Source organism: Mesorhizobium sp. M1409, assembly GCF_040317535.1.
Taxonomy (GTDB): domain Bacteria; phylum Pseudomonadota; class Alphaproteobacteria; order Rhizobiales; family Rhizobiaceae; genus Mesorhizobium.
In genome coordinates, this window is the sequence record NZ_JAMYKV010000015.1 from 1 (window position 1) to 114881 (window position 114881).

105 protein-coding genes, 2 tRNA genes and 3 pseudogenes (1 of these 110 running past the window's edge) are annotated in these 114881 nt (G+C 61.3%); 50 read left to right on the forward strand and 60 right to left on the reverse strand.

What is annotated here, in order from left to right; all coding sequences use genetic code 11:
• Window positions 1–225 precede the first annotated feature (225 nt).
• From NKG99_RS14300 to NKG99_RS14315, 4 genes are all read right to left on the reverse strand, one after another.
• Window positions 226–1416, reverse strand: a complete 1191-nt coding sequence (locus NKG99_RS14300) for a glycosyltransferase family 2 protein (protein ID WP_352868571.1) — start codon at window positions 1414–1416, stop codon at window positions 226–228.
• 71 nt (window positions 1417–1487) lie between these two features.
• Complete coding sequence (locus NKG99_RS14305) at window positions 1488–2111, reverse strand: class I SAM-dependent methyltransferase (RefSeq protein ID WP_352868573.1); 624 nt, start codon at window positions 2109–2111, stop codon at window positions 1488–1490.
• 6 nt (window positions 2112–2117) lie between these two features.
• On the reverse strand, window positions 2118–2504 hold the full coding sequence (locus NKG99_RS14310) for a GtrA family protein (protein WP_352868576.1): 387 nt from the start codon (window positions 2502–2504) through the stop codon (window positions 2118–2120).
• On the reverse strand, window positions 2501–4162 hold the full coding sequence (locus tag NKG99_RS14315) for a hypothetical protein (protein WP_352868578.1): 1662 nt from the start codon (window positions 4160–4162) through the stop codon (window positions 2501–2503). The genes NKG99_RS14310 and NKG99_RS14315 overlap by 4 nt, the downstream gene beginning before the upstream one ends.
• 572 nt (window positions 4163–4734) lie before the next feature.
• Between NKG99_RS14315 and NKG99_RS14320 the strand changes: the two genes are divergently transcribed.
• The 3 genes from NKG99_RS14320 (at window position 4735) to NKG99_RS14330 (ending at window position 7908) form a co-directional block, all read left to right on the forward strand.
• Window positions 4735–5877, forward strand: a complete 1143-nt coding sequence (locus NKG99_RS14320; RefSeq protein WP_352868581.1) for an acyltransferase family protein — start codon at window positions 4735–4737, stop codon at window positions 5875–5877.
• A 181-nt stretch (window positions 5878–6058) separates the two neighbouring features.
• A complete protein-coding gene (locus NKG99_RS14325) occupies window positions 6059–6916 on the forward strand; it encodes a class I SAM-dependent methyltransferase (protein WP_352868584.1) in 858 nt (285 codons plus the stop codon).
• Window positions 6917–6963: 47 nt separating this feature from the next.
• On the forward strand, window positions 6964–7908 hold the full coding sequence (locus tag NKG99_RS14330) for a hypothetical protein (protein WP_352868587.1): 945 nt from the start codon (window positions 6964–6966) through the stop codon (window positions 7906–7908).
• Window positions 7909–7960: 52 nt separating this feature from the next.
• On the opposite strand, the gene NKG99_RS14335 is transcribed toward NKG99_RS14330, so the two are convergent.
• The 6 genes from NKG99_RS14335 to rfbA are packed head-to-tail and all read right to left on the reverse strand — an operon-like array spanning window position 7961 to window position 16904.
• A complete protein-coding gene (locus tag NKG99_RS14335) occupies window positions 7961–8944 on the reverse strand; it encodes an NAD-dependent epimerase/dehydratase family protein (protein WP_352868590.1) in 984 nt (327 codons plus the stop codon).
• Window positions 8941–13467 carry a glycoside hydrolase family 99-like domain-containing protein gene (locus tag NKG99_RS14340; protein WP_352868592.1) on the reverse strand — a complete coding sequence of 1509 codons (4527 nt, stop codon included), beginning with the start codon at window positions 13465–13467 and terminating at the stop codon, window positions 8941–8943. The genes NKG99_RS14335 and NKG99_RS14340 overlap by 4 nt, the downstream gene beginning before the upstream one ends.
• Window positions 13464–14372, reverse strand: coding sequence for a dTDP-4-dehydrorhamnose reductase (rfbD, locus tag NKG99_RS14345; RefSeq protein WP_352868595.1), 909 nt, complete (start codon window positions 14370–14372; stop codon window positions 13464–13466). The genes NKG99_RS14340 and rfbD overlap by 4 nt, the downstream gene beginning before the upstream one ends.
• On the reverse strand, window positions 14369–15439 hold the full coding sequence (rfbB, locus tag NKG99_RS14350) for a dTDP-glucose 4,6-dehydratase (protein ID WP_352868597.1): 1071 nt from the start codon (window positions 15437–15439) through the stop codon (window positions 14369–14371). Before rfbB ends, rfbD begins: the two co-directional genes overlap by 4 nt.
• A 28-nt stretch (window positions 15440–15467) precedes the next feature.
• Window positions 15468–16022: a dTDP-4-dehydrorhamnose 3,5-epimerase gene (gene rfbC, locus NKG99_RS14355; protein WP_352868599.1), complete on the reverse strand. Its 555-nt coding sequence runs from the start codon at window positions 16020–16022 to the stop codon at window positions 15468–15470.
• Complete coding sequence (gene rfbA, locus NKG99_RS14360) at window positions 16023–16904, reverse strand: glucose-1-phosphate thymidylyltransferase RfbA (RefSeq protein ID WP_352868601.1); 882 nt, start codon at window positions 16902–16904, stop codon at window positions 16023–16025. It abuts the gene before it with no gap.
• Between the two features lie 493 nt (window positions 16905–17397).
• Here rfbA and NKG99_RS14365 point away from each other — a divergent pair, with 493 nt between their 5' ends.
• The 4 genes from NKG99_RS14365 to NKG99_RS14380 all read left to right on the forward strand — a co-directional run bounded on the left by NKG99_RS14365 (window position 17398) and on the right by NKG99_RS14380 (window position 19009).
• Entirely contained in the window at window positions 17398–17703 is a 306-nt protein-coding gene (locus tag NKG99_RS14365; protein WP_352868603.1) for a hypothetical protein, read from the forward strand.
• A gap of 44 nt (window positions 17704–17747) precedes the next feature.
• Complete coding sequence (locus NKG99_RS14370; protein WP_352868605.1) at window positions 17748–18008, forward strand: hypothetical protein; 261 nt, start codon at window positions 17748–17750, stop codon at window positions 18006–18008.
• Between the two features lie 529 nt (window positions 18009–18537).
• Window positions 18538–18810 carry a hypothetical protein gene (locus NKG99_RS14375; protein WP_352868608.1) on the forward strand — a complete coding sequence of 91 codons (273 nt, stop codon included), beginning with the start codon at window positions 18538–18540 and terminating at the stop codon, window positions 18808–18810.
• Window positions 18803–19009, forward strand: coding sequence for a hypothetical protein (locus tag NKG99_RS14380; protein ID WP_352868610.1), 207 nt, complete (start codon window positions 18803–18805; stop codon window positions 19007–19009). The genes NKG99_RS14375 and NKG99_RS14380 overlap by 8 nt, the downstream gene beginning before the upstream one ends.
• A gap of 266 nt (window positions 19010–19275) precedes the next feature.
• Here NKG99_RS14380 and NKG99_RS14385 read toward each other — a convergent pair whose 3' ends face one another.
• On the reverse strand, window positions 19276–19836 hold the full coding sequence (locus NKG99_RS14385; protein WP_352868612.1) for a hypothetical protein: 561 nt from the start codon (window positions 19834–19836) through the stop codon (window positions 19276–19278).
• 312 nt (window positions 19837–20148) lie between these two features.
• On the opposite strand from NKG99_RS14385, the gene NKG99_RS14390 reads away from it, so the two are divergent.
• The 4 genes from NKG99_RS14390 (at window position 20149) to NKG99_RS14405 (ending at window position 22275) form a co-directional block, all read left to right on the forward strand.
• A complete protein-coding gene (locus NKG99_RS14390) occupies window positions 20149–20325 on the forward strand; it encodes a hypothetical protein (protein ID WP_352868615.1) in 177 nt (58 codons plus the stop codon).
• Window positions 20322–20858, forward strand: coding sequence for a hypothetical protein (locus tag NKG99_RS14395; protein ID WP_352868617.1), 537 nt, complete (start codon window positions 20322–20324; stop codon window positions 20856–20858). The genes NKG99_RS14390 and NKG99_RS14395 overlap by 4 nt, the downstream gene beginning before the upstream one ends.
• 77 nt (window positions 20859–20935) lie before the next feature.
• Complete coding sequence (locus NKG99_RS14400; protein WP_352868619.1) at window positions 20936–21496, forward strand: hypothetical protein; 561 nt, start codon at window positions 20936–20938, stop codon at window positions 21494–21496.
• Window positions 21497–21507: 11 nt separating this feature from the next.
• Window positions 21508–22275, forward strand: coding sequence for a hypothetical protein (locus NKG99_RS14405; RefSeq protein ID WP_352868621.1), 768 nt, complete (start codon window positions 21508–21510; stop codon window positions 22273–22275).
• Between the two features lie 355 nt (window positions 22276–22630).
• On the opposite strand, the gene NKG99_RS14410 is transcribed toward NKG99_RS14405, so the two are convergent.
• Window positions 22631–23074: a hypothetical protein gene (locus NKG99_RS14410; RefSeq protein WP_352868624.1), complete on the reverse strand. Its 444-nt coding sequence runs from the start codon at window positions 23072–23074 to the stop codon at window positions 22631–22633.
• A gap of 735 nt (window positions 23075–23809) precedes the next feature.
• On the opposite strand from NKG99_RS14410, the gene NKG99_RS14415 reads away from it, so the two are divergent.
• The 4 genes from NKG99_RS14415 (at window position 23810) to NKG99_RS14430 (ending at window position 27313) form a co-directional block, all read left to right on the forward strand.
• Window positions 23810–25669 carry a DNA cytosine methyltransferase gene (locus NKG99_RS14415; RefSeq protein WP_352868627.1) on the forward strand — a complete coding sequence of 620 codons (1860 nt, stop codon included), beginning with the start codon at window positions 23810–23812 and terminating at the stop codon, window positions 25667–25669.
• An 826-nt stretch (window positions 25670–26495) separates the two neighbouring features.
• Window positions 26496–26660, forward strand: coding sequence for a hypothetical protein (locus tag NKG99_RS14420; protein ID WP_352868628.1), 165 nt, complete (start codon window positions 26496–26498; stop codon window positions 26658–26660).
• Between the two features lie 23 nt (window positions 26661–26683).
• Entirely contained in the window at window positions 26684–26965 is a 282-nt protein-coding gene (locus tag NKG99_RS14425) for an XRE family transcriptional regulator (RefSeq protein WP_352868629.1), read from the forward strand.
• 114 nt (window positions 26966–27079) lie between these two features.
• Complete coding sequence (locus tag NKG99_RS14430; RefSeq protein WP_352868631.1) at window positions 27080–27313, forward strand: hypothetical protein; 234 nt, start codon at window positions 27080–27082, stop codon at window positions 27311–27313.
• Between the two features lie 72 nt (window positions 27314–27385).
• On the opposite strand, the gene NKG99_RS14435 is transcribed toward NKG99_RS14430, so the two are convergent.
• The 10 genes from NKG99_RS14435 to NKG99_RS14480 form a co-directional block, all read right to left on the reverse strand.
• Complete coding sequence (locus NKG99_RS14435) at window positions 27386–27826, reverse strand: PcfJ domain-containing protein (RefSeq protein ID WP_352868857.1); 441 nt, start codon at window positions 27824–27826, stop codon at window positions 27386–27388.
• Window positions 27827–28124: 298 nt separating this feature from the next.
• Window positions 28125–28253, reverse strand: a complete 129-nt coding sequence (locus tag NKG99_RS14440) for a hypothetical protein (RefSeq protein ID WP_352868633.1) — start codon at window positions 28251–28253, stop codon at window positions 28125–28127.
• Window positions 28254–28343: 90 nt separating this feature from the next.
• Window positions 28344–28697, reverse strand: coding sequence for a hypothetical protein (locus NKG99_RS14445; RefSeq protein ID WP_352868636.1), 354 nt, complete (start codon window positions 28695–28697; stop codon window positions 28344–28346).
• A 21-nt stretch (window positions 28698–28718) separates the two neighbouring features.
• Window positions 28719–28958, reverse strand: coding sequence for a hypothetical protein (locus NKG99_RS14450; protein ID WP_352868638.1), 240 nt, complete (start codon window positions 28956–28958; stop codon window positions 28719–28721).
• Entirely contained in the window at window positions 28955–29782 is an 828-nt protein-coding gene (locus tag NKG99_RS14455) for a hypothetical protein (protein WP_352868641.1), read from the reverse strand. The genes NKG99_RS14450 and NKG99_RS14455 overlap by 4 nt, the downstream gene beginning before the upstream one ends.
• A gap of 346 nt (window positions 29783–30128) precedes the next feature.
• Complete coding sequence (locus tag NKG99_RS14460; RefSeq protein WP_352868643.1) at window positions 30129–30449, reverse strand: hypothetical protein; 321 nt, start codon at window positions 30447–30449, stop codon at window positions 30129–30131.
• Window positions 30450–31281: 832 nt separating this feature from the next.
• Window positions 31282–31446, reverse strand: a complete 165-nt coding sequence (locus tag NKG99_RS14465; RefSeq protein ID WP_352868646.1) for a hypothetical protein — start codon at window positions 31444–31446, stop codon at window positions 31282–31284.
• Between the two features lie 54 nt (window positions 31447–31500).
• On the reverse strand, window positions 31501–31734 hold the full coding sequence (locus NKG99_RS14470; protein WP_352868649.1) for a hypothetical protein: 234 nt from the start codon (window positions 31732–31734) through the stop codon (window positions 31501–31503).
• Window positions 31731–31970 (reverse strand): helix-turn-helix domain-containing protein, encoded by a 240-nt coding sequence (locus tag NKG99_RS14475; RefSeq protein ID WP_352868652.1) that lies wholly within the window; start codon window positions 31968–31970, stop codon window positions 31731–31733. The genes NKG99_RS14470 and NKG99_RS14475 overlap by 4 nt, the downstream gene beginning before the upstream one ends.
• A complete protein-coding gene (locus tag NKG99_RS14480) occupies window positions 31970–32308 on the reverse strand; it encodes an SANTA domain-containing protein (protein ID WP_352868655.1) in 339 nt (112 codons plus the stop codon). The genes NKG99_RS14475 and NKG99_RS14480 overlap by 1 nt, the downstream gene beginning before the upstream one ends.
• Window positions 32309–32562: 254 nt before the next feature.
• On the opposite strand from NKG99_RS14480, the gene NKG99_RS14485 reads away from it, so the two are divergent.
• Both NKG99_RS14485 and NKG99_RS14490 read left to right on the forward strand, forming a co-directional pair.
• Window positions 32563–32739 (forward strand): hypothetical protein, encoded by a 177-nt coding sequence (locus NKG99_RS14485; RefSeq protein WP_352868658.1) that lies wholly within the window; start codon window positions 32563–32565, stop codon window positions 32737–32739.
• Entirely contained in the window at window positions 32736–33125 is a 390-nt protein-coding gene (locus tag NKG99_RS14490; protein WP_352868660.1) for a hypothetical protein, read from the forward strand. Before NKG99_RS14485 ends, NKG99_RS14490 begins: the two co-directional genes overlap by 4 nt.
• Window positions 33126–33186: 61 nt before the next feature.
• Here NKG99_RS14490 and NKG99_RS14495 read toward each other — a convergent pair whose 3' ends face one another.
• Window positions 33187–33777 (reverse strand): hypothetical protein, encoded by a 591-nt coding sequence (locus NKG99_RS14495; RefSeq protein ID WP_352868662.1) that lies wholly within the window; start codon window positions 33775–33777, stop codon window positions 33187–33189.
• A 1601-nt stretch (window positions 33778–35378) separates the two neighbouring features.
• On the opposite strand from NKG99_RS14495, the gene NKG99_RS14500 reads away from it, so the two are divergent.
• The 8 genes from NKG99_RS14500 (at window position 35379) to NKG99_RS14535 (ending at window position 40956) form a co-directional block, all read left to right on the forward strand.
• Window positions 35379–37184 carry a hypothetical protein gene (locus tag NKG99_RS14500; protein WP_352868664.1) on the forward strand — a complete coding sequence of 602 codons (1806 nt, stop codon included), beginning with the start codon at window positions 35379–35381 and terminating at the stop codon, window positions 37182–37184.
• A 187-nt stretch (window positions 37185–37371) separates the two neighbouring features.
• Window positions 37372–38016, forward strand: a complete 645-nt coding sequence (locus NKG99_RS14505; RefSeq protein ID WP_352868667.1) for a metallophosphoesterase family protein — start codon at window positions 37372–37374, stop codon at window positions 38014–38016.
• Entirely contained in the window at window positions 38013–38777 is a 765-nt protein-coding gene (locus tag NKG99_RS14510; protein ID WP_352868669.1) for a metallophosphoesterase, read from the forward strand. The genes NKG99_RS14505 and NKG99_RS14510 overlap by 4 nt, the downstream gene beginning before the upstream one ends.
• Before the next feature lie 2 nt (window positions 38778–38779).
• On the forward strand, window positions 38780–39211 hold the full coding sequence (locus tag NKG99_RS14515; protein ID WP_352868672.1) for a hypothetical protein: 432 nt from the start codon (window positions 38780–38782) through the stop codon (window positions 39209–39211).
• Window positions 39208–39504, forward strand: a complete 297-nt coding sequence (locus NKG99_RS14520) for a hypothetical protein (RefSeq protein ID WP_352868675.1) — start codon at window positions 39208–39210, stop codon at window positions 39502–39504. The genes NKG99_RS14515 and NKG99_RS14520 overlap by 4 nt, the downstream gene beginning before the upstream one ends.
• Entirely contained in the window at window positions 39501–39878 is a 378-nt protein-coding gene (locus tag NKG99_RS14525; protein ID WP_352868678.1) for a hypothetical protein, read from the forward strand. The genes NKG99_RS14520 and NKG99_RS14525 overlap by 4 nt, the downstream gene beginning before the upstream one ends.
• A 259-nt stretch (window positions 39879–40137) precedes the next feature.
• A tRNA-Arg gene (locus NKG99_RS14530) sits at window positions 40138–40210 on the forward strand.
• A 425-nt stretch (window positions 40211–40635) separates the two neighbouring features.
• A complete protein-coding gene (locus NKG99_RS14535) occupies window positions 40636–40956 on the forward strand; it encodes a hypothetical protein (RefSeq protein WP_352868859.1) in 321 nt (106 codons plus the stop codon).
• Window positions 40957–40970: 14 nt separating this feature from the next.
• Here NKG99_RS14535 and NKG99_RS14540 read toward each other — a convergent pair whose 3' ends face one another.
• The 3 genes from NKG99_RS14540 to NKG99_RS14550 are packed head-to-tail and all read right to left on the reverse strand — an operon-like array spanning window position 40971 to window position 42593.
• Entirely contained in the window at window positions 40971–41996 is a 1026-nt protein-coding gene (locus tag NKG99_RS14540) for an NAD-dependent epimerase (protein WP_352868680.1), read from the reverse strand.
• On the reverse strand, window positions 41996–42346 hold the full coding sequence (locus tag NKG99_RS14545; protein WP_352868683.1) for a UDP binding domain-containing protein: 351 nt from the start codon (window positions 42344–42346) through the stop codon (window positions 41996–41998). Before NKG99_RS14545 ends, NKG99_RS14540 begins: the two co-directional genes overlap by 1 nt.
• On the reverse strand, window positions 42234–42593 hold the full coding sequence (locus NKG99_RS14550; RefSeq protein WP_352868861.1) for a hypothetical protein: 360 nt from the start codon (window positions 42591–42593) through the stop codon (window positions 42234–42236). The genes NKG99_RS14545 and NKG99_RS14550 overlap by 113 nt, the downstream gene beginning before the upstream one ends.
• Here NKG99_RS14550 and NKG99_RS14555 point away from each other — a divergent pair.
• A complete protein-coding gene (locus NKG99_RS14555) occupies window positions 42517–42726 on the forward strand; it encodes a hypothetical protein (RefSeq protein WP_352868870.1) in 210 nt (69 codons plus the stop codon). The two genes, NKG99_RS14550 and NKG99_RS14555, sit on opposite strands and share 77 nt — an antisense overlap.
• A 92-nt stretch (window positions 42727–42818) precedes the next feature.
• Here NKG99_RS14555 and NKG99_RS14560 read toward each other — a convergent pair whose 3' ends face one another.
• Window positions 42819–43409: a biotin transporter BioY gene (locus tag NKG99_RS14560; protein ID WP_352868685.1), complete on the reverse strand. Its 591-nt coding sequence runs from the start codon at window positions 43407–43409 to the stop codon at window positions 42819–42821.
• A gap of 124 nt (window positions 43410–43533) precedes the next feature.
• Here NKG99_RS14560 and NKG99_RS14565 point away from each other — a divergent pair, with 124 nt between their 5' ends.
• A complete protein-coding gene (locus tag NKG99_RS14565; RefSeq protein WP_352868688.1) occupies window positions 43534–44442 on the forward strand; it encodes an MBL fold metallo-hydrolase in 909 nt (302 codons plus the stop codon).
• A gap of 20 nt (window positions 44443–44462) precedes the next feature.
• On the opposite strand, the gene NKG99_RS14570 is transcribed toward NKG99_RS14565, so the two are convergent.
• The 5 genes from NKG99_RS14570 to NKG99_RS14590 are packed head-to-tail and all read right to left on the reverse strand — an operon-like array spanning window position 44463 to window position 49216.
• The gene (locus tag NKG99_RS14570; RefSeq protein ID WP_352868691.1) at window positions 44463–45401 is read right to left on the reverse strand and encodes a phosphorylase family protein; all 939 of its coding nucleotides are present in this window, start codon (window positions 45399–45401) and stop codon (window positions 44463–44465) included.
• Complete coding sequence (locus tag NKG99_RS14575; protein WP_352868693.1) at window positions 45398–46189, reverse strand: ABC transporter permease; 792 nt, start codon at window positions 46187–46189, stop codon at window positions 45398–45400. Before NKG99_RS14575 ends, NKG99_RS14570 begins: the two co-directional genes overlap by 4 nt.
• Complete coding sequence (locus NKG99_RS14580) at window positions 46182–47069, reverse strand: ABC transporter permease (protein WP_352868696.1); 888 nt, start codon at window positions 47067–47069, stop codon at window positions 46182–46184. The genes NKG99_RS14575 and NKG99_RS14580 overlap by 8 nt, the downstream gene beginning before the upstream one ends.
• Complete coding sequence (locus NKG99_RS14585; protein ID WP_352868864.1) at window positions 47066–48103, reverse strand: ABC transporter ATP-binding protein; 1038 nt, start codon at window positions 48101–48103, stop codon at window positions 47066–47068. Before NKG99_RS14585 ends, NKG99_RS14580 begins: the two co-directional genes overlap by 4 nt.
• A gap of 27 nt (window positions 48104–48130) precedes the next feature.
• A complete protein-coding gene (locus NKG99_RS14590) occupies window positions 48131–49216 on the reverse strand; it encodes an ABC transporter substrate-binding protein (protein WP_352868699.1) in 1086 nt (361 codons plus the stop codon).
• A 146-nt stretch (window positions 49217–49362) separates the two neighbouring features.
• Here NKG99_RS14590 and NKG99_RS14595 point away from each other — a divergent pair, with 146 nt between their 5' ends.
• A complete protein-coding gene (locus NKG99_RS14595; protein ID WP_352868702.1) occupies window positions 49363–50361 on the forward strand; it encodes a LacI family DNA-binding transcriptional regulator in 999 nt (332 codons plus the stop codon).
• A 64-nt stretch (window positions 50362–50425) separates the two neighbouring features.
• Here NKG99_RS14595 and NKG99_RS14600 read toward each other — a convergent pair whose 3' ends face one another.
• Window positions 50426–51211 carry a DUF1499 domain-containing protein gene (locus NKG99_RS14600; RefSeq protein WP_352868705.1) on the reverse strand — a complete coding sequence of 262 codons (786 nt, stop codon included), beginning with the start codon at window positions 51209–51211 and terminating at the stop codon, window positions 50426–50428.
• 80 nt (window positions 51212–51291) lie between these two features.
• Window positions 51292–52920: a fatty-acid--CoA ligase gene (locus NKG99_RS14605; RefSeq protein WP_352868708.1), complete on the reverse strand. Its 1629-nt coding sequence runs from the start codon at window positions 52918–52920 to the stop codon at window positions 51292–51294.
• Window positions 52921–53102: 182 nt separating this feature from the next.
• Between NKG99_RS14605 and NKG99_RS14610 the strand changes: the two genes are divergently transcribed.
• A complete protein-coding gene (locus tag NKG99_RS14610; protein WP_352868711.1) occupies window positions 53103–53459 on the forward strand; it encodes a hypothetical protein in 357 nt (118 codons plus the stop codon).
• A gap of 145 nt (window positions 53460–53604) precedes the next feature.
• The gene (locus NKG99_RS14615; protein ID WP_352868714.1) at window positions 53605–53994 is read left to right on the forward strand and encodes a DUF427 domain-containing protein; all 390 of its coding nucleotides are present in this window, start codon (window positions 53605–53607) and stop codon (window positions 53992–53994) included.
• Window positions 53995–54068: 74 nt separating this feature from the next.
• Here the strand turns inward: NKG99_RS14615 and NKG99_RS14620 are convergent, their stop codons facing one another.
• From NKG99_RS14620 to ppdK, 3 genes are all read right to left on the reverse strand, one after another.
• Entirely contained in the window at window positions 54069–54815 is a 747-nt protein-coding gene (locus tag NKG99_RS14620) for a polysaccharide deacetylase family protein (protein ID WP_352868717.1), read from the reverse strand.
• A gap of 163 nt (window positions 54816–54978) precedes the next feature.
• Window positions 54979–56157 carry a glycosyltransferase family 9 protein gene (locus tag NKG99_RS14625; protein WP_352868720.1) on the reverse strand — a complete coding sequence of 393 codons (1179 nt, stop codon included), beginning with the start codon at window positions 56155–56157 and terminating at the stop codon, window positions 54979–54981.
• Between the two features lie 144 nt (window positions 56158–56301).
• Window positions 56302–58986, reverse strand: coding sequence for a pyruvate, phosphate dikinase (ppdK, locus tag NKG99_RS14630; protein WP_352868723.1), 2685 nt, complete (start codon window positions 58984–58986; stop codon window positions 56302–56304).
• A gap of 224 nt (window positions 58987–59210) precedes the next feature.
• Between ppdK and NKG99_RS14635 the strand changes: the two genes are divergently transcribed.
• Entirely contained in the window at window positions 59211–59555 is a 345-nt protein-coding gene (locus NKG99_RS14635; protein WP_352868725.1) for a VOC family protein, read from the forward strand.
• Between the two features lie 129 nt (window positions 59556–59684).
• Window positions 59685–59759, forward strand: a tRNA-Gln gene (locus NKG99_RS14640).
• A gap of 134 nt (window positions 59760–59893) precedes the next feature.
• On the opposite strand, the pseudogene NKG99_RS14645 reads toward NKG99_RS14640, so the two are convergent.
• Both NKG99_RS14645 and NKG99_RS14650 read right to left on the reverse strand, forming a co-directional pair.
• Window positions 59894–60192, reverse strand: a pseudogene (locus NKG99_RS14645) (glutathione S-transferase family protein); the annotation flags it as partial.
• A gap of 48 nt (window positions 60193–60240) precedes the next feature.
• Window positions 60241–60999: an SDR family NAD(P)-dependent oxidoreductase gene (locus tag NKG99_RS14650; protein WP_352868727.1), complete on the reverse strand. Its 759-nt coding sequence runs from the start codon at window positions 60997–60999 to the stop codon at window positions 60241–60243.
• Window positions 61000–61167: 168 nt separating this feature from the next.
• Between NKG99_RS14650 and NKG99_RS14655 the strand changes: the two genes are divergently transcribed.
• Window positions 61168–62067, forward strand: coding sequence for an AraC family transcriptional regulator (locus NKG99_RS14655; protein WP_352868730.1), 900 nt, complete (start codon window positions 61168–61170; stop codon window positions 62065–62067).
• 8 nt (window positions 62068–62075) lie between these two features.
• Here the strand turns inward: NKG99_RS14655 and NKG99_RS14660 are convergent.
• The 3 genes and pseudogenes from NKG99_RS14660 to NKG99_RS14670 all read right to left on the reverse strand — a co-directional run bounded on the left by NKG99_RS14660 (window position 62076) and on the right by NKG99_RS14670 (window position 67002).
• Window positions 62076–62689, reverse strand: a pseudogene (locus tag NKG99_RS14660) (TetR/AcrR family transcriptional regulator).
• Window positions 62690–62824: 135 nt separating this feature from the next.
• Window positions 62825–65935: an efflux RND transporter permease subunit gene (locus NKG99_RS14665; protein ID WP_352868733.1), complete on the reverse strand. Its 3111-nt coding sequence runs from the start codon at window positions 65933–65935 to the stop codon at window positions 62825–62827.
• Window positions 65936–65937: 2 nt separating this feature from the next.
• Window positions 65938–67002 (reverse strand): efflux RND transporter periplasmic adaptor subunit, encoded by a 1065-nt coding sequence (locus tag NKG99_RS14670; protein WP_502913083.1) that lies wholly within the window; start codon window positions 67000–67002, stop codon window positions 65938–65940.
• A 129-nt stretch (window positions 67003–67131) separates the two neighbouring features.
• Between NKG99_RS14670 and NKG99_RS14675 the strand changes: the two genes are divergently transcribed.
• The 9 genes and pseudogenes from NKG99_RS14675 to NKG99_RS14715 all read left to right on the forward strand — a co-directional run.
• The gene (locus NKG99_RS14675; RefSeq protein ID WP_352868866.1) at window positions 67132–67710 is read left to right on the forward strand and encodes a TetR/AcrR family transcriptional regulator; all 579 of its coding nucleotides are present in this window, start codon (window positions 67132–67134) and stop codon (window positions 67708–67710) included.
• Between the two features lie 46 nt (window positions 67711–67756).
• Window positions 67757–69025 (forward strand): beta-ketoacyl-ACP synthase II, encoded by a 1269-nt coding sequence (gene fabF, locus NKG99_RS14680; protein WP_352868739.1) that lies wholly within the window; start codon window positions 67757–67759, stop codon window positions 69023–69025.
• Window positions 69026–69203: 178 nt separating this feature from the next.
• A complete protein-coding gene (ftsZ, locus tag NKG99_RS14685; RefSeq protein WP_352868742.1) occupies window positions 69204–70196 on the forward strand; it encodes a cell division protein FtsZ in 993 nt (330 codons plus the stop codon).
• 118 nt (window positions 70197–70314) lie between these two features.
• Window positions 70315–71172: an alpha/beta fold hydrolase gene (locus tag NKG99_RS14690; protein WP_352868745.1), complete on the forward strand. Its 858-nt coding sequence runs from the start codon at window positions 70315–70317 to the stop codon at window positions 71170–71172.
• 155 nt (window positions 71173–71327) lie between these two features.
• The gene (locus NKG99_RS14695) at window positions 71328–71897 is read left to right on the forward strand and encodes a TetR/AcrR family transcriptional regulator (RefSeq protein WP_352868748.1); all 570 of its coding nucleotides are present in this window, start codon (window positions 71328–71330) and stop codon (window positions 71895–71897) included.
• Window positions 71898–71946: 49 nt separating this feature from the next.
• Window positions 71947–72921 (forward strand): oxidoreductase, encoded by a 975-nt coding sequence (locus NKG99_RS14700; RefSeq protein WP_352868751.1) that lies wholly within the window; start codon window positions 71947–71949, stop codon window positions 72919–72921.
• A gap of 57 nt (window positions 72922–72978) precedes the next feature.
• The gene (locus NKG99_RS14705) at window positions 72979–73329 is read left to right on the forward strand and encodes an MbcA/ParS/Xre antitoxin family protein (protein ID WP_352868753.1); all 351 of its coding nucleotides are present in this window, start codon (window positions 72979–72981) and stop codon (window positions 73327–73329) included.
• An 8-nt stretch (window positions 73330–73337) separates the two neighbouring features.
• A complete protein-coding gene (locus tag NKG99_RS14710) occupies window positions 73338–73835 on the forward strand; it encodes an RES family NAD+ phosphorylase (protein ID WP_352868755.1) in 498 nt (165 codons plus the stop codon).
• A pseudogene (locus tag NKG99_RS14715) lies at window positions 73836–74010 on the forward strand (integrase); the annotation flags it as partial. It abuts the gene before it with no gap.
• Between the two features lie 124 nt (window positions 74011–74134).
• Here the strand turns inward: NKG99_RS14715 and NKG99_RS14720 are convergent.
• From NKG99_RS14720 to NKG99_RS14730, 3 genes are read right to left on the reverse strand one after another with little or no spacing between them, the layout of a single operon-like run.
• A complete protein-coding gene (locus NKG99_RS14720) occupies window positions 74135–75352 on the reverse strand; it encodes an efflux RND transporter periplasmic adaptor subunit (RefSeq protein WP_352868757.1) in 1218 nt (405 codons plus the stop codon).
• A gap of 3 nt (window positions 75353–75355) precedes the next feature.
• Complete coding sequence (locus NKG99_RS14725; RefSeq protein ID WP_352868760.1) at window positions 75356–77719, reverse strand: ABC transporter permease; 2364 nt, start codon at window positions 77717–77719, stop codon at window positions 75356–75358.
• A 5-nt stretch (window positions 77720–77724) separates the two neighbouring features.
• Window positions 77725–78432: an ABC transporter ATP-binding protein gene (locus NKG99_RS14730; protein WP_352868763.1), complete on the reverse strand. Its 708-nt coding sequence runs from the start codon at window positions 78430–78432 to the stop codon at window positions 77725–77727.
• 309 nt (window positions 78433–78741) lie between these two features.
• Between NKG99_RS14730 and NKG99_RS14735 the strand changes: the two genes are divergently transcribed.
• From NKG99_RS14735 to NKG99_RS14750, 4 genes are all read left to right on the forward strand, one after another.
• Window positions 78742–79380 carry a CBS domain-containing protein gene (locus tag NKG99_RS14735; protein WP_352868765.1) on the forward strand — a complete coding sequence of 213 codons (639 nt, stop codon included), beginning with the start codon at window positions 78742–78744 and terminating at the stop codon, window positions 79378–79380.
• A gap of 26 nt (window positions 79381–79406) precedes the next feature.
• Window positions 79407–80768, forward strand: coding sequence for a glucoamylase family protein (locus tag NKG99_RS14740; RefSeq protein ID WP_352868767.1), 1362 nt, complete (start codon window positions 79407–79409; stop codon window positions 80766–80768).
• A 352-nt stretch (window positions 80769–81120) separates the two neighbouring features.
• On the forward strand, window positions 81121–81699 hold the full coding sequence (locus NKG99_RS14745; protein WP_352868769.1) for a hypothetical protein: 579 nt from the start codon (window positions 81121–81123) through the stop codon (window positions 81697–81699).
• A gap of 2 nt (window positions 81700–81701) precedes the next feature.
• Window positions 81702–82049 carry a hypothetical protein gene (locus NKG99_RS14750; RefSeq protein WP_352868772.1) on the forward strand — a complete coding sequence of 116 codons (348 nt, stop codon included), beginning with the start codon at window positions 81702–81704 and terminating at the stop codon, window positions 82047–82049.
• A 137-nt stretch (window positions 82050–82186) separates the two neighbouring features.
• Here the strand turns inward: NKG99_RS14750 and NKG99_RS14755 are convergent, their stop codons facing one another.
• The 10 genes from NKG99_RS14755 to NKG99_RS14800 form a co-directional block, all read right to left on the reverse strand.
• On the reverse strand, window positions 82187–82633 hold the full coding sequence (locus NKG99_RS14755) for a pyridoxamine 5'-phosphate oxidase family protein (protein ID WP_352868774.1): 447 nt from the start codon (window positions 82631–82633) through the stop codon (window positions 82187–82189).
• A 63-nt stretch (window positions 82634–82696) separates the two neighbouring features.
• A complete protein-coding gene (locus tag NKG99_RS14760) occupies window positions 82697–83974 on the reverse strand; it encodes an MFS transporter (protein WP_352868777.1) in 1278 nt (425 codons plus the stop codon).
• Window positions 83971–86388 (reverse strand): heavy metal translocating P-type ATPase, encoded by a 2418-nt coding sequence (locus NKG99_RS14765; protein ID WP_352868779.1) that lies wholly within the window; start codon window positions 86386–86388, stop codon window positions 83971–83973. Before NKG99_RS14765 ends, NKG99_RS14760 begins: the two co-directional genes overlap by 4 nt.
• Before the next feature lie 49 nt (window positions 86389–86437).
• Window positions 86438–87865 carry a multicopper oxidase family protein gene (locus tag NKG99_RS14770; protein ID WP_352868781.1) on the reverse strand — a complete coding sequence of 476 codons (1428 nt, stop codon included), beginning with the start codon at window positions 87863–87865 and terminating at the stop codon, window positions 86438–86440.
• A 91-nt stretch (window positions 87866–87956) separates the two neighbouring features.
• Window positions 87957–88625, reverse strand: coding sequence for a methyltransferase family protein (locus NKG99_RS14775; protein WP_352868784.1), 669 nt, complete (start codon window positions 88623–88625; stop codon window positions 87957–87959).
• Between the two features lie 2 nt (window positions 88626–88627).
• Window positions 88628–88933, reverse strand: a complete 306-nt coding sequence (locus tag NKG99_RS14780) for a DUF2933 domain-containing protein (protein ID WP_502913082.1) — start codon at window positions 88931–88933, stop codon at window positions 88628–88630.
• Complete coding sequence (locus tag NKG99_RS14785) at window positions 88930–89394, reverse strand: hypothetical protein (RefSeq protein ID WP_352868787.1); 465 nt, start codon at window positions 89392–89394, stop codon at window positions 88930–88932. Before NKG99_RS14785 ends, NKG99_RS14780 begins: the two co-directional genes overlap by 4 nt.
• Before the next feature lie 19 nt (window positions 89395–89413).
• A complete protein-coding gene (locus tag NKG99_RS14790; RefSeq protein ID WP_352868790.1) occupies window positions 89414–89692 on the reverse strand; it encodes a DUF5676 family membrane protein in 279 nt (92 codons plus the stop codon).
• Between the two features lie 12 nt (window positions 89693–89704).
• Window positions 89705–90307 (reverse strand): CopM family metallochaperone, encoded by a 603-nt coding sequence (gene copM, locus NKG99_RS14795; RefSeq protein WP_352868793.1) that lies wholly within the window; start codon window positions 90305–90307, stop codon window positions 89705–89707.
• Window positions 90308–90470: 163 nt separating this feature from the next.
• Complete coding sequence (locus NKG99_RS14800; protein WP_352868795.1) at window positions 90471–90848, reverse strand: hypothetical protein; 378 nt, start codon at window positions 90846–90848, stop codon at window positions 90471–90473.
• 465 nt (window positions 90849–91313) lie between these two features.
• Here NKG99_RS14800 and NKG99_RS14805 point away from each other — a divergent pair, with 465 nt between their 5' ends.
• From NKG99_RS14805 to NKG99_RS14815, 3 genes are all read left to right on the forward strand, one after another.
• The gene (locus NKG99_RS14805; RefSeq protein WP_352868797.1) at window positions 91314–93737 is read left to right on the forward strand and encodes a phosphoketolase family protein; all 2424 of its coding nucleotides are present in this window, start codon (window positions 91314–91316) and stop codon (window positions 93735–93737) included.
• Between the two features lie 51 nt (window positions 93738–93788).
• Complete coding sequence (locus tag NKG99_RS14810; protein WP_352868799.1) at window positions 93789–95003, forward strand: acetate/propionate family kinase; 1215 nt, start codon at window positions 93789–93791, stop codon at window positions 95001–95003.
• Window positions 95004–95244: 241 nt separating this feature from the next.
• Window positions 95245–96294, forward strand: a complete 1050-nt coding sequence (locus NKG99_RS14815) for a TerC family protein (protein WP_352868801.1) — start codon at window positions 95245–95247, stop codon at window positions 96292–96294.
• A gap of 88 nt (window positions 96295–96382) precedes the next feature.
• On the opposite strand, the gene NKG99_RS14820 is transcribed toward NKG99_RS14815, so the two are convergent.
• The 4 genes from NKG99_RS14820 to NKG99_RS14835 all read right to left on the reverse strand — a co-directional run bounded on the left by NKG99_RS14820 (window position 96383) and on the right by NKG99_RS14835 (window position 109851).
• The gene (locus NKG99_RS14820; RefSeq protein WP_352868803.1) at window positions 96383–96934 is read right to left on the reverse strand and encodes a L,D-transpeptidase; all 552 of its coding nucleotides are present in this window, start codon (window positions 96932–96934) and stop codon (window positions 96383–96385) included.
• An 89-nt stretch (window positions 96935–97023) separates the two neighbouring features.
• Window positions 97024–97683 (reverse strand): invasion associated locus B family protein, encoded by a 660-nt coding sequence (locus tag NKG99_RS14825; protein WP_352868805.1) that lies wholly within the window; start codon window positions 97681–97683, stop codon window positions 97024–97026.
• Window positions 97684–97862: 179 nt separating this feature from the next.
• Window positions 97863–98399, reverse strand: a complete 537-nt coding sequence (locus tag NKG99_RS14830) for an invasion associated locus B family protein (protein ID WP_352868809.1) — start codon at window positions 98397–98399, stop codon at window positions 97863–97865.
• Between the two features lie 76 nt (window positions 98400–98475).
• Window positions 98476–109851, reverse strand: a complete 11376-nt coding sequence (locus tag NKG99_RS14835) for an autotransporter-associated beta strand repeat-containing protein (protein ID WP_502913694.1) — start codon at window positions 109849–109851, stop codon at window positions 98476–98478.
• A 981-nt stretch (window positions 109852–110832) separates the two neighbouring features.
• Here NKG99_RS14835 and NKG99_RS14840 point away from each other — a divergent pair.
• Window positions 110833–112923 (forward strand): O-antigen ligase family protein, encoded by a 2091-nt coding sequence (locus tag NKG99_RS14840; protein WP_352868815.1) that lies wholly within the window; start codon window positions 110833–110835, stop codon window positions 112921–112923.
• Between the two features lie 30 nt (window positions 112924–112953).
• Here the strand turns inward: NKG99_RS14840 and smc are convergent, their stop codons facing one another.
• Window positions 112954–114881, reverse strand: partial view of a chromosome segregation protein SMC gene (smc, locus tag NKG99_RS14845; protein ID WP_352868818.1) — the 3' portion only. Its footprint extends 1531 nt past the window's final position; 1928 of the gene's 3459 nt are visible here — the last part of the coding sequence; its start codon lies beyond the right edge, outside the window; the stop codon is at window positions 112954–112956.

Consider the following 114881-nt stretch of genomic DNA (forward strand, 5'->3'; position numbering starts at 1 on the left):
GCTCATGCTGTGCTGCTAACTACGCTCGTAAGGACGACCTTAAGAGCGCAGCCTCGCTACCATGCCATGCTCCCGCAAGGCGGCCCTCGCCGGAGGCGTACACTACGCCGACGCACCGACCAGGACAAGATTGGCCTGAACAAATCTTAGCCCCGTTTGCTGCAGAATCGAGCATCCATCGATCCTACAGGCGACACTGTATTGGCTATTCGGCTTGGGCAAAAGTCACGCCTCGATATCGATAAGTGCCCAGAGAAAGGCGGTAAAGGCGAACTGCAGACCAAGGGCGACGAGCGTGCATGACACCGTCAACATGCGCACCATGCTGTTGTAGGTAAGCGGGCCGAAATTGGCGGCCGCCCAGGTCCAGACTGCATAACCCAGACCGACGGAGCCGATGAGGATCAGCACTCCCGAGAACAACAGCATTCTCTCGAGCGACACCGCCGCTTTGATTCGAGCCACACGTGGGTTCACCGGCAGGAATCCGCGCTCCATCGCAAAAGATCGGGCGATCAATCCGAAGGACATGCACGAAGACCCGACCAGCATCGCCATGCAACCCACGATCAGACTGTGCGTGTCGATCGTAACGTTCGGAAGGATATGCACCGGGCCTTGCACAAGAATCCCCGCCAAGAGAGATCCGAACGCAAGGATGGCTGCGCCGGGGTAGATGAAAAGCCATTTGGGACTGTTCAGCAACAAGTAGCGCAGGTGACGCCAGCCGTCCCGCCATGTGCGCAAATGAGGCGGCCTAGACCGCCCGTCTGGAGAAAGTGTCGTCGGAACCTCCGTCACCCGTAGTCGCCTCAAGGAGGCGCGGACGATCATTTCACTGGCGAACTCCATGCCAGTCGCCTTCAGCCCGAGCTCTTGTATCGCGGTCCGACGGAAGCCGCGCAGGCCACAGTGGAAGTCACGGATACCAGAGGAGAAGAACAGCCGTCCCAGGAACGAGAGAACTGGATTTCCAAGGTAGCGGTGAAGAAAGGGCATGGCGCCGGGTTCGATGCCGCCCAGGAATCTGTTGCCCATGACAAGATCATAGCCCGCACGCAACTCGGCGACGAACAGGTCAAGCCGACTGAAGTCGTAGCTATCGTCGGAGTCACCCACGATTACAAAATCGCCAAGGGCATTGTTGATCCCGTGCAGAATCGCAGCGCCATACCCACGGGTCGGGACGTGAACCACTCGTGCTCCGTGCGACTCGGCGATCTGGATTGAGCCATCCGTGCTGCCGTTGTCAGCGATAAGGACTTCACCGACAATGGAGGCGCGATCGAGGAATTGCCTGGCCTTGTCGATGCAGATCGCGAGGGTCTCGGCCTCATTCAGGCATGGCATTAGGATCGTGAGTTCGATTCCGTTTTGCGACCCTGAATGGGAAAGGTTCGAAAGATGTTCTTTCATTCTCAAGCCTTACGAATTGTGGAAAATCCAGCCCGACGAGATGCAGATCTGATCGCGTTCGGGACGGCGACCTATGACCGGGTCGGTCGCTTTGCGACAGTTGCAACAAAGTGCAACCCACGGTCAAACAGATATGTGAACGGGGGTGGATATATACCGAGGCTTCTATTCGCTTTGACGGTCACTAGCCCCAAATTCCTGAAGGTGAGGCCCCAATCACCTGATGACAGATAATTATATGGCAGGCGCACATCGTGGCCGCGGTTTCCTACCCAGTCCATGAAGCGCAAGGTCTGGTTAGCCAAAAACCCGTCGCGCAAGTGGTCTTTGATCACTACACCTCGCCTTGCTACTCGTGCACATTCAGCGATTACGATCGAAGGATCGTCGGTATGATGAAGCACATCGACGATTGTAACCCAGTCAACTGAATTGTCCGGAAAGGGTATTGAAACGCCATCATAGATCGTCGCGGGGATGGCTACTGACGGTCGCAAGAACACGTCGATACCCTTGATTTGGACAGTGGGTTTGATCTCCATGATGGACTTTGCAAGCGTTCCATCACCACAGCCAACGTCCAGCACCGACCCCGCTTCCAAATGACTGGCGATGTGTCTGGCAAGCACTCTAATTCGTCTGCCGAAGACTGCCTTGGAGTGGACTGAGTTGAGGACTTCCTTGGCGACGGTCATACGATCTCACGATTTTGTGGGGAAAGCCCATCGGGCCAGAAGAATGTAGTTGGTAGCTGCGACCAAGCCCGTGACAATCATGAACAAGACGGCCGGCGGGACGTTCCCTGAAACGACAGCAGGTATGGCCGTTGCGAGTGCGAGACCCACAAACTGAATGGCCAGATATTTGGGCAGCGACGACGAATGGTCGGACTTCGACCTGAACGTCAGGTTGCGTTGACCCAGATAGGCAAAGGGTATGCATGCTCCATATACCAAAGGGCTTACGATCCAAGGGCGGTATCCCAGATGCACCAGGGCCGTACTGACAACAATATATCCAAGCGCTGAGCCCAGGCCAATGGCCCCAAACGCGCATAGGCGTCGTATCAGATCAGGTGCAGAGGTCATCGAGTTGGAGCGCTCTCGATTGCAGAGGGAAATGACATCGGCCTTTTGTTGAGGATTATAACCATCACTTGCACGAGGCTCAACACGGTAGCTGCGGAGACAAGAAGGCTCGTAAGACCGAATCGGGGGTAATAAATTGCTGGAAACGACGAAATGTCGATAAGTATCAGTATCACGCTGCGGGCAAAAATCCCCAAGATCAATGAAACAACAATGTAATTTACAGGATCGTGGAATCTTCGCTTGCCAATAATGAAGCTAGCGACGAACGCTACGCCGGCCACAGGTATGGCAAACTTCATCACATAAGCAGATGCGTAAATAATCTTTTTCCACAGACTATAGATGAGTATTCGCGTGGCGGACAAATGTATAGATCCATCCGGCGCTACCAACGGCGGGTCATTTAGTATCGACAAAGCCATAGCGTCATCGGAATGAGCCACACTTGGAGGGGGTTCAATCGCAAATGGCGCGGCATAGTCGATTATGCCTATGGTTCTGCTGACCCGATCCGGAACCAGTTCCCACTGCTCGCGGGTAATATGCGGGATTAAAGGTAATGAGTACGATGCACAGGCCAACTTGGCATTGCTGCATCCCGCTGAAACCTCGCGAGCTACGCTGTCGTAAAATTGGGCCGCAGTAACGGGCGATCGGTGATATCCGGCCCTGGCGGCGGCGTCGCGGAAGGCCCACATAAACCATCCACCAGCTATGTCCCCACATGTTGTCGGGAGCAGGTTACAGGTTGCGGCATTTGGTGGGCTCTCAAGATAGTTCCTTAAGCTCGCAAAGCTGGGACTAACTGCATATATCTGGGAGCGCGCTTCCTTTGGGACAGGCACATAAGCTCTGTTGTATGGTGCGCCGACGCGCTGCAATTGCCGCATGGCACTCTGAAAATCAGAGCTAGTCATCTCCAAGATTGTGGTCGACCCATACTTCGCGAGATTGATCGACGCGATGACGCCCGTACAGACTGCGGTCGACAACAGGATCACGGCAACATTTGCTGATGCTGGCCCCAGAATTTTTCGCCAACTAGGAGCGTTTGAGCGAATTGCCGGAGATACGGCAATCAGCAGCAAAGTGGGCACAATCCAAATTGCCTCCTCCCGCGTAATCCAAAATAGGAATAGAAGGCCACCGGCTACAAACGCTGTTCTTTTATTAAACGTAGAGCGATTGCATATAAATATGTTTATCCACAGCGATATCAATATAAGAGTTATCGACGAGTAGAAAAGCTCACGTGTTACACGGTCCTTATACAAATACATGCTTGGGCATGTCAGCATTGTGACTAGCGTAAAATAATAGACCCATCGCCGACTGTCGAAGATCGCGGACACGACGCGGGAGAAGAGTAGGCAGGCGAAGCCGTATAGTGCGACCTCAGTGATATTAATTGGGAATCCGGTGATGTTGTTTAAGGCAAGGAATATTGGGTATCCAGGTCCCTTGACGAGGGTCAGCTGATCATACGGTCCAAGCCAAGCACCTTGCGCAATGTTTTTGGCAAGCCTGATGAAAAGGCCGTCGTCATAGCCCTGATACATCAGAAGGGTGACAGGCATAGCGCCTGCCATAATCACGTATCCTGCGACGATAGCTAGCGTACCGATCGTATCTAAGCGACTGCGAAGCTCTGCCAATTCCTCACCCTACCGAACACCCTGAGGCCGTTCGCTCCTTGCTTTGTTAAGCGCTCGAAGTCAATACGATCTGAATTGAAGAGATTTTTTGGCGCAGTCATTTGCCAACTGAAACTCGGTGTTCCTGCAGCTGAAGATGCGTGACGGGTGGTATCATGGGCATGGGAACGCCCGGATTTCCGGATTTCCCGAATTGATATCAGACATATCTAAAAACTTCTAAGTATTCCATAATACATATACGTTCTACTGTGAAATTTCCGCACTTGGATATAGCAAATCCGGGACGCCACCGCGTGGCCTTATTCTTTCTAAGAAAAAGTACAAGAAAAAACAAGCTAAGGCGTGTCGCTCGCGCATCATCGCTCTAAAAATGTTCTGGGTAGCGACCCGCCACATCTGGCATATCCCGGTAAGTCGCGCTTGAGACGCCGTCTTAGAGCTCTCGGACGACGAGTGGCAAGAGTGGCTGTCAATGGTAAATTCCTATGGCTAGGAATAGGCTTTGATCGTTCCGGTTGCAGATTCTGGCTCTCGCAGCTAGAAGCGACCCGCGAGCGATCGGAGATCGAATGAACGTCGAGGTACTTAGAGGGCAGGCTGCAGAGACGGCTCGGGCGCGAATCGACTTGCCGGGGCTTTTGGCGATGCGTTGCTATGCCGCGCTGGCGATCATGCTTTTCCACCTGATTGCGCTGCCAAAGCTGCAGACACCGACCTATCTGTCTTTTATCCCAACGCATTTCGGTTTCGGGGTGCCGCTATTCTACATCGTCAGTGCGTTCGGTTTGTTCGTTGGCTACGCCGGCCGGATTGGATCGCGATCCGAATTGCGCGAATTCTATCTCAGGCGCTTTTTTCGTATCGCACCGCTGTTTTATTTCATGATAGTTTTTTTCTATTTCCTTTTCCTGATGCTTGGGGGAAGCCCGTTCCCGTTGTCCCAAGTTATCAGTTCGGTGCTGTTCGTCTTCAATTTCATTCCACAGCATGTCAGCGGCATCGTTATGGCCTCATGGTCGATCGGCGTCGAAATGGCGTTCTATGCCATCCTGCCGCTGCTGGTTTTCGCCATCACCGGGCTTGCACGATCACTGGTGCTTTTTGCCATTACAGTTTTTTTGGCGGCAAACTGGGCTTTGGCATTCCAGGCAACGGAAGGGGCATTGGCGCTCTTCGGACAACTCTCTCTGATGGCCCACCTTTGCTACTTCGCCGCAGGGATAGCGGGCTATTTTGTATGGCTGCGGCTTTGTCGCACGTCGCCTAAGATCGGCCGAATAATCTTCGCCGCCAGCTTTGTGACGATCATTAGCCTGATCTGTTTTGCGAACCAGATCGCAATATTCCTCGGGACAATCCTTGGGCCAAGCGGCAGTTCCGGCGTCAAAGCCGTCTGGGCAGTGACGTTGGCGGGCGCGGTCGTGGGAGTTTCCCTGTATCCGCAAAAGTGGTTCGTGAACCCGGTCGCGAAGCTGCTCGGTAACGCCAGTTTCAGTGTCTACCTCTGGCATCCGATCGTCATCGTCATGCTGGATCGCTTGGGTCTGTACCGTGCAATCTACGCATCTTTCGGTGGCGCATCCCTGCCGTTCCTTGCCTCAGTGATAGCGACCCTTGCGGTGTTGATACCATTATCGTTATTGAGCTATCGGTATATCGAGCGGCCCGGCATGGCATTGGGGACTCGCTTCAGCCGTCCCCGGTCAGCTTAATGGACCCTTTCTTTTCAAGTACTGCCGGAAATCGGCGACGGAACAGTGCCCGTGCTTTTGACGTCCCGTCTGGCTAGTATTTGTGGGGATTCTTTTGACTGTAGATTGGTTGACCATCATCCGGCGGACGTTACGCGGTCACGCAACCTCAAATACCGCCAGAAAGAGCAAGAATATTCACATGTTTTCCTTAGCCATCCCACACCTGAAAGCTGCGGAACGTTCGGTTGCTGACGGAGGCACCGTTGAAGAGGCTCTCGTTTTCCTACGCCGAATGAGCCTGGACGACTTCGGCCTCTTTATGATTTCCTTGCCGAACAAGGACTATCCCAGCTTGTCACGTCTTCTGCCTGCGATGGCGAGCGACGAAGTCCAGAAGACCTGGACTGGGTCATCCGGTCTCGATCTGTACCGGCAAACCGCGTCGTTTGCCCGCCAACTTGAAAACAATTACACCCGACATACGAAAAAGACGCTGGCGGGCTCTGATATCCTCGACTTTGGGTGCGGCTACGGGCGCATCTTGCGCATGATGTACTACTACAGCGATCCATCCAGGATATGGGGAGTCGACGCTTGGGACAAATCTCTCAATCTGTGTCGAGAGGCAAGATTGCCTGGTAAGTTTGCATTATCGGAGCGGATGCCTTCTGATCTACCAGTCGATGATCAAAAATTCGATTTGATCTTTGCCTTCTCGGTCTTCACACATCTTGCGCCGTCAACCGCGAAAGCCTGCCTCGCGGCAGTTCGTAAACACGTCAAGCCTGGCGGGCTGTTCGTGGCCACCATTCGGCCTATCGAATTTTGGCCGTTCATCGATGGGATGCGAAAGACTTCCATCGCCCCACAAATGCAGTCGAACCACCGCCTCAACGGATTTGCCTATCTTCCTCATAATGGCGTCGAAGGTGAAACATATGGCGACATCTCGTGCGAGATAGACTTTTTGGGTGGAGACGGTTGGAAAATCGTAGGACATGATCGATCGATACTCGACCCGTTCCAAGTGTCGGTGCTGATGCAGCCGGATTTTTAGTCGATGGTGGGGGTTGCCGCGATGACGGAATCGCGGTTTACCAAGCCATGCGGGTCATTCTCCATATCGGCGTCCACAAGACGGGGACGAGTGCGTTGCAGTCGTTTCTGCACCAGAACGCCGCACTGCTCTCAGAACGCGGCGTCTTTTACAAACCGACCAGCACCGACTGGCCGAACCACAATCCGTTGGCAGCAGCGTTCCTGCCCGATTCAGAGGACTACGGTCCCGACCGACTGGCGAAAACGCTGGAAGAGGCAGGAGAACGGACGCTACTGATAAGCTCGGAAATGCTGTGTGACCACAACATCGATCTTGATCTGTTTCTGTCGTTGCTCGAGGGCCACGACGTTCGCACAATTGCCTATATCCGCCATCCCAGTGATATCATCATTTCGGCCTTTAACGAGGTGGTCAGACACTACGACAGGCACTGGACGCGGCCCTTAAATGAAAGGCCGTTCGCCTACGACCCATCTCAGATCGACATCCTCCGGCGCTGGCTGAAAGCACCCAATCTCACGCTGGCCCCGTACGATCGCGCCCAGTGGGTAGGCGGTTCAATCTTTTCCGATTTTCTGGCCATGATCGGCGTCGCAGGCGACGGCTTCGACTACAGCCAGACTGATGGCAATGAATCACTGCCATACTCGTTGGTCGAAGCGCTCCGGCTTGTGAACACCGCCAATCCTTCCGCTGATCAACACCGCGCCCTCGTCGAAACTCTGCGGACAATCAAAAGCGAGCCGGGAGAATATCCCCTGACGCCAAAGAACGTCGCGATCTGTATTGAACAGATGCGCCGAACATTGCCCTACTATCGCCCGCATTTTCGCCCCGGGTTCCAAGAGGCATTCCTTCTTGAGCCCCGACCTGCGCGTGGCGCGCCATACGGCAGAGGCGCAAAGATTCGTGCCAAGTTCGCAAGAGCGGTCAGATCTCTTGCGCAGCGGGCTGCCCGAGTGTTCCAGCGCTCGGCTGATGTCCAGTAAGGCAGCTTCTTTGGATCTTCCGGCCGACATAGGAAGCCCACGTCATTGAAATTTAGGCCAGCCTTTGCCCGCTGTCGCGAACTCGCTCCGCTTGACTGTGGCTCTGTCGCCAGCGGTATGTGAGAGCGACACCTTCATCAAGCGTATGAACCGGGCGCCAACCGAGTTCACGTTCGATCTTGCTGACGTCGAGAACGTTTCGTCGGACATCTACGCCGCGTGCCGGAGCGTAGACAAGCTCCGCCGGAACCCGAAGAACGGCGGATATTTTCGTGGCCAACTCGATCACACTTGTGCCTACGCCGGAACCGACATTGTAGATTTCGCCAGCTCTTCCGCCTAGGCCCAGCAATATCAGCGCCTCCGTGACGTCGTCGATATAAACATAGTCGCGGACATTCTCGCCGTCACCCCATATGGTCACGGGCGCTCCATCGGCAATCCTGTCGAATAGAGCTGCAATCAACCCTTGCCCCTTCGCCGCCGACTGGTACGGACCAAAGGGATTCGAAATCCGGGCTACCACACTGTCGACGCCATGCAGGGTTCGATAGAGACTGTAGTATCGTTCGATTGCGAGCTTGACCGTGCCGTAGGATGATATCGGGACGTTCGGGTGTTCCTCGGATATTTGCAACGCGTCGGTCTGACCGTAGACCGTGCCGCCCGACGAAGAAAAAACCCATCGGCAATCAGCGTTCTTGGTCGCCTCCAGCAATCCGACAGTACCAATCAGATTGGCCTCGATCTCGGCTACTGCGCTGTCGGTTGCCGCCGTGGGCCGCGCGGAACTGGCCAAGTGGAAGACCATGGAGCCCTCCATTGCTGCGAGGAGTTGGCGTGGGGGAGTGGCTAAATTACCAAGAATAACGCTGCTCCCAGCGGGCCAGTGCTCGGACGCATGGCGGGCAAAGCAAACAAGCTCAATGCCTCGCTCTGCTATGGCGCGCGCCAGATTGACCCCGATAAAACCGGAGGCTCCAAGGATTACCGCCTTCCTGCCCTCATTAGCGCTCCGCGGGCGCTCCTGCGTCATGCCGCGTCCGAACCTTTGATACCGAGATGGGTGCGAACGTGCTTTAACCAGGCATCAGCCTTGCGGCGCGTTTCAGCGGAGACCGACACAAGTGAGCGTGCAACCTCCTGCGCTCGCCGAACCTCGGCGAGATGTGCCTCTGCCATTCCGGACTGTGTCACGCTCTGCGCGTGACGTCTGTGCCAGTTGAGCCGCTTCGGGCTGAACCGCACCTTTCCCTGCAGCAATACTCTGAGATAGAGGAGCCAATCTCCTGCTATGCGATAGCTGAACAACTCATCGCCGATCTCGGAGATCGCCTTGCTGATCGCAGCGCGACGGAAGACAACGGCACTGACGTTCGGTATCGTGTTCTTGATGCTCATCGCCTCGCCGATCTCGGTCTGGCCATCCTTGGTATAATCGGACAACCAATCATCGGAGATGTCACGGGTATAGTCGATATAGTCGTCCGCCAGCACATGGCCTTTGCCGTCCATTTGCCGAGATTGGCTATACGCCAGCACAAGGGACGGATCAGCGAAGGAGGATACAAGCTCTTCGAGAAAGGCGGGTTCGGCGAAATCATCTGCTTCCGCAATCCAGACCAGATCGCCACGGCAACGGGCGACGCCCTTCGCCCACTGACGAAAGACCGATCCCGAGTTCTGGCTGTTGATGGACAGTTCCGTGTCCAACTCGCTATGCTCGGCGCGGAAAGTGTTGATCGTTTCGACGCTTCGATCCGTCGAGGCGTCGTCCAGCACGATAAGTTCATAGACCGGATAACTTTGGCCCGCGATACTCCTTAATCGCTGCAGCAGGTGGTCCGCGTAATTGTAATTCGGAACGATTACAGACACGCGTTGGAGGCCTGTTGCGTAATGTAGAAGATCCATCAGATATTGCCGCATTGATCCGACAGCAGAGAAGCTCTTTTGGCGAGGGCCATCCAAAATTTCTCTTACCTGAACGGCAAAATCTTCAACGTCGAGCTTCTTCGCGAGCCTTCCTCCATTATCAAGGACGAAATCGGCCGCGCCGGTTGCTTCCTGAAAGGCCACGACCGGAACACCGACCTCCGCGGACTCTAGAACGACATTCGGAAACGGATCCTCGCGCGACGTCAATGCATAGACAGACGCCCCGGCATAATATGCCATCGGGTCTTGGACAAACCCGACGAACTTGACGCTATCCGTCAAATTCTTCTGCGTGAGAAGCGCTGCAATCGTCTCCTGCATCCCCTGATCGAAATGACCAATCCAGATGAACGCTGTGCCGGGATGCGAACTGAGAACTTTTTCTGCCACGTCGATGAAAAGGTCCGGCCCCTTTCGGTGATCCACAAAGGCTACGGCAAGAACATAGCGGGTGTCGGGCGCAAAACCATGCTGATCACAGACAAGACGACGTGCTTCCTCGGGTTGGCCTTTGAACGGGTTTTTCCGCACGAGGCCCTGAGGACGAATCAATGCTTGCCTGAGCGGTTCGCCGAGGAAGTTCTCAAACCCAGATTGAACGATTGGCGCCGCGAAAACGATTTTGTCGGAGTGTTCGGCGATGGCGGCGGCGTGTCTCTTCAGACCATAGGCCTCCAAAACCCCCGGCAGTTCGTGAACCAGCGAGACCGCACGGAAGCCAGCTTCCTTCAGGATGGGAACAATCGGGCCAGATACCGTGGTATTTACGATAGCGACCTGAGCACCGGCGTTGCGTATCGCCTCCACCTTTCGGCGCACCGATTCCATCGACTCGCTGTCGAGAGCTACGCGATGCAGCGACGCAACTTCGCCAAAGCGTGACAACATGGGCCCATCGCCAAGGACGATCATGTCTACATCGTACTGCAGTTCCCCAAATTCGCGAGCCATCGCGAGGGCCAGCCATTGTGCCCCATGCGGATGGGCGTCGTGGGAAACGATTACTATCCGGGGTTTGGATTTCCTGTTAGCCGCCTCCAAAGCGTCGCGGGTCGCTTGCAGGTAGGCGTGGCCGTTTGCACTATCGGGCTCCAGATGGGCGCCTTCCGCCCACTCGTTCCAAGCATTGACGAAAACCAGCCGCTCGGATGGCTCCTCGACATGGACCCGCGTGTCTTCGATGGCATTATCCAGCCACCTGCGGTAGAGCGCAGGGGTATTGTTGATAAACACAGTGCCGCCGCGCTTGCGGCGTGCCGTATTGTCCCAGCCCGGGCAAACCGAACGGAAGAGCTTGTATTTGCGGGGCGGGTAGTTCTCGCTGCGTTGCGGCAAAGCCGACCAGTCATAGACAGTCGTGGCGAAATCCTCATCCAGCGGCGTCACTGTATGCGTGACATTTGGCGGGGCGGAATTGTTTGGCGGAAATTCCACAGCGGCATCGAACCCGTAGCGGTTGGGGGGCACAGATTCGAAGGACTGGGTGTAAGCCAGGAAAATCTCGCCAATGCCGTTCTCCCGGCACCATGTCCGCCAGCGCCGCGCTGTCTCGGCCGCCGCCGGCAGTAGACTTGGGCGATAGACGAGCAGCAGCGGCTTGCCATCGACGCGGATGTAGCGAGGGTCGCGAAGATAAGGCGCGACCTCGGCGATAAAGGCGAGATCGTCCTGGGGGGAGTGGTCCTGGGCGATGAGTATCTCGTGGTCCATCCCGTCCCAGCGGCGCGACCAGTTCTCGTTGGCCCAGCAGAGGCACAACGGCATGTCGAGGCTCTTGTCCTCAAGCCAGTTTTCGAGTGGCTTTTCCAAGAGCCGCTTGCCGCCGAACCAATAAAAATAGAAGCAGAAGCCTTCCACGCCATAGAGCCTTGCCAGTTCGGCCTGGCGGTGCAGGACGGCGGCATCGCGCAAGTCATAGTAGCCAAGCGCATCCGGCATATGCGGCTGGTGGTGGCCGACAAATTGCGGCTTAGCGGGCCTGACATTGGTCCATTCGGTGAAGCCCTGCCCCCACCATTCATCGTTTTCGGGGATCGTGTGGAATTGCGGCAGGTAGAACGCGATGATGCGCACTGGCTTTTGGAGCAGCGGCAGCGCCTCGAGAAGCGGCACATAGACGGGTTCGGGGGCAAAGATCGGGCCAGAGCTGACCAGCGCCCCGTGCAACGCCATCCCGTTGTCGCCTCCGGGCGCGTCGGGCGCCTCCATGTTTCTCCAGGCGCGGTAGGCATTCGTAACGCCAAACAGCGAAGGGAACGTCGAAAACACCGCTCTCTTCATCTTCCGCTTGACGTCGATAGGCAGCGGCAGATTGTGCCAGCAGGTGTAGGCGCCGCGAGCCACCAAGCGGCGAGCCATCATGGGTGTATGGCCGATCGCGCGGACGCGGTTCCCAATCCCGCGCAAAGGCTTGGTCAGTCGCCAGGACGTGCTGGCATAGACGGCATCGAGAACACCATGCAACCGGGTTTCCTCAGAGCGCGCATTGTCGCGATCTCCAAGCAGCGTGCTCGTCGCCACGTGTGCAACGGACAGTTTTTCTTGCAAGAGTTCGATCTCTTCGTCTCTCGCGATGACCTGTGCCGTTGTCCTTGCGATCTCGTCTTTGTAGGTCCGGATCTGCTCGCGCATTTCGACGATCTCACCGGAAAAAGCCTCGATACGTGCTTCCTGGCGCACCACCAACGTCCGGTTGGTTTCAATTTCCTCTTCCATGGTCCTCGACGTCAACGACCATGGATTTCCAGTTTGATCAGTCGCGTCGCTCTCCGTGCCGTCGAGAGGAACCACGCTCCCGTCGGCGAGCGCAGCCCGGCCCTGCACGCTGCGCGCGCCCAGGAGATTTTCCGGAATCGGCCGCTTCGTTACAACGCAAAGCGAGTTCAAGAACTCGACGGAATGAACCGACGCGAGAGAAGCTTCATCGAATGCGGCTTGGTGCCTGTCCGCGAAAGTGGCCAGGGCATCGACCCGACGACGATCCAGTCCCCAATGCTCATGGTTAACCACATCAAGCAGGCGCTTGAAGAACGATATCGAGGAAAGAGGATCATAGAGACCGCCCTCGAATTCCTGCCAGTAACTGCAATGCAGATCTTCGGCTATGTACATCCCCCCTTCAGAAAGATGGGGGAAATATCGCGCGAACGAGCAGATTATATCCGATGACAAATGCGATCCGTCATCAATTATAATATCATATTTTTCCGACCTCGCAACGATATCGCGCTCTACTTCATGGGTATTGGCGTTACCTACCGAGATTTCAATCTTCTTGTCATCGAAAACCAGGTTGCAGCAGGCCAGATTGATGTCGCAGCCAACAATAATTTCCGCGTTCGGAAAATATTTTTGCCATATCTCCAGGGAGCCGCCGTTCTGAACGCCAATTTCCAGAATCCGAACCGGCTTGTTTCGATACTCTGAAAAAATATAGTCATATGTGCTGAGATAGATTGACCATTTATCCGACACTTTGCCACGATGCGCGTTGTACAGGTCACGAAGTGAACCGTCGTGTTTTCCAGGCCGCCCGACTTTCGCCTTGGCGCGCGCCTTCGGCGCCACTTCGCCAGCGGGTATCCCATCGCGCAGGTTTTTGGGTGACGGATGCTTGCTCATGCGGTTAATGCCTGTTTCGTCCCACCGATGAGAAGCCGATGCACCACCATCTCCGTCGATTGCCGCCAGTCCGGCGCGTGCCAGCCGAAGACGGCCGCGAATTTCGCGCTCGACAGCCGCGAATTGGCGGGGCGCTGTGCTTTGGTCGGATAGTCCCTCGTGGCAATGTCCCGTACCCGCGCCCAAGGACCACCAGACACGCGGCTTGTGTCCAGGATATGGCGGGCAAAGCCGCTCCAGTTGGCCTCGCCGGTTCCGGCCAGATGATAAATGCCGAACGCCCCGAAGCTCTTGTTGCCATGCAGCTGTGCTGCCGCATGCAGGATTGCGTCGGCGATATCAAGTGCGCTGGTGGGATTTCCCCACTGATCGGCCACCACGGCGATCTCGTCGCGGTCGGCGGCAAGTCGCAGCATGGTCTTGACGAAATTCCCGCCGAACGGACTGTAGACCCATGCCGTGCGCAGGATCAGATGATGCGGATTGGCTAATGCCACCGCCTGCTCGCCGGCAAGCTTGGAGGCGCCATAGACGCTGGCTGGCGCGGTCGCGTCAGTCTCGACATAGGCACTGTCCTTCGAACCGTCGAAGACATAGTCGGTCGAAAGATGGATGACGGGAACGCCCAGCCGCCTTGCCGCTTCCGCCACCTTGCCGGCGCCGACGGCGTTCACCGCGAATGCCAGATCGGGCTCATCCTCGGCCTGACCCACCGCCGTGTAGGCGGCGGCCGACACGACGATGTCGGGCTTCGCGGCCGCGATGGCTTCGATCACCATGTCGGGTCTTGCCAAATCGAGTTCCGGCCGGCCAATGGCGATGACCTCCACGCCGGCGCGCCCCTGGCCGGCCTCCAGAAGGCTTGCCGCGACCTGGCCCTCGCGTCCGGTGACAACGAGCCTCACGCTACCCCCTCGCGGGCCTCACCCAACCGTTCACCGGCGTAGCGTTGTTCGCGGATCGGCCCCCACCACCATTTGTTGTCGAGAAACCAATCCACGGTTCTCGCCAGGCCGCTGTCGAAATCCTCCTTCGGCGTCCAGCCCAGGTCCCGGCTTATTTTCGAAGCGTCGATGGCATAGCGGCGGTCATGGCCGGGACGGTCGGTGACGAAGGAGATCAGGTCGCGATAGCTCTTGCCACCGGCCCGGGGACGCCTGACGTCGAGCAAATCGCAGATCGTCTCGACGACGCCCAGATTGGTCCGCTCGGAATTGCCGCCGACATTATAGCTCTCGCCCGGCTGCCCTTTCGTGGCGACAAGTTCCAGAGCCCGCGCGTGATCCTCGACGAACAGCCAGTCGCGCACATTGGCGCCGGCGCCATAGACCGGTAGCGGCTTTTCATCGAGCGCATTGAGGATGACCAGCGGGATCAGCTTTTCGGGAAAATGATAGGGTCCATAATTGTTCGAGCAGTTGGAAAGCACGACCGGCAGGCCATAGGTTTCGTGCCACGCCCGCACCAGATGGTCCGAGGCCGCCTTCGAGGCGGAATAGGGCGAGGACGGCGCGTAGGGCGTTTCCTCTACGAACATGCCGCCATCGAAAGGAAGATCGCCGAAAACCTCGTCGGTCGAGACATGATGGAAGCGGAAGCGGCTCTTCCTGTCCTCGGACAGGCCACGCCAGTATTCCAGCGCCGAATTGAGGATCTTGTAGGTGCCGACGATGTTGGTCTCGATAAACGTACCTGGCCCATCGATCGAGCGGTCGACATGGCTCTCGGCGGCGAGGTTCATGACGATGTCGATATCGCCCTGACGGAGGATGTCGAGCACCGCCTTGTCGTCACAGATATCAGCATGCGCAAAGCGGTAATTGTGTGCGTTCTCGATCGGCCGCAGCGAGGCCAGGTTTCCCGCATAGGTAAGCTTATCGAGATTGGTCACGCGATAGGACGGGTTGGCGCACAGATGCCGGCACACCGCCGAGCCGATGAAGCCAGCACCGCCCGTCACCAGAAAATTCATGCCGCTGTCCTCATCCTTTGGCAATCCATCAGGCAAACACGTCGGCGGCGGCCAATAGCGGCGCCTTCAGGTCCTTGTCCGAAAGCTGGAACCCACCGGTCAATGACGGCCATTCGATGCCGATGGCGGGATCGTCGAAACGGATCGACCGGTCATGCGCCTGCGAATAAGTATCGGTGACCTTATACAGGACCTCGGTGTCGGGCACGAGCGTCACGAAGCCGTGCGCAAAGCCTTTCGGCACCAGAATCTGGTTGCCCTTTTCGGCCGACACTTCGAGAGCGACCCATTTCCCAAAGGTCTTCGAGCCGCGACGAATGTCGACCGCGACGTCGAGAATGCTGCCCCGGATGACGCGCAGCAGCTTGTCCTGCGCCCGCGGCGCGAGCTGGTAGTGAAGCCCGCGCAGGACACCCGCGGCCGCGGAATAGGAATGATTGTCCTGCACGAAAGCCAAGTCTATGCCGGCCTGCGCAAAGCGCTCGGCATTGTAGGTTTCGACGAAAAAACCGCGCGCGTCGCCATGCCGCTTCGGCACGATTTCCAGCACGCCATCGATGCCAAGGGACCTGACTTCCAGCATCTAGCCCTCCGACAGGTCCACGACACGCCGGCGCAGATAGGCGGCATATTCGTTCTTGCCCAGGCGGTCGGCACGACGCAGAACCTGGTCCGCCGTCAGCCAACCCTGTTCAAGGGCGATCTCTTCCGGACAGGCGACCTTGATGCCCTGGCGATGCTCGATGGTGCGCACGAATGAGGAGGCTTCATGCAGGCTGTCATGCGTGCCGGTGTCGAGCCAGGCGTAGCCGCGCCCCAGCCGGTGCACATGCAACTGGCCGCGCTCGAGATAGACGTTGTTGACCGCCGTGATCTCGAGTTCGCCACGCGCCGAGGGCCGGATCGAGGGGGCGATGTCGACGACGTCATTGTCGTAGAAATAGAGACCGGTGACTGCCCAGTTGGATTTCGGGTTCCGCGGCTTTTCTTCGATCGTCAGCGCCGTCCCGGTGGCCTTGTCGAAGGATACGACACCATAACGCTGGGGATCCTCGACATGATAGGCGAACACCGAAGCGCCCTTTTCGCGCGAGGCCGCGTCGCGGCAAAGCTGCGACAGCCCATCGCCAAAATAGATGTTGTCGCCGAGGATCATCGAGACGCTGTCCTTTCCGATGAAATCCCGGCCGATGATGAAGGCTTCCGCAAGACCGTTGGGTTGCGGTTGCTCGGCATAGGACAGACCGAGCCCGAACTCCGATCCATCGCCAAGCAGATCGCGAAAGACCGGCAGGTCACGCGGTGTTGAAATGATCAGAATCTCGCGGATACCCGCGAGCATCAAAACGCTCAGCGGGTAATAGATCATCGGCTTGTCGTATATCGGCAGAATCTGCTTAGAGATCGCTAATGTTAGCGGATAGAGACGCGTTCCACTGCCTCCAGCAAGGATAATTCCTTTCAAGAAGCTCTCCTTGACATGCCAAAGCCCCCCGGCCCTGCCGCCCGTGCTTAGGTTCCAAGCAATGGCTTGTCAATCTCGCCGCTCGACAAACCACTGGACCACGTCCGGCACCGATGCCGCGGCCAATTCCCGGCGAACCCACTGCTGTCATCTTGCCAAAGCCGACGGCCTGACGGGAACAAGCAGTTTGTCATGCTGGGCCTCGGGCGACTCGCCTCTTGGGCTCAATCGCACAGCAAAGCCCTTCTTTCCTGTCGGGTAAGATGCCGCGGAAATCATGAACGCAGGATTCACCCTGACTCCAAGTTTTCTGTCAGCGGATCTGGACCTTGGCCGTAGCCGGATGCTATCGGGCGGTTGATGTTCGCGGGGCGACAAGCTCCGGCAGCGCGACAGCAAGGGATCACATTCCCACCCTCCACATCTTCCAGGCCACCAACCGCAGCGGTTCCGATCGTGGGGCCGCGCGGCCCCGAATCATGGAGCGTCTGCAATGTTTACCCCTGTCCTCGTCCCCCACGTCAACTTCCTTCCCCTCCTCATCGGCAGGACGCGCAGAAGCCCCGACGGCCTCAGGTCGCACGTGTTCCGCATCGGTGATGCATTCGCAGCACGACACGGCATCAAGCGGATTCTTATCCTTGGCACCAAGGACGACAGTGTTGCGCTAGGCGTGATCCGCGGCGATGCTGCCGAGCTCAGCTTCACCTGGTCCGAGGACCCGGAGCTTCGCCGCGCGGCTACGGCGCAGCCCGGTCTCGCCGTGCTGCGCATGCTCGAGTGCGGAGGTATGGCATGAGGGCCGCTTAAGAGGAGCACGTCATCATCCGCCCGTCCGACGCGATGTCGCTGCGTCTCGGCATCGAGCCTTGGGTCACGGTGACAATGGTCGACTTCGATCCCACCGGCGAGGGCTACGCCGGGCAGATCACGGTGTCCTGGGATTGGTCGACATCGACCAAGCGCCGAGGTCTCTACGGCGCCTCCTCGACGCTGTTCTGCACCCGTGAGACCTGGCCGAACCGGAAAGCGCGAGTACTCAACGACCTCGACGGTTTCGTGACCGAGACTGTCGAGGCTTCCCGCGCCCGCAACGGCGCATGACCGTGAAAGGGGCCGCCTCGGCAGTGGCCCCTTTCTTTTGGGCGTAGCCCCGAACGCACCCGCCCGGCCGCCGATCCTTCTTCAACGAAGAAGGCCGCCATGTTCACCCCTATGCTTGGTACCTGCTGCTCACCATCTGCTCGGCCGACCCCGCCATCGGCTGCGACCATCAGGTCATTGGCCGGTTCATGGCGCGTGACCTGGGTGCATGTCATTCCAGAAGGCACTCCAGAACTAGAGGCTCTGTTGTAAAGGCACTATCGAGACTTTCTTTTGATCGCCGGAAACCTCATGCAGCCTCCCCCACGAGATCCCGTCGACGTCACCTTCTCGACAATCCCGCGCATCTGCATGTCGTGCAAGGAATCGGATCTCTGGTACAGGATTAGATCCCTGCCAGGGATGCCAGCAGAAATCTGCCCGGAGGCGTCGACGCCGTGCCTTTCGGCGGCTACATGTCGGCCCAAGGAGAAGTCACATGTCACATCAGCAACACCGCAGCGTCCCGTGTCCGGCTACAGGCGCGGCGATGCAGTTCGCCGCCCTCGCCACAGTCGGGGCAAGCGTCATCGCCAATGCGCACGCGGCCGGCCTCGGCGCAATGAAGGACGCACGGGAGCGCCGGGCCAACGGCCTTTGGCACGCCCGCCTCATCAACGCCCAGAGGTCCTCGTGGGAAGCCCTCGCCGTCGCCCGGTCCGCAGTATATCGCGTTCAAGAACTGGAAGCCGAAGTCGCCAAGCTCCGCCGCTCGGTCGCCAGCCGCGACGCGCTGATCCGGAGCATGTCGGCGAATGGATGACGACCTGCACCACAGATTCAAAGACCTCTTACAGGAAACGCCCGCAGCCGAGGACGCGCTTCGGGCGTACCGGAACAAGCAGGCCATGACCGTGGTCGAAAAGCGGCTGCGCAGGAAGAACGCGCAGGTCCTCGACGAGGCCTACGCCTGGTGGATGGAACGCCGCCACCAAGAGAAGCCACCACACGGTAAGGACTGACCTCCCCGTTCACGCATAAACCGCACTCTCCGATTCGTTCCTTGCGAGCCCGCAGGCGCGGGGCGCGGCTGGTCCGACTTCAGCATGGAAAACACCCGCGTCAAGGGTTTGTTCGACATCGCAGCCCGCGTCCGCGCCGGCCGCTTCGACGGCGACGGGGTTGCCCGGGCACTGGACGGAAAGGATCCGAGATCGAGTCCTGCCCGCATGCCTGTCTTGCGTATGCCGAACGGCACGAGATCACATGGCAGTCCTGGCTGCGGAAATCAGGTGTCAAGGACTCCCGCAGCCTTGCCGATGTCGTCGAGGAAATCAGGCTGCCCGTCGAGGCCGCATGCCGTAAGGCGCTTCGCCTGCGGGAACGAGACCAGGCTCCGGGTCGTCCAGCTGATCACGGACGGCACCCACCGCTTGACCGAAGGCACGCCGACCAGCCCGGTTCTTTGACCGAGAGCCCACTGTCCGCAGAGTTCCGGCCCGGCGTTTGCGAGGCGGGCAAGCTGGTCGGGTGCCAACGTCAGCAGCGCGACCGAGACATGCTCCGGGATCGAGGCGACGTCGAACGCATCCCTGTCTGCGAGGTCGCCGGCCGCGTAGCCGTGGACATGGCCGCCAAGCGACCTGACGGCGATCACGGATTCGGGAGCCGGAGCGTCGAGCTGTTCGCGCAGTTCGGCAGCTTGGCTGTCGACTTCATCAGCGAAGTCATCGGTCGCCGGAGGCAGCGGCGTGCCTTGCTGGCCCGTGAGCCAGCGCAGGAAGTCGCCCGGGACCGCAAGGATTCCGCCGATGATTTGCCGTATGGCCCTGAGGATTACTTTAAGCATTCGCCCCTCCCGTGTTCATCATGGGCGAAAAATATTTTGTTTACATGCAACAGACAAATTCCTTGTCGAAAGCAGGCACGTCAACAGGCCATGGCAATTGTTGACAATAAAAAGATGCTCAATGGGGATTGAAATACTATCGGTCTCGACCAATCCTTTTATAGAGCCGGCGGGGAACGCTGGTGGAAAAGGGGCACGATGACGAACTTTGCGAAGATCCCGGCGGAAGCCGAACTGGCTAAGGACGCAGCCGACAAGGCATGGCGGGACATAGCATTCAAGGCGAAGAATCTCGCCGACCAGATCCGCTGAATGAAGAACACCGGAGGCCCGACCGCAGGAAACATGGAAACTCTCTACCACTTCCTCGACCACTACGAGGCAGCACAGAGAGAGTCCGATGCGAAGCGGGCCGCAAGCCTGGAGGCTTCCGACAAATGGATCGCCGAGGCCGAAGCTGCCGTCGCGCAAGTCGGGAGGAAGGCGTGAGCGATTCTTGGGACGAAGTGATCCTCTTCGACGAAGAAAACATAGGCGGGACGGCCGATGCCTTTTTTACCTACTACTTCGTCAACGACGTCGACGACATTGGCTCGATGCGCGCGCCGATCTGTCCTTATGACGAAGACGATCTCGATGAGGCGATCGACCACGCGGACAACCTCGGCGGATTCGTGACGGGTTTCGAGGGCCAGGTCGTCTACGTGTCGCCGAAGGTTGACCTCTTTGACGTCTTGCATGCGCGGCGCGGACGGAACGGAGCCGCCGCGGACCAGATCATCGAATGGATCAAGGAGAATGACGGCTGCGATGCACGCTCAACCACGCTCCATCAGTACTGGGAGGGCGCATATGGCTATCAGGTCGCCTATTTCAAGCTACCTCTCAACGTTGAACTGCGTACCCGCGATTGGCGTAGCGCGCCGGACGCTCAGCCGGAGCGGCGTCAGGCGCTCGTCCGCAAGGCCGTTTCAATCCGCCTGGCGCAACTGACGAACACTGACGGATGGGTGGCGGCTTAGTGGAGACGATCAGGAATGTTGAGCTTGGAGCCGACCCTTGGAACTCTGCGACAAGTCCCAAGGTATTGTTTTGGAAGATGGCGGCGGATTACCGAAACCATCGAGCAGCAGTCCTGAAGGCCGGCGCCCGCAAAAGCCCTCCCCTCCCACTTGCGCTGCTTACCGCCGCACGGCGAGGCGGATTCCGGATCAGCCAGATCGCGCTTGCAACCGGTCTGTCCGAATCGACGGTTTCCGCCGCGTTTTCCCGCAATCGCCTTGTGGCGGAGAGGAAGGGCGATCGGCCCCGTACTAATACGGCACCTGCAGCAGGACTGCCGATTTTGTTGAAAGCGCTGCCACTTGAGACTCTGACCAAAAGGCGGCCACAGTTGCTGAAATCGGTTTCGGCTGTTGAGCGCGCGCGGCTCAAGGCCGAATTTCGCGACCTCTCTGACCGGCTGCGCGCCTGTGGGCTTGCGGCCAAGGATATCGCCGCGCTTAGCGGTCGCGCACTTCAGTCTGTACATCAGTGGCGAGTGAACGGACTAGCTTACCCGGCGCCTTCTCAGGACATCATCGACGACCTGAGGCGGGCGGCCGCCAGGTACGAGGCCATGATTGGCCGCGCGACAACCATCCTTGAGACATTTGCATAGGAGTCGACGACATGGCTGGCAGACTTGATCTTTCAAAACTTCGGGACACCGGCACTCTGGAGTGGGATCCTACAATCGAGTGGGACTATCGGAAAGAGGAGCTTCTATTGGCGGAAGCGATGGGAGGTCCGCTCCAGATCGCGGTGGACAACTGGAACAGAAGATTTGGCGAGTGCATTCCCCCGACAGGTGCGGAAGAATGCGATCTTGATAAAAGGATCGAGGACGAGGTCTGGTTGTTACACCATCACGGTTATGGCGCTATGCAGAGTTTGGGTCCTGGCCGCCACCGCAGCGCGTCGGTCTACTGGCACGGCGAACCCCTGCCGGCAGAGTTCTGCTACGAAGTGTACAGCCTCGATGATCTTTGCCATGCCGCCCGGCCTGCCGCTCAATATCATGCAACCGGAGGGCGAGAACCGGGCGAATACGAAAGGGCCCGCGATCACGCTGAAAGCATCGGCGGAGTCGTCTTGCAACGGTGCTTTGTGTGGGTTGAAGACGGGGAGCCGGTCCATTGTATGTACTTTTCCGAGAACATCACTCCAAAGCGCGCGTACGACGCTTTTATGCAAATGTACGACGACGGAACCGTGATCGCTCGCTTCATACCGTTGTTCAAAAGGATGATGAGGCGTGAGCATCGCAATGTCGAAGCAACCGCTGACAGAACGCTTGAACATTACCAGCGTCTCGGCGAAATTTCATTCTATTTGACCGAAGTGCGTGAATGGAAAGCTGCCCGGGACAGCAGGGTCGCGCTAGGTAAGGGTTGGTGAACACGCGATAATGGCCACTTGCTGATTGGCGAGGTGGCTTCCTTCGAAACGCAACTTACTCGTCGACTGCTGGGATACTCATGACTTGCGGTTCGCTCCTTCATCGACGTGCTACCTTGCCACTTTCGTGCGGCTGGCCAATCCTCGAAGGAAGGGGTTGGCCAGAAGCTCGAGGGAACTTCATGCTCAGTTCATTTGCGAGCTGATGGAGGTCCTACGGACGCTCGACATCGAAAGCGAGGCGGCATGACCGCCTCTCCGTGTCGGAGAAACCCGAAGTCTCACCGCTGCGCGGGCATCATGGCGGACGCGATGGCTATCGCCTCGTCGGCAAGGGTCCGCATACACCCGCCGTTCAGCCCCGGCGTGACGTGCGTTCATAGCATGCCTGGTTTAAGACCATTGCTTCGATCTCCGACTCCGTTCCGTGACCGTAGACAGTGTCGCGACCGTCGGCGAAGGCGTACCAGGCATTGCCGCCCGCCGAGTGTTCTGCCGCTTCGGGCTCGTTGGCGCTGATCGCGCTATAGGTGTTCTCGAGACGGTCGGCCATCTCGCTCCGAAGCCGGTCGACATCCTTGCGGAGCGGTCCCGGAACGCCGCGGCCGCCCAGCTCGATGACCCGATAGAGAGCCTCCTCCGTGCACCGCTTGAGCTTCTCCGCAGCCTTTAGACCCGCCTTTGCCGTGGCGAGGTCTGCGCAGTCGATCTCGCCAAGCGCCTGCAGGCGCCGCTTGATCTCGTCCTCTGCAGCTATCTCGAGCAAGATAGCTTTCTTGGCGTCAGTCGTGTTCAACATAACCGTCCCCCTTCTTGGTTTTGATTGCTGCCGTTCCCCGGCCAGGTTTCCCCGTATACGCCCTCAGCAGACACGCCGAGGGCGCTGGCTGAGAAACCGTCAGGCTGCTTCGTCGGGGTCGTCCAGCATGTCGCCGCAGGCCGCCCATTCGATCGCTCTGATCGCGGCGGATGCCGAATTCGCCGCCGCTCAAGCGGCCCCGCAGTGCCGTCCATCGGCGAGCCCGGATTGAACTCGCCGCAGAGCTCTTGACCGTCGTGCGTGAGTTCCCAGGAATACGAATGCTCGCCGAACGACCTGGCGGTTCCCGTCCTCACGTCATTGCCGTTCGAGGAAATCCATTCCATTTCATGGACATGGCGCAATTCCGACGGCGATATCAATTCAGTAACCAGAAGTTGCAACCAGGGCATGCAATCGACGCTTGGCCAGAAACCGACGTATTCTTTTCATCCGAAGTTAGGCTTTGGATGTCGATAGTGCCTCCCATTACAGGAGTAGGAGTTGAAAGTGGAATTTACAAAACCCGGACGCGACGATGCCGAGGCTATTCAGGACGAATATGTCGCGGTCGTATATATCGAGCCTCTTGAACTGGACCCCGAGCCTGACCTGAGCGAGACGTTGCATTCGCTGAAGACCGTAGTGCTCAGGCAGAACCAGCGTATGGCGGAATCCTACTTTCGGATCGCCGCCGAAATCGAGCGGGTACGCGGCCATCTTCCGGCATCCAAGATGAAGACGTTCCTGGTGTCGGAGTGCGGTCTCAACGGCAGCGACATTGGCATGTACCTGCGGCTCACGGAAGCCTTGGGCGAGCATGTGAAGACGATTACGGCCCGCGGGCTGCCACTGACGGTCGCCAAGTCGCTGATTGCCGCGCCTGAGGCTGTCCGCAAGGAAGCCCTCGAACGAATTGAAGCGGGAAGCTTCGTCCATTCAAGCGACGTCTCCTCCATCAAGCGCCGTCAACGGGAAATGGCTGCTGATCCGCAGATGGAACTGGAGCGCCGTCGTCTGAAGGTGCTGCGACAGTCAGCACAGCGCAAGGCGCAGGTCGAACTCGACACGTTTACCACCAGGTTCATCTTCTTCGCCCAGTCTCTTATGGACTTCTTCAACGACGCGCAGGACGATGGTGTCGATCTTACGAAGCTCAAGACACGTCGGACTCGTCTGCAAGAGGAAGTCGGTCGCTGCCTTCGCGAATTCGAGACTGTGTTCGACACGGCCGGACTGCCCGGCGCATGGGAGTACGGTTTCCACGGCAACGATGACCAGCTTGTCCGGCTGGCCCAGGCATATGACGGCCTTCGCAATTTGGCTGATGGCACATTCAAAGCCGTCGACGAGGAGAACGGCAACCCATTCGACAAGGATCATCATCACATCGATCGGGACTTTGTCGAGAATATCATCTGGCTGTTCAGCGACAACGGCATAGCCAAAAGTGACCTCAAGGCGCGCAAGCTTCCGGCCGAGCCGGCTGTGTCGAAGGAAGCCAGCCCGCCATTTCGCCTCACTTCGCTTGAGATCTGTGCCGGCGCTGGCGGACAGGCCCTCGGACTGCATGCGGCCGGATTTGACGCCCTGGCGTTGTACGAGCGCAATCCCGCGGCGGCTGAGACGCTGATGGCGAATTGCTGGTTTGGGCCCGTCCATTGCGCCGATGTCACTCAGGTGGATTTCCGCCACCATCGTGGCAATGTCGATCTTGTGGCAGGCGGAGTGCCTTGCCAGCCGCATTCGAGCATGGGCAAGCGAAAAGGGCGAGAGGACGAGCGCGATCTGTTCATGGAAGCGGTCAGGTTGGTCGATGAAGTCCAGCCGAGAGCCTTCTTCTTCGAGAACGTGAAAGGCTTCGGCTTCCAGGCCAATGCCGATTACCGGGCCGACCTATACAAGAAGTTCGCCGATCTCGGATATCAGAGCCAGATATTCTCGATCAATGGCAGCGACTGTGGTCTCGCGCAGCTGCGTCCGCGTATCGCCTTTGTCGGTTTCCGGGATGTCCCAATCCAACGGTTCCAGATGCCGCCAAAGTTCCCCGAATGGAATCGGACGGTTGGCGAGGTATTGCTCGATCTTGTCTCGGCAAATGGCTGGCCGGAGGCTGAAGAATGGGCAAGGAACTATGCGAACCGTCGCGGGTCGACCATCGTTGGCGGCTCGGAACAATCAGGTCGCCTGGCGTTTTCGTCGAACCTTCGCAAGGAGGACTGGATCGACATGAAGATCAATCCGTTCGAAATCGCCGAAACGGCTCCTGGACCGAACCACAAACTTGACGACCTGTTCTCGCTCACTCTTGAGATGGGGGCGCGGCTGCAAGGTTTCCCTGACGGGTGGCAGTTTGTCGGCGCCGGCGCCGAAGGTTCGGACAAGGACCGGAAGACGAAAACCCGGCAGATCGCGAACGCCCTCCCACCGATCATGGCGCACGCCGTCGGCCTGGCAATCTACACTGCCCTGACCGGTGTCGAGTTCGACTACGCTCAGGCGCTAAGATTGCCCGAGATGCCACCCGAGCGCAGCAGGAAGCGATTGAAGCTCACCGAGTTGCGAAATCTCGAAAACTATCATCGCGGCGTGTAGCAGGAACTCGTCCAAAATCTCCCGGAGTGTCAAGGAGACCTCCGGGAGAATAATTTTGCACGGTGAATGGAACATCAGAGAATGCGCCCATCGCGCTGCGAAGCTCTGCGTGGTTCTTGTGCATGACGGAATGAATTCCTCGCGAAGGGATGGATTGGGAGCTTTGAAGTGACTGTTTCAGTCCCCCTCCCCTGCCGCCACCGTCCCAAAGCGAATAAAGTTTTCCGCGCGTCATGATAGGTCGTAATAAATTACGTTTGACACCTTTTGGTTACATGCCGCCGAGAGGCCTTTGTTGCTTGCATGCCGGATCGGCAGCCTCGATCTCGTAGTGAGCGTATCGAAGTGACGGAGGATGGGCATGCCGAGGCCAGCAGATGCCGCAAACGGCGAACAACAGCGGCGGCAGCGGCGCTATCGCGCTCACCTCCGTGCGACCGGGCAACCGGAGGCATCAACGGTCGATGCCGCAGTCGCCGCGGCAGTTGCCGCGTATGTCGAAAGAGCCGCGCTCGATCCGTCTCTCGATACGATGGCCCTAAAGCGAATCCTGCGAGATGCCGTCGACAGGCTCGCCGATGCCGGCTGTGATCGCAATCAATCACGCCTCAAAGTCATCCGCCGCGCAGGACGCTTCGGTCGTTCGGTCCCGCCAGGTCTCGATGGAGATCCCGGGAAATGACGGCGTTCTCGTCCCAAAGAGCATCCTCTGCTAATCATTGCTCTCCCCGTTACTCCGTCACGTGGAATCGGAATTCCGTCTCCGGCGGTAGTGACAATACTCGCTCGGCTTCATCACCCGCGCCGGCAATACCCGGAAGAAGGCATGCCAAACACGCCCTTTGACTTTGACGCGGACGTTTTTGGAGCGTCGCCGGGACTAACGCGAAACGCGTTCGACGTGATGACGCCGTGGGAATTTGGCGCCAGGATTAACGGCAAGGAAGTCAAAGCCGCTCTCTTTCGCAACGAACGTCAAGGAAATGGATGATGCAATCTGGTGCTGATGGAGGAATGATCGACGCGCCCGGCTGCGGCGACATCTTCGACGATTTCGGTGGGTCCGATCGGGACCGCTCGCGTGCCAAGACCGATTTTGCCGGCAGGATCGTGCTCGCCATGGACACGTGTCGACTGATGGATGAGGAGGTGGCCGCACTGACCGGCCTCGAACGAGATCAGATGCGGTGCATAGTCCGCGGGCGGGTGGTCGACGGCATATCGGTCGAAAGATTGGAGACGGCGCTGGAAGCACTCGAAGTTTGGCAAAGGGCGCGAGCGTTTATTGCAGGATGAAAACCAAGCCTCGGCGCGGACGAACTGGTGAACAAGGGGCGGATTGGCTCCGTTCGGCTTTCACGAGCTTTTCGGGAATTCGCGGGCGGTCTAACGGGGCGCGGAATCTGGAAGATGATCGTCGTCTTCAGGATCGTCGAAAACGAACTGCACGCCGTCGATGGGGCTGGGCGGGATCAGGTTGCAAAGCCGCCCATTTTTTTGGTCTTCGGAGCCTCTTCGATCTTTTCAGCCAAATGCGCCGGGATCGGCCTGGCGATCTCGTCTCCAGACCACGTCAGGATTGATCCTCCGACTTGCATGCTCTCCGGCAGTGCTACGCTGCGTTGCCGCGTGGTTGAGAGGTAGACGTCGCCATCGATCGTCAGCCGCTCAGGTATCTCGGCAATGCCAACCCGATGGTCATGTTGCCCAGCACAGTCAAGCCCGGCGGCAGGTCAACCGACATGCCGTGGGAAATCGACGCATTGAGCTTGTCGAACGTAGCCCCGGCTGGGATCTCATCGATGTCGTGCTCGACTCCGTTGATGTCGACGGCATACGGCCAGAAGGCCTCCCTGCCCCTTCCACCTGGCCGCCTTCGCAAGCCGGCTTCAAGACCGCCATGTGCCTCGCTTCCGGACTGGCGTTGCGCTTGCCTTTGATCTGATCGATCTCTCCGCGGTTGATTTTGACGGTGGCGACGGGGCGCCCCTTTCGGTCCCGCAGGGAATAGATCTCGTGATTGCCGGCCGCGAGTCCTGCGTCGTAGCTTCCGTGGCCCACACAGTGATGCATTCGCCTGGATTCGAGGTCGAGAGCTTCCGGCGTCAGCAGTTTGACGAGCTTGTAGCCGTCCTCATTCATTGTAACCCCCTTCAGTTCCCTGAAGAAGGATCGTCTGCCGTCCGACCTTTTTCAAATCATTCTGTCGGCAAATTTAGTTGACGATGCTTATGCGTAGCTTCGACGCGTTAAAATTGCTTCTCGAAATATTTCAAAGGATCATGCGATCCTTTCGAGCCATCCGCCGCCCCTGGCGAACACGCACTCGGGAGGCGAAACGAGCGAACGGGGCGGTCCTGGCAGTCGGTGCAGTAGCTGTCGGACCTAGCGTGTCTGCCGCATCGTGTCGCGGACATGACCGCCAAGGCCTTAATTTCCCTCTGTCGATGTCGGCTCAATACTCCACCTCGCCGACCCTGAAGTAGCACGATTTTCCCGACTGCCCGTGATCGTGCGCCGTATGCTCCTCCCCCAGCATGCCATTGTGCAGCAGGCAGACGTCGGCATGCGGCCAAGGATTCATTACTGCCGGTGCCGGCACTGGATGCGCAGCCTGCCACGGCGTTTCCGGACGCGGATCGGGAAACCCCGTCATCGGGCCAACGGGGCGGGTTCAGGGCTTTTCGGCTGATACAGCGCAAAACGGATCGACAGAAACGGCCCATTCGTTGCGTCGGCGAGGCACTGGGCTATGCCGACCCACGGAAAACGAAAGCCCCCGATGGCTAGCCGGGGGCTTCAGGACGGACAGGCTGGCGTAGGTCAGGAGGCGGGCTTTTGGTCTGGGATCGTCGAAGGATTCGATGACGAGGTGCATGCACAGCCCGTCGTCGTAAACGACCGAGAGCCGTGTGTTCGGGTCCGCCGAAAGATCCCGCAGGGTTTCCAGGGCATCCGTCGCGTTCGCCGGTCCGAAGCGGCCGAAGGTGACTTTGTTGCCGACATGGTAGTACCAGACTCTTCTCATAGCGATTTCCTTTTTCAGATTTCAGGCTGCCTTGCGGCGCGGTATGACGTCGAACCCGGCCGCCCGGATCCGGTCGATTGCCCGGCCGACCAGCTCGGCTTCCATCGCCGCAAGCAGGTCGGCCGGCGGGATCAGGTCGGGGCGGCTGTCGCTGCCCCAAGCCTTCACGGTGCCGAACGGGCGACGGAGGATGCGGGCGAGCTCGTCGAGGGGAACGCGCAGCTCCCCACGGAGTTCGTGGAAACGGGCCTTGGCGTTCATGCTGCCAGCTCCTCGTCGTCGTCGATCTCGGCGTCGCGGATGAAGGCTGCGCTGAGCCGCGAAAAGTGATCCTGCTCCGCCAATCCGAATTTCCGGCGGGCATCCCGGCCGAGCTGGTCCTCGTCCAGGACGCCGCTATCCTCCAGGGCCCAGAGCCGAGCGAAAGCGCGCATCTGCATGTCGATCTGGGCCCTAGCATATCTGTGCCGCTGCTCCTCGACGTCGACCTGCTCGACGTCGAGGCCGCCGTCAGCGGTTGCGATCAGAACGCCGCCGTCCATGCCGCACACCAGAGCCTGATCCCATTCCGGAGCCCATGCGGGGGTTTTGAAGCCGCTGAATTTTGCGCCAAGCCCGCCATCGATCTCGCCTTCGTCTTCGCCGGCGGAGATGCAGAGTCCGCGGTATGTCTCGACGAGATTCAGAAGGTCGATGCCGCATGCGCCGTCCCATGCCTCAAGCGCTTTCAGAGCGTCGGCGATTTCGACGGTGAATTCTGCTGCCGCGACCTGGCCCGCGAACTCCCGCCGGCCGGCCGTCCCCATTCGCTCTGGACAGATGCCAGCCTGGTCGTAGATGACCTGCGGCTGATCGACCTGGTCGATCAGGTTCCGGACCTGTTTCCAAGCCGCGCGCGGATTGTTTTCACCGCCATCCCAGCGTGCCGGATCGCTGCCCTCGGCGAGTGCTTCGAGACAACCCGCCAGTTCGCCAAGCCTATCGGCCTGCTCGAAGCCGTATCCGGCGTACACGCATGCGCCGCCGTCGAAAACGTAGATCTGGAGTCCGCCAGCGTTGTCCTCTGTGACTAGAAACTTATTCATTTTCGTTCCCCTTCTGCCCGATTCCGGGCTTTGTTGCTGCTGCCGTTCCCCGGCAAGGTTTCCCCGTATATGCGGTCAGCGGGAGCCGGCCACGGTGCCGAACGGCCGCCGCAGGATGCGGGCGAGCTCGTCGAGGGGAAGCCGAAGCTCCCCTCGAAGTTCGTTGAAGCGGGCCTTGGCGTCCATCACCCTGCCTTTCTGATGTCGAGTGCGATCATGATGTCCCCGCGAGCCTGCGCCGACCGCAAGGCCCGATTCCGGGCCTTGTTGATGCTGCCGTTTCCCGGCCGGGTGTCCCCGTATATACCGTCAGGATCGACCCGACGGCATAGGCTGGGACACCGCGTCAGGCTGCTGCGTCGAGGTCGTCGAGGACGTCGCGAGCGACATAGACCCCGAGATCCTCTGCAGCGAGAACGGAAACGCGGGTTGCGTCGTCTGCCGCCCAGTCGATCATCGGGGCCAGATATGCCGCAAAGCGCGTCCCGACTTTCTGCTGCGACCATTTCGCGCCGCCGTGCAGCTGCTCCCATTCGAGAGGTTCGAGCGCGATACCCTCGACGTCGCACTGCGCAGCCTGAAGCGTCTCGGCCACGGCTTCGACACGCCCTGCGTCCAGGTTGATGAGGACAACACCCTCCTGAGTCTGTTCAAGCTCGATGAGCATGCCGAGGCCGCCGCTACTGCGGTGCGGACCTGATCCCCGTCGATGTCGACATTTTCGCTGACGCCGGTCGCATCCCGGAAATTCTCCGCATAAGTCTCGATCGCATAGTCGACGGTCCAGGTTTCATAGGTCTCCGGACCGTTCAGGTCCTCGTTGTCGAGGATGCCGTCGATAACCCATGTGGCCAGCATGTCAGCCTCGTGTTCCTGCGGACGCGCCGACCCCATCAGAGCGTTGATCCTCTCAATGCTGAAACGTGTTTCCATGTCTAAAACTCCCATCTACGCCCCGCAGGGCCGTTCCCCGTGATCCCGGCATCGTTTTCCGCCGCTCACACAAAAAAGGTGTCTGCTATCGGACAGAAACACAATAGGATATTTTGTTGAATGATACCTTTTTGGCCGTTGACACCGCTTGAATTTGTTGACTGGTTACCGGAAACGCGCCGCCTATTACTTACGGTTTACCATGAAATTATTTTGGGGAGGCCCATACCGCCGGACAAGATTCAGGCCCGAGGCGGCGGTATCATGAAGGGGTCGGCAGGGACTGAATCCTTCCCGGCGTCGCCAGGCTGCCGCAGCCGGCCGCATCGCCGGGCAGCTTCCGCCAAGGCCAGAGGCCTCGCCGTCAACAGGATTGGCCGACCCGGGCTCGGCGTCAATCACATAGCCGGCGACGGACTGACGCACAGCAGACAAGATGAAGGACAGTAAGGCGATGGGGCGCAGCGCCACCCACGCGCGCTTCAATTAATAGACATGTGCGCACGGGCGCGGGCGCGCGCAGGCGGGCGAGTGCGGGGGGATCGGGTGCAGATCGGGTGCGAGGCCTATTGGAATTCGATCGGGATGCTGATCAGGACGGTGCTGCCTCGCACTTCGTCGCGTTTCCAGCCTTCGTCGATGACGTAGAGCGGACTCTCGCCGAAAAACGACATCCCCTTGTAGACAGTCACGGCACCCATCTGGGTGTCGATGACGTGGACGACGTCCATGGACCATCCGGGATACTTTGCGACGACGGCAGGGATGACGTCGCCCTGGACCAGCTAGCGGTGTCCATACCTCGGTCCGCTCGCGTCGACGGCATCTAGGATGTCGACCAGCTCCTCAATTCCAAACCTGCCGATCTCGCGCTTCTCGACGAGCGCACGCATGCGTTCGATCTCAGTGCCTGTGACCTCGGCAGCGGCTTCGACGGACAGGTCGCGCTGCCGGATGCTGTCCAGGATCGACAGCGCGAGGGTGGCTTTCATTTCCTTGACCATCATCGGCGACATCATCGTGGCTTCCTCCCCGGCGCCACTTCCAGCGCCTCGACGATCTTGTCCAGCCGCTCCAGCGAGACGCCGTCCACGCCCTCCGGGAAATGATGGACAATCCCGATAAGCGTCGCCACGTCGATGCCAGCAAGTCCCGCAGCCTCGTCGAGGGTCATGCCGCGGTCGAGGATGAGGGCCAAGATGTCGGAGGTGGCATCGGCTTTGACGAGCCGGACGTCGGCGAGGTCGTTGGCCATCAGTGCCAGCTCCCCCGCGGATTCTGCGGCAGCGCGAACGCGAGGTCGCCGATGTCCGCCATCGCGACGTCGCGGACCGTCAGCCCCCAGCGCTGGATGTGTTCATGAATCATTGCCGCCGTGGCATCCGGATCGGTAGGACCGCGCAGCCTGTAAGTGCGGCCGCTTTCCGTTTTGGCGGTCATCGTCAGCTCTTCGAACTCGACCAGCGGCGAGGTGACGCGGCCGCGGCCTGTGGTGGCGTGGACGCCGACGAGGCGGAAGCCGATGCGGTTCTCCTGCATCAGGCCCCAATGGGTCAGGACGACCTCGGGCTCTTCGGTTACGGATTTGACCATGTGCGTTCCCCTAGCTGCCTTTCGGCGTTCCCTCACGGCGCGTCTCGGGCGTACCCAAGTCGGCTGACGGCATGCGTGCCTTTGATTTTCCCCGTTTGAGGGCCACCGCCCCTCGGTGAACGTCCCTGTTCAACGAGGATTGGAGGGCAGCCTGAAAGCGACAAGCGGCCGGCGGGAAATAAAAAACCGCCGCCAGGTGGCAATTGCCGACAGCGTGCGGCAAGGTCCCGAGCGAAACGCATAGAGGGTGGTCAATGGCAATTCTGGATTCTTCGCCGCCAAAGGACAAGGTGCTGATCGGGGCGTTCTTCCAGGTGGGGAGTCGCAAGTACGGCCGAGCGTCGAGGACCGACAAGGAAATGGAGCAGATGGCCGCCGGAGTGGCCTCGGATATCGCCGCCTTGGCTGCGACAGGTACAGCTATGCGATGATCGAATACGGCAAGCTAATCGACCAAGGAGACTGGATAAAAGGGCTTCTGGAGCACTATCCGCTCCACGCCGTCGAACACGAGACCACCCGCAACGATCCTGCTAGGCGCACGGGCGACGGCGATCCAGGCACCAATTTCAGCGCGCTTACGCAAGGGCAGGTCTGGATGTGTTTCTGTTCCGAAGTCCAAAGCGACGTCGCCCGTGGCCGGAGCATGAGGATCATGGCCATGGCCTACTACTTTTTGAGGCAAGTGCTGCAGAAGCACGTCGACCGGATCAGGCTGCAGCGCGCCGTCGACTACAGGGACAAGTTCCTCGCATCGGGCGAAACCGCCGAAGCCGGCCGATGGGAGAAGGTCGTCGCTTCGCTCGGAGCCGCCTGACGAAAAAGCCCCGGGCTTCGAACCCCGGGGCAGTCTGGTTGCTGCGCTTGGAAGGACGGAGCTAGATCATGCCCAGTCGGCGAATCCGCCGATGCAAGGTTCGGTCGAACAAATCGGCCTGGTCCGTGAAACCCGAGATCAGGATCAGCCTTGGCGGCACCTGGCGCCGATACCGCATCGCCATCCGCCAGACGAGCAGCGCCATGCCGGGAGAGCCTACGGCTGCCGACGAAGGCGCGGAGGCAAGCGCATGGCCGAGCGCCACGTCGCTGCGGGCGAAGCCGAGGTTGTTGTCCAGGACCGCATGGTCGGGGTCATAGCCAGCGACGACGCGGATCGCAGCATGGGCTGCTTCGAGCTGGTTGCGGGGCGGCAGGGTCTTCCGGGCTTCGCGGTCGAGATCCCGAAGTCCCATGCCAAAAACGGCCAAGGATGAACGCTCGCAGACGGCCTGGAGGCCGCCGCGCCGGCGGGTGGCCTTCGAATGTTCACGGCGCACGGCTTCCGGTGAGGAATTGAATTCTTCGACGAAAGCGTCCGGGTCGTCCCACACTGAAATTTCCATCGTCCCCCCACATCTACGAGCATCTCGCGTTTCCTGATTCCAGACCATGAAGTAATGGGGGAACACAGGATTCAGGCGCGTATCCAAGCTACGGCCCAGACCCCTCGCCTGGGACCGAATTCGAGAACCGCCCGATCCGCCGGATCAGCTTCTTGCGAGCCTCCTGCCGCGTGTAGCCGGCCGAAACCATCTGCCCGACGGCGTCCGACAGCAAACCCTTAAGGACCCGACATCCATCGTGGGATCCGCCGCTGCCCGGCCTGCGTAGCCTGCTACAGCTGCGGCAACGGCGACGTCGACGGCCGAAGCCTCGGGACGGCCCGCAGCGCGCAGACGGTTACGGTAGCGCCGCATCCGCTCCCGCTGGCCTCCGTTCCCCGGCTGTCCTGTCCTCGGCATGTCCTTCTCCCGTCACTACGAACGCCACTACGAGACACAAACTCGCCTGCGGCCACGCAAGCGACAACTCAGCTCGATTTGGGAAGCTTCGGTTTCAGTCGCCCCGACCTAGCCTTTACTGACACTGTTCCGGGAACTCCGACGCGGCCGGCAAAGACACGGCCAAGCCAGTTTCTGATTTCCTCCGCTCCCGGGCCGTCGGTCGCAAGCAGCATGATTGCCGCGTCGGCAAGCGCAGCACGGACCATCGGGGCAGTCGGCTCCGGCGACCCCCGTTCCTTGGCGTACTGCTGCCGTTTGCGGTGCTTCCGCGCAGCCTCGGCCAGGTAAGCGCGGCGGTCATCAGGAGAGGCCTCCCGTGTCGTGCTGCGGCGAGGCTGTTTCGTGAGAAGTCCGTAATGCTGTCGACGTCCTGCATGTTCGTTCCCCTGTCCATGGACCATGCTGATCGCGACGGCTGTACGACACAACAGTGATTTACGCGTAACCATCAAAACTCGAAAACGCCCGGCAAGGCTTCGCAAGGCAGCCTTGCGGCATGCGTTGACAGAAACCTTGACGCGGAGTCGGTGGATCTCTGGGCGGAGCCTCGAAGCCTACGGCCAGGGTTTCAGGAACACGGACACCGTAGGATTCGAAACCGGACGGCGTTGCAGGACTTGGCACTGCCTGTTTCGCTGGCTCTGCCTAAATCTATCCGAGCGAAGCGACACGGAGTTCTTTCTTTCCTGCCGGAGGCCCATGTTGACGCTTGCCTCGCGGGAGCCGCTGTTTCCACTTGCCGGAGCCTTCGTGCGCCTCCGCAATTCGAATCCTCAATGCCGGACGGCAACACGGATTCTCAATGCCGTACGGCACACCCGAAATCCCCTCAAAAACCGAAGCCCGCTAGGGTAAGATCCTAGTACCCGGTAGGAATCTGTTGACACGGCCAGACCCCATCTCGCCAAAACCCGATTGTTTCAGTGACAAGATGGCATGGGATCGGCCTTTTTCACGTCTCCGGCGAGCCTTGAATCCTCGTCTCAGGGACAGAATGGCAGGCGTTGTCACTGAGACCTGCCGTTTTCGCATCCGGGCCAGAATTCGATCACGGATCGTTTATGTGACAAAATGGCATGCGGACGATTGATTGGCGATTACAGTGACTTGCCGTACCTTAGTGACACAATGGCGGGGCATGTCACTCAAACGTCTTAGTGACAAATCATGCCCTCATGTCACTAAAACATTGACGCCTGCATGTCGGTGCCCAATCCTTGTCACAGGGGCAACGGGGGGAAGGCATCATGGGGCAGATCATCAGGAAGAAGGATCGGGTGCGGGGAAGCGCACGCAAGGGCGTGCGCTCCAAGGGCAACCTCCTCAAGCAGGTGACCTGCGAGAAGGCTAAGCTCACGGAAGCGCCCGCGGAGTACGACGAGCCGCGCGTCATGATCGAGACGATGCGCATTGAGGGAGTGGACCACCTCACGGCGCAGGACACGGCGCTCTACAAGCTGATGCTTGCGAACGCCCGCGACTGCGGCATCGCTCAGGAATGGCACGTCCTCGGCCTCGACAAGATGGCCCGGTTCCTCGACGCAGACACGGACCGCACGGTGCGCCAGTCGCGCATCCGTGAGTCCATCACGAGGCTCGAGCGCACCCGCGTCACCTACGATTTCCGGACCGAGCGGTCCAGGATCGACGGCTCGATGCCGCTGATCCTGGCGCAGCACGAACAGGATCTGCTGACGGGGACGGCGCTCGTGCGCTACTCGATCCCGGCTCCGGTGCGCGCAGCGATCCTCGACGCGGGGGACTACGCGATGCTGTCTCTTAATTCCTTCGCCCGTTTCACAAGCCGATACTCCGGACGGCTCTACCCTCGCTTCGCGTACAAGGCTTCGCGCCCGGACGCGGCTAGCAAGCGCTGGGAGGTTTCGCCGGCCGCGCTGGCCGAGTCCCTGTCATACCCTATGACTGACGGCCATTTCCACTTCGGGTCTTTCATGGCCCGCGCCGTCAAGCCCGCGCTCGCCGACATCGCCCGCGAGGCGGACGACATCGGGTTCAAGGTCATCATGGACGAGCCGATCCTCGGCGAAGGACGCGGCCGCCCCGTCGAGAAGCTGGTGTTCCTCATCTCGCCAACGAAGAGGCGGCAGGCGACAACGCAGGCTGCCAGGCTGACGCCGAGAGAAATGGACGTGATCAGCCGGGGCGACGTCACGCTCGAGCCGCACGAGCTGCCGTCCACGCTGGTCATCGGCCGTGCCGTCACGGCGACGGGGATCGACGCCGTGACCCTGTCGGAAGGCTGGCGTTCCGTCTACGAACGCGCCAAGGTTGATCCGAAGGGCGAGGTCATGCCAGGCGTGGAGGCTTGGGTCCTGATTAGCGTTGTCAAGCGCAGCGGGGTTGGTGCCGGCTTCGCGATGTGGAGCGAGATTGCCGCGGAGCAGGGTCCCGTTCCTAAGCACCGCGTTCCTGCCAAGCCAGCTCCAGCTCCGTCTGCCGCTCCGGCTCCGGATGCCGGAACGGGCATGTCTCGCGGCCTGCTTGAAGCCGTCAGGCAGCGCCCGACTGAGGAAGGGCGTCTTGCCCGGGCCCGGGAGATTGCCGAACACGGGGGCCAGGACATCCTTGACGCGCTGCGCGGCTACTTCCCCGGCGGGCAGTTCAGAGCCTTCTTCGATGACGATCATTTCGCCGTCTACTGCGACCATCAGGTTTCGCCGTGGTCGTCCATCGAGCCGTACATCAAGGGATTCGGGACGCTCGGCGCCGCGCTAAAGGTCTTGAGGAAAGCTCACAGCGAGACGCGGAAGGGCGCGCTTCGGAACTTGGCTTACGCCGCCAAGGAATGGAACTTACCCCAGCTCATGAAGATCGCAGGGGCAATCCTATTTGACGACAAGTCCGGAAAGATTCCCCTCGCCCCACCGGCTCCGAAACGCCTGCGCACGGCACGGGGCTTCACGCCGACACGGCAGGTGACGGAGGCTTCGGCCGAATATGACTTCGCCGATCCAGCCTACGCCGCCAGCGCGACACAGTGGGACGACCGGGCGGAAGTCGACATGAGACCATGCGACGACTGCCCGTTCTGACGGATCCTTGACGCCGAGCACCCGAGCCCGATATCGAACTGACGATCGCAAATCCTTAGATCTTTCCGTCTACGGTCTGCGAAGCAAAAGGAAACGGACATGGATCATCGCTCGATACGAATAGCCCGCTGACCGCCGCGCCCCGGTGGGCGCACGTCATCGCACTGTCGTTTTCGAGGAGTTCCCCATGTCTACCTTCCTGACTGCCGACACCCATTTCGGTCACCCGTCCATCATCCTCAACTGCTCGCGGCCTTACGCTTCCGTTGACGAGATGGATGCCGCGCTCATCGACAGCTGGAACCGCACCGTCCATCCGCGCGACACCGTCTGGCACCTCGGCGACTTCGCCGTCGGGCATGACGAAGCGCGCGTCGCGAAGATTTTCCATGCGCTCAACGGCCAGAAGAAATTGATCCTTGGCAATCATGACGTCGACCGGAATGGCAATGTCCTGAAGTCGCTGTCGAGGCTGCCTTGGGCATCGGTCGCGCACGCTGCGGAAGTCAACCACGATGGCCAGCGGATCGCGCTCTCTCATTACGCGGGCTTCACCTGGAGCGCGGAACACCACGGCGCCTACCAGGCCTACGGCCACAGCCACGGCAAGCTCCTCGGCATGCCGGGATCCGTCGACGTCGGCGTGGATGCGCAGGACTACCGCCCGATCTCGGTCGAGGAGTTCATCCAGGAGGCTGATTACACGATCGAGCATGCGGATCAGCGCATCGAGGACATCTGCCTGCGTCTGATGAACAAGGCCCCACAGTATGCCGCGCGCGACGGGGCGCTGAAATTTCGAGAGCGCCAGACGGGGAGGAGGAAGCCATGAAGCTCTGGGTTCTCTCCGATCTGCACCTCGACTACGAGGACATGCCTCCGATCCCGCCGACGGACGCGGACGTGTGCATCGTCGCGGGCGACGTCACCAACGGCGTCAGCAACGCGTTGCACTGGGCCGAGCGCGAGATCGCCCCGTTCATGCCGACGATCTTCGTCGCCGGGAACCATGAATTTTATCGCTACTCGGTCGTCGAGCAGATCGAGTTCGCACGCCAGGCCCGACTGTCGAATGTCCATTTCCTCGAGAACTCGAGCGTCGTCATCGGCAGCGTGCGGTTCCTCGGGGCGACGCTCTGGACCGATTTCGCGCTCGACAGCCACACCGAACGCGACTTGGCTTGGGCCATGGCGAAAGCGGAGGGGGGCCTCAGTGACTACAGGGCCATTGCCTGGCAGCAGTCTCCGCATGAGGCGTTCACCGCCAGCCGCTCCAAGCAGATGCACGAGGCTTCGGCGGCGTACATCCAACATGAGCTTGCGACTGCGTTTGACGGTCGAACCGTAGTCGTCACCCATCATGCGCCGCACCGGAATTCGGTTCATGAGCGCTATGCAGGCAGCGCCCTCAACGCGGCGTTCGCCAGCGACATGACTGCGCTCATCGAGCAGGGGCGGCCGGAGATTTGGGTGCACGGGCACACACATGACTCGTTCGACTACGAGGTCGGCGGGACGCGGATCGTCTGCAACCCGCGCGGATATGGCGCCGAAAATCCGGCCTTCGACCCGGCGCTGGTAGTGGAGATTTGACGATGTACGAGTGGGACACAGACGATTACCGGGCAGAGCAGCGGCGGCAATACGAAGCGATTATGGCCGAATTCCCTGAATTGGTGAAGAGGGGGTTCTCGTGCCGCGCCGGGTGGTTCCCGATCCTTCGACAGTTCTTCTCCGTCGTCCGGCAGGCGATCCCGCCCGGCCGCGAGGATGCGTTCACGCTGCTGCAAGTCAAGGAAAAATTCGCGGGGTTGCGCATCTATTACGGCCTTGGCGCCGACCTGCCAGATGCGGCCAGGGCTGCCATCGACAGCGCCTACAAGGCCGCGGAGGACAGCGCCGAACGAACCTGTGAGGTATGTGGAAAGCTAGGCGTCCTGCGGGTCCGCGGCGGCTGGTATGCGACTCGATGCGACGACCACGCGGACGATGGAGTTCCTGTGCCGACTCCGGAGGATACACAATGACGGAACTGGACTGCGGACAGCTGCGGCTTCTCGCCGACGAAATTCGCGACCGCTTCGGGCGGGTCGGCTACGAACCGCTTGCGGCGGTCAGTGTGCTCTGGTCGGGATGGGAGTGCGACAGCATCGCGGTCCTCGTCCGGCTGGAGGACGACAGCAGAAAAATCGTATTCGTCGATGGCACCCCCGGTGGTGGACTGACCCCGGAGGCGCTGCTCGAAGAGCGAATCGCGGCCTACGAGACGGCGATCGAGGAGACGCGGGCCTTCCTTCGGAAAGCAAGGGGCGAGGAATGACGACCCGTGCCAAGCGCGCTGCCGATCTGGCTTCGCGGCATCTCCGAAACGCGTACCTGATCAGCCGGGCAATCAGCCTGCATCCGCAGGGCTCCATCGACGCCTACCGATCCGAGATGGCGGTCCGCGCCGCCGTCATGGCCGGGCGGCATTTCGCCGGGATCGCACTGCGGGACGTGACGCAGCCCCTGCCGGATCAGACGCTGGCCGACCTGGCGGAGACGGAGGGGTATGTCGACTGGCTCTTTAGTGCCCCGGACGTCGTCACGCTGTCGCGTACGCTGCGGGCGGCGGAAGCTGCTGACGGCTTGCCGACGCCGTCTGGAATGCCTGCGCGGAGGCGCGCGCCCTGTCGATCGAAACATGACGCTTGACCTGAAGGCCCTACGCTCGACCCCATGGCGCTGGCTCTGCGTCGCCTGCGATGCAGAGGGGCGCGGCCGCCATCCCGAGGTCTGTCCGTGCTGCGGGACGGACGACAGCTGGTATTTGACGGACACCGCGGACACGGACCCAAGGCCGATGCGGGACGTGTTCGACGACTTCATGGAACTGATCCTTGGCCTCCGGAGGCCGCGCCGCCTGCATTAGGTCCGGCTTGTCGCTTTCCGGCCGGCGGCACAAGGTGTCTTTGGGTCTGTAGTATTATCGGCGAAATACAGCGCTTCGGGCGAAATTTGCCGGGTTCAATTCCTGGCCAGACCCACTTTCCTAAATTTCCCAAAGGCTTGCCGCCGCCACGTCAACAATCGTTTTCGTGGCGGTTTTCGTGGCGGTAGTCTATAGCAGATACTTGTAAGCCTTGGTTTATATGGTGGACGATGACGGGCTCGAACCGCCGACATCTTCGGTGCATCGAAAGGCGTCGCCGTTTCGAAAATGACGCCGATCTCTTTTCCGTCGGCATCGAACGCGCTGACATTGTTGGCGAGTGTCTTATATGCGCTCTTGCAAAAGCGATGCCCAATTAAGACCTAGGAAGCCGATGAACTCGCGGCTTGTGGATCGGTGATGCAGGTTTCGCTTACCATGCATGGGGTTCTACATTCGTAAATCGGTTAGCGCGGGGCCATTTCGCTTCAACTTTTCAAAAGGGGGGTTGGCGCCTCGATAGGCGTCAGGGGCTTCCGGCTGGGCACCGGGCCGCGCGGGCACTACGTCCACGCCGGCATTGATGGCGTCTACTACCGAACATCCTTGGGAGGTGGCGCAGGACGGCGCGCCGTGCGCTCGCCTGCGCCGGCGAGAGTCGAAGCACCCATATACCCGAACAAAAAGGGTGGACCCACTTGCGGATGGCATGACGGCAATACCGCGCGAGCGCGCACGGATCGAAATGCCTGCGAGTTCGCCGGATGCCACAAGAGAGCGCCATTCGGCTTTGCTCGGCAAAGGCAGCCGCCTCACTGGTATTGCCTGGAGCACCGGGAGCACGGCGATCGACACCTTTGAAGGATAGGGGTCCGTTATCCCCGTCCAAAATACGCTAGGTACCACTCGACAAACCGCGCGACGCCCTCGGTCACCGTCGTCGTCGGACGGTAGCCTACCGCCTGCTCCAGCGCCGACGTGTCGGCAAAGGTGTCGGGCACGTCGCCGGGCTGCAGCGGCAGAAGTTCGATGATGGCTTTCCTGCCAAGCGCGTTTTCCAGCGCCTCGACATAGGCGGTCAGCTTCACCGGGTTGTTGTTGCCGATGTTGAAGATGCGCCAAGGGGCACTGCTCGTGGCCGGATTCGGACGGCTGGAGTCCCAGGCGGCATTGCCCGTGGCCGGGCTGTCGCTGGCCCGCACGACGCCTTCGGCGATGTCCTCGATATAGGTGAAGTCGCGCGTGTGGTTGCCATTGTTGAACAGCTTGATCGGCTCGCCGGCAAGGATGTTCTTGGTGAACAGGAACAGCGCCATGTCCGGGCGCCCCCAGGGGCCATACACGGTGAAGAAGCGAAGCCCGGTCGTCGGCAGCCCGAACAGATGACTGTAGCTGTGCGCCATCAGCTCGTTGGCACGTTTGGTCGCGGCGTAGAACTGCAGCGGGTGGTCGGCCGGCCGGTGCTCGGAAAACGGCATGTCGGTGTTGGCGCCGTAGACACTCGAGGTGCTGGCATAGGTCAGGTGCGCAACGGCGCTGTTGCGGCAGGCTTCCAGCATGTTGGTGTAGGCGATGATGTTGCTTTCGACATAGGCGTGCGGGTTTTCCAGGCTGTAGCGAACCCCGGCCTGGGCGGCGAGATGGATCACCCGGTCGAATGCGTGGTCGGCAAAGCAGTCGTCAACCACACTTTTGTCGGCGAGATTGCCGCGGATGAAATGATAGCCCGCATTGGTCTTGCGGCTCGCCTCTTCGAGCAGCCCCAGCCTCGCCTCCTTGATCTGCGGATCGTAGTAGCTGTTGACATTGTCGATGCCGACAACCTCATCGCCGCGCTCCAGCAGGCGCTTGGCCACATGATAGCCTACGAAGCCGGCGGCGCCGGTGACCAGAACCTTCATCAGAAACGCCCATCCGTGACATGTCTGCGGAACAGACCCTTGATGTCGTAGATGACGCCCGGGGTCTTGCAAAGCGCCTGCAGGCCATCGACGCCCAGCGCGCGGAACTGCCTGTGACCGACGGCCACGATGACGCCGTCATAGGGCTCGTCGGGAATATCCTTCATGCTCGTTATGCCGAAGGCGCGCGCGCATTCCTGCGCGTCGACCCAGGGATCCCAGATGTCGATGCCGGCATTATACTCCTTCAGCCGGGTGACGATATCGGCGACCTTGGAATTTCTCAGGTCCGGGCAATTTTCTTTGAAAGCCGCGCCCATCACCAGTATCCGGCTGCCGACGACCGGCATTCCCTTTGCGCATCATCAGGCGGGCCGTCTGATCCGCCGCGTGCTGACCCATACCGTCATTGATACGGCGGCCGGCAAGAATCACCTCCGGATGATAGCCGAGTTCCTGGGCCTTGTGGGTAAGATAGTAGGGATCGACCCCAATGCAGTGACCCCCGACAAGACCTGGCGTGAAGCGCAGGAAGTTCCATTTGGTGCCGGCGGCCTCCAGCACCTCGGGGCATCGAACCGGCACGCCCGAGCGCACGGCGCGTCGCGTGTTCAATGACGTGATCGCGCTCGGTCTGTTGGCGTCGGAAACACCCAAAGGCCCGGTGTCGCTACGCTTTCCGGCCGACGCATTGGATGCGCTGTTCCCGAAGCTGTTTCCGGAAACCTAAGTGAGATTACTTGGCGGACAGCAGACCGAAATCCGCCAGTCCAGCCAGGACCTGATTGCTCAAGCCGCTGGCCCCTTCTTCGGGCTCGCGTTTCAGCCGCGCTTCAGCAACGACCACACGGCCGGTACAAGGCTTGCCGCGAGCGCCACCTTGATCAGGTCGCCGACGATAAAGGGCACAACGCCGAACTGCCACGACTTTTCCGGGCCGATCAGCAGCGCCAGCCAGGCGAAGCCCATCGCCATCATGACGATTTCGGCAACCAGCACGGCATTGAAAAGCTTGATCGGATGGCGGTCCCAGCCGCGATCTGCGGCCCAGCCGACAATTGCCGCCATGACCACGAAGCCTGCGAGATAGCCGCCGGTCGAGCCGAGCATGTAGGCAATGCCGAGACCCTTTTCCGGGGTGCTCTGGAAGACGGGGAAGCCCATGGCGCCCTCCGCCATGTAGAGCAGCAGGGTGGCGACGCCGAGACGCATGCCAAAGGCGGCGGCGATGAGCAGCACGGCCAGCGTCTGCATCGAAATGTCGACCGGTCCGAGCATCACCTTGGTCTTGGCCGACAAGGTCAGCAGCAGCGTTCCGGCGATGGCCAGGAAAAACTGCGTTGCCAGCCGCGACGCGCCATTTTGCGGCAGAGCCAGAGAAACAAGCGGACGCATCGTAGTTGCAATTGCCATGGTATTTCCCCAATCCGGTTGCCGCTATCCGATGTTCGCGGCCTCACGTTCTCCTATATTGGCTTGCGTGTTATGCGGCAATCGGTTTTGCCGTTTCCTGAAACAAGGCACCTATGCATCCGCCATGGCACTCAGATTCGACACCGGCTTCGACCCCCATTATGGCCAGGGGATAAGCGTCGCGCCCGACATCCGGCGCATCACGGCCCGCAATCCGAGCCCCTTCACCTTTCACGGCACCAACAGCTACATCGTTGGCCGCGATACGCTGGCGGTTATCGATCCGGGGCCGGATGACGAGGCGCATCTGCAGACCCTGCTTGACGTGATCGCGGGCCGGCCGGTCAGCCATATCTTCGTCAGCCACACCCACCGCGACCACTCCCCGCTGGCCGCCAGGCTGAAAGAGCGCACCGGCGCGCCCGTATTGGCAGAGGGACCGCATCGCCCTGCAAGACCCCTGCATATCGGCGAGACCAATGCGCTAGACGCCAGCGCCGACACGGCTTTCGTCCCCGACATCGCCCTTTCCGACGTTGAGGTGGTCGATGGCGATGGCTGGTCGATCCGGACGGTTCTGACGCCCGGCCACACCGCCAATCACGCGGCATTCGCGCTGGAGGGAACCGGCATCCTGTTTTCCGCCGACCATGTCATGGCCTGGGCAACTTCCATCGTCGCCCCGCCGGATGGGGCGATGGCCGACTATATGGCCTCGCTGGACCGGCTGATCGAACGCGAGGATCGTTTGCTGCTGCCAGGACATGGCGGGCCGGTAACCGCACCGCGCGCTTTCATGCGTGGATTGAAGACACACCGCAGAATGCGCGAGCGCGCCATACTGGAGCGGGTCAGAGCGGGCGACCGGACGATCGTGGACATGGTCAAGGCGATCTATCGCGACACCGACCCGCGGCTGCATGGCGCCGCCGGATTGTCGGTGCTTGCCCATCTCGAGGATCTGGTGGCACGCGATCTGGTCACGACAGACGCCGCACCGGCCATCGACGGCATTTTCGCGCCGGCTGGCTAAAGCCTTCGGCGCCATTCGCTCTAGAATCGGCTGGAGCGCTCTGCTGGCTGAGGCGACTTCAAGCCCTGGCAAGAGCATTCGGGATCAGATGGAAGTCGTGCCGCAGTCTCCAGAGCAACTCGCGAGGCTGTCATAGAGAGCTTCGGCAGCACGTCCTTTTGCAACAATTCCTGGCGGTTGCGGTCCATATAGTCGTTGAAACCCGCGGTCACGAACGCAAAGGGCACGAAACACGCGCCGATCTCGCGCGACAGGGTCGCCTCAGGGGCGATCGAATGGTTGAGCACATCCGCTCCCATGCTTCGATACGCCAAGGCTTCAGCCGGGGTGGTCAGTCGCGGCCCGTAACAATGGGCAGCCACCAACTGCTGTTCGATGCCATGGATACGGCATTCCGCTGGCCAATGACGGCGGGCCGTTTGGACCAGAACCGCCGCGCATCTTGGACATACGATCTGCTTGCCCGAGCAGTCGAAGCTCTGTCGGCCGGGAAGGAGTGAAAACGGCGTCTGCGTCAGTTCGATGATATCGGCGGTCACAACCATGTCGCCGGGTTGGATCGCTTTGTTGACAGCGCCAATGGTCGAGCAGGACAGGACTTGCTTTACACCCGCGGTCATCAATACCCAGAACGCGCGGCGATGGCAGGAATGGTCGATATGGTCGCGCGGATTGCCGTGCGAATACATGCACAACGCACGTTTCGTTTTGCCTTCCGAGGTAATCGAGGCATCGAACTCGAGCAATTTCCAGTGGTCGCTGCGACCGAAAGGCGTTTCAAAACTCATGTCTCGCCGCAAGGTGCGCACGCCATCGACTTCGACATCTTCCGGGAAGGCAAGCCCCCAGTTTGCCGAACCGGTGATAATCGCCAACCCAGCCTGCGGTATGTCCGTTGGATGATCCGCCTGATCGTCGGCTGCGTTATGATTGTCGGGCATGTTTCCGGTCTCGATCATGATTTTTGGCGGAGAGTCACGATCAAGACTGCGACCACGACGATACCGGTCCACACTGTCGAGATCGCCGCGATGGTTGGATCGATCTGATCTCGCAGGGACAGAAACATGAGCTTCGGCAGCGTGCTGTTTTGGCCACTTGCGACGAAGATCGAAATGACAGACTCGTCGAGCGAAGTCAGGAAGGCCATCAATGTGGCCGACAACAGACTGATCTGAAGTTGCGGGACAATTATTCCGCCAATGGCCCTCGCCCAGTTTGCGCCGAGGCTGCGCGCCGCCTGAACCTGGTTCCAGTCAAAGCGGACCAGAGCGGGCAGCAACACAATGCACGCGACCGGGATGGCCAGCACCACATGTCCGACCAGCACGCCGAACAGCGTTCCGACCAGACGTTGCGCCGCCAGCACAAAGAAGAGACCGATCGCGAGCAGGATTCCCGGCACGATGGAGGGGATGAGCAGAATGCCCTGAATGGTAATGGCGGCTTTTCCGCCGAGCCGATTTATCGAAATGCAGGCCAGCAGCCCCAGGGGCACGGCGACCATCGCCGTCAATGTCCCAAGGATCAGGCTCGTCCTGAGCGCGGCCATCCATGTCGCCGAACCGAAGAAAGTCTCGTACCAGCGCAACGAGTATGCGCGCGGTGGGAACTCGAGAAGATTGGACGCCGAAAAGGAGAGCGGGACGACGACGAGCGTCGGCAGCATCAGGAACGCCAATACGAGCGCGCAGAAACTCCACAGAAGGATGCGGGCCAGCCTGTTGTCTGGATAGGCTTCAAGCATGGGCTGTGCCGACTTTGCGTCCAGCAATCAGCCGCCGTGCCGCCAGGAACATCACACCCATCAACGCCATTAAAATGAGGAGGAGAATACCCAAGACGCTCGCCGACCCCCAATCCTGAAAGGTCGACAGCGTGCGCTCGATCCGGATGGAGAGAGGATTTACCTTGCCGCCGCCAAGCACCGCCGGCGTGATGAAGAAACCTATGGTGTAGATGAAGACGATGATCGAACCCGAGAAGATACCGCCGGCCGAAAGAGGCAGAATGACCGTGCGGATCGCTTGCCCGATAGTGGCGCCCATGCTCGCCGACGCGCGAATGAGGTTTGCGTCGATATCGCGCATCGCGGCATAGACGGGCAGGAGAAAGAGCGGCAGCATGTAGTGAACCATGCCGATGAGCGTTCCCGTGAAGTTGTAGGCCAGCGGCAATGGCTCCGCTGCCAGGCCCGAACCTGTCAAAGCCGCGTTGATCAGGCCATCGCGCCGCAAGAGCACGAGCCAGCCATAGGTGCGCACCAGAATAGAGGTCCACAACGGCAGCATGACGAGGGCCATCAGCAAATTGGCCACCCTTGGCCTGGCGCTCGCCAGAGCGAGGGCCAGGGGGATACCGAGAAGAATGCAGATCGCCAGCGTGCCCAGGGACAGCTCGAGGGTTGTGACGAGTGCCGACCATGTCAGCCCGCTCGAAAGCACCTTCTCATAATTGCCAAAAGTGTATTCGCCTCCCGTAGTCAGGAAGGATTGCCGGATGATCCAGACGATGGGCAGTATCGCCGCCAGTCCAACGATGAAAAGCGCGGGCAGTGAAAGCGAGAGGAAGAACCGCCGCTCGCGTCGTGCGTCTGCCACGAGCGCAGGATCCGCGAGGACGGTCACGCTCTCGCTCCCGGTATCGCGTGAGCTTTCGCTGCTGGTGCATATGCGGTCACTCGCTGACCGATGGTAAGCTCGGCGCAGCCACTGGCCAACGCCGCCGGAATGCAAACAAGAATCTCTTGCCCGCCGTCAAGCGCCAGCGTCAAAAGCCAGTTTTCGCCGCGAAACGCCTTAGCGCACAGTGTTCCGTCGAGCGCCACCCCGTCTCGCCCGACGAGCTTCGCATCAAGATGGAAGCTTTCCGCGCGGATCATCAGAGCTTCGCGTGACGCATCGGCGCCGTCTATTCTGCGCACCGAGCCCGGGGCCACAATGTTGGCCTCACCCATGAACTCCGCGACGAAGCGGCTCGATGGACGATCATAAATCTGCTGTGGCGTATCGATCTGCTGGATGCGGCCGGAATTCATAACCGCGACCCGATCTGACATAATCAGTGCTTCGCGCTGGTCATGCGTCACATAGATTGTGGTGATCCCCAGATCATCGTGCAGACGCCGGATCTCGTACTGCATGGTTTCGCGCAGATTCTTGTCGAGCGCCGACAACGGCTCGTCCATCAGCATCACGCGTGGTTCGAAGACGATCGCCCGCGCCAACGCCACCCGCTGGCGCTGGCCGCCGGACAATGCGGCAATATTGCGCTCCGACAGACCTTCCAGCTTCACGCGGGCCAAGGTGTCAAGCGCCCGCTGGCGTGCCTCCGCTTTCGGCGTCTTGCGCAGCGCCAACGGATACTCGACATTTGCCAGAACGTTCATATGGGGAAACAGGGCGTAGTTCTGGAACACGATGCCGATGTCCCGCTTGTTGGGGGCCAGGCGGGTAATGTCCCGATCACCCAACAGGAGTTTACCGGAATCGGGCCGGACAAAACCGGCCAAAGCCATGAGCAGCGTGGTCTTGCCCGACCCCGACGGCCCCAGCAGCGTGAGGAATTCGCCGGCCCGAATGTCGAGCGAGACATCGTCCAGCGCGACGTAAGATCCATAGGTCTTGCGCACGCTGTCGATGGTGATCGGGAGCGACTTCATCATGCGCTCAAGCCCTAGAGCTGAGACTCAGCGGGCCATCATCTCATCAAAGGCTTTTTGCGCAGCCTCGCCATTCTTGACCCACCAGTCCGCACTCGAAAACACCGAAGTGCCAGCATTTTCAGGTGCGGTCGCCAGGGTCTTGAGACGGTCTTCGGGGATAAGGCCACCCTCATAGGCAGCGGGGTTGACCGGGCCATAGGCGATGAAATCGGTCAGCTTCGCCACGCGCGCGGGCTGTGTCATCGCCGCGATGAGCTTCATCGCTGCTTCCTTGTTCGGCGCTCCCTTCGGCACCGCAAGGCAGTCCGTGCCGATGACCGAACCCTTGAACGTGTAGTCGGCCGCGCCGCCATCCGCTTTCACGGTTTGGGCCCGTCCGTTCCAGGTAACGACTAGGTCCGCCTCACCATCTTTCAGCAACTGCGCGGACTGCGCTCCCGAGGTCCACCACACGGCGACATTTGGTTTGATCGCTTCAAGCCGCTTGATGGCGCGTTCTAGCCCCTCCGGCGTGCCGAGCACGGAATAGACGTCTGCCGGCGCCACGCCATCGGAGAGCAGCGCTATCTCGATCGAGTCTTGCGCATTGGCGCGCAGGGCGCGACGGCCAGAAAATTTGGCAACATCCCAGAACTCCGCCCACGTCTTCGGCGGATTCTCGCCATAGGTTTTGGTGTTCCACGACATGACGGTGCCGTAGGAGTCGAACGGATAGCAGTAGTCGGACTTTGCACCATCCGGCACGGACTTGGGATCGATGATCTTGTAGTCAAGCGGCTCCAGAAGCGACTGTGCCGCCGCCTGCGCGCCTTCTGGTGAGCCCAGGTGGATGATGTCCGTCGTCACCGCACCCGCGGTGACCTGCATCTTCAGGGCGGCCAGTCCGTCGCTTTGCGTCTCTTCTCGGACATCATAGCCAAGCTCTTTTGCAGCGGGGGCCCACATGGCCGTTTTCATGGCGTTGCCATAATCGCCACCCGCGGTCGTGATGGTGACTGTTTGCGCGTGGACGGGCAACGCAGCCGAGATTGCGAATGCTGTTAAGGAAATGCGTAACCAGGACATAGATTCTCCTCCCCACTTTTTCCAAATGTCGCTCGAAAGAGCCATTTATTTGTAATCGTAACGTTACGATTTCATCTTAACGCAAATGAGTCAAGCTGCTTTCCCAAGGGAGTTCGGATTGACCGGGATGTCGAATCCGGTAACGCTATGGAGGTCAGCAATCAGCCGGCGCTTTCGAAGTCGGGCGAACAATGGCCAACCTAAAGCAGATCGCAGCGGAACTTTCCCTGTCGGTGACCACGGTGTCCCGCGCTCTGAAGGATGGGCCGGAAGTACAGCCCTCGACCATAGCCCGCGTCAAGGAGGTGGCTAAGCGGGTTGGCTATGTGCCAGATCATCATGGCCGTGCGCTGAAAACCGGTCGGACGCTGACGCTGACGGCAGTGCTCCCGATGGAGACACGAGACCACCTGTCCGATCTGTTGAAGCTTCCCTTGATCGAAGGCATGACGCTGGCTGCCCGGCAAGCCGGTTATAGTCTGTCCATCTATTCCACCACTCCCGACGACGACCCCGTTGAGAGTGTGCAGCGGCAGCTTCAGGCGCGTAGCACAGACGGACTGATCATCACGCGCTTGGTGTCGGCCGATCCGCGCGTCAAGCTGCTGCTGGATCAACGCATGCCATTCGTCGCGTTTGGAAGAACCGACCTGGACATCGCATACCCCTATGTCGATGTCGACAATGAACAGATTGCGTACGAGGCGACCCGACGGCTCATGGATAAGGGCTGTCGACGCATTGCGCTGCAACTTCTCGTTCCGGAAGATCAGGCGAGTGCCATGCGTCTTTCCGGGTATGGAAGGGCAATGGCCGAGGCCGGTATTCCGATCGACCAATCGCTGATCGGTCATGGCATGTTCACGATGGAATCCAGCGCAGGCTGGTTCGATCACCTACTGGCGTCGTCAGATCCGCCGACAGGCTTGGCATGTGCCAACGAACTGGGCCTTCTAGGGGCGTTACATGCCCTTGGCAGAAGAGGTCTCGTGCCGGGGAGCGACGTCCACATAGTCACTCGTGACAGCACGCGGCTGGCACGCTTCCTGCCGGCAAAGATCGGAGTTCATTTCGTGGATATGGCGGCGGTTGGACGCAAACTTATCGAAGTCCTGGAGAGCCGGATCATCAATCCGCTTGGGCCGGTCGCAGCGATCTTGGTGCAGGGCAGATTCGAGCCCGCCGAATAGTCTGCCCACAAGCTGCATTCTGCGGCGATATGCGAATCCGCCTAACTACAACACTTTCTGAACATTACTCGACCGGCGCCGCGCCAACCTGACCGGCGACTTCCTGGTCGAGTTCGGCGAGGAATTCGACGATGCGCGCGGCGTTGTCGCCGAGGTCGAAGCGGCCGTATCGCGAGGCTGACCGCATGTCGACGATGACCGCATCGCCATCGTCCGTCACGCGGATCGCAACGTCGGCCGGAAGACCGATCACGAACCCCTTGGCGACGGCGGTAATGGTGACGTCGTTTTGCCCAGCGAGGTCGGGATAGGGTTCGGACAGATCCCAATCGCGCCGGTCAAGGACGGTTTCGACGGCATTGACGACAGTCTCGAATGGCAGGGCGTAGCTGCGTGCACTGACCAGCGGATAGCTATCGGTCTGCAGCCGCTGTTCGCCAGGCGTCGACTGGGAAAGCACGTTCACGTCCTTCGTCCGGTCGCCCACGTCGAGCGCCGGCGGCTCGTCGAAATCCGTCGAGATGTCCCTGAGCGGCGGGTAGATTGTCGCCCAGTAGGCGGCGACGCCGTAGGGTGCGAGCACCAGCAGCGCCAGCAGGGCGCCGACCGTCAGGTCGCGGCCGCCGCGGTCGCCGAAGTTCCATAGCCGCGAAAAGGCGAATCCGGCAAACAACAGCGCCAGGGCCGCCAGCAGCGCGACAATGCCCAGCACCCACAGGAAGACCGGTGTTTCCACGAGATCGAAGCGATGGCCGACGAAGACCGTCAGCAGCAGCACCAACGAAAAAGCGGCTGTGCGCCGCGACCATCCGGCCGCCTTCGACGTTTGCCGTTCAGGAATGCTAACCATCGTTTTCTGCGCTGCCCCAACCCGAACGGAGACTTAGAACCTTTTCGCGATGGCTTGAAGCCGAAACACGCGACATCCCGTCAATCCGTCGGCAAGCGATAGTCCTTGAACTGCTGGCGCAAGGTGATCTTCTGGATCTTGCCGGTGGCGGTGTGCGGAATTTCGCCGACGAAGGCGACATCGTCCGGCATCCACCATTTGGCCACCTTACCGTCCATGAAGTCGAGAATATCAGCCTTGGTCGGTTCCTTGCCAGGCTTGCGGACAACGACCAGCAACGGTCGCTCGCCCCATTTCGAATGATAAACGCCGATGGCGGCCGCCTCGGCGACATCGGGGTGGCCGACAGCCAGATTCTCGAGGTCGATGGTGGAAATCCATTCGCCGCCGGATTTGATGACGTCCTTGGCGCGATCGGTGATCTGCATATAGCCACCGGCGTCGATATGAGCGACGTCGCCGGTGTCGAACCAGCCGTCCTCGTCGAACTGCTCCGGGCCGGCGCCACCATAATAGGCGCGGGCAACGGCCGGTCCGCGCACTTTCAGGCGGCCAAACGTCTTGCCATCCCAGGGCTGCTCTTTGTTGTCGTCGTCGGTCACCTTCATTTCGACGCCGAAGGGCGGGTAGCCCTGTTTCTGCTGGACATCGAGCCGGGCATCACCCTCAAGACCGGCATAGTCCGGCTTCAAGGTACACAGCGTGCCGAGCGGCGACATTTCGGTCATGCCCCAGGCATGGATCACCTGGACATCGTAGTTCTGCTGGAACTTGGTCATGATCGCGCGCGGGCAGGACGAGCCGCCGATGACGACCTTGTTGAGATAGGGAAGCTTCTTGCCGGTCTCCTCCAGATGCTGCAGCAGCATCATCCAGACGGTCGGCACGGCGGCGCTGAAGGTCACCTTCTCGGTGTCAAGCAATTCGTAGATCGAGGCGCCATCCATCTTGCAGCCAGGCATGACCAGCTTGGCGCCGATCATCGGTCCGCTCTGGCCAAGCCCCCATGCATTGGCGTGGAACATCGGCACGACCGGCAGGATCGTATCGCGCGACGACAGGCCCATGGCGTCGGGCATGGCGGCGATCATGGCGTGCAGCACGTTCGAACGGTGGCTGTAGACGACGCCCTTCGGATCGCCCGTGGTGCCCGACGTGTAGCACATGCCGGCGGCCGTGCCTTCGTCGAAGGTCTTCCAGGCGAAGTCGCCGTCCGCCTCGTCAAGCCAGTCTTCGTAAGCGACCACATTCGGCAGTGTCGTCCGTGGCATATGCGCCTTGTCGGTCAGCACGATCACCTGTTTCAGCGATTTGACGGCGCCGGCGATCTTCTCCAGCAGCGGCAGGAAGGTCAGGTCGACGAAGACAGCCTTGTCCTCGGCATGGTTCATGATCCAGACGATCTGCTCGGGAAACAGCCGCGGATTGAGCGTATGGTAGATGGCGCCGATGCCCATGATGCCGTACCAGGCCTCGATGTGGCGCGCGGTGTTCCAGGCGAGCGTGGCGATGCGGTCGCCCAGGCGATAGCCGTCACGCTCCAGCCGCTGGGCGACTTTCAGGGCGCGACGATGGATGTCGGCGTAGGTGGTGCGCACGATCGGCCCCTCGATCGAGCGCGACACGATCTCGCGCACGCCATGCTGCCGCTCGGCGTTGTCGATGAGCTTGTGGCAAAGCAGCGGCCATTCCTGCATCAATCCCAGCATTCGATCCTCCCTTCACGCTTTTTTGCGTGTGCTTTTCGGGCCATTGTGGAGCGAACCGCCGGATTGTCCAGCCGTCAGCACGGCCTGGCGCTGCATTGGTGGAAAACCGCCACAATCCGGCCATCCTCGGCGTTAAGCTTCGTTAACGGGCAAGGGGCGATTGGCGACTGAAAGAGGTTCGCATGGACGCGCAGCTCGACGACGAAGCCCTTGAGAGTACGCTTGCCGAAAGTCTGACCGATCTGGCGCCGGACACAAAGACTGTTTCCGAAGACGAATTTGTTGAAGTTGTCGGCGGCGCGCTCGAAGCGGTCGGCGGCACGCTGCTGTTCAAGATGTGCGTCCAGAACCACGGCGAAGGCCAACATGTCGCGGCCGCATCCGTCGGCGACGGCGGCAATCGCCAGTTCCTGCTGCTCACACTGCCGACCGGCGGCGGCCCATTGAAGGTCGAAACCGCGTCGAGAAGCAGCAACCCGGTCGCCGGCATCGCTGCTGCCTATGCCGGTCTCATGGACGTGTTCAAGGCCGCTGCCTGACTGCTGCGGCAGGTATTTCAATTTGCTTCGGAGGCACAATCCGTCGGTATCGGCCGGATTGGGCTTGCGTGCTGCATGGCCACCGCCGGCCTTGAACTATGCCCTTGCGCGACACATCTGAAAAATCGACGCAAGGAGACCCCGCATGGACCAGATCACCAACCCCGCCCCCGGTTTTCAACGCAATCCCGACAAGGTCATCACCATCGACCCCTTTGCCGGCACAGTCACCGTGCGCGCCGGAGACGCGGTCATCGCTTCATCCACGAGGGCCAAGGTGCTGAGTGAGCCGCCCTATCCCGCGGTCTTCTACATTCCGTTCGCCGACATCGATTTCGGCAAGCTCGCCGGCACCGAACACTCGACCCATTGCCCCTACAAGGGCGACGCAAGCTATTGGAGCGTGCTGCCTGCCGGCGAAACCGGGCAGAACGCCATGTGGGCCTACGAGCATCCTTTCGACGAAATGGCTGAGATCCGTAACCACGGCGCGTTCTACGCCAGCAAGGTCGCGATCGAAGCCAAACCGGACTGACCGACTGCGACCGCCGCGTGAGGTGCGTTGAGATTCAGGTCAGGCCGGCTTCACCTGAAGATCAAATGCACCGGTCAGTCGGTGGTGCCGTGATCGCCGATTCCATCGGCATCGGCATCGTCGAGCCGCACAAAGGTCAAGCCCTTGGCCTTGAGCGCCAGGAGCCCCTGCACCACGCCTTCGCCGGCGGCGTGGGTCGGCTGGTTGATGTGCGAGATAATCACGTCACCGTCCTTGGCCGCCGCGATGCGCCGCGCGGTTTCCTTGGCGCCAAGCAATGAGCCGCCGTCGCCGTTTATCGAGAAGCCCGCGATCTTGAAGCCAAGCTTGCGGATCATGGCGATTGCCGACGGACTGTATTCGGCGGTTGCGCCCCGAAACCATTTCGGCGCCGGCTCGCCGGTTCCGGCAAGAGCGGTGGCACCCGACTCGACCTCGGCCAGCACCGCGTCCGGGCTGCCGGCGCTGCGGATACCGTAGATTTTCCGTGGCGTGTCGACCGCCGGGATATGATGGCCGCCGTGATTTTCAAGCTCGAACAGGTCGGGATGGGCCCGCATGATCTCGACGGCGGCGGCGTTTCGCTTCAGCCAGATACCGGTCACGAAAATGGTGGCGGGGATCTTGTTGTCCACCAACGCCGAAAGGATCCGGCTGTCGGTCTGCCCGCCGCAGGCATCTAGCGTGAGCGCAACGCGGCCTGCTCCGCTCGCCTCCGGCCTGATGTGCAGCGTGGGCTCGACGAGCGGCGCGGCATGGCCGGCGGATACCATCGCCAACGACATGGCGATCATGCAGAGATTTTTTTGCAGCAGGCGCATCAAACCGAATTCCTGACCGGTCGTTTCAAGCCGGCATCCCAAGACGTGCATGAAGGCGGAAATCGGGATGGTGGATAGCGGAAAAGTGGCTGTCGCGACAATTTGACCGTTCGCGTGGTGAACGGGCCATTCCGCGATAGCGGTTGTCCGCGCGACCATGATGTCAGATGGCGCGCCCCAGCCTCATTTCGGAGCGCGAAAGAAGCTCGCGCACCGCGTCGACCACAGGCTTGACCTCCAGACCCCAGACGCAGCAGGCCTTGCTGGGATCCGGCGCGCGGCAGAGGCCCTTGGCCAGGCAGTTGCAAGGCAACGGCGGCTGGAGCGAAATGCTGGGCACGCCGAGGGGACCCCAGCGCGACGGGCGCGTCAAACCGAACAGCCCGACAACCGGGGTTCCGGTGGCGGCGGCCATGTGCATCGGGCCGCTCTCGTTGCCGAGAAACAGCCGGGCCTGTTTCAGCACCGCCAGCAGACTTTCAAGCGACAGGTCCCCCACGAGATTGACGACCGACGGCGCGGTCCTGGCGACGATACGTTCGGCAATCTCCCGCTCGTCCGGGCCGCCGACCAGGACGACGTCCAGACCGGTTTCGCCCATAATCTCGACGATCGCCGCTGCAAACCGCTCCGGCTGCCAACGTCGCCCCTCGAAGCTTGCACCCGCATGCACGGCGATGAAACCGTTTGGCCGCAGATGGTGCTTATCCAGCAGCGCCAATGCTTTCGCCGTCTCCAATGGCAGCGGCTGAAGGCTCGGAATCACCTTGCGGAGTTCGATTCCGAGCGCTTCGAGCGGCGAGAGATAGCGGTACAGAAAGTGCTGGCCATCAAAGCCGTAGGGCTTGGCAAAGACGTTGGCGGGCTGGCGCTCCAGCATGCGCAAGGGTCTTTCGGAAGGATTGTAGCCGACGCGGGTTCTTGCGTTGACGAGCCCGCTGACAATGCGCGACGTCTTTGAATCGGTCAGGTCGATTGTCAGGTCGACGCGGAAGCGGCGCAACGCGCGGACCATGGCGTAAAGCTCTTTCCCGCGCTCGAGGTTGGTGCCGCGCATGCGGGCGCGCTTAAACGTGACCACCTCGGAAGCGATGCCATGAGCGATCACGAAGCTCTCGAAGCTAGCCTCGCACAGAAATACGAGCCTGGCGCCGGGGAATTCGAGCCGCAAATTTTCCACAAGTACCGAGGCGAGGACGATATCTCCCATGAACTTCGTTTGAATGACCAAAATGGAGCGGAACGGCGCGGGTGAGGTCTGCAACATCGGCTTCCGGGGACAATTGCGGGTATCCGCAAATTGGGCGGGAACGGTGTCGAAATTATGCAATGCCGTCGGCACGTTCGCGTGAATTGGCTTACAAAACGGTAAGCTCGTCCGGGATAGATCTATCCGCGGCCTGACTTGGAGCAGTTCACCGTTTCTCGAAACGGTTGACGCAATTCCCTACGGGAAAGCGCTACGAGCTTTCCCGGGAAAACCGTTTCACACTTTTCCTGGAATTGATCTAGCGACCAGCACCGCTGCCTGCGCGGCCGCCAGCCTTGCGATCGGCACGCGATAGGGCGAGCAGGATACGTAGTCGAGGCCGATCTCTTCGCAAAAGCGGATCGAGGCCGGGTCGCCGCCATGTTCGCCGCAGATGCCAAGCTTGATGTCGGGCCGCGTCGCCCTGCCCTTTTCGGCGGCCATGCGCACCAGTTCGCCGACGCCGTCGATGTCGAGCGAGACGAACGGATCCTGGTCGATTATGCCTTTCTGGCGGTAGGTTTCCAGGAACGAGGCCGCATCGTCGCGCGAAATACCGAATGTCGTCTGGGTCAGGTCGTTGGTGCCGAAGGAGAAGAACTCGGCGGACTGCGCGATGACATGGGCGCGGATCGCCGCACGCGGCAGTTCGATCATGGTGCCGGTGAGATAGTCGATCTTGACACCGGTTTCCTCCATGACGCTCTTGGCGACCGCATCGATGCGCGCCTTGACGTAGTCGAGTTCCTTCACCAGGCCGACCAGCGGCACCATGATCTCGGGGACCACAAGCGCGCCGGCCTTCTTGCCGGCCTCGACGGCCGCCTCGAAAATGGCGCGCGCCTGCATCTCGGCAATTTCGGGATAGGAGACGGCCAAGCGGCAACCGCGATGACCGAGCATCGGGTTGAACTCGTGCAGCGCCTCGGTGCGCTGCCTGAGCTTGTCCGGCGACACCTTCATGGCGGCGGCAACCTCGGCCACCTCTTCCTCGGTCTTCGGCAGGAATTCGTGCAGCGGCGGATCGAGCAGGCGGATCGTCACCGGCAGGCCGGCCATGATCTCGAACAGTTCGAGAAAATCCGAACGCTGCATCGGCAAAAGCTTGTCGAGTGCTGTGCGCCGGTCCTTTTCGGTGTCGGCCAGGATCATCTCGCGCATGGCGACGATGCGGTCGCCATCGAAGAACATGTGCTCGGTGCGGCAAAGGCCGATGCCTTCGGCGCCGAAGGAGCGCGCCATGCGCGCGTCGAGCGGCGTTTCGGCATTGGTGCGCACCTTCATCCGGCGCACCGCGTCCGCCCACTCCATGATGGCGGCGAAATCGCCGGAAAGTTCGGGCTGCAGCATCGGCACGGCGCCCTTCAGCACCTGGCCATTGCCGCCATCGATGGTGACGATATCGCCCTTGCGGAAGGTCGAGCCCATCGCCATCAGCGTGCCTGCCTTGTAGTCGACACGCAGCGAACCGGCGCCCGACACGCAAGGCTTGCCCATGCCGCGCGCCACCACCGCGGCGTGGCTGGTCATGCCGCCGCGCGTGGTCAGGATGCCTTCCGCCGCATGCATGCCGTGGATGTCCTCGGGGCTGGTTTCGATGCGCACCAGGATCGCCTTGCGGCCTTGCGACTTCAACTCCTCGGCGTCGCCCGAGGAAAAGACGATCTCGCCGGTGGCGGCACCGGGCGACGCCGGCAATCCGATGCCGATGACGTCACGCGCGGCCTTGGGATCGATGGTCGGATGCAGCAGCTGGTCGAGCGATGCCGGATCGATGCGGGCGACGGCTTCCTCTTTCGTGATCAGCCTGTCCCGCGCCATCTCGACGGCGATTTTCAGCGCCGCCTTGGCGGTGCGCTTGCCGGACCTTGTCTGCAGCATCCACAATTTGCCGCGCTCGATGGTGAATTCGAGATCCTGCATGTCGCGGTAGTGCTTTTCCAGGCTGTCGGAGATGGTGACGAAGGACTGGAACGCGTCCGGCATCAGCTTCTGCAGCGATGGCTTGTCCGAGCCCGCCGCGATGCGCGCCGCCTCGGTGATGTTCTGCGGCGTACGGATGCCGGCGACGACGTCCTCGCCCTGCGCGTTCACCAGGAACTCGCCATAGAGCATCTTCTCGCCGGTCGACGGGTTGCGGGTGAAGGCGACGCCGGTGGCTGATGTCTCGCCCATATTACCGAACACCATGGCCTGGACATTGACCGCCGTGCCCCAGCTTTCGGGGATGTCGTGCAGGCGCCGGTAGGTGATGGCGCGGTTGTTCATCCAACTCGAGAAGACGGCGCCGATCGCGCCCCACAGCTGCTCATGCGGATCCTGCGGGAACGGCTTGCCGAGCTCTTCCTCGACCTTGGCCTTGTAGAGCGCGATGACGCCTTGCCATTCGAGCGCCGTCAGTTCGGTGTCGAGCTCATGCCCAAGCCCGCCCTTCTGGTCCTCCAGGATTTCCTCGAACACTTCATGGTCGAGGCCCATGACGACGTCGGAATACATCTGGATGAAGCGGCGATAGCTGTCATAGGCAAAGCGCGCATCGCCGGAATCGGCTGCCAGCGCCTCCACCGTCTCGTCGTTCAGCCCGAGATTGAGCACAGTGTCCATCATGCCGGGCATCGACGCGCGGGCGCCGGATCGCACCGAGACCAGCAGCAGTTTCGACGGGTCGCCAAACCGGCGGCCGGTCAGGTGTCCGATGTGATCGAGCGCAACCGCGACATCGGCTTCCAACCCGGCCGGATAGGTGCGGCCATTGGCATAGTAGGCGTTGCAGACCTCCGTGGTGATGGTGAAGCCCGGCGGCACCGGCAGGCCCAGGCTGCACATCTCGGCCAGGTTGGCGCCCTTGCCGCCCAGCAGATTCCTGTCGCCGGCACGGCCTTCCGCCGCACCATCGCCAAAGGTGAAAACCCATTTGGTCATGCATTGCTCTCCGGTTGCAGGAGATTGGAAAGGTTGGCGAAACGGATAGTTCCGCCGGTCCGACCCTGGAGCGATATGATGCTGCAGTGCGAAAGGCAAGGCGTCGGCGAAGCCGCCCGGCTCCTACAATCGATTAAGCAAAAGCCCGGTCCCAGGATGCGTCAAAAAGACTTGCCATTCCCGGGCTTTTAGAGTAGAACATACAGGGAACAAACAGGTGAGTCATGAAACTGTCTGGAAAACTCGACTATCTGGAAATGCCGGCGACCGGCGGAACGCTGGACCGGCTCAAGGCCTTCTACAGCAATGCCTTTGGCTGGTCGTTCACCGACTATGGACCGACCTATTCGGCTTTTGCCGAAGGCCTGGACGGTGGCTTCCAGGCCGACGCCGAGGAAGCGCCCGCCAAGCCGCTACCCGTGCTTTACAGCAAGGATCTGGAAGATACGCGCGGTGCCGTCGAGAGCGCCGGCGGCACGATCGTCAAGCCGATCTTTTCATTCCCCGGCGGCCGGCGCTTCCACTTTGTCGATCCGGCCGGCAACGAGATGGCTGTGTGGTCCGAGTAGCCGCTCCATGTCGTCCGGCGGCGCTGCTTTGCCTGACCAAATTTGATCGTTCTGACTTGTCGCTCATAAGGATTGTGCTTTTCGGCTGCTCTGCTAATAACGCGCCGCACCAGCGACTCTGACGGCAATTGGGGCGTCGCCAAGTGGTAAGGCATCGGTTTTTGGTACCGACATTCCCAGGTTCGAATCCTGGCGCCCCAGCCAAACTGGATGCCCTGTGGATAATTTCATCTTGGTGGCATCGCTCGACGCAGCAGCCGGCAATACTGTTTCCACAGCGCGCGCGTGCCGACAGCATCGCGTCCATCAGTTCGGTCGACAGCAGATCGTCCGCCACCGAGGGTCGCCGTGCCGAACTCGATCCAGCCCCGATGCCGGGCACGGGACAGCGCATCGACCGAATACAGCGTTGCGCCGACCATGCTTTCGAAGAGGACGGCGTCCGGCCCATCCGCCTGGCCTACTTTGAGCAATGGCACCTTGCCGGTCGGCGAAAGCGCCAGAAACCAGTCGGGCTTGGCCGCAAGATCGACGTCGATCTTGTCGACCAACACGCCTTTTCAAGAAGGACAATCGCCGCCCGTTGAACGAACGGGCAAAGCGGGTGGCTGATGAGCGTGAGGCTGGTGTCGGGCATGATGGTCTCTCGAAGTGCCGGCAAGGAACGGGCGATGTTGCGCTGGCGCTACAGCAACTGCCCGCCCGAAATGTCGAAGGTCGTGCCGTTCGCCCAACCCATATCCTCCGACAGGATAGCGGCGACCGCGCTGCCGATGTCGTCCGGCAGGCCGACGCGGCCCAGTGCGATGCCCTGCGCCACATAGGCGTTGACATCCTCATTGTCGCGCACCGCACCACCGCCGAAGTCGGTGGCGATGGCACCAGGCGCAATCGCATTGACCCGGATTCGGCGCGCGCCAAGCTCCACCGCCATAAATCGGGTCAGTACCTCGACCGCAGCCTTCATCGCCGCATAAAGGCTATAGCCTGGCAGCGTGAAGCGCACGAAGCCGGACGAGACGTTCAGGATGCGCCCGCCGTCCTCGATCAGCGGCAGCAGCTTCTGGGTCAGGAAGACGGGGCCGCGCAGATGCGTGCCGACCAACGATTCGAATTGCTCTTCGGTCGCCTCGGCGAAGTTGGCGAAAAGACCGTTGCCGGCATTGTTGACCAGGAAATCGAAGCGTTCGCGACCGAAATCAGTCTTCAGGGTTTCGACCACCTTCCCGGCAAATGTGGGGAAACTCGTCGTATCAGTGACGTCGAGCGCCAGCATGGCGGCCGTGCCGCCCAGCGCCTCGATCTCCTGGCGCAGCGCGTCGGCTTCCGCCGCGCCGCTGCGGTAGGTGCCGACGATGTGGACACCGCGTCTGGCGAGATGCAGCGCCATGTTGCGGCCGAGGCCGCGGCCGGCGCCGGTGATAAGTGCGATCTGCTTGGTCATGGTCTGCCCTCATTGGATGGTCACGGTGCGAAGCGGCGCCGCCAAGGCACCCTCCCGATGTCCCAAAGGTAGGCGACGCCGGCTCGACGAACCCGCCCGATACGCTCAACATTTTGCCCGATTGTCTCAATCGCTTGCCTGGCGGACTGACGATGGTATGGTCTGACGATGACAGACCATCTCAAGCCGCATCTCGACATCGCGCTGCGCCACGCGCCATCAGGGATAACCATCACGCCGATCCCGCGGCTGGAGATCAACGTGGGACAGGCGACCACCGGCAAGGCACCATGCCTGTACCGCTCGATGATCTGCTTCATCCTGCAGGGTTCGAAGCACGTAGCGATCAACGACGATCTTTTAAGCTACGATCCCGCGCACTACCTCATCAGCGCCCTCGATCTGCCGCTGATCGGCCAGATACTGGATGCCGATGACGGCCAACCCTATGTCGCGGTGTCGCTGGTCCTGGACCCTGCCATTCTGGCCGATGTTGCGTCGACCATGCCGCAGGTGCGCGACATTGATCCCCAAGGGATCGGCATTGCGATCAATCCGATGACGGCGCCGCTACGCGACACCTTGCTGCGCCTGCTGTCGTTGCTCGACACCCCGGCCGATATTCCCGTTCTTGCTCCCATGGCGGAACGTGAATTGCTCTATCGTCTCCTGCAAGGTCCGCAGGGTCGCCTGTTGCGTCAGATCGCGCGGCCCGAGGGTGCGCTGGGCCGTATCCGGCGAGCGGTGGGATGGATAAGGGACAATCAGAATACCCGTTTGCGCATAGAGGCGCTATGCGATGCAAGCGGCATGAGCCGCGCCAGCCTGCATCGCCATTTTCTGGCAATGACCGGTCTCAGCCCGCTCCAGTATCAGAAACAGCTTCGGTTGCAGGAAGCGCGGCAGTTGTTGCTCGCTGGTGACCATAGCGCATCCGATGTGGCCTTCGCGGTCGGCTACGAGAGCGCCTCGCAATTCAGCCGCGAATATCTCCGGCAGTTCGGCGCACCGCCAGCGCGCGACGTTCGTCAGATCAGGCAGGCGATCGGGGAGCCGGCGTTGGCCTAGCCGGCATGTTAGGCCGACTTGCCAAGAGCTTTCAGGCAAAATCCAATCTGCGCGCGCAAGCCCACTTCGGTATCCTCGCCGTGTTCGAGGCAGCGCTCGATCAGCATCGGATGGAGGAACGGCGTGAACGCGGTGTGGACGGCACGCGCCGCCGCAGCGGAATCTTCGACGTTGAATTCGCCCATTCGATACCCTCGCGGATGACGATCCCTAAAGTCGTTACCATGTCCTCGATATACGCCTTGATGATCGCCCAGTTCTCCTGCATGGCGGCGACAATCAGGTCGTGCATGCGCTTTTCCTTGACCAGCGTCATCTTCTTGTGGTGGTGAACGGCGGTCAGTAGCTGGCCGAGTTTCTCCCCGGCTGGCGCGTTCGTGCGTGCGATTGCGAGGGCGATGTCAGCTACCTCGTTCAAAGCTTGGCCGCAGATGGATTCTTTGATTGCGTCCCTCGAGGGGAAGAAACGGTAGACGTTTGCCGTGCTCATGCCGAGTTCGGAGGCGATATCGGCAACCGAAGTCTTATGGTAGCCGATGCGGCGAAAGTGCTCCTCCGCCACCTCCAGAATGCGCCGGCGCACCTCGTTTCGATCAGGTCGCTTTCGATCCGGGCGATCCATTGATGTCTCCAGTGCTGATGCCCCTCTTCGCGGCTCGCGTGGACAGTCATCGGCAGACGGCAAGATCGTGCAGCTGGCTTGCAAATATCAGGCCAGCGGGCAAGAACTTGAACCGTCTCTTCCGACAACAGTGCCCTATTCGGCCGCCATCGCAGTTTGCAATTCCGGTTCTTCGGTCGAAGCCTGATGGGCCTCATCCGCGGTCGGCTTGATCCGGAACCACGCGGCATAAAGAGCGGGAAGGAAAAGCAGGATCAGCACCGTGCCGGCCGCAGTGCCGCCGATCAGTGTATAGGCCATCGAACCCCAGAAGACGGAGTGCGTGAGGGGGATGAAGGCGAGCACGGCTGCAAGTGCGGTCAAGATGACGGGCCTCGTGCGTTGCACGGTGGCCTCAATGACGGCGTGATAGTCGTCAAGACCGGCAGCACGGTTCTCCTTGATCTGTTCCGTCAGGATCAGCGTATTGCGCATCAGGATGCCGGCCAGTCCTATGAGGCCCAGAATGGCGTTGAACCCGAAAGGCTGGTTGAAGGTGAGCAACATCGGCACGACGCCGACGAGGCCAAGCGGTGCCGTCAGCACGACCATGAACATCGTCGAGAAGGATCGTACCTGCAGCATGATGACGATCAGCATGGCGGCGATCATGGCCGGAAAGATCTTGCCCAAAGCAGTGTTGGCCTTGGTCGCCTCCTCGATTGATCCACCCATTTCGATGCGATAGCCGGCCGGAAGGGAAGCGATCAGCGGCTGCAGGGCCGTCATGATCTGCTTGGAGACCTCCGGAGGCTGCGTTGCCTCATTGATATCCGAGCGGATCGTGATGACCGGCAGACGATCGCGGCGCTTCAGGATCGGCTCTTCCAGGCGGACCTCCGAATGACCGATCTGGTCGAGGGGAATCTGGCGCCCGTCCCGGCTCATCAGCGAGAAATCCGCCAGACGCGACGGATCCAGCCGCTCAGCCCCAGCGCTGCGCGCCACGATCGGGACATTGCGAATGTCCTCGCGGACCTGTGTGACGGGAATGCCGGTGAGCAGGAACTGGAGCTGCTGGGCCACCTCCGCCGGCGACAGCCCGATGAGGTTCAGTCGATCCTGGTCAGGGATGAAGCGCAGTACGGGCGTGCGGTTGCCCCAGTCGCGATTGGCCTGCCGCACGTCCGCGACGCCTCGCATCGCATCAAGTGCTTTTTCGGAGATGGCATATAGTTGCGCGGGATCAGGTCCCATGACCCGGAACTCGACAGGGAACGGCGTGTAGGGTCCGAACACAAGCTGCGTGACGCGGACATTGGCCTCGGGCGCGAGCCCCTGCGATACCGCCTCCCGGAGCCGGTGCTTCAGCGCCTCGCGTGCCTCCGCGTCCGGTGTCAGCACGACGATCTTGGCAAAGGCAGGATCAGGCAGTTCCGGTGCCATGGCAAAGAAGAAGCGCGGAGCGCCCTGACCGACGTAGCTCGTCACGATCCTGGCTTCGGGCTGGTTGCCAAGCCAGTGCTCCAGCTTCTCCACTGTGGCGGTCGTCGTCTCGATGCTGGTGCCTTCCGGCAGACGAACCTCGACCAGCACTTCGGGGCGGTCGGATGTCGGGAAGAACTGCTGTTTCAGGCTGCCCATACCGACAACCGAAAGCGCGAAAACGATGGCGACGACACCGCAGGTCACGAACTTGTGGCGCACGGCAAAGATGATGAGCCGCCGCAGGCGCCGATAGTTCGGTGTGTCGTATATGGCGTGAACGCCGCCTTCGACCGGCTGGATCGCGGGCAGCATCTTGACGCCAAGGTAGGGCGTGAAGACCACCGCGACGATCCAGGAGACAATGAGGGCAAACCCCACGACCCAGAAGATGTTGCCGGCGTACTCGCCGGCCGTCGAGCGTGCGAAGCCCACGGGCAGGAACCCAGCGATCGTCACGAGCGTTCCCGACAGCATCGGCGCCGCGGTATGGCTCCAGGCATAGGCCGCCGCCTTGATGCGATCCATGCCCTCTTCCATCTTCACCACCATCACCTCGATGGCGATGATGGCGTCGTCCACGAGAAGGCCGAGCGCCAGGATGAGGGCGCCGAGCGTGATGCGATCGAAGAACCGGCCGGTCTCCAGCATGATGAGGAACACGGCGGCAAGCGTCAGCGGGACGGCGGCCGCCACGACGATGCCGACGCGCCAGCCCATGCTGAGCAGGCTGATCAGCAGCACGACGCCGAGCGCCATCGCGAACTTCAACATGAACTCGTCGACCGCCGAGGTGATGTTGACGGCCTGGTCGGACACCTTGTCGAGCGTTATCCCAAGCGGCAATGTCCGTGCGATCGTGGCAGTCCTGTCCTCCAGCGCCTTGCCGAGCGCGCGACCGTCCCAACCCTCCTGCATAACGGCCGCGAGCATGATGGTGGGCTCGCCCTGACGTCGGATGAGATAGGTGGGAGGGTCCTCGTAGCCGCGGCGGACCTCGGCAACATCGGAAAGCTTCAGCGTCCGCCCCCCGGCAACGATCGGCGTGTCGGCGATAGCCTGGACACCGTCATAGGCGCCGTTGAGCCTGATGAAGACCTGCGGCCCCTGAGTATCGATCGAGCCCGCCGGCGTGACGGTGTTCTGCCTTTGCAAGGCCGCAACGATATCTTGCGCGGACACGCCGAGGGTTGCCAGCTTGGCATAGGAGAACTCGACGAATATCTGCTCCGGACGTTCGCCGAGTATGTTGATCTTCTTGACGCCGGGCACGTGCAGAAGATCCTGGCGAATGGTCTCAGCCTGCCTGGCCAGCTCACGCATCGGCATGCCTTTGGCCTTCAGCGCATAAAGGGCGAAACTCACATCCGAATATTCGTCGTTGACGAAGGGACCGTAGACGCCGGGCGGCAGGTTGCGGGCTTCATCCCCGAGCTTCTTGCGGGCCTGGTAAAATTCTTCCTGCACGGCGGATGGCGGCGTGCTGTCCTTCAGCGTGACCGTCATATAGGCGTATCCCGGCCGCGTGGTCGTCTCGACCCGATCGTACCAGGTGAGTTCCTGAAGCCGCTTCTCCAACGGCTCGGCGACAAGGTCCTGCATCTCGCGGGCCGTCGCGCCCGGCCATGCCGTTGTGACCGTCAGGGTCTTGATGGTGAAGTTGGGATCCTCCGCCCGCCCGAGCATAAGGAACGCGTAGGCGCCAGCCGCGACGAGCAGGAGGATGAAGAACAGGGTGACGGCGCGTTCGCGAACGGCGATCGCGGAAAGATTGAGGTTCATCGTCAGTTGCTCCCGCTTTCGGAAGCAGTCCTGACGCGGGCCCCCTCCTGCAGGAGATGAGCGCCGAGCGAGACAATGGGAACGTTGGAGTTCAATCCGGAGATCACAGCGGTTTCGCTGGTTACACGAACAAGCTGGACGGGCTGAAAGTGTACGGTTGAGGTGGCGCTGTCCAACACCCAAACGCCGGTCTTCTTGCCGTCGTCGAGCACTGCCCCCAGTGGCACCTGGACCTCTGGCTGTTTCACCTGGCTTGCGAGCCGAATGGTTACCGTCGCGCCAAGCGGTGCCGCGGCAGCCTCACCGTCGAGCACATAGCGCGCCTCATACGTGCGGGTCTGGGCATCGGCGGAGTCCGACAACTGCCGCAGATGCGCTGAGTAACGACGCTCATCGCCACCATACACGCTGGCCTCGGCCGCCGAGCCGATCGCCGGCCGAATGGTTTCGGGGAGCGCGACAATTGCTTCGCGCGGGCCTGCCTTGGCGGTCCGGATCACTGGCTGGCCGGCTGCGACGACCTGCCCCGGCTCGCCAAACGTTTCAACCACCGTCCCATCCGCGTCCGCCAACAGGACTGCATAGGCCGCCTCGTTCTCGGCGACCCGTGCGTCGGCTTCGGCGGCGGCGAGTTGCGCTTGGGCTGTTTCCATCGCAGCCTTAGCCTGCTCGTAGCGCTGCGGTGTAATCCACCCACTGCCAAGCAAACTGGCGTATCGCCGTTCATCCGGCTGTGTCTGAGCGACTGTCGCGCGCGCTGCCGCGACGGCATTGCGTTTCGCCGAAAGCGCAAGGCGCAGATCGGTATCGTCAATCCGCATCAGCGGCTGACCGGCTTTAACTTCCTGACCGACATCCACCAACCGTTCCACGATCTTGCCTGGAACCCGAAAGCCGAGATTGCTCTGCACCCTCGCCGCGACGATGCCGGTGAAGCCACGTTCCGACCCGGTGACCGGCGCTGCCGACACAAGCCTGACGAATGGTGCTTCCTGCCTTGGATCGGTCACCAAAGAGGCTTCCTGCGCGGGAGTGGCAAGCGTGACGAATGCCGCCGCCCATGACATCGCCGTCAGGGTCGATCCCAATACGAAAACGGTTCTCTTTTTCACGCTCGTCGCCTCATCTCGAAATAGATTGCATTCGACCTCTATACCGATTATAGATTACGAACGCAATCAAAAAGGAGAGCGATGATGCGAGTGAGCCGAATTCAAGCTGCGGAAAACCGCGAGACCGTCATCAATGTGGCAAGCCGGCTTTTTCGCGAGCGCGGCTTTGACGGCATCGGCCTCAAGGATCTGATGAAGGGTGCCGGGCTGACGCAAGGCGCCTTTTACAAGCAATTCGCGTCAAAGGAGGACTTGGCGGCCCAGGCGTCCAGGCGGGCGATGGAGAGCGCCACCCACAGGTGGTCGACCGCGACCGCGGCAAATCCTGGGAATCCGCTCGACGCAGTGATCTCATTCTATCTCAGTATGGACCATCGCGGAGAAAGGATGGACGGCTGCCCGGTCGTTGCGCTCGGCTCGGATGCTGCCAGACAGGGCGCCGAGGTGAAGGCGTCATTCGAGGCCGGGATCAAGGAATACCTTGAGATGCTCGGCGGTTGGGTTGGCGGGACCGACGGCGAAAAACCCGGCGATAAGGCCATGGCCATTCTCTCGACGATGGTCGGTGCCGTGCTCCTCTCGCGGGTCGTCAACGACCCCGACCTCGCGCAGGCTTTTCTGGATGCGGCAACCGATCAGGTTCGCGAAGCAGTCGCCGCTTGAACGGCGGCGGCAGCGCTGTCCGCGCACCCAAGTGACAGGAGAATCGATGCGACGGATTGTGGTTACGGGCGTAGGAGCGGTCACGCCGCTGGCCGCCAATGTCAAGGCGTCGTGGTCGCGTCTCCTGGCCGGTCGCTCGGGGCTGCGGAAGCTTCCGGACGATATGGTGGGCGACCTGCCGGCGAAGGTCGGCGGCGTGGTCCCCTGCGTGGAAGAAGACCCGGAGTCCGGGTTCGATCCCGATGCCGTCCTGTCCGCGAAGGACCAGCGCAAGGTAGATCGGTTCATTCTCTTTGCGCTGGCAGCGGCGGAAGAGGCGCTTGCGCAGGCGAAATGGAAGCCTGCCTTGGAAGCGGATCGCATGCGCACAGCAACGGTCATCGCTTCAGGGATCGGCGGCTTCCCCGCCATCACCGAGGCGGTGCGCACGGTCGACCTGCGTGGCGCCCGCCGCCTGTCGCCCTTTACGGTGCCCTCCTTCCTGGTGAACCTAGCAGCAGGCCACATCTCAATCCGTCATGGCTTCAAAGGTCCATTGGGCGCGCCGGTCACGGCGTGCGCGGCCGGCATCCAGGCGATCGGCGATGCGGCCCGTCTTATCCGCGCGAACGAAGCTGATATCGCCGTTTGCGGAGGCACGGAAGCGTGCATGAACATCGTCAGTCTCGGTGGGTTTGCCGCCGCACGCTCTCTTTCCACCGGCTTCAATTGGGCGCCGGCTCAAGCCTCGCGTCCTTTCGACATATCGAGGGACGGCTTCGTCATGGGCGAAGGAGCCGGCGTGCTGGTGATCGAGGAATTGAGCCATGCGCTTGCGCGCGGTGCGAAACCGCTCGCCGAGCTCGTCGGCTACGGCACGACGGCGGATGCTCACCATGTCACCTCCGGTCCCGAGGATGGCGACGGCGCGCGCCGGGCCATGGAGATCGCGATTGCGCAAGCAGGGATTTCGCCGCGCGAGGTTCGTCATCTCAATGCGCATGCGACCTCCACGCCAGTCGGCGACCTGGGTGAGATCGAAGCGATCAAGAGCGTCTTCGGGCGCGATTTCGCGATAGCTGTCAGCGCAACGAAATCGGCGACCGGACATCTGCTGGGCGCGGCCGGCGGGCTTGGTGCCATCTTCTCGATCCTGGCGATCAGGGACCAGGTGGCACCGCCGACACTCAATTTGAGCGCGCCCGATCCGGCCGCCGACGGCATCGATTTCGTCGCGAACGAGGCCCGACCAATGGAGATAGACTACGCGATCTGCAATGGCTTCGGCTTTGGCGGTGTGAACGCCAGCGCCTTGTTCAGGCGCTGGACGGGATGATCCGACCGGCGCGAGCACCGGAGCGACCGGTGATTGAAAACTTTACCGCTGACCGCTTGGCAATCCGGCCGCTTGCGCTCGCGGCCCTATTCCCTGCCGGAAACGGAAGTTTCCGGGATTCGTATGTTCCGTGCATCCCCGGCAAGGCTGATGGGCGTGCATCTTATGGAGATTCGCGATGACTGCCATCCCCAACATCATTGAGCTGAAGCCAAGGATCACCGTGATCGGCGTGGGCGGAGGCGGCGGAAACGCCGTCAACAACATGATCCTTCAGAATCTCGAGGGCGCGGAATTCGTCGTTGCGAACACCGATGCCCAGGCGCTTGCCATGTCGAAGGCGTCGCGCCTGATCCAGTTGGGCGCCAACACGACAGCGGGATTGGGAGCCGGCTCCCTCCCCGAAATCGGCCAGGCGGCCGCTGAGGAATCGATCGATGAGATCATGGACCATCTTGCCGGCACCCATATGTGTTTCGTGACGGCGGGCATGGGAGGCGGAACTGGAACCGGGGCGGCACCCGTCATTGCCCATGCCGCACGTCGGGCCGGCATTCTCACCGTGGGCGTCGTCACCAAGCCGTTCGTCTTCGAGGGCGGGCACCGGATGCGGGCGGCGGAACAAGGTATCGAGCGCCTCCGCGAGTGCGCGGACACGGTTATCGTCATCCCGAACCAGAACCTTTTCCGGGTCGCCGATGCGAAGACGACCTTCGCGGACGCCTTCGCCATGGCGGATCGCATTCTCTATTCGGGAGTAGGCTGCGTCACCGACGTGATCGTCAAGGAAGGGTTGATCAATCTCGACTTCGCCGACGTGAGAGCTGTGATGGGCGATATGGGGCGCGCCGCGATGGGCACCGGCGAGGCGACCGGATTGAACCGCGCAAGGATCGCCGCGGAAGCCGCGATCGCAAATCCGCTTCTCGATGAAGCGTCGATGCGAGGTGCAAGAGGCGTCCTTGTCTCGATTTCCGGCGGACCGGATATGACGCTGTTCGAAGTGGACGAGGCGGCGACCCGCATCCGTGAGGAAGTCGACGCGGACGCCGACATCATCGTCGGCGCCACATTCGACGACGCACTCCAAGGAAAGTTCAGGGTGTCCGTCGTTGCGACGGGGCTCCGGCAGACGGCAGCGGTGATCGAATTCGGGCGGAAGATCGCATGAAGGCGACATTCGACGCCATCGTACCGGCTCGCACTTTCATCGACGCCGATAACAGTTGGGCGAAGATCACCCAGGGCCCATTCGAGAAATCCTCCAATAAAATAAAAGAGAGAGATAAATGCTAACCTCGTCCATGATCGAACCAAGCCTCTTGCAAATATCGGACACGCTCAGTCTGCGTTATGAAAAGACCGGCAATGGGCCGCCATTGGTCCTTATGCATACGATCCGCACACAGCTCGAGTACTTTCGCGATTTGGCGCCCCTGCTCGCCGAGTCTTACACGGTGTATGCCATCGATCTGCCTGGACACGGTCATTCGCCGATCGACCCACTCGCGCGCTTCGATGAGCCGTATTTCAGGCAAGGCGTCATCGGCTTCATCGAGAAGCTGAACCTCACCGGCGTCACGCTTGTGGGCGAATCGATCGGGGGTGCATTGGCTCTCACGGTCGCAGCCGCAATTCCGCAGCGGGTCGAGCGCGTCTTCGCCAGCAATCCTTACGACTACGAAACCCGTTACGGAGATGGGCTCCGACGTGGCAACTGGTTCGCGAATTTCATCATCGGAAGTTTGCAAGTCCCAGTTCTGGGCCCGTTCAATGCGTGGATGGAAAACAAGATGGTGCTCGGGAAAATAATGGGCGGCGGATATCACGATCCGCGTAAACTTCCTTCCGACCTTCTCACCGAGTTCGGCCGGGTGGCCAACCGCCCTGGATACAGGCGCGTCGCGCGCAAGGTGCTGGCAGGGTGGCGATCCTGGAGCAAGGCGCGGGACCAGTATCGGCTCGTCTCAGCGCCCGTGACGCTGATCTATGGCGACAGCGACTGGTCGCGCCCGAACGAAAGGGAGCGAACCCGGGCACTGCTCCCTGACGCGCGACTGTTTACGCTCAAGAATACTGGACACTTTTCAGCGGTGGAGAATCCATCGGAACTGGCGGGCATCATACTGGGGACCAGCGCCCTTTGAGCCGTTCAGCCGAGTGGTCTTGCCCTTGGACATAGGGTCCGCTCCGTGTCGCCATTCGCAGTCTCTACCTCATCTGGCTCATGAGGGGGTTGACCAGTCTCATGCCATCCCTATATAGTTGAGTATCTACTCACTCAATATCGCTAGACGGAAATATGGCGCGTCCCCTCAGTGAAGAAAAGCGACAGGCACTGCTCGATGCAGCGGCCGAGTTCGTGGCCTGCCTGGGCACAGGCGCGTCCACGGCCAAGATCGCAAAGGCGGCTGGCGTTTCCGAGGGGACGCTGTTCACTTACTTTCCAACCAAGGACGATCTGCTCAACCAGCTCTTTCTCGAGATCGAGGCCAACTTCACAGAGACGATGCTGGCCCCATATCCGGCGGACTCCTCCGCCAAAGACCGACTATTCGCGTTTTGGAACCGTCTGATCGACTGGGGACTGGCTCACGCTACAGCGCGCAAGGCCCTTCGCCAGTTGAAGGTGTCGGATCGCGTGACAGCGGACAGCCGGAACCGGTGCCACGCCATGCTGCGGGATGCGCGGACGATGGTGGAGGAGTGTCTCGCCGGCCATGCCGCGCCTGACAGGATCGCCTTCTACATCGATACCATTCTGTTCGACTTGGCCGACATAAGCATCAACGCGGTCACGGCCAGACCCCAGGAAAGTGACGCCATCCGGCAGGCCGGGTTCGACCTGTTCTGGAAGGGGTCCGCCGCCTGAGTTTTAACTGATAAATGAGCATGTAGGCACTCACACATAAGGATCGAAAATGTCGAATAGTAAGGGTTTTACCGAAGCCGACGTCCCCAAACAGACGGGAAAAAGCTTCATCGTCACAGGCGCCAACGCCGGCGTGGGGTTCGAAATCGCGCGGGTGCTTGCCGCCAGTGGCGCGCGCGTCCTGCTTGGCTGCCGCGAGCAGACCAGGGCGCTGGATGCCATCGCGCGGATCAAGCGGATCACGCCGAACGCCGATCTCGTCTGGTTGCCGCTCGACCTCGGTGACCTCGACAGTGTTCGCGCCGCAGCCGAGATCGCCGCGAAGGAGCCACGGATCGATGCGCTCATCAACAATGCCGGGATCATGAACCCGCCGCTGACGCGCACGAAGCAGGGGTTCGAATCGCAGTTCGGCGTCAATCATCTCGGCGTGTTCGCGCTCACCTCGCTGCTCCTGCCTAAACTTGCGGAGACCCGGGGAGCGCGGGTGATCGTGACCTCCAGCGTCGCGCATCTGAAGGCCAAGATCGACTGGGACGACCTCAACGCCGACAAGAGCTACATCAAGAACGATCGCTACGGCGCCAGCAAGCTGGCGAGCGCGCTGTTCTTCTTCGAACTGGATCGCCGCCTGCGCGCGGCGAAGTCGCCCGTCACTGCAATCGGCGTTCACCCTGGCATCGCCAGCACAAGTCTTGGCCGTCACATGGGATTTGTCCAGATCGCAGGCCCAATCGTCGGCCTGTTGCTCAACAGCGCCGACAAGGGCGCGTGGCCGGCACTTCTGGGTGCGACCGGCAAGGTGAAGCCCGGAGGCTATTACGGTCCCACCGGCTTTGGCGGAATCCGCGGTGTAGCCGGCGAGGCAAAGCGCGCGCCGCATGCGGAAGATCCCGCGCTCGCAAAGCGGCTCTGGGACGCCTCCATCGCCATGACCGGCATCGATCCAGGCTTGCGGACCACACCCAGTTCGCCGTCGCCAGCTGCGGCATCGAGCATATCGACAACATCATGCGCCCATTGAATGCCGCCAGATTTGACGCTATATCGTGTCATAATATGCGTCGATAGGAAGCAGCTGATGGGCTTAATTCAATATTCCGACAACGGGTTTTTCGTGCCGCGCAAGATCGCGGAGGCTCTGCGAACGACCAGCGAGGAAGTTGCGAAGACTGCCGGGCTTGGCAAGGACGCCGTCCAGCGCAAGGACCGCGTTCGGTCGGACAAAACCCAGCGCCGGCTGCGCGAAATGGTGGAGATCGTAAATAAGGTCGAGCCGCGCCTCGGCTCGGCTCTCATGGCCTATGCATGGTATCGATCCGAACCGTTGCCCGGCTTCTCCGGGCAGACGGCCATGCAACTGGTCCGTAGCGGTCGGGCTGACGAGGTGCTCGACTATATCGACGCCGTCGATGCCGGCATCCACGCCTGACCCGGTGGATGCAGTATCGAGGCAAGCTCTATCGGGCGCTAAACCCCATTTACGCGCGCGCGCCGCTTTCGGGTCGCGGTGCTGAGCTTTACGGCGGTCGGTTCAATCCGAAGGGTACCCCCGCACTCTATACATCTCTGTCCGTGCTGACCGCGCTGCGGGAAGCAAATCAGGTCGGCAATTTGCAGCCGACCACGCTAGTCTCCTACGACGCAGACATCGAGCAGATATTCGACAGCCGGGACGAACAGGTGCTTCTGGCCGAGAGTGTTGATGCCGGCGCGCTTGCTGATCGCTCCTGGCGCGACCAGATGAAGGCGACCGGTGAGGCAGTGACGCAGGCATTTGCCCGAAGACTGATCGGCCTTGGCTATCACGGATTGCTCGTCAGGAGTTTTGCGCTGGGCGCGACCGCGGACGATGTCAATCTCGTGCTCTGGACGTGGGGAGATGCCCCGCCCTCTCGCCTGACTCTTATCGACGATGAGGGTCGGCTGTCGCGGTGAGCTGGTACGGCGGCCCGGAAGATCGGTCTCCTCGGCGGCATTCTCACCTGTGCAGTGGAGCTCGGGATCATCGAGCGGCACCCCGTGCATGGCGTTCGCACCGAAGGACAGCGTCAATGCCCGCCGTCTCAGCGAACAGGAGTATCGCACGCTCGGCGACATTCCGAGGCGGTCGACGACGGACAAGGCTTGCGGAAAGAACGAACTCCTGCCGTTGTCGGTACAAGAATTAGTCTGAACGGCTTTCGAAAATCCGGCCGAAGATATGCCTGAGAGTTACGCCAATGTTGGCGTTCAGCCTAATGTACACCTCGCTCCGCTACGGACACGCCGTCCATGACTCTATCACTCGGATGCAGCACCACGCGATCGCCTGCGACAATGCCTGACAGAACCTCCGCTGTCCGGTTGTTTCGCTGACCGATCTTAATGATGGTCGCCCTTGCACGGCCGTCCCTGACCGCGAACACCGCCCAGTCATCCACCAGTCGGAACAGGGCGCCCACCGGCACGGTCAGGACGCCATCGGCTTTCCAAATCGTGACATGCGCGATCACCCGATAATCATGTCCTAGCGCCGACCATTTCGCGGGAGGGTCGGTGAAGTCGATGGTCGTGCGGACGCGTTGTTCCTCGATGCCAAGTGCGGAAACCTTGGTGAACCCGGCTGGATCGACTCGTTCGACGCGACCCTGGACCGCCGGCCCACCCCAGTTGTCTATCCAGACGGGTGCGCCAGGCTTGATCCGGACCGCATCGGTCGACAGCAGGTCCGCGACGATTTCGAGATCGAGTGGATCGCCGATTTCGATCAGGGGCGCACCAGCCTGGACGGCTCCTTCGCTCTCCTGGATGATGTTCAGCACGCTGCCGGTTACGGGAGCGCGCAACTGTATGCAGCAGGCCGGATCCGGCTCTGGCGCGGCGTCGGACTGTTCACCAAGCCGGGCTGCAACGCTGTCACGCTCGTTGCGGCGAACCTCCAGTTGAGCCTTCGCACTGGCCAGCGCTGCGTCATTGGTTTCGACGTCGAACTTGGCTCCGTCGAGGGCCTTGATAGAGATTGCCTCGGTGCGCGCAAGCGCTTCGGCCCGCCCGAGCTCCGTTCGCGAAAATACAAGTCCGGCCTTGATCCGGGCTATTTCGGCAGCTGCAAGGTTTATCGCGGCATCGGCCGCAGCCAGCGCCGCCCGCAGTTCTTCATGCGTGCGTGCATCGTGAAAGCTCGGCAACGTCGGTTGCATCACCGCCATGACCGTTTCGTCCTTGGTGACGTGGTCTCCGATGTGGCGGGGTGGAGAGATCCGTAGGACCTTGCCGGTGATCGGGGCTGACACTGTATAGACGTGACGTACGCGCGTTTTCGCTTCGTCGTCGATCGTGACTTCCATGGGACCTTTCGTCAGCGTTGCCAGATCCACTGCAATCGGCCGCGGCCATGCGAACCAGACGGCGCCGGCGCCCAAGATGGTCAACGCTGCAATGCCCAACGTTCGCTTCATCCAGATCGTGTGCATGGTTCAATCCCGTGTTTTGAGAACGCTGACAAGGTCCAGCTCGTTGAGCCTTCGGCGAACGACGAGCGCGGAAAGCACGGCCGCGGCGATCACGATCGCGCTGGCGAAGACGTAGGTGGACTGCTCAACGATCAGGCGTACCCGCATCAGCTCGCCGGCCAGGTTCTTCTGCATGATCCAGGCAAGACCATAGCCAATGAGCCATCCAGGCGGCTGCGCGATCAATGTGAGCAGGGCGAGTTCCAACAGGAGGATGCGCAACACTTCACCCCGGGTGAAGCCAAGGACGCGCAAGCTGGCCAACTCCCGCGCCCGTTCGGAAAGCGAGATCCGGGCGCTGTTGTAGACGACACCGAACGCGATGACGGCAGCCAGCCCGGTGTAGATGCTGGCCATTGTCGTGATCAGAAGGGCAACCAACTTGCGGAAATTCGCAAGCGACACACGCTGCAGAGCCAGGCCGCCGACAATCGGCAGGTTCTTGATGGCGGCATAGAACGTTTCCCGGCTGTTCTGGTCGAGGCTGACATTGATGCTGTTCACCGACGGCGCTTCGCGCATCAGGCGCGCGAGCGTCTCTGAATCCATCATCCCGCGGATGCCGAAGTAATCTTCGACCATGGCTGCCACAGGAACGACAACGGTCCGCCGCGTTCCTTCGAGGAGGTCGACTTCGACGGAATCGCCGACCCTCACACCGAGAATCTTGGCAAGCATGCTTGAAATCGCCAGGCCCGCTTCCGGCAGGACGACCGGCTGCAGGTCGACATCGATGATCCGGTTGAGATCGGCGTCACGCGGCCTGCCGCTGATCATGATCCGGCGCTCGATGTTTCCGCTCCTGATGCGGACCGGCACTTCGCGGTAGGGCTCGGCAGCGAGGACGCCCGGAAGCCGCGCGATCTGCAGGACGACGTTCAGCGGGCGTTTTTCCACGAAGCTCACGGTGGCGTCCTGGCGGTCGGCCAGGAAATACGTCACATCGATCAACTCCTCCATCGCATCGCCGGTGAAAAGTGAAACAATCAGGATGGCTGTCGCCAGTGCAATTCCAAGCGTCGTGAACAATGACCTGACTGGATGGCGAGTGATGTTGCGCAACATCATCGTGGTCGGTTGCGACATGAACCTGTCGACGCCGGAGCTCGCCGGCAGGAGTCGCCGATAGCGCGGAGGCGCCGGCGCCTGCATCGCTACGGCAGGCGCCAATCGCACGACCTCGCGAAGCGCGCGCACCGCCCCGATGATCGCCGCTACGAGGCTGAGCGCGGCGGCAATGACGTAAAGGTCCGGGCTCTTGGTGAAGACGAGGAACGGAAAATGGAAAAAGTCGCCGAACAGACTGGTGATGCGCATCCCCAGCCAAGTGCCCGCCGCGCTGCCCATCACAATGCCGATCATCACGATAACGACGACGAATTTGAGGTAGTGCATGACGATGCCGGCATTGTTGTATCCCAGCGCCTTCATCAGCCCGATCTGCTCGCGCTCCAGCACAACGAGCCGGCTGAGGGTGAGATTGACCAGAAATGACGACACCAGAAGGAAGATCGGTGGCAGCGTCCGGCTCATATTGTTGAGCATATCGAGTTCGTGGTTCAGCCAGGCGTGCGAAGTCTGGTCCTTCCGGCCATAGGCCGCTCGGCCACCATAGCGCTCGAGCATCGCCTCGAGGCGCATCATGACCTCGCTCTCGGATGCGCCCCGCAGCAACTTCAACGAAACCGAGGAGAACGCATCATCGAGGTCATAGGCGCTGGCGAGCGCTTTTTCCGACATCCAGATGAGGCCGAAGCGGCGGTCGTCCGGCATGATGTCGCCTGGCCCGACCGCGTAGATAAACTCGGGAGACAGCGCGATCCCGACAATCGTCAATTCGCGCTTTCGGCCGTTCAATATTGCCGAGAAGCGGGCCCCGGGCTGAAAGCCATGGGACAAGGCAAAGCCTTCGTTGACGACCACCTCTTCGGCTCGTCCAGGCTCCGGCATGCGACCAACACGCATGTAGAGCAGGTTGAGCGAAGCCTCACCGATCTCCGGCAGGGAGATGACTTCACCCGTGGCCGGCTCCAGATAGTCTGGTATGTCAAGCAGCACGAGCTTGGCTATCCGCGCGTCGACCGAAGCAACCCCGGGAATCTCGGCAATCTGGTCGACAAGCGTCCTTGGCGCGCGGCTCACCGTGGCAAAGACGTCAGCAAACCGGTAGCGTTCGTAGTATGCGGTGCGCGTCTCGTCGAGAGAACGGTAGGAGCCGACCGCGAGAATGAGAGTCGCCACGCCTCCGGCAATGACGAGCGCAATCGCCAGCGCCTGCGCCCAGAGCCGGCCGAAATCGCGAAGAAGCTTGATGTCCAGCGCGCGCATCCGGATCACCAGACAAGCTCGGCGGCAGTCCGGCGCACCTCGTTCTTGGCAATTCTGGAGATTTGGCCATCGGCAAAAAACAGCACACGGTCGGCGACATCCTGGATGCTGGCGTTATGCGTGATGATAAGTGTCGTGGTGCCAAGCTGCGCATTGATGCTGAGCAATGCCTCGATCACCCGGATGCCCGTTTTGGAATCCAGCGCGCCGGTCGGCTCGTCGCAGAGCAAGACATCGGGACGCTTGGCGATGGCGCGGGCAATGGCCACCCGCTGCTGCTCGCCACCGGAGAGCTGAGCCGGGAAATGGTGCATCCTCGGTTCAAGTCCAACCAGCGCCAGGGCCTCGTCCGGGCGCATCGGATGATCGGAAATCTCCGTGACCAGGGCGACGTTCTCATAAGCAGTCAGGCTGGGGATCAGATTGTAGAACTGAAAAACAAACCCAATGTGCTGCCGTCGATAGGCAGTCAGCCCCCGATCGTCGAGGTTGGTTAGCTCCTGGTCCCTGAAGAACAACTGTCCGCTCGTGGCATGGTCAAGCCCGCCCATGATATTGAGCAGGGTCGATTTCCCGCTGCCCGACGGGCCAAGCAGGACGACCATCTCTCCCGCCGAAATCTCTAGGTCCAGCTTACGCAACGCAAGCACCTGCGTCTCACCCGAGGTGTAGGTTTTGGTCAGCGCTCTTGCGGTGAAGATGGTGTCAGCCATGGCTGCTGGGAATCGGATGTTCGAGGCATTTGTCGCGTCGGCGCTGAGATGAATCCGCGGGTCGCCGTGCCACAGTCACCCGACGAGGTGCGCGCGACATTGATCCAAATCAAAACAGGGATTCGAAGGCCGTGACGTGTGTCGGCACCCCAATCGAAAAGTATTGGAAGTGACGGTTCAAGTCGCCCGAACACGTTGATTCTGGACCGGTATTGATTTGCCTCAAAAAAGAAAGGGGGCGGCTACGCTACGATATCACGAATTGGCGCTCGGCGCCCGTTCACTCGAACTAAACTGGGATGAAGGCGGATGAAAGCAAAGGATGTAATGACTGCAAACGTCGTTACGGTGTCGCCTGACCACAGCGTAAGACACGCAGCACGGATCATGCTGGATCATCGCATCAGCGGCATGCCGGTCCTCGACGATGACAGCCGCCTGGTTGGGATTGTGAGCGAAGGCGATTTCCTGCTCAGGTCGGAACTCGGTGCCGCGGCGCCAAGCGAGGCGCGTGGCTATGTGAAGAGCCACAGCTGGAAAGTGGCGGATCTGATGACTCCGGATGTCGTCGCGGCCGACGAGGAAACCCCGATAGAGCGAATTGCCGCGCTGATGCGGGAGCACGGCATCAAGCGCATTCCGGTCATGAGGGGGCGGCGCCTGGTCGGCGTTGTCAGCCGTGCCGATCTTTTGCGCGTCGTCATTGCGGCGAAATTCCACGATGATACCGCGGCAGGTGACGATGCGATCCGGCGCAGCATTCTTACGCGGTTGCAAAAGGACGCAGGCTTCAAAGGAGACGCGATAACCATTACGGTCAGCGATGGTCTGGTGCATTTTTCGGGAATGGTCTCATCGCAGAATGAACGGGACGCTGTCCGCGTGGTTGCCGAAGGCGTCAGGGGCGTCAAAGGTGTGTTCGACCACCTGTACCTGGCCCATCCGTGAACAGCGGGCCGGGAAGGTATATAGCGATGCGATCGCATCCTCCCGAAGCCCATCATCTAGTAAACAACTCTGCCATACAAGACGATCTGGCGACCCTGCAGCGCGAGACATTCGACTATTTCATTCATGAAGCGAACCCCGCCAACGGTCTCATTCTGGACAAGACCGAAGCGAATTGGCCCGCAAGCATCGCTGCCACCGGTCTTGCGCTGGCGTGCTACCCAGTGGGAGTCGAGCGCGGATTCATGACGCGAAGCGCGGCCGCGGAACGCACTTTGACAACATTGCGCTTCTTCTGGAACAGTCCGCAAGGACCGGAGCCGGACGCCACTGGATATCGCGGCTTCTACTATCACTTCCTGGACATGCAAACCGGCCGGCGAGCCTGGCAATGCGAGCTGTCGACGATCGACAGCACATTCCTGCTGGCGGGCGCGCTGGCTGCAGGGCAGTATTTCGACGCCGACACCGAGGCGGAAGCCGAAATCCGCACCTTGGCGGAGGCGCTCTATCACCGAGCCGACTGGCGCTGGGCGCAGGATGGGGGAGAGACCGTCACCCATGGTTGGACACCCGAGCACGGATTCCTGAAGTATCGCTGGGAAGGTTATGACGAAGCGCTCCTGCTCTATGTCCTGGGGCTAGGTTCGCCGACACACCCCTTGCCCTGGAGCAGCTACACGGCCTGGACCTCGACCTTCAGATGGGAGCACTGTTACGGCTACGACTATCTCTATGCGGGACCGCTGTTCATCCATCAGCTCTCGCACGCATGGATCGATCTTCGGGGCTTGCAGGATGCTTTCATGCGCAGCAAGGGAAGCGACTATTTCGAGAACAGCCGACGCGCCACCTTCGTCCATCAACGTTACGCAGTCGAAAATCCGCGTGGATTCGAGGGTTATGGCGAACACTGCTGGGGCATCACCGCAAGCGAGGGTCCTGGCCCTTCCACGCTCAAGCTGAACGGCATCGAGCGCCGGTTCGAAGGCTATGTCGGGCGGGGGGTCCCGTATGGTCCCGACGATGGCACGCTCGCTCCGTGGTCCGTCGCCGCCTCCTTGCCGTTTGCTCCCGAAATCGTCCGACCGGCGATCAGCTTCTGCATCCACCAGGCCAAGCTCAAGGCCGCCAATGCCTATGGTTTCAAGGCGGCCTTCAATCCCACGCATCCGGGAACATCCGGAAACGCCTTTGGATGGTGGGTTTCGCCTTGGCATTTCGGCCTCAACGAAGGCCCCGTCGTTCTGATGATCGAGAACGAACGCAGTGGCCTGTTGTGGCGATTGATGCGCTCGTGCCCCTATATCCGAAGCGGTCTGCAACGGGCAGGGTTTGAAGGCGGCTGGCTGAGAGAGTTCGATCAGGAGTCGACGCCAAACGCTTAATCGGCATGGACTGAGTTCGCGTGGATGCGACCAAGGCTGAGAAATAGGCGAGCGTTACGTGGCGTTTCCTTTGGAAGAGCGTTCCCGAACAATTCGACGCTACTCTCGGCCAGCAAGCCGTCGAGGGAAATCGCATTCGACGGATGCGGAATGGGGCCCGTCCTCACGACCCTTTCAGCACCGGCCGCCAACAGCTGCGCGTAGGCGTCTTGGATTACGAAGCAGGGTAGTGGCAAGTTTGTTCAAATAAAGCTTCAAAATAATGTTATCGGATATCGCAAATTGATTTCGATCAAAGCGGAACGTCCCCATCGGCCTTTGATCAAAGCTTGTCAACGCAGGAGATGACGTCATGGAAATCTCTTTTCGTGATCTTATGACAGTATTCCACGGCATGGGATTTGGGGCGCTATTTATGCTAGCGTTTTCGGCAGCGCTTGCAGAACTCTATCGAATGTCTGCGCCTGGAGCCCCATCCATCCCAAGCGCCAGAGAACACAATCTGCTTTTGCTTTATCTCTCGGTAATGGTCATCCTTGCCTGGGGGGCGGTGCTGTCGGGTGCTTACATTGTGTATCCATGGTATCGAGCGGCGGTGCCCCCAGGGGTTACCGATCTGGCCGATTATCCAAAGTTCCTGCTCACCTCCAGCCCGAAAACATCCGCTTGGCATAGCTTGGGCATGGAGTGGAAGGAGCATGTGGCTTGGCTTGCGCCAATTGCAATGACCATGGTCGCCTATGTCTTCGCCAAATACGGACCGGCTTTGGCCAAGCAGAAGGAAATCCGTACGGCCGTCATCGGCTTCGCGGTCGTTGCCTTCGTTGCGACTGGGGTCGCGGGCGCTTTCGGAGCGTTTCTTAACAAATATGCTCCGGTTCGTGGTGGCGCGATGATCGAGATCATCGCCGGTGAACAGGAGGGCGAATAGTCATGGCCAATATCAAGACTATCAGGACTGACGAGATTCCCAACGGCCCAGGTGCGGCCGCCATCTTGGCCGCCGGAATTGGGTGTGCTGCGATGGGGATTTTCGCCCTGGGCGGGGATGCCTTTGCATCACTCAACCACTTCTTCACCTTCTACACGCCCACAGGTGCCCTATCCGGCGTCTCGACCAGCGCGGTCGTCGTCTGGCTAGTCGCCTGGTTTGTCCTTTCGCGCAGGTGGGCCGGGAAAAATGTGGAAATGGGAAAAGTAGTTTCTGTATCCTTCGCCTTGTTGGCGGTGGGCGTATTGCTGACCTTTCCGCCTGTCATGGACCTCATCCAGGGTAGGTAGAGAGAGAGAAAATTGCCTGAGCTCGGCGCGGGCTTGGTCCGTCACGTCGAAAGTGGGCCGGGCCCGCGCAATTCATGGCTTCCCCCGTGCCACCGGCCACACGCATCGCGTTCGCGATGCATAACAATGGAAACAGCCTATTCACTTGCTTCCCGGCCACTCACCTCTTCTATGAGGATCCGGAAGAAAACGTGCGGCAAGCTATCTGACACGGGAGGCATGACGGGCTTGAGCGCACCAGGCTCCCACCAGTCCACGTGCTTGCTCAACACTGACCACGCGTGATCGCGCTGAAGCTTGTGGCCGATCTGATCAGGCAGTTCTTCAAAGCGGCCGTCGACAATCACGCTTCTCCATCCGCGTCCCTGGGTGTGTTCGATGATCTGGACGCACACCAGGGAGTTGGCCCGCAACCAGTCGATCTTCTTGCCCGGCAAAGAGAATGCATAGAGGTGGTTGTCGGCATAGGCGTAGTTGAAGCAGACCACGTAGGGTTGTCCGTCCTTCGCGCATGCCAAGTGGCCGACGCGATTGGCTGCCAGCATTTTCGTGCATTCCAAAGTGGAGAGCGTGCGGATCAGCATCGATGCGACCCTCCTATTTTCTTACATTTCACATCTTGGCAGTTGCACTCGCAATGACCTGGATCAAACTGCTGCGTCCGTTTGGTCAGCAGGGGCCGGCCGCGCTTCGTGACGCGCGGGCGCCAATGGCAGCGGCAGTTTCAGGCTTGCGATCGCGGCGAGGCCCATTGCGGCGGCAGCGACGAGGAAGGCTGCGCCTTCCAGGCGGTGTGAACCGAATAGCAGGCCGGCAGCAGCGGAGCCCACTGACAGCCCGAGGCTGACCGCTGCCGACTGGATCCCGAGTTCCATACCTTGGCTTCGTGCGCTGATGCGCGACACCCAGTAGGCGAGCAGGGGGCTGATCACGCCGGCCGACGCCGAAACAACGGAAACCGCAAGCAGCATTTCCGTGAGTCCGGCAAGTGTCGGCATAACCGCCAGACCGATCGCCATCACCAGGAAGGCAGGCGCCACAAGCAGCCTCGTCGCTGCCTGTTTGACGAGCGGCGAAAAGACGAGGCCCTGGACCGCAAACATCACAACGCTGCATGTCGCGAACATGAGGCCGAGCGCGGCTGGACCCATTGCGAGTTCAACGTTTCGCAGCGTGAGCCCGACCTCGAATGCACCAAGCCCTGCCGCGACCACGGCGGCAAGAGCGAGCAGCCGTATCTCTCCAGATACGAACATTGAGGATCCGGGTTTGCTCGTCTCAACACGGGGGCCGGGCAGCATGTGTCCAGGCAGCACAGACCACACGCCAAGAGCTGCCGCCACAGCGAGGCCGGACGCAAGGAGGAAGGGAATGGTCTGTGGCGGGACAGCCGCCACGCCCAAGTCAAGTTTCAGTTCTGCCACGAGCCCGCCGAGCATCGGCCCGACCAGAAAGCCCGCGATCGATGCCATGCTCATCCAGCCGAATATTCTTGTGCGGCGATCATCCTCACCTTCGGTGTCGGCAATGAACGCAAGAGCCGTTGGCCCCACGGCTGCCGCGAAGCCACCATTCAGGATCCGCCCGATATAAAGAACGGGCAAGCTCGGTGCCAGCGCCGATGCCGCCAAGGTCACGGCAAAGCCGATCAGGCCGATGACAAGGACAGGTCTGCGACCGATGAGATCCGACCACTTCCCCCAGAGGAAAGCGGCGACCACGGGCGCAGCGACATAGGCAGCGGTCAAAAGGCCAATCTGCCGCGCATTGAATGCCGGGTCGGTGGACCCGGCAAGCCGCTCGACCATCATCGGCAGGACCGGCAAGACAATTCCGTAGCCGAGCGCAACGACAAAGGCCGAGGCCAGGATCGCGCCCAGGCTCCATCGAGACGTGGGCAGGCGAGCTTGCATCGGCACGCTCATGCCAGCGAGCCGCGCGGGTGCTGATGAGCGACGCCTTCGGTCGTCGATGCGGCGGCAGGTCGAATGCCTTCTAGCCTGGTTCGCTTGAGCAGCAGGGCGTTGATGGCCACGAGAGCCGAGCTGCCCGACATTGCCAGCGCCGCAAGCTCAGGGCTCAGCAGGAACGGGTAGAACACGCCTGCCGCGATCGGGAAGGCGATGAGATTGTATCCGACCGCCCACCACAGGTTCTGGTGCATCTTGCGCAGCGTGGCGTGCGAGAGCGTCATCGCACCGACCACATCGTAGGGATCGCTCTTCATCAGCACGATGTCGGCGCTTTCAATGGCGACGTCGGTGCCCGCACCAATCGCGAACCCGACATCGGCCTGCGTCAAGGCCGGCGCGTCGTTGACGCCATCGCCGACCATGCCGACCTTCAGGCCCTGGCCTTGCAGTTCCTTGATCTTTTCTGCCTTCTGCCCTGGCAAGACATCGGCCAGGACGATGTCGATGCCGAGTTCGTCAGCGATGCGCTTGGCGGTTCCAGCGTTGTCACCCGTGAGCATCGCTACGCGCACGCCCTGCTCGTGCAATTTGGCAATCGTAGCAATGGCCGTCGGGCGTGGCATATCGGCGATCGCAATGAGCCCGAGCAGCTTGCCGGACTGCGCCACATGGATGACGGTGCGGCCTTCGCCCTTGAGCGTTTCGGCCTTGTCGCCGAGCGCCGGAAGATCGATGTTCTGCTCGTCCATAAGCCGTTGGTTGCCGACGAAAACCTGGCCTCCAGCGATCGCGGCACTGGCGCCCTTGCCTTCGATATTTAGAAAGCCCGAGACCTCGGGAAGCTCCATACCCTTGGCCTGCTCGACGATGGCAACGGCAAGCGGGTGATCCGACCCCTGATCCACGGCGGCCGCGACTTGGAGAACCTCGTCTGACGAAACGCCGGCAGCGGGGACGATTTCGACGACCTTCGGCTGCCCCATCGTGAGCGTGCCGGTCTTGTCGAAGACGATCACGTCGAGCTTGGTCGCCTCCTCGAGAGCGGCTGCGTTCTTGAACAGGATCCCGTTTGACGCGCCAAGGCCGGTGCCGACCATGACGGCCATCGGCGTGGCGAGGCCAAGAGCGTCGGGACAAGCGATGACGAAGACCGTTATGGTCAAGGTCATCGCGAACAGCAGGGGCTGGCCGAGCCACCAGAACCAGACGGCGAAAGTCGCAAGCCCGATGAGGATCGCGGCGAGCACCAGCCATTGCGAGGCGCGATCGGCGAGCAGTTGGGCCGGCGCCTTCGAGTTCTGGGCCTCCTGGACCAGCTTGACGATCTGGGCAAGGGCCGTGTCGGCACCCACCTTGGTGGAGCGATAGCGCAGCATCCCGCTCTTGTTGATCGTCGCCCCGATGACCTTGTCCCCGACCTTCTTGGTCACCGGCATCGACTCGCCCGTCAGCATCGATTCATCGATCGTCGATGTGCCCTCGATCACCTCGCCGTCGACGGGAAGCTTGTTGCCGGGTCTCAGGACCACGATGTCGCCGAGCACGACGTCGGCGGTCGCAACCTCGACCTCCTTGCCATCACGGAAAACGGAGGCCTTGGGCGGGGCGAGGTTGAGCAGGGCCCTGATCGCGGCCGACGCCCCGGCACGGGCGCGCATCTCCAGCCAATGTCCGAGCAGAATGAACACGAGCAGCACGCTCGCCGCCTCGTAAAATTGCTGCCCCTCGAAGAAGAAGGTCGCGCCGACGCTGAACAGGTAGCCGGTGCCGACGCTCAGCACCACCAGCACGGCCATGTTGAGGACGCCGTTGCGCAGGGCCCGCCAGGCGGCCACCAGGAACGGCCAGACCGGGTAGAGGATCGCGGCGCTGGCGAGGAAGAACATCGCAAGGTCTTCGCTGAGGCCGAAGGGCGGACGCAGCCAGGGCTCGCCCAAGCCCATCGGCTCCATGGCGAAAATCGGCAGCGCGAAGACCAAGCTGATGAAGAACCGGTTGCGCATGTCCTTGACCATGCCCTGCATGTCCATGCCGGCGCCGTGTCCCATCTCATGGGCCATGGCGTCGTGCGCTACCTCGGCCGCAGCCGTCGCTTGGTCCGTTGGAACCGGATGCATCATGGCAGCGTGCTCCAAGTGATCATGCACTGAGGTCGAGCGCGGATGCCCTGGCGGAACGGTTGAAGCGTCGGGAATACATAGATGGCGCGGCACGGACTCGCCGCGGCAGTGGAAGCCGCAGGCCTCGATTTCCCGCGCAAGTGTCTGCGGGTTCGTCCGCTCTTCGTCGAACTCGACGGTCGCTGTGGTCGATCCTGCGTTCATGGCAACACCGGCGACGCCCGGCAGAGCCGCCAGACGTTTTTCGACCGCCGCGAAATCCATCATGCCGACAAGGTCGCGCACTTCCAGATTGACCTTTTTCATCATCGTTCTCCGTGCCGCGGTTCGGGGCGATCGCACCGTCTGAATTGTTTCAGCCTCGGTAGGCAAAGGTCGACATCATGCCGCTCGCCATGTGGTAGAGATGGTGACAATGGAAGGCCCATTTGCCGGGATTGACAGCATCGACGGCGATGGTGATCGAGCGCATCGGCGGCACCAGCACGGTGTCGCGAACGGCGCCCCGGAAGCGCTGCCCGTCAATCGCGACCACCTGAAAGTGATGGCCGTGCAAATGCATTGGGTGGGCCATCATGGTGTCATTGCGCAGCGTGACCTCGACGCGATCGCCCTTGTCCACAACGATGGGAGCACTGATTTCGAGTCCCCAGCGATAGGCAGCCATGCCGCCGGTCAGCGCCATCTCGAACGTCTTGTCGGCAGGGCGCGATGCAAGCGGCGCGATTGCCCGAAGTTGCGCCTCAAGCGCCAGGTCGAGAACCGGAGCATCGAAATCTGCCGCCGTCCCGAGCTTGGCCACCGCGGCCCCCGCCGGGCGCAGGACAATTCCGGTGCGTTCCTTGCTTCCCTCGCGCAGCGCCAGGATCGGAAAGGAGGAGCCGAGGTCGCGCGGCAGCTGCAGGCGCACGTCGATGCGCTGCCCCATTGTCATCGGAAACCGCCGGCCCCTGACCGGTTCGACAGGCTGACCGTCGACCGCGATCAGTTCGCCTTCAAGTTCCCCGAAATCGATTGTAAACGCCGTCGCCGTGGCGCCGTTGATGATCCGCACCCGCACGCGTCCGCCCCGTTCGACCGTGACGATCTCGGGGTCGTTCAGGGACCGGTCATTGGCCAGATAGGCGTCATACTCGATGTCGTTGATATCAGTCATCATGCCGCCATCGTTCATCCCAGCCATGGCGTCGGTTTGCGCTCCCGACATATCCGTGCCGTCCATCGGCATGGAGCCGCCGGTGTTACTCTGAAGCCCGGCCAGCAGCTGCTCCGGCGATGAGAACGAGAAGTCGTGGAGCAGGACGACAACCTCCTGCTCGTCTTTTGCATCATCGGCGGGATCGGCGACAATGAGGGGAGCAGCGAGCAGCAATTGTTCCTGCAGGGTATGGGCGTGCATCCAGAAGGTGCCGGGCTCGCCGACCGGAAAATCGAAACCGCGATCGGCTCGAGCGCCGATAAGCGGCAGTGGCGCGTCGGCGACGCCGTCGCTCGGCCACGGCGGCGTCAATCCGTGCCAATGTATGATCGTCGGCTCGGCAGTCTCGTTTCGAAGCAGCACGTTGAAGGCTTCGCCCGCCCGCAAGCGCAGGCCAGGCGCGCCGTCGGCCCTTTGCAGGCCGAAGACGCTTGCAGCTTTACCGTTCACCTCGATCGTGCGGCGCGAGATGCCAAGCATCTGGCCGCCCGGCTGGCTGGCGGAGGCTGCCGAGAGCAAGGATGATGGGATCGCAAAAGCTGCGACACCTGCAACTGCGCCCTTCAGGATATCTCGGCGTTTCATAATGGTTTCCTTCGTTTCGATTGGGAGTTTCGTTGTTTCATTCAGCACACAAAGATCAGATTCAAAACGCGCCGGCGATGAGCCGGTGCGATCAGGGCGCACTGCGCCCGCCGGCCGAACCGAACAACCTGGTCACATGCGGAAAAAAGGCGGGCACACGGGCCGCGTAACGGTCGTATGCGTCGCCGAATTCCTTTCTCGCTTCACGCTCTTCGATGAAGGAAAGCCGCACATACATGCCGACCAGTATAGGGAACATCGCCAGCGTCAGCAGCGTCGGCCATTGCACGAGGAATCCCGCCATGACGAGGACGAAGCCGACATATTGCGGATGCCGGATGGAAGCATATGGGCCGTCCGTTGCGAGGCGATTGTGATGCTGCGCGTCGTAAAGCACTCGCCACGCGGTCGAGATCAGCATGAAACCGGCGCCGATCAGGATGAAGCTGAGAACGTGAAACGGGCCGAAATGCGGATTGAGACGCCAGCCGAACATCATTTCCGGAAGGTGACCGGCGTCATGCGAGAACCAGTCGATGCCGGGGTATCCTGACTGCAGCCACCCCGAGAACAAGTAAATCGTCAGGGGGAAGCCATACATCTCGGCAAACAGTGCCACCAGGAAGGCGCTGAATGCACCGAAGGAACGCCAGTCGCGGCCGGTCCGCGGCTTGAAGAAGCTGAATGCGAACAGGATGAAAACCGCCGAATTGACTATGACCAGGCCCCAGAGGCCGTAGGCGGGAGATTGCTCGACCATCGTCATGCTCCTTTATGGTGGGTGGTGCTGTCTTGCGCGCCCGGCTCGGGTTCCTTGTGCCTTGGATGACCGCTGTGACCGCCATGCCCGCGGTGAAACATGTGAAGCAGAGGACAGGCGAGCAGCAACAGAAACGGCAGGACACCGAAGGTATGCACCCGGTGCTCAGTGAGAAGGAAAAACGCGGCGATCAGCAGGAAAGCGATCGTGACCAGGCCGGTTTTCGAGGCCCAAAATCCGCCTGCCTCCGGTTCTGGTTCGGACCTGATCGGGGGACCGGACATGCGGTGAACGTTGTTGGTATTCATGAGATAGGTTCCTTTGTTTGTGATCGATTGGAGCTTTCGAGCCCATACGCGATGAGGCTGACGGCCCAGACCAGCGCGCAGGCGAACAGGGGCCACCTGAAGTCGGAGCCGATCGTGAAGTTGACCACCGACATCAAGCCGATGGACGACGCTCCTCCGATCAGAGCGCCGGCCACCGCGACCGGATGGCGCGCGCGGAACGCGGTGATTGCCAGCGCAACCAGGAGAACGCCGGTGGCCAGAGCGTAGCCGCCGAGCACCCGGAAAACCTGCGTCAGCCACATCGCGAGACGTGGACCGATGGCTTCGAGCTCGGCGGCCGAGAGGTGCATGTAGCGGACGTCCTCGGGCAGCAGGGGTGGCCTGAGGGCGATGAAATACAATCCGATCCCGGCGATGATCATCCCCGCCAGAGCAAGAGTGACGGACGACGTCGTCCATGGATTGACTGGGGCTTTCATGGGCTGAACCTTGACTTGCCTACCGGCGCCCTGTGGCGACGACATTGTGGATCGAGGCGTAAACGACACCCGCCAGCAGCCCGACGATGCCAAGCCCGAGAACGCCGTAGAGAACTCGGACGGGGCTCATCGGCGCCGTCGATCTGACCGCACTGAGGTCGAGCCCGTGCATGATCGCGCCGAAGAAATCGAGTGTTGCCTCTGGCCAGATAGCGACGGCCAAAGCGCAGAACATGCTCATCAGGGCCGACGTCCCCCCTAACGCGATGCCGACGGACAGGACACTGAGTTTGTCCATGTCTTCCTCCTGTCACTTCGCGTGTTGCTTGAGCCATTCCTCCATGGCGGCGATCTCAGACTGCTGAGCCGTGATGATCTGATTGGCCCAAACCTTGACCTGATCATCCTTGCCGTATTGCAGGACCGCCCGTGCCATATCGATGGCGCCCTGGTGGTGAGGGATCATCGCCTGGACGAACGCGACATCGGGATCGGCGGCCTGGACGCCCTGCATCATCGGTGCGTCCATTCGCTTCATCGCCTCCATATAATTTCTGGAGGCCTCTGACATGTTGGCGGCGTCCATCGGCATGTTCGTCATGCCGCTCTGACCCTGCATCATCCCGCCTTGCCCACCCTGCATCATTCCGCCCTGCATCATCTGCTGCATCATCGGCATCATTTGCTGCATCATGGGAGCCATCTTCTCCATCATGGGCATCATCTTCTGCATCGTGGACATCATTGCCGTGCACTGCTCGGGCGACCCGCCAGGCATCGCCTCCGCGGCCGGTGCCGTTGTCGTGGTTTGTGGTGCGTCGGCCGCCGGATGGTGCGGATCTGTCTGAGCAAAAACCGCACCCGAAAGGGTTGCGCATACGGCAAGCGTGATCAATCGAAGGTGGGTTTTCATGGCTGTTTCCTTGTCGTTGATGTGAAAACCGACAGGCGAATTCAGGATGCGCAAGGCAGCCCGGATCGCCGCTACCGGTGTGGTTTCGCGGATCGTTCGCTCGTTATGGGGACTTGATGGCACTGCTGGATTCAATAGTCCCGAGCACCCCGACGGCGCGATATCAGGCGTAGGTCTGGGGAGGTCGCAGGAGGGCCTCGGGGTCGATGCCCGTTGCCTGAAAAGCCTTGCCCGGCATGAAGCGGACGGCAACCGGCGCGTCGTGAAGAACGCCGCATTCGCCGGCGGAAATGCCTGCAGCACAACAGCCGGAGCCGGTCGAGTGCACGCAATCCAGGCAGCCATCACATGGCGCGCGATGGTTGTCTTGGTCTGTCAACGCGATGTGACCCATCACCTTGTGCAAGGCGCTCGTCGTGAGCGTCGCAACGTCAGTTGTGACGCCGGCATCGGCGCCAATTGCAGAAGCGGCAACGGCACCGCCCGCGATCAGGAGGATCACTGCCACCCATAACCGAAGCTGAGCCAACGCGATTTTCATGCATTCAGTCTAGCCCAACCGTGCGCCACCACTTTGATGCAAATCAATGCCGCGGCTCTGGGAGAGCGCCTAGTTTCAGCGAGCCTCTTTTCCCAGCTCTTCCTTGGGGAATGAACTGGAGCTGAAACCATGTCGGCAAAGCCGCGTTCCACCGAGACTCCCGTCAGGATAGAATCGCCGGCCGACCCTTCGTATTCATTTCGGCCTCATATGAGCGCTTCGTCATGGACGACGCTTGGTTCGAAAATGGACTACGAGTGCGACGCAGGCGAAGCTCGTTGGGTTGGCCCCAAGTTCGGATTCCATGGAACCGAAGGAGCACGCAATCCCGACGATCGAGCATCTAGAAGGTCAACCGAACAATGACGGACTGAATGGTGCGCGAACGCGTCCATTCGCTAGGGTTCGATAAGCGCGGGCGCGTCGCGATCCGGCGGCATTCCCAACCGGCAACGAGAGACAGGCATGACCCAGCACAAGACAATACCTATCCCCACCAGCCGGTTGTCCGAACACGAACTGAGTGACATCGATGCCTATTGGCGCGCCGCCAACTATTTGACGATTGGCCAAATTTACCTGCTCGACAATCCGCTGCTTCGCGAGCCACTACGGCTGGAGCACGTCAAGCCGCGCCTGCTCGGTCACTGGGGAACGTCTCCGGGCCTGAGCTTCATCTATACCCATCTCAACCGCGCCATACGGCTTCGAGACACGAACGTCATCTATGTCTGCGGTCCCGGCCATGGCGGCCCGGCCATGGTGGCAAACACCTATCTGGAGGGCACCTACAGCGAATTAAATCCCGACATTTCGATGGACGAGCAGGGAATGCGCAGGCTGTTTCGACAGTTTTCATTTCCAGGCGGGATTCCTAGCCACGCCGCTCCCGACGTGCCGGGTTCGATCCACGAAGGAGGCGAGCTGGGCTACGCACTATCTCATGCCTATGGTGCTGCCTTCGACAATCCTGATCTCGTCGTGGCCTGTGTCGTCGGCGACGGCGAGGCGGAGACCGGACCGCTTGCCACCGCATGGCATTCGAACAAGTTTCTCAACCCGGCACGCGATGGTGCGGTGCTGCCGATCCTGCATCTGAACGGCTACAAGATCGCCAATCCCACTATCCTGGGCCGCATTCCCGAAGAAGAATTGCGCGCGCTGTTCGTTGGCTATGGCTATGAACCGCTGTTCGTCGAGGGGCACGATCCGGCATTGATGCATGAGCGGATGGCGACCATGCTCGACGATGCGCTGGACCGCATCCAGGCGATCCAGCGTGCGGCGCGCGATGGTTCCGAGGTATCAGCCTCAAGACCGAAATGGCCGATGATCATCCTGCGCAGCCCCAAGGGCTGGACTGGGCCGAAAGAGGTTGACGGGCTGAAGACCGAGGGCTTCTGGCGCTCGCACCAGGTTCCCTTATCCGGCCTCGCGGAAAACCCGGCGCATCTGAAGCTGCTTGAGGAGTGGCTGAGAAGCTATCGACCTGAGGAACTGTTCGACGATGCCGGCGTCGCTATCGCATCGATCCGCGCCACCACGCCCGCGGCCACGCGGCGCATGGGATCCAACCCGCATGCCAATGGCGGCCTGCTGCGCAAGTCACTCGATCTGCCCGCGCTACGCGACCATGCGGTTGCGGTCGAACAGCCAGGTGCGGCGAAAGCGGAGTCGACGCGGGCCATGGGCAAGTTCCTGCGTGGCGTGATGGAACTGAATCAGGCGGCGAAGAACTTCCGCATCGTTGGTCCCGACGAGACCGCCTCGAACCGGCTTCAGGACGTATTCGAAGTCACCGAGCGCGCCTGGATGGAAAAGATCCTGCCCGAAGACGTTCATCTCGGCCGCGACGGCAGGGTTCTGGAAATCCTCTCCGAGCATACCTGCCAGGGCTGGCTTGAAGGCTACCTGCTGTCCGGGCGGCACGGTCTGTTTTCCTGCTACGAGGCGTTCATCCATATCGTCGATTCCATGTTCAACCAGCATGCGAAATGGCTGGATGCCTCCCGACACATTCCGTGGCGGCGGCCGGTCGCCTCCCTGAACTACCTGCTGTCGAGCCATGTCTGGCATCAGGAACACAATGGCTTTAGCCACCAGGATCCCGGCTTCATCGACGTCGCCCTCAATAAGAAGGCCGACATAGTGCGCGTCTACCTGCCGCCGGACGCCAACACCTTGCTTTGCGTGACCGATCACGTGCTGCAGACATGGAACCGCGTCAACATCATCGTCGCTGGCAAGCCGCCGTCGTGGCAGTGGCTGTCAATGGACAAAGCCATCGTCCATTGCAAGACAGGGATCGGCATCTGGGACTGGGCATCGACCGAGAATGGCGAAGAGCCGGACGTGGTCATGGCGTGCGCCGGCGACGTTCCGACCCTCGAAACGCTTGCGGCCGTGCAGATCCTCCGGCATCACGTCCCTGAACTCAGGATCAGGGTGGTCAACGTCGTCGATTTGATGACACTGCAGCCCAAGGAGCATCATCCGCACGGGCTGCCAGATCGCGATTTCGACGCATTGTTCACCGCCGGCAAACCCGTCATCTTCGCCTATCATGGCTATCCCTGGGCCATTCATCGCCTGACCTATCGGCGCACCAACCACGACAACATCCACGTGCGTGGCTATAAAGAAGAGGGCACGACGACGACGCCCTTCGACATGACCGTTCTGAACGGCCTCGACCGTTTCCATCTCGTCAAGAGCGTGCTTGAACGCGTTCCGGAACTCAAGAGCGTTCAAGTCGGTCTCAAGCAGGCGATGGACAGCAAGCTGCTTGAACATCGAGCCTATATTCGCGCCCATGGGCAGGATATGCCGGAGATACTTGACTGGAAGTGGGATCAGGACCTGGATGTGGTGCAAATCCGCCCGGCTTGAGCCGATGCCGCGTCTTCATCGAACTGCGTTTACAGCACATCGGACGGCCCCATGACCGACGCTATCCTCGTCCTGAACGGCGGTTCCTCCAGCCTGAAGTTCGCTGTCTTCGAGGCACGCGACGGCCTCCCCCCGCTGCTGCGCGGCAACATCGCCTCGCTTGGCGGACATCCGCAACTGAATGCCGAGGCCGCGGGTGACAGGCCGAAGATCTTCAGGAGCCTGGGCGATGGACCGATCGATATCGGCGAAGCATTCACTTCCGTAGTCTCCCTCCTTGCCGACCGCGATCTCCTGCGCCGCATAGACAGGGTGGGGCATAGGATCGTTCATGGCGGCCGCGACTTCACCCAAGCGACGCTTCTGGATGCGCCGGCGCTCGACGCACTCGCCCGACTCGAGCCGTTAGCGCCGATCCATCAGCGGATCAATCTCGAAATTGTGGCACTGGCTGCCGACCTCCTCCCGCAAGCCATGCAGGTCGGATGCTTCGACACAGCGTTTCATTCAACCCGCCCGAGCCTTGCGAAGATCTACGGCATTCCACGCGCGATGACCGAGGCGGGTATCGTTTCCTATGGCTTTCACGGCTTGTCCTACAGCCACATCGCTTCGCGGCTGCGCGACCGCTATGGCGCTGGCGCCGGCGGCCGGGCAATCGTCGCCCATCTCGGCAGCGGCGCCAGCGTGTGCGCTATGGACGCCGGACGAAGCATTGCGACGACGATGGGGTTTTCGACGCTGGATGGCCTGATCATGAGCACGCGTTGCGGCGCGCTCGACCCGGGGATCGTCCTTCATCTCCTGCAAGACTGGAAGCTGCCGACCGACGAACTGGTCACGCTTCTCTATGAGCAGTCCGGCCTGCTCGGCGTGTCTGGTATATCCGGAGATATGCGGACGCTCATCGGCTCGGACGATCCTGCCGCCGCCGAGGCCGTCGATCTATTCGTCTATCGCATCGGGCGCGAGATCGGATCGCTGGCCGCTGCCCTTGGAGGTCTTGATACGGTGGTGTTTACCGCCGGCATCGGTGAAAACGCGCCATCGATCCGGGAAAAGATCGGAGTTGCTGCCGGCTGGCTTGGCGTCGGTATCGATCATGACCAGAACCGAAGAGGCGAGGAGATCATCAGCCTTGCCAATTCACGCGTCGAGGTTCTTGTAATCCCTACCGATGAAGAGAGAGCCGTTGCCAGCCAGCTACTCTCTGCGCCTTCGCCGAGGCGGGCAAGCTTTGCCCTGCCATCGCAGAGGAGACACTGACATGCTTCCAGTCTCCGGCGTGGCGGAAGCCGCGACGGGCGAAGCCGCCGTCACGAGACAGCCGGAAGAAGCTTCCGGCCCCAATACCGGCCCCAATAAAAGTCCCGCCGGACCCTTGATCGCCAGAAAATGAATCCCAAGTGGGTACCAACCCGCTGGTCCGGGCCCCTCTGGTGAGAGCCTCGTACTCTTGCGATGTCGGACCGATTTTCTGACAGCTCGTGCCGACAGGGGACTGCCCTTGAGTTTCTCATTTTTGTTCGTCGAGTGGCTAGGAACGCCGCTGTGGATGTGGTCGAGCTTTTTTGTCCTCGTCATCGCTATTCTGTCGCTCGACCTTGGAATTCTTCACAGGCAAGACAAGGAAATCGGCGTCGGCGAAAGCGTGATGCTTTCCGGCCTCTATGTCACGCTCGGGCTCGCCTTCGGTGGCTGGGTATGGTGGTATCTCGGCTCCGACGCCGGCCTCGCCTATCTGACAGGCTTCGTCGTCGAAAAGACGCTGGCGCTCGACAATGTCTTCGTCATTGCCCTGATATTCTCATTCTTTGCCGTGCCGCGCATCTACCAACACCGGGTGCTCTTCTGGGGCGTCCTCGGTGTCTTGGTGCTGCGGGCCATCATGATCGGTGTCGGCGCGATGCTGGTCGCCGAGTTCGCTTGGGTTCTTTATATCTTCGCCGCATTCCTGATTATCACCGGCATCAAAATGCTGATCGTCAAGGAGGCAGAACCCGACCTGTCGAAGAACGTCCTCCTCCGCTTCATGCGCAATCGCTTTAACGTCACCGACGAACACCACGGCGAACGGTTTTTCGTCAAAAAGACAAATCCCGGGACGGGCCAGGCGAGCTGGTTCATCACGCCGCTCTTCATGGCGCTGGTGATGGTCGAGGTGGCCGACGTCATATTCGCCGTGGATTCCGTCCCTGCGATTTTCGCGATCACAACCGATCCGTTCATCGTCTACACCTCGAACGTCTTTGCGGTCCTCGGCCTTCGCGCCCTCTATTTCGCGCTTGCGGCGATGATCCACCGCTTCCGCTACCTGAAGCCCGCACTCGCTATCGTTCTGATCTTCATCGGCTCGAAGATCTTCGTCGCCGATCTCCTGGGCCTTGAAAAGTTCCCGGCCGCCTTCTCGCTCGTCATTACCTTTGCGATCATCGGCGCCGGCGTGGTCTGGAGTCTTGTCAAGACGCGGGATCAGCAGCGACAGTCTGCGCGACCGGGGCTGCAAGGACGAACACCGTTAGCCAAGGAACAGCAAGGAAACAGATATGATTTCTGACTTCATCAGCTGGATTTTTGCCATGCTCGTCCGTGTCGACTCGCGTCCGACGGCCTAGTATCCGTTCGTTCTCCAGGGCGGGAATATCCTACAGGACAACGACAGTGGCGCCATTGGACGCTCTGTCATAAAGGTCGATGATATCCTCGTTGAGCATGCGGATGCAGCCGGAGGACGCCTCGGTTCCAATTGTCCACGGTTCTGACGTGCCATGGATACGGTAGAGGGTGTCGACGCCGTTCTGGTAGAGGTAGAGGGCGCGGGCTCCCAGGGGGTTGTGCTGACCCGGTTCTATCCGCCGCGGCAATTGCGGTGTCTGCGCGTGCATGTCATCGGTGGGATACCAAGCTGGCCACTCGGCCTTGCGGCCGATGACCGCCTTGCCCGACCAGGCATGACCCGTTGCACCCACCGCTATCCCATAGCGATGGGCCTTCCCGTCCGAACCGACAAGGTAAAGAAACTTGTGGCCGGTATCGACGACGACCGTGCCCGCGCTGTATCCGGCTGGCGCGGCCACGATGGTGGGCTTGAGGCTGGGATCAAACTTGCGTCTGTCGACGATCTTCACTAGATAGGCTTCGTTCGCATAGGCCCGCTGGCGGCTTTCCAGCTCGCTCTTGGAAAGACCAGGATCCATCAGCCCTGGTGTCGAACAAGAAGCAAGGATGGGCAAAGCTGCTGCGAGCGATATCCAGGAAGCTGCAATCCTTTTTAATGCCATTTTAGCTATTCGTCCCGTGCGGACAGGGCCGCCAGGCGGTCGAGGCCCTGGGCAAATCCCTTGAGCGAGACGTCCAGCTTGACGGGTTGACCGGTGTCGGATGCCGTCATGGCGACGCTTAGTTTTTCATTCGCCCGCAACGCTTCCTCGAACTCCCCATTGGCGGCGATCGGTGCGACACAACCCTGCGGCAGGCAGGTCTTGTAGGATGTCTTGACATAGACATCCTCCTTGATCAGCAGCGACAGTCCCGCTTGCAAATCAAGACCAAACGGCGCGATGATTGTCCCCGACAGCGGCGGCTTGTCCTTGCCGTTCCGGTTGAACACGATCAGCAAAACCCTCTGGCCCGTCTTCCTGACACCGGACCAATTGCACGAGGCCGCACTATCCATCAGCCGAAAGGGTGAGAAAGTTCTCGCTGTGGCCAAACACTTCGATGTCACCCCGCGCTCCCTGCGCCGCATGCTTCTCCTGGCCTCGTCAAACCAGACGGTATAAGCGATGGCCCGATCAATCCGTAGTGCATTACGTATATTAGATACTACTAATTCCGGCGGTCCGTCATTGGTGGAATAGGGCGGCAAGCGGAAGGTGCGACGTCGTTTGCCTTCGTGTTTCCCCCGCACGTCAAAGAGCCTGCTGGACCTATATTCATTGTTCATCCATGTAGAACGCGCCGGAGACGAGCAGTGGATACGCTAGCGCAAATCATCGTGCGGCAAACGCCTCCAAAAGGCACGCCAAGCGGAAGCTCGGCTACGCCATCGCAAGAACGGAAATGAGAGAGAGAAATTTAGTGTGCAGTTCTTGCACCCGATCTCACGTCGCGCCGCCGTGACGCCTACGTCTTCCCCAGAACCTGCAGCCGGTCGAATGCCGCCGGAAATCCCTTCAAGGAGATAGTCAGGGCTATCTCCTTGGCATCGGTGGATTGCACCTTCACACGCAGCGCCGTACCGTTGCGAAGGGCGGCAATCCGATCCGCGTCGAAGCTGAGCGGCACGAGGCATCCGCCCGGCACGCAGGTGGAAAACCGCAAGGGCTTGTCCTGCTGCCCGTCGTCGATCTGAAGGATGGCGCCGGCATCGAGCTGCAGGCCGAAGGGCAAGACCAGATTGCCGGACAAGGCATCGTCGCCCTGCTTGCGCAATTCGATGGCGAGCACTCGCTGGCCGTTCTGTTGCGCCTGTTCCTGCGAAATGGAGCATGCCGGCTGCGGCGCGACGCTTTGGCAACCGAGCCGCCAATCCTGGTAGGTTTCCTGCAGAGACGATGCTCCACCCGGCAAAGGTGATGCAGGCTGCTCCTGCGAAAGCGCCGACGCGGCCGCGGAAACGACGACCATTGCGGCCAGTGCCGCGGACCAGTATCTCTTCACAAACATCTCCTATCGCGTGGCGAAGACGGCGCCAACCCGCCATACACTGCAGAAACTATCAGCCACACAGGCTGTCTTACCATTTTACGCTGAATCCGAGCTTGGCGCCTATGACATGGCTGTCGCCGAAATCCTGGAGACTTGTGCGCATGCTCCCCTCTCCGAAGACAGAGTAACGGCCGTCCGCCCAGCTCAGCGAGCCACCGAGGCCGACACCGCCCCACAGCGCCTGATTTTCGCTGACCAGCTTCACGCCCGACACATCGACATCGTTTCCGTCGAGGAAGTCGTAGTAGAGGTTGGCGAGGCCGTAGATATGCGTGCGGCTCACTTGCCCTGCGGCATCCGCCCACTGGTCCTCATAGTCCGCGGAGAGGCCGAGACGGCCGACAAGGCTGTCGCTGCTGCCGGGCGACACGACGGCGCCGAACGGGTCGGTGAACGCGTCGAAGTCGACCGACGAATGGGCAAGCTGGGCCTGCGGCGTCAGCGACCATTTGTCGTTGAGGGCGATCTTCTGTCCGGCCTCGAGACTCAGGCCATAGCCGAAACCGTCGTTGCCGTCCGCAAGCGTGGTGCCCAGCGTGGCCGACCGGATGTCACTGTCATACCACGTCGCCCGAGCCTGGGCGTCGACGTAGAAGCCACTGTTGCCGAACCAGGTGAGCGTGCCGCCGACGCCATAGCCGGTGGCGGCGATCGACCCCACCCCATAGATCGAGGAGACGTTTGACGACACGGTTCCGTAGTGGGCCGTGATCCCCCCGATCAGGATACCGGCCTCGCTTTCGTGCAGCAGGCCATCGACGCCCGCCTCAAGCTTCCAGGTGGTCACGTCATAGTTCGTGCCGGTGGTCGACGTCTCCGGCTCGATCTTGGCGTGAGCTGCCTCGATGCGCGCCCAGATTGCCTTGCCGTCGACCGGGCCCTGGCCTGGCAGGTCCGCACCTTCCGGCGTCGCGCCCTCGCCCCACGATCGGTTGCCGATGCGCTGCTGCAAGGTGCCCAATTCATTGAAGCTCTGCAGCACCCCTTCATAGGCCTCGTACAGCGGCACGCCGGGCTGGTAGAGCGGTCCCTGCGGGCCGGTCGGATTGATAAGCGCCGAGCGCAGGTACCAGTCGCCGTCCGTCGGCGCGCTGACACCGTTCTTGTAGAGCCGGTATGCATAGGCGCCACCCACCACCGCCTGATCGCCCTGGAAGACATAATCGCCGACCAGGCTGAAGGTACCGTTGGAGGTCCCGCCAATATCGACCACCTTGATGCCCTCGACGGTTTGCGCCCCGCCGCCGCCGAGATTGGTGATCTTCAGATCGGTGGTGCCCGACGTATTGCCGGTGACCACGAGCCTGTCGGTCGGTGAAGCATCGCCGCCGAGCTGGCTCTCGATCTCCAGCGTGCCGCCATTGCCAACATAGTTGCCGGCAACGGTCAGCGTGCCGGGCACGCCTGTATTGCCGACCGCGATGGTGCCGCCGGCGAAGTTGTTCGTGTCGCACACCGTGCCGGTGCCCTCGAGCCGGCCGCCCGAGTTCACATTGACGGTGCCGCACAGGCTGCCCGAGACGGAAAGTGTGCCACCGTCGATCGAGGTCGTGCCGGCAAAGCCCGAGCTATCCGAGGTGATCGCCATGGTCCCCGTGCCGCTCTTGGTCAGGGTGCCGGCGCCGGTCAGCGTCCCATCCCAGGTCAGCGTCGTGCCAGCGTCGGTCAGCACCGTACCTTGGCCGAGAAGCTTCATCGCGCGGCCGCTGTTGAAACTTGCCGTCGTGCGCAGCGTGCCGCCATTGAAAGCGAGATCGCCGGACGCATCGCCGAGATTGGCGTCGGTCGAGACCTGCAGCGTGCCACCATTGATTGCCGTGCCGCCGGTGTAGCTGTTGCTGGCGGTGAGCACGAGCGTACCGAGATCGGTCTTGATCAGCTGGGTGTTGCCGGTCAGCCGCGAGGCGACGGTGGCGGTGATGCTGGCTCCGGCCGCGGTGCCGTCGCCGACACGGAGGGTCGATGTCGAGCCGCCGGCGAGGTCAAGCGGACCGCCTTGGATGAGATAGCCGTCCGTGAGGAACTGCATGCCGGAAGCCATCACCTGGCCGAGGCCGTTGTCCACCGTCACCGTGCCCGCCGCGCCTGCGAAGATGGCGAAGGAGCCGTCCGAGAAGGGCGCATTGACCGCGCCTGTGCTGTCGGCCCAATTGTCGTTGCCAGTCGAGCCCTGCCAGGCGCCGTCGCCGCCATTGACGACGCCGTCGAACTTCGGACCAGCAGCGCCGTCCCAGTAGTTCAGTGTCAGCCCTTCTGTATTGACGAGGTTCACCTGGTTGGCGATTGCCGTCTGGACGAAGTAGTCCGTTGATGGGATCGTTCCGATCGACAACCCATTGTCGGTCAGCGCACCGTTGTAGCTGAACACCCGGTATACGCCGGGGCCAAATGTGCCGCCGGGCGAAACCGACACGTTGAGCGTGCCGTCGAGCACCAGGTTGCCGCCGACCGTGGTCAGGTCGTTGAGAGCCCCGCCCGCCACCTTGGCCTGGCCGAAGCTGTAGTTCATTGTTGAGCCGCCGCTCAGTGACAGGTCGCCAAGGATGTTCAACGTGCCGACGCCACCGCCGGCGCCGCCCGGCGACAGTGTGGCGCCATCGGCAACCGTGACATTACCGCCAATGGTGCCGGTGCCGCCCAGCGTGCCGCTGCTGTTGACGCTGGTAAGGCCGGTGGCCACCGCCTGGTTGCCGTTGACGATCAGGCTGCCGGCGGAAACTGTCGTGTTGCCGGAATATGTATTGTCGCCAGTGAGAATGAGCGCGCTGCTACCGGTCTTGGTGAGGGCGCCCGCGCCGCCGATCAGGCCCGACAGTGTCAGATCGGCATCGGTTTCGAAGGTGCCGCCGCCGGCATTGAGCGTAACGCCACGGGCCGAGCCGAACGACGCCATGTTGCGCAGCGTGCCGCCGTCGAAGCTGACTGCTCCAGCCGCAGCACCCAGATTGCCATCGCTCGCCACCTGCAGCGTGCCGCTGTTGACCGCGGTGCCGCCGGTGTAACTGTTGGTCCCACCGAGCACCAGCGTACCGAGATCGGTCTTCACCAGCTGGGTGTTGCCGGTCAGGTTCGAATTGACGGTCGCGACGTAGGCCGCACCGGCGGACGTTCCGTCGCCGACGCGAATGGTCGATTGCGGCCCGATCAGCGCGATGTCTTCTCCCTGGATCACATAACCGCTGGTGGCGAACTGCATGCCCGCGGCCTGCACCTGGCCGTTGGTGGTGTTGTCGACGATCACCGTACCCGCGGCGCCAGCGAAGATGGCGAAGCTCGCATTGGAGAACGGTGCGTTGATGTCGCCCGCCTGCTCGGTCCAGTTGTCGTCGCCTGCGGCACGCCAGGTGCCGTTGCCGCCGTCGACAAGGTTGTTGTTCTTGGGACCGGCATCCCCGTCCCAGAAGTTCAGCGTCATTGCGCTAATGTCGACCAGGTTCACCTGGCCGGCTATCGAGGTCTGCACCACGTAGTTGGGCAAGCTTTCGGAAAGGCCGAGGTCTGTGAGTGTCCCCTCGTAGCTGATGATGCGGTAGATGCCCGGGCCGAAATTGCCGCCGGGCGTCTCGGCGACATTTATCTGACCGTCGAGAACGAGATCGCCGTGCACGACCGTGAGGTCGTTGAACGCGCCGCCCACGACATTCGCCTGGCCGAAATTGTAGTTGAGCGTTGCAGCGGCCCCGAGTGTCAGGTCGCCGTTGATCGTCAGCGTCTGCGGCGTCGCCCCGACATCGCCCGGGTTCAGCGCGCCGCCATCCAGCACCGCGACGTCGCCGCCAACCGTGCCGATGCCGCCAAGCACGCCGCCTGCCTCGACCGTCGTTGTACCGGTTGCCGCCGACTGATCGCCGTCGACGATGAGCGTGCCCTCGCGCACATTGGTCGCGCCGGTGTAGCTGTTGTTGCCGGTCAGGATCGTGACGCCGCCGCCGATCTGTTCAACCGCGCCGGTGCCCGAGATAAGGCCGGCAAAAGTGTAGGTGTCTGAGCGGTCGAAGGCGAGCGTGGCGTTGTCGAGCACATCGCCGATCAGCGATCCCGAGGTGCCGCCATTGCCAAGCTGCAGCGTGCCGGCGGAGATAGTCGTGCCGCCTGTATAGGTGTTCGCGCCGGTAAAGATGGTCGTGCCGGTGCCGATCTGGTTCACCGTGCCCGTGCCGAAGATTACGCCACCATACACCAATGTATCGGAGCGGTCGAAGGCGAGCGCGGCGTTGTCGAGCACATTGCCGATCAGCGAACCCGAGGTTCCGCCATTGCCGAGCTGCAGCGTGCCGGCCGAAATCGTCGTCCCGCCGGTGTAGGTTTCGTCCGCCATCAGAACAAGCGCGCTGTTGCCGGTCTTGGTGAGCGCACCGGCGCCACCGATCAGGCCCGACAGGGTAAGATCGGCATCGGTTTCGAAAGTGCCGCCGCCGGCATTGAGCGTAACGCCACGCGACGAGCTGAGCGACGCCGTGTTGCGCAGCGTGCCGCCGTCGAAGCTGAGTGCTGCGGCCGCGGCACCGAGATTGGCGTCGCTGGAGACCTGCAGCGTGCCGCTGTTGATGGCGGTGCCGCCGGTGTAGCTGTTGGCCCCGGCCAGCACCAGCGTGCCGAGATCGGTCTTCACCAGCTGGGTGTTGCCGGTCAGGTTCGAATTGATCGTCGCGACGTAGGCTGCTCCGGCGCCCGTACCGTCGCCGACGCGAATGGTCGATGTCGGACCGACCAGGGCGAGGTCGTTGCCTTGGACGAGGTATCCGCCGGTGGCGAACTGCATGCCCACGGCCTGAACCTGGCCATTGGTGTCGTCGACCGTCACCGTGCCCGCGGTGCCAGCAAAGATGGCGAAGCTGGCATTGGCGAACGGCGCGGCGAAGACGCCGGTGTCGTCGGTCCAGTTCTGGTCGCCCGCCGCCTGCCAGGTGCCGTTGCCGCCATTGACGATGCTGTTGGAATGCGGCCCGGCGTCGCCGTCCCAGTAGCTCAGCGTCAGGCCGGCCGAATTGACCAGATTGACCTGGTTGGCGATCGAGGTCTGCACGAAATAGTTCGGATCGCTGACGGTCAGGCCATTGTTGGTGAGCGCGCCATTGTAGTTCATGACGCGATAGAGGCCAGGGCCGAACGTGCCGCCGGGGCTGGTCGTGATGTTCATCTGGCCATCCAGCGTAAGATTGCCGCCGACATTGATCAGGTCGTTGAACGCGCCGCCGGCGACATTCGCCTGGCCGAAATTGTAGTTGAGGGCCGAGCTGTCGTTGAGCGCAAGACTGCCGTTGATCGTCAGGATTCCGGCGGCATTGCCGACGCCGCCCGGATTGATGGCGCCGCCGTCGGCGACCGTGACGCTGCCGCCGATGATGCCGGTGCCGCCCAGCGTCGCCCCGCTGGCGATCGAGGTCAGCCCTGTCGCGCTCGACTGGTTGCCGTTGACGAGCAGGGTGCCCGCATTGACGTTGGTCGCGCCGGTATAGCTGTTGGTGCCGGTGAGCGTCGTGACCCCGGTGCCCAGCTTGTTCACCACGCCGCTGCCCGAGATCGCGCCGCCAAAGGTGTAGGCGCTGTTCAGGTTGAAGGCGAGCGTGCCGTTGTTCGTCACGGTTGGCGTCGTGAGCGCGCCGGCCGCCGCGCCGTTGCCGACCTGCAGCGTACCGGCCTGGATCGTCGTGCCGGCGCTGTAGCTTTGATTGCCGGTCAGGATCAATGCGCCCGAGCCTTGCTTGAGGAGGCTCTCGAAGCTGGTGACGTTGGCGCTATCGAGGGTGCGGCCTGCGGCGGTGTTCACCTGCAGCGTGTCGCCGGTTCCGCTCTCGCCGCCAGTGCCGGCATTGACGCCGGTGCCGCTCAACACGGCGGTATCATTGAGCACCAGCGTATCGTTGCCGGCGCCAAGGTTCAGCGCGGCGGCGCCCGTATTGAGGGTGCCACTGACATTGACGACGTCGTTGCCGCCACCGAGGTCGCCATTGGCCTGCAACGTGCCGCCCGCATTGACGTTGATCGTGCTCGCCCCCGCGTCGCCGGTCACCGTCGAAGGCGTGGCGCCGGGTGCCTGCACGGTGCCGTTCACGGTCAGCGTGCCGGCGCCGGTCATGGCGATCGTCGCGGTGGCCAGAGCGCCGTTCACTTGCAGCGTGCCGGCGCTGATGCTGGTCGCGCCGATGGCGTTGCCGGCCGAGGTCAGCACCGTGGTGCCGGTGCCGATCTGCGCCAGGCTGCCGGGCCCGCTCAGCGTTCCCGTGAAGTTGAACGTGTCGCTGCGGTTGATCGACAGCGTCGAGGTCGGGGCATTGACGATCACATTGCCGGCGCCGGCATTGCCTGACGTGCCGCCATTGCCGATCATCAGATTGCCGTTGTTGATAACGGTGTTGCCGGTGAATGTGTTGTTGCCGGTCAGCACCCAGGTGCCGCTGTCGTTCTTGGCCAGCGTGGTGATGCCGGTGCCGGCATTGCCGATCGATCCGGCGAGCGTGTTGTTGCCGGTGTTGGTGCCGCCTAGCGCGATGGTGCGCGCCTGGTTGGTGCCCGCCAGGGTCACCGGTCCCGTGTCGGTAAAGACCACTGCGCCCGTGCCCGAGGATTCGACGAAGGTGGTGCCGGCCGAAAGGGTGAACAGGCGGTTGGTGATGTCGCCCGCGCCGGTGTAGCGCAGCGTCGAGCCGTTGCCGATGATCAGATTGGACGCGGCGGCCGACGACGCGCCGATGCTGCTCGCGATGCCGCCATTAGAGAGCTTGTCCACCCCGAGTACGCCACCATTGATCGTGGTGACGCCGGTATAGCTGCTGCTCGGGTTGTTGAGAATCCAGGTGCCGAGACCGTCTTTGCTAAGCGACGTCACGCCCGCGCCATTGTTGGTGATCCGCGCGGCCAGGCTGTTATTGCCGGTATTGGTGCCGCCGAGCGTCAGCGTCTGACTGGTGTTGGCAGTCGAGAACCCGATCGGCCCGGTGCCGGTAAACGCGATCGCACCCGTGCCGGAAGCCTCCAGCCTGCTTGCGGCCGAGGCGCCGAGCGTGAACAGGCGATCCGTGCTTCCGGCCGCGCCGGTGTAGCGCAGGGTTCCGCCATTGAGGATCAGATTGCTTGCGCTGGCGCTGGAAGCGCCGATCGCACTGTTGCTGCCGCCATTGGCCAGGCATGAAGCCTCGATCACGCCAGCGTTGATCGTGGTGCTGCCGGTATAGCTGCTGCTACAACCCGTGAGAATTTGGGTGATGGCACCATTCTTGACGAGGCCGCCGCTGCCGCTGATGGCGCCAGCATAGCTGGCGGTCCCGGAAGGCCAGTTCAGCGTCAGCGTCGCCGTGCCGAGCGTGACGTTGCCGCCGAGCGCACCGCCCCCGTTTAGATAGCCGACGGTGTTGTTGAAGCCGGCAAGATCGAGTGTGACACCAGCGGTGTTTGAGAGCGCGACCCCTCCCGACCCGAAGGCGCTGGTCGAGCCGGCGCGCAAGATCCCCGCGGTGACGGACGTGCCGCCGGTGTAGGTGTTGGCGCCGGACAGGACCAAGGTACCAGTGCCCGCCTTCTGCAACAGCCCTGTACCTCCAACCGCGCCGCTGAATTGAAGCGTGGCGGCGGGATTGTTAACCGTGAGGGTTCCAGTCCCGCCCAGCGTGAACCCGCGATTGGTGGTTGTGCTGCCGCCGGTGTAGATCAGGTTGCCGTTATTCAGGACCAGATTGGCGGAAGCACTGCTCGACGCGCCGATGCCACTGGCAAGCCCGCCATTGGCGAGACAGTCCACGCTCAACGTCCCACCACTTACTGAAGTGGCGCCGGTATAGCTGTTGTTGCAGCCGACGATCGTCTGGACGCCGCCGGCCGTCTGGAAGAAGCCGCCGCTGCCGCTGATCGCGCCGGTGAAAGTGCCACTAGCGCCGCCCGAGGTCAGCGTGGCCGAACCCAGGACGACGGAGCCGCCGCCGGCAAGTGCACCGACCCTGTTTGCGAATCCGGCGAGATCCAGCGTCGCGCCTGCATTGACGGTCATCAGTGCGGTTTGGCTGCCGAACGCCTGAACCGAACCCGCACGCAGTGCGCCGGCGGTGATCGTCGTACCGCCCGAGTAGAGATTGGTGCCGGACAGCAGCAGCGTGCCGCCGCCTTCCTTGATCAGCCCGCCAGAACCGATCGCCGTGCCGCTGAGCGTCAGCGTGGCGGCAGGATCGCTCACGCCGATCCGGCCATTGCCAGTCCCCAGCGTGAAACCGCGGTCGCTGCTGCCCGTTACGCCCGTATATTGCAGCCCGCCGCCGCCCTGGAGCACAAGGTTCGCGGAATCCGCTGTCGATGCGCCGATGCCGCTTGCCACGCCGCCGTTCGCCAGCGCGTTGACCGACAGGGTGCCGGCCGATACCGTCGTGATACCGGTGTAGGTGTTGGCGGCGTTCGCGAGCGTCAGCGTGCCCGAGCCGGTCTTGGTCAGGCTGGCGTCGTCCGGGCCGACGACCACGCCACCGAAAGTCAGGTTGGCGCCGCCATTGTCGACCTGGATCGTGCGCGACGGACCGCCGTTCACCAGCGTGAAGCCGCGATCAGTCGTCGCCGTGCCGCCCGTATACTCCAACGTGCCGCTCTCGATCACCAGGTTCGATGAGGCCGCCGACGATGCGCCGATGCTGCTCGCCACGCCGCCATTGGCGACGCTGTTGACGACGAGCGTGCCACCGCTGAGCGTCGTTCCACCGGTGTAGGTGTTGGCGCCGGTCAAGGAGACGCGACCGATGCCGCCCTTGATGAAGCCGGTGGCGCCACCATTGTCGACGATCGCCGATGCGATCGTGAACGTGCCGCTGCCGGTGCCGTTGTGAAGGACGCCGACAGTGCCGCCGCCGGCGCTGCCGGTGAGCGAGCCGCCGGTGATCGTCTGGCTGGCATTGCCGACGCTGGAGGCGACGATGATCGTGCCGTCCACGCCTAGCGTGTTGCCGCCGCCCACGGTGACCGTGGAGTCGGCGGCCGCGGTATATTTGAGGCCGCCGAGCCGGACGCTGCCGGCGACGGTGTTGAAGAAGGCGGTATTGGCCGCTCCTCCAGCATCGCTGACGACGTCGCCGGTCGCCCAGGTGCTGGCGTCATCCTTGTTCGCATAGGCGGTGAAGGCGGTGATGGTGCTCGCCTGCACCTGCGCATAGTCCGTGCCGTTGACCGTCGCCCATCCCAGGGCTTCATCGCCGTTGGTCGTGGTGATGGCGCCGCTGGTGGGCAGCGTGAAGTCCATCAGACCGCCCGTGTGCGTCAGCGCGCCGAGGTTCAACGTCATGCTGCCACCCGCGCCGGAGGTCGCAACGATGCGGTTGTTGCCTGCCGTGACGTTCAGCCCATTGAAAGTCTGACTGTTCGCCAGGCCCGTCGCCCCGGTGAGGGTGAGCGTGCCGCCGGCCATGTCGAGCGTCGACGCGTTCGAGATGATGTCGCTTGCCGGTGCTCCTGGGGCGGCGAAATTCAGCGCCAGCGAGCCGCCATTGATCGTCGTGCCTCCGGTGTAAGTGCTTTGTCCGGTCAGCGTCAGTGCGCTCGTGCCACGCTTGACGAGGCCGCCGGTGCCGGTGATGCTGCCGGCATAGCTCGTGCTGGCAGCGCCGTTGACCGTCAGGTCGGCGCCGTTGAGCGCCACGCTGCCGCCCGTTCCCGCAAGCGAGGTGACCATGATATCGTGCGTGTTGAGGTCCAGCGTACCGCCATTGACGGTTACTGCATTCGGCGTGCCGAAAGCCTGGCTGCTGCCGGCCTGCAAGGTGCCCGATGTAACGGTGGTCGTCCCAACATAGGTGTTGGCGCCGCTGAGCAGCCAGATACTTCCCGCGGCGCCGTTCATGACCAGGTTGCCGGCGCCGGAAATCACCCCCGAAAGCGTGTTGCTGCCTGCGAAGCTGCCGCCAAGGGTGAAGGTGTCGGCAGGAGCCGCAGGATTGAACGCGACCGCGCCGCTGAGAGTGAGCGCGCCCGTACCGTCGTTGAGGACGCTGCTGCTGCCATTGATCGAAAGCCCGCGATTGGTGCTGCTCCCCGTGCCGATATAGGACAGCGCGCCGTTGTTGAGCGAGATGGTCCCGACGCCGGCACCGGTCCCCAGCGAACTCGCGGTGCCCTGGTCGGCCAGTGCGTTTGCCCTAAGGGTGACGGCCTGGATCGTGACGGCACCGGCAAAGGTGTTGGCACCATTCAGTGTAATGCTGCGGTTTGTCCCGCCGCCGCTGAATACAAACGGCCGGGTTGCACGGTTGCTGCTGATGACGCCAAGCAGCGCCAGGTCAGCGGTCTGCGCATCCAGAATGACGGACGCGTCATACCCTCCCCCCGCGATTATGTCTCCGGTAACCGTTAGCGTGCCGGTTCCCTGGTTTCTCAGAGCCGAGGAGCCGGTGCTGGGCGCCATGTTCCAGCCACGGTTTGAGGTATTGCCGCTGCCAAGATAGATGGCGGAAGCGTTGCGGACGGAGACTGCGCCATTGGCCGCCGTGGTCGCCGCTCCCAGGGCGCTCGCCTCGCCCAGATTGCCGATCGATGTGAAGGACAGGTTGGAGCCATCGGTCCCTACAGCCCCGGTGAAATCGTTGGTGTTGTCGCTCAGCGTCGTCGCTGCGACCAGGGAAAAGCCACCCGTCCCGGTGATGTGGGCCGAGCCGACGCCCCCACCAATCGCGGAGGAGCCGGAGAGCAGCGTAACAACGCGGCCAGCGGCTAGCGCGCCGGTGCTTCGAAAAGTGGCACCCGAGGACAGATTGATGGCGTTACCCGCGGCGCCAAGCGACGAATCGCCGCTGACGCTCAAGGTGCCCGCAGCGACGTTCACGCCGCCGCTGAAGGTGTTGGCGCCGGTGAGGGTCAGGACGCCGGCGCCCGCCTTGGTCAGCCCCGCGTTGCCGGCAAGAATCGAATTGATCGTGGCGGTGCCGTCGGTGGTGACCGTCGGTGTCGCGCCGCCGAGCGTCAGCGTGCTGCCGGTCAGCGTATAGGTGGTGTTGAGATCGAAGGTGAGGTTGTGCGCGATGATCGGCGTGTTCAGCGTCACCGTGGCGGTGGTGCCGTTGAGTCCGCCGAAAATGGCATTATCGATCGCGGCGTTGCTCCAGATGGTGTACGGGCCGCTGACGCCATCCCCGTTGGGGCTCCAGAAAGACGAGCTTGTGTCCCATATGCCCGTGCCGCCGCGGTTGGCTGCCGTGCCGTTGGGATCCCAGTATCTGTCGGCACCACTGGCCGAACCTGCGGCAAGTCCCATCAGCAGCGCGGCCGGCAGAAGCCGGGCGCCCCACTTGCGTGCGACAGTCGAGACGAGATGCGCCACATTTGGCGCATAGCTTGCAGCTTCGCCCTTGCACTTGGTCATGCGGCCACCGCGCAAGATGCGCGAATCCAATGCCGTGCTGTTGCCCCTCGGATTTCCATGCAACCGAAAGCCGGATATTCCAGTGCGTTCGCCGAATTGAGAAAGGCGTTGAACCGTCTCGCCGCCGAGCAATTCCACTATAACTTACCCCGCCTAAGTATTATGAGTTGCTAATGTTATTATACATTCGCATTCTCGCCGACTCACACTCTGTAACTGAGAATTGTCCACAAGTTGAGAACTACTGCCAAATATTATTGAGAGCATCTTAATTTTCTGATCAGTGTCGCATCCGCGCCACGGTCGCCACAAAACGAACGCGGTAACGGCTCCGCAAGCCGAGACGTGGCGGGGTCGACTAGGAGTTCAAAATGGCATCGACCGAGGTCCGGAAAACGACCGTTCTCCGTGCAGGTTTAATCAGCGGATCAAGAGCTGTTCGTGTACGGAAACTATGTGCGGAATTCTATTATTGTGCCGACAACGCTCCATCAGCCCTATCAAACAGACCCGCATACGACCGCTAAATCCACACCGTCGGAATTCGTTCGTGGGACCTTCTGGGGCAATGCGGACGATGTTGGTTCCAAGCCGCGCCAACTCTGGACTCAAATTCCGACCATGAAGTGCTAAGCCACCGCTAAGCACGTCAAACCAACAGGAGGTTTGGAACTGACGTCACGACACGGGAGGGACGCGATAAAGAGTCGATGTCTGGTCAAATTTCTCTAAAATCGAATCTGATATCCGAATTTCTCCCATAAGCGCATGCAATCCCGGCGGGGACACGACCCCAAAAAGTTCGAAAAGCTTCCAAGAACCCCAGCCATCCCTTTAGGTCCGTTCCGGACACATGGGTTACGGTTTATACCGGAGACATGGGGGTAACACTTTTGGCCCGAAGGGGTTTGGAGTGGCTCGAGCCTCCCAGTGCAAATCGCGGCAAACGGGGATCGTCACTTTGCACATGGTCTGAATAGTATTGAACATCTCCCTCTTTTCCATACAAGGTCGTCGAAGAATCGACCAAGAGGGGTGGCGGCTCAACATGGAACTTCAATGAACCTTCCTATCTTCGCCATCAACCTCGATCGCGAGACCGGTCGTTGGAGCGAATTGGTCGCCAGCGCCGAGGCGGCCGGCCTGACCTTGCAGCGCATTGCGGCCATCGACGGCCGTGCGCTTGCCAAAGAGGAATGGACGGAGATCGATCTTCCAACCGCGCGCAAGCTAAGCGGGCGCGACATTCTGCCCGGCGAATATGCCTGTTACCGCAGCCATATCCAAGCGCTGGAAACGTTCCTGGCCAGCGGCGGCGCTCATGGCCTGATTGTCGAGGACGACGTCCTCTTCAGCGAAAACACCATACCGCGCATCGAGGCCATCATCGCGGCGGTCCCGGATTTCGACGTCATCAAGCTGATCAACCATCGCATGAGCTTCTTCATGCGCGCCGTCGAGACGACGGAAGGCGACGAGATCGGTCGCGCGCTGCATGGCCCGCAAGGCTCAGCGGCCGCCTATCTGGTTACGCGGGAGGGGGCGCGGGGACTGTTGTCGGCGCTCGCCGTAATGAAAATGCCATGGGACGTCGCACTCGAACGATTTTGGGATACCGGCCTGAAAGTCTATTCGGTCCGCCAAAACGTGCTTGGCTTCGCCGCCAGCAGCAAGATTTCCGGCATAGCCGGTCCCTCGGGAAGCTACAAATTCGCAAGGCTTGGCGGGCCGAGCCGGCTACGCGCCGGGGCGTTGCGGGCCAGCGACGAGCTGCGCCGCCTGCATCACGTCCTGCTGCGGCCCCCTTTGCCGCGAGAAACCCCGGATTATGCCAGGGGCGCCGCGCCGCGCAACACCCTGCTTCTGTTGCTTGCGGCACTCGCTATTCTCGCCTTGGTCTCCGCGGTCTGGCGCGAGGCCGACACCTACCGCTATGCGGGGCTGGCGCTGGCCTTGGTCGCAGTCGTCCGCTGGTTCAGGGTGGACCTGTGGACCTACAGCAAACCGCTGATCGGTTGGGTCGGCGGTCTGTGCATAGGTTGGTCGCTCTATGTCTTCATCCGACTGGCGATCGTCTATTTCGGCACCCACCAGTTGGGTGGCGCCGAAGGCATTTACATGTTTCCGCTGTTCTACGCGACGACCGGCTTCGCGTTTCTGCTGTTTGTCAGGCAGCCCGCGCGGCTCGTCCTCTGGTTCATGATCCTCAGTCTTGTCTTCCTGGCGGCGGACACCTTCTATTCGGACATGTTTCAAGGCATCCAACCGACCCCGCGGCTTTTCAACAATCCTATCCACGCGTCGGTGGCGGCCGGTTTCATCTTCCTTTGCACGCTACAATTCATGGCATACACAGCCCAAAGAACGGACCTGAGGAAAGCAACCAAGAACCTGCATTGGGCGCTGTCGACAGCCATCCTGCTGTTTGCCCTCGTCAACATCATTGGGATGCGGTCAAAGGGTGTCTGGCTTGCGCTTGCGCTGGTCCTGCTCTTGTTGGCGGTCATGACCCTGGCGAGAGGCCATCGCCGCGAACTGTTGGTTTCGGGTGGCGTTCTGGCGATCGTGGCGGCCGGCGTTGTAGCAACACACAACATCTTCTCGTCCACCGCCGGCGACACCATGATCTTCGCCAAGGCCCTGGTTCCGGATGTCTTGAGGCATGGCGTCCTCCCGGCCTTCGACCGCGCCATCGCGAGCGATACGGTTCCACTTGCAGCCAAGGAACGGCTGATGCTGTGGGCGGACGCGATCGAGATCTGGAAACGCCACCCGATCTTCGGAGCCAGTTCCAGCTGGCTGACCGAATGGGAGCACAGAACCTATCATCCCATGATCTTCAACGTCTTCCACAACGGTTATCTGGAGATTGCCGTGCGTTATGGTGTGGTCGGACTGGCGTTCTTCGCCTTTCTCTACACGTGGTCGGCCAGGCAGGTTCTGCTGGCCATGCGGGCCAAGCTTATCGCTCCGGCCGCATGGTCCTGCTACATCTCAACACTGGTCTTCTTCGCCCTAACCATCCTTACCAATTCAAACAACCGGCTGGCTATGGGTGAGGCTTTCATGTGGTTCGCCGCGGCGTTCGGCTTCTATTGTTTCTATGTTCGCCAGCAGAACAACCTTGTCGCGCCGCGAACCTATTTCTAGGCCAGACGGGCCGGCGTGGCGCGCGACGAGTCAGCTCGCCTCGCGCATCGCTTCGGCGGCCTGCAGGTCGACCGATACAAGCTGGCTGACGCCCTGCTCGGCCATGGTCACGCCGAACAGCCGGTTCATGCGGGCCATGGTGATCGGGTTGTGGGTGATTATGACGAAGCGCGTCTCGGTGGTGGCAGCCATTTCGTCCATGAGATTGCAGAAGCGCTCGACATTGTGATCGTCGAGCGGGGCGTCGACTTCATCGAGCACGCAGATCGGCGCCGGATTGGTCAAGAACACCGCGAAGATCAGCGACATCGCCGTCAACGCCTGCTCGCCGCCGGACAACAGCGTCATGGTCTGCGGCTTTTTGCCGGGCGGGCGGGCCAGGATTTCGAGGCCTGCCTCGAGCGGATCGTCGGATTCGATCAGCTGCAACTCCGCCGTGCCGCCGCCGAACAGATGCGAGAACAGCCGCTGGAAATGGCTGTTGACGACGTCGAAGGCGGCAAGCAGCCGCTCACGGCCTTCGCGGTTGAGGCTCTGGATTGCTTGCCTGAGCTTGCGGATCGCCTCGATGATGTCCTCGCGTTCCGACACGATCGCCTCGAGCCGGTCGGAAAGCTCCTTCTGCTCTTCCTCGGCGCGCAGGTTGACGGCGCCCAGCCGTTCGCGCTCGATCTTCAGCCGATCGAGCTGACGCTCGATCTCGGCCATATCAGGCATCGGGCTGTCAGCCTCCAGACCGGTATGGCGGATGACCAGATGCGGCGGCGTGTTCAGCGTCTCTTGGATGCGTGCCTCGACCTCCAGCCGACGTTCGTCGGCCGCGGTCAGCCGCTCTTCGGCGCGAACGCGGGTCTCGCGCGCCTCGGCCAGGAACTGGATGGCGCCGGTGGCGGCCTTGTCCAGTTCGGATTGCCGGTTCTCGGCTTCCTGCAAACGGTCGGCCGCCGCCTTGCGCAAAGTCTCGGCCTCGGTGAGCTGCGACAGCAGCGCGCGCCGCTTGGCGTCGATTTCATCGGGCGCATCCGCCAACCGCTCGCGTTCGGCCTCGGCTTCGGCCTTGCGTTCGCCAAGCGATGCGATCTGTGTCGAGGCGTTTTCAGCCCGCTCCAGCCAGTTGCCGCGCTCGGCGCCAATGGCATCGAGCCGGCGCGCGCGCGCCTCGGCTTCGCGCCGCAGACCCTCGTGCACCGCACGCGCATCGGCAAGCGTGGCGCGGTCGCGGGCAACATTGGCCGAGGACTGTTCGAGCTGCAATTGTAGGTCGCCGAGATCGGGCGCGTCCTGCAGCAGCATTTCCGCCTCGGCGAAGGCCGCCGAGGTCTCCTCATGGCTGTCGACGATGCGCGCACGCGCCTCATCCAGTGCGGCGCGGCGGCTCTGCAATTCGCCGCCGGCCCGTTCGGCCTCAGCCAGCGCATTGCGGGCAGCGTCCAGCCGATGCTGGGCTTCACGACCGGCCTGGCGCGCATTGCGCTCGGCCTCGCTCGCCAGGCGAAGCGCCTGTTCGGCCTGCGCCAACGCTTCTTCGGCCTGACGCAGGACAAGCGTCGCCTGTATCGCCTCGGCATCGAGCTCGGCCAGCCGGTTCTTCTGCGCCAGCCGCTGTGCGGCGGCGGTCGGTGCGTCGGCACTGGCGGTCAAGCCATCCCAGCGCCACAGCGCGCCCTCGCGGCTGACCAGCCGCTGGCCGGGAGCAAGAAGGGCCTGCAGGCGGCGGCCATCGCCTGATACAACGATACCGATCTGCGCCAGGCGGCGGGCGAGCTGTGCCGGGGCGTGAACCACGCTTGCAAGGCTCCTGACGCCCTCGGGCAGAGCCGCGTCGCCGGGCTGGATTCCGCTTTCGCCCCAATGCACCGGCGCGCTGCGGTCGAGCGGCACGTCGAGGTCTTCGCCAAGGGCCGCACCAAGCGCCGTCTCGAAACCGCGCTCGACGCTGATCTGTTCCAGCACGGCGG

Excerpts from the sequence above, each read along its gene's own strand:
- NKG99_RS14300 (WP_352868571.1), bottom strand. The coding sequence starts at position 1,416 with ATGAAAGAACATCTTTCGAACCTTTCCCATTCAGGGTCGCAAAACGGA.
- NKG99_RS14305 (WP_352868573.1), bottom strand. The coding sequence starts at position 2,111 with ATGACCGTCGCCAAGGAAGTCCTCAACTCAGTCCACTCCAAGGCAGTC.
- NKG99_RS14310 (WP_352868576.1), bottom strand. The coding sequence starts at position 2,504 with ATGACCTCTGCACCTGATCTGATACGACGCCTATGCGCGTTTGGGGCC.
- NKG99_RS14320 (WP_352868581.1), top strand. The coding sequence starts at position 4,735 with ATGAACGTCGAGGTACTTAGAGGGCAGGCTGCAGAGACGGCTCGGGCG.
- NKG99_RS14325 (WP_352868584.1), top strand. The coding sequence starts at position 6,059 with ATGTTTTCCTTAGCCATCCCACACCTGAAAGCTGCGGAACGTTCGGTT.
- NKG99_RS14330 (WP_352868587.1), top strand. The coding sequence starts at position 6,964 with ATGCGGGTCATTCTCCATATCGGCGTCCACAAGACGGGGACGAGTGCG.
- NKG99_RS14335 (WP_352868590.1), bottom strand. The coding sequence starts at position 8,944 with ATGACGCAGGAGCGCCCGCGGAGCGCTAATGAGGGCAGGAAGGCGGTA.
- NKG99_RS14340 (WP_352868592.1), bottom strand. The coding sequence starts at position 13,467 with ATGAGCAAGCATCCGTCACCCAAAAACCTGCGCGATGGGATACCCGCT.
- rfbB (WP_352868597.1), bottom strand. The coding sequence starts at position 15,439 with ATGAATTTTCTGGTGACGGGCGGTGCTGGCTTCATCGGCTCGGCGGTG.
- rfbC (WP_352868599.1), bottom strand. The coding sequence starts at position 16,022 with ATGCTGGAAGTCAGGTCCCTTGGCATCGATGGCGTGCTGGAAATCGTG.
- NKG99_RS14365 (WP_352868603.1), top strand. The coding sequence starts at position 17,398 with ATGTTTACCCCTGTCCTCGTCCCCCACGTCAACTTCCTTCCCCTCCTC.
- NKG99_RS14370 (WP_352868605.1), top strand. The coding sequence starts at position 17,748 with ATGTCGCTGCGTCTCGGCATCGAGCCTTGGGTCACGGTGACAATGGTC.
- NKG99_RS14375 (WP_352868608.1), top strand. The coding sequence starts at position 18,538 with ATGCAGTTCGCCGCCCTCGCCACAGTCGGGGCAAGCGTCATCGCCAAT.
- NKG99_RS14380 (WP_352868610.1), top strand. The coding sequence starts at position 18,803 with ATGGATGACGACCTGCACCACAGATTCAAAGACCTCTTACAGGAAACG.
- NKG99_RS14385 (WP_352868612.1), bottom strand. The coding sequence starts at position 19,836 with ATGCTTAAAGTAATCCTCAGGGCCATACGGCAAATCATCGGCGGAATC.
- NKG99_RS14390 (WP_352868615.1), top strand. The coding sequence starts at position 20,149 with ATGAAGAACACCGGAGGCCCGACCGCAGGAAACATGGAAACTCTCTAC.
- NKG99_RS14400 (WP_352868619.1), top strand. The coding sequence starts at position 20,936 with ATGGCGGCGGATTACCGAAACCATCGAGCAGCAGTCCTGAAGGCCGGC.
- NKG99_RS14405 (WP_352868621.1), top strand. The coding sequence starts at position 21,508 with ATGGCTGGCAGACTTGATCTTTCAAAACTTCGGGACACCGGCACTCTG.
- NKG99_RS14410 (WP_352868624.1), bottom strand. The coding sequence starts at position 23,074 with ATGTTGAACACGACTGACGCCAAGAAAGCTATCTTGCTCGAGATAGCT.
- NKG99_RS14415 (WP_352868627.1), top strand. The coding sequence starts at position 23,810 with ATGAAGACGTTCCTGGTGTCGGAGTGCGGTCTCAACGGCAGCGACATT.
- NKG99_RS14420 (WP_352868628.1), top strand. The coding sequence starts at position 26,496 with ATGCCAAACACGCCCTTTGACTTTGACGCGGACGTTTTTGGAGCGTCG.
- NKG99_RS14425 (WP_352868629.1), top strand. The coding sequence starts at position 26,684 with ATGATCGACGCGCCCGGCTGCGGCGACATCTTCGACGATTTCGGTGGG.
- NKG99_RS14430 (WP_352868631.1), top strand. The coding sequence starts at position 27,080 with ATGATCGTCGTCTTCAGGATCGTCGAAAACGAACTGCACGCCGTCGAT.
- NKG99_RS14440 (WP_352868633.1), bottom strand. The coding sequence starts at position 28,253 with ATGAATCCTTGGCCGCATGCCGACGTCTGCCTGCTGCACAATGGCATG.
- NKG99_RS14445 (WP_352868636.1), bottom strand. The coding sequence starts at position 28,697 with ATGAGAAGAGTCTGGTACTACCATGTCGGCAACAAAGTCACCTTCGGC.
- NKG99_RS14450 (WP_352868638.1), bottom strand. The coding sequence starts at position 28,958 with ATGAACGCCAAGGCCCGTTTCCACGAACTCCGTGGGGAGCTGCGCGTT.
- NKG99_RS14455 (WP_352868641.1), bottom strand. The coding sequence starts at position 29,782 with ATGAATAAGTTTCTAGTCACAGAGGACAACGCTGGCGGACTCCAGATC.
- NKG99_RS14460 (WP_352868643.1), bottom strand. The coding sequence starts at position 30,449 with ATGCTCATCGAGCTTGAACAGACTCAGGAGGGTGTTGTCCTCATCAAC.
- NKG99_RS14465 (WP_352868646.1), bottom strand. The coding sequence starts at position 31,446 with ATGGACGTCGTCCACGTCATCGACACCCAGATGGGTGCCGTGACTGTC.
- NKG99_RS14470 (WP_352868649.1), bottom strand. The coding sequence starts at position 31,734 with ATGATGTCGCCGATGATGGTCAAGGAAATGAAAGCCACCCTCGCGCTG.
- NKG99_RS14475 (WP_352868652.1), bottom strand. The coding sequence starts at position 31,970 with ATGGCCAACGACCTCGCCGACGTCCGGCTCGTCAAAGCCGATGCCACC.
- NKG99_RS14480 (WP_352868655.1), bottom strand. The coding sequence starts at position 32,308 with ATGGTCAAATCCGTAACCGAAGAGCCCGAGGTCGTCCTGACCCATTGG.
- NKG99_RS14485 (WP_352868658.1), top strand. The coding sequence starts at position 32,563 with ATGGCAATTCTGGATTCTTCGCCGCCAAAGGACAAGGTGCTGATCGGG.
- NKG99_RS14490 (WP_352868660.1), top strand. The coding sequence starts at position 32,736 with ATGATCGAATACGGCAAGCTAATCGACCAAGGAGACTGGATAAAAGGG.
- NKG99_RS14500 (WP_352868664.1), top strand. The coding sequence starts at position 35,379 with ATGGGGCAGATCATCAGGAAGAAGGATCGGGTGCGGGGAAGCGCACGC.
- NKG99_RS14505 (WP_352868667.1), top strand. The coding sequence starts at position 37,372 with ATGTCTACCTTCCTGACTGCCGACACCCATTTCGGTCACCCGTCCATC.
- NKG99_RS14510 (WP_352868669.1), top strand. The coding sequence starts at position 38,013 with ATGAAGCTCTGGGTTCTCTCCGATCTGCACCTCGACTACGAGGACATG.
- NKG99_RS14515 (WP_352868672.1), top strand. The coding sequence starts at position 38,780 with ATGTACGAGTGGGACACAGACGATTACCGGGCAGAGCAGCGGCGGCAA.
- NKG99_RS14520 (WP_352868675.1), top strand. The coding sequence starts at position 39,208 with ATGACGGAACTGGACTGCGGACAGCTGCGGCTTCTCGCCGACGAAATT.
- NKG99_RS14525 (WP_352868678.1), top strand. The coding sequence starts at position 39,501 with ATGACGACCCGTGCCAAGCGCGCTGCCGATCTGGCTTCGCGGCATCTC.
- NKG99_RS14540 (WP_352868680.1), bottom strand. The coding sequence starts at position 41,996 with ATGAAGGTTCTGGTCACCGGCGCCGCCGGCTTCGTAGGCTATCATGTG.
- NKG99_RS14545 (WP_352868683.1), bottom strand. The coding sequence starts at position 42,346 with ATGCCGGTCGTCGGCAGCCGGATACTGGTGATGGGCGCGGCTTTCAAA.
- NKG99_RS14560 (WP_352868685.1), bottom strand. The coding sequence starts at position 43,409 with ATGGCAATTGCAACTACGATGCGTCCGCTTGTTTCTCTGGCTCTGCCG.
- NKG99_RS14565 (WP_352868688.1), top strand. The coding sequence starts at position 43,534 with ATGGCACTCAGATTCGACACCGGCTTCGACCCCCATTATGGCCAGGGG.
- NKG99_RS14570 (WP_352868691.1), bottom strand. The coding sequence starts at position 45,401 with ATGATCGAGACCGGAAACATGCCCGACAATCATAACGCAGCCGACGAT.
- NKG99_RS14575 (WP_352868693.1), bottom strand. The coding sequence starts at position 46,189 with ATGCTTGAAGCCTATCCAGACAACAGGCTGGCCCGCATCCTTCTGTGG.
- NKG99_RS14585 (WP_352868864.1), bottom strand. The coding sequence starts at position 48,103 with ATGAAGTCGCTCCCGATCACCATCGACAGCGTGCGCAAGACCTATGGA.
- NKG99_RS14590 (WP_352868699.1), bottom strand. The coding sequence starts at position 49,216 with ATGGCTCTTTCGAGCGACATTTGGAAAAAGTGGGGAGGAGAATCTATG.
- NKG99_RS14595 (WP_352868702.1), top strand. The coding sequence starts at position 49,363 with ATGGCCAACCTAAAGCAGATCGCAGCGGAACTTTCCCTGTCGGTGACC.
- NKG99_RS14600 (WP_352868705.1), bottom strand. The coding sequence starts at position 51,211 with ATGGTTAGCATTCCTGAACGGCAAACGTCGAAGGCGGCCGGATGGTCG.
- NKG99_RS14605 (WP_352868708.1), bottom strand. The coding sequence starts at position 52,920 with ATGCTGGGATTGATGCAGGAATGGCCGCTGCTTTGCCACAAGCTCATC.
- NKG99_RS14610 (WP_352868711.1), top strand. The coding sequence starts at position 53,103 with ATGGACGCGCAGCTCGACGACGAAGCCCTTGAGAGTACGCTTGCCGAA.
- NKG99_RS14615 (WP_352868714.1), top strand. The coding sequence starts at position 53,605 with ATGGACCAGATCACCAACCCCGCCCCCGGTTTTCAACGCAATCCCGAC.
- NKG99_RS14620 (WP_352868717.1), bottom strand. The coding sequence starts at position 54,815 with ATGCGCCTGCTGCAAAAAAATCTCTGCATGATCGCCATGTCGTTGGCG.
- ppdK (WP_352868723.1), bottom strand. The coding sequence starts at position 58,986 with ATGACCAAATGGGTTTTCACCTTTGGCGATGGTGCGGCGGAAGGCCGT.
- NKG99_RS14635 (WP_352868725.1), top strand. The coding sequence starts at position 59,211 with ATGAAACTGTCTGGAAAACTCGACTATCTGGAAATGCCGGCGACCGGC.
- NKG99_RS14650 (WP_352868727.1), bottom strand. The coding sequence starts at position 60,999 with ATGACCAAGCAGATCGCACTTATCACCGGCGCCGGCCGCGGCCTCGGC.
- NKG99_RS14655 (WP_352868730.1), top strand. The coding sequence starts at position 61,168 with ATGACAGACCATCTCAAGCCGCATCTCGACATCGCGCTGCGCCACGCG.
- NKG99_RS14665 (WP_352868733.1), bottom strand. The coding sequence starts at position 65,935 with ATGAACCTCAATCTTTCCGCGATCGCCGTTCGCGAACGCGCCGTCACC.
- NKG99_RS14670 (WP_502913083.1), bottom strand. The coding sequence starts at position 67,002 with ATGTCATGGGCGGCGGCATTCGTCACGCTTGCCACTCCCGCGCAGGAA.
- NKG99_RS14675 (WP_352868866.1), top strand. The coding sequence starts at position 67,132 with ATGCGAGTGAGCCGAATTCAAGCTGCGGAAAACCGCGAGACCGTCATC.
- fabF (WP_352868739.1), top strand. The coding sequence starts at position 67,757 with ATGCGACGGATTGTGGTTACGGGCGTAGGAGCGGTCACGCCGCTGGCC.
- ftsZ (WP_352868742.1), top strand. The coding sequence starts at position 69,204 with ATGACTGCCATCCCCAACATCATTGAGCTGAAGCCAAGGATCACCGTG.
- NKG99_RS14690 (WP_352868745.1), top strand. The coding sequence starts at position 70,315 with ATGCTAACCTCGTCCATGATCGAACCAAGCCTCTTGCAAATATCGGAC.
- NKG99_RS14695 (WP_352868748.1), top strand. The coding sequence starts at position 71,328 with ATGGCGCGTCCCCTCAGTGAAGAAAAGCGACAGGCACTGCTCGATGCA.
- NKG99_RS14700 (WP_352868751.1), top strand. The coding sequence starts at position 71,947 with ATGTCGAATAGTAAGGGTTTTACCGAAGCCGACGTCCCCAAACAGACG.
- NKG99_RS14705 (WP_352868753.1), top strand. The coding sequence starts at position 72,979 with ATGGGCTTAATTCAATATTCCGACAACGGGTTTTTCGTGCCGCGCAAG.
- NKG99_RS14710 (WP_352868755.1), top strand. The coding sequence starts at position 73,338 with ATGCAGTATCGAGGCAAGCTCTATCGGGCGCTAAACCCCATTTACGCG.
- NKG99_RS14720 (WP_352868757.1), bottom strand. The coding sequence starts at position 75,352 with ATGCACACGATCTGGATGAAGCGAACGTTGGGCATTGCAGCGTTGACC.
- NKG99_RS14725 (WP_352868760.1), bottom strand. The coding sequence starts at position 77,719 with ATGCGCGCGCTGGACATCAAGCTTCTTCGCGATTTCGGCCGGCTCTGG.
- NKG99_RS14730 (WP_352868763.1), bottom strand. The coding sequence starts at position 78,432 with ATGGCTGACACCATCTTCACCGCAAGAGCGCTGACCAAAACCTACACC.
- NKG99_RS14735 (WP_352868765.1), top strand. The coding sequence starts at position 78,742 with ATGAAAGCAAAGGATGTAATGACTGCAAACGTCGTTACGGTGTCGCCT.
- NKG99_RS14740 (WP_352868767.1), top strand. The coding sequence starts at position 79,407 with ATGCGATCGCATCCTCCCGAAGCCCATCATCTAGTAAACAACTCTGCC.
- NKG99_RS14745 (WP_352868769.1), top strand. The coding sequence starts at position 81,121 with ATGGAAATCTCTTTTCGTGATCTTATGACAGTATTCCACGGCATGGGA.
- NKG99_RS14750 (WP_352868772.1), top strand. The coding sequence starts at position 81,702 with ATGGCCAATATCAAGACTATCAGGACTGACGAGATTCCCAACGGCCCA.
- NKG99_RS14755 (WP_352868774.1), bottom strand. The coding sequence starts at position 82,633 with ATGCTGATCCGCACGCTCTCCACTTTGGAATGCACGAAAATGCTGGCA.
- NKG99_RS14760 (WP_352868777.1), bottom strand. The coding sequence starts at position 83,974 with ATGAGCGTGCCGATGCAAGCTCGCCTGCCCACGTCTCGATGGAGCCTG.
- NKG99_RS14765 (WP_352868779.1), bottom strand. The coding sequence starts at position 86,388 with ATGAAAAAGGTCAATCTGGAAGTGCGCGACCTTGTCGGCATGATGGAT.
- NKG99_RS14770 (WP_352868781.1), bottom strand. The coding sequence starts at position 87,865 with ATGAAACGCCGAGATATCCTGAAGGGCGCAGTTGCAGGTGTCGCAGCT.
- NKG99_RS14775 (WP_352868784.1), bottom strand. The coding sequence starts at position 88,625 with ATGGTCGAGCAATCTCCCGCCTACGGCCTCTGGGGCCTGGTCATAGTC.
- NKG99_RS14780 (WP_502913082.1), bottom strand. The coding sequence starts at position 88,933 with ATGAATACCAACAACGTTCACCGCATGTCCGGTCCCCCGATCAGGTCC.
- NKG99_RS14785 (WP_352868787.1), bottom strand. The coding sequence starts at position 89,394 with ATGAAAGCCCCAGTCAATCCATGGACGACGTCGTCCGTCACTCTTGCT.
- NKG99_RS14790 (WP_352868790.1), bottom strand. The coding sequence starts at position 89,692 with ATGGACAAACTCAGTGTCCTGTCCGTCGGCATCGCGTTAGGGGGGACG.
- copM (WP_352868793.1), bottom strand. The coding sequence starts at position 90,307 with ATGAAAACCCACCTTCGATTGATCACGCTTGCCGTATGCGCAACCCTT.
- NKG99_RS14800 (WP_352868795.1), bottom strand. The coding sequence starts at position 90,848 with ATGAAAATCGCGTTGGCTCAGCTTCGGTTATGGGTGGCAGTGATCCTC.
- NKG99_RS14805 (WP_352868797.1), top strand. The coding sequence starts at position 91,314 with ATGACCCAGCACAAGACAATACCTATCCCCACCAGCCGGTTGTCCGAA.
- NKG99_RS14810 (WP_352868799.1), top strand. The coding sequence starts at position 93,789 with ATGACCGACGCTATCCTCGTCCTGAACGGCGGTTCCTCCAGCCTGAAG.
- NKG99_RS14820 (WP_352868803.1), bottom strand. The coding sequence starts at position 96,934 with ATGGATCCTGGTCTTTCCAAGAGCGAGCTGGAAAGCCGCCAGCGGGCC.
- NKG99_RS14825 (WP_352868805.1), bottom strand. The coding sequence starts at position 97,683 with ATGAACAATGAATATAGGTCCAGCAGGCTCTTTGACGTGCGGGGGAAA.
- NKG99_RS14840 (WP_352868815.1), top strand. The coding sequence starts at position 110,833 with ATGAACCTTCCTATCTTCGCCATCAACCTCGATCGCGAGACCGGTCGT.